The organism is Pseudoalteromonas sp. JC28, assembly GCF_013319255.1.
Taxonomy (GTDB): domain Bacteria; phylum Pseudomonadota; class Gammaproteobacteria; order Enterobacterales; family Alteromonadaceae; genus Pseudoalteromonas.
Map to the genome: position 1 here is coordinate 115,343 of NZ_QOKX01000007.1, position 115,343 is coordinate 230,685.

Here is a 115,343-nt window from a genome sequence, read left to right on the forward strand (position 1 = left end):
TCAAGTTGCGATTTTAGTGTCGCGACTTGCTCTTTTAAATGCGATTGGCTGGTAATAGCAACACCAAGCGGTGTATTAAGCTCATGAGCAAAGCCACTCACCATATTTCCTAAGCTCGCCATTTTGGCTTCTTCGATTAAGCGTTGCTGCGCTGCGCTCAGGCGCGCAAGCAAGGTTTCAATAAATGCTAATAGGTCATCGAGTTGATGAGCAATTTGTGCAATCTCATCGTTACCGTCAATATTCACCCTTAAGCTAAAGTCTTCAAGCTTAGCAACTTTTACGAGTACTTTATTAATAGCCAGTATATGCCGTGTGACTTTGCTATTTTGATAATTCAGTAAGATAAGCACAGCAATATTCATCAGTACAATTAAAATGAGGCCATATAAAATGATACTTTCTTTACGTTCTTGCGTAACGGCTTGGGTACGGATTGATACCAGTTCAAACTGGCTTCTTAATTTTTGCTTCTCGGTGAATAGCTCCGCACGTACGCCTTCACCATCGTGCAAACCTAGCTTTCGCAAAATAGCAACATAGCTTGCAAAACCCGCTTCATAACGTTTAAGCAAGTTGCTTATCTCTTCACTAAGCGCACTGTCTTTGATTAGTTGCTCAGCATGCATGACAAGTTGTTCATGCTGCTGTAAATAACTTAAGTCAGCTCTTAATAAAAAGTCTTTTTCTCGACGCCTTAATTCCAATATGGCAATTTCCAACTGAGGCATAGCCTTACCAGAAATTCGCTCCTGCAAAGCATGGGCGCTACGTCTGAACTCACCATAAATACCTGCATTTTCGTCATAGCCGAGTTGCTCATGCAAACGGATAAGTTCGTCTAGTTTACTAAAGTAGGCTTTTGACAGTTCATCGAGTTGTAATAGCAAAGGCAGCAAGGCCTCTTCATTGGCCATAGAATTAAGCAAGCTACTAAAGCTATCCTGATAGCTGTACTTTAATTGCGGGATGGCAGAAACATCATCTTTTTGTGCTCGAATAAGAATATGCTCTTCTTGATCCATGGTTCGTTGTAGAGCGGTTTGCAGCTGAGTAAGTTGTGCGGTAAGGCGGGCACTACGACTCACTTCGTAATACAAAAACCAGCTGACAAAAATGATCACAATCGCAGAAGTCAACGCGGCAATTTTGAAAAATAGAACTGACTGCTTTAGCTGCACGGCACATTCTCACTTAATTGATACTCTGTAAGCTTAGTATAGTTCTATTGGGTTTCCTGATTTGTTTCCAAAACCTCACTTTCTTTTTGTTGTCGTTGCGACAGGTTTTTATCGTAATACATGTTGTGATCAGCGCGAGCCATGAGTTCCGAAACACTATCTTGATTTGCTGAAGGAAAAGCATAACCAACGCTCACCGTCGTTTGAATAGTGTGTCTATCAACTTGTAGCGGTTGCTTTTCAACCTGCTCCTTAATATTTTTTATAATTGAGTTAACCAAAGCGTCCTCTGACACTCTGTGCAAAATAATAACAAACTCGTCCCCCCCCAATCGCGCGATAAAATCATACACACGCACTGAGTTCATCAAAATTGACGAGACATGGAGTAACAGCTTATCTCCCACTTCATGACCAAACTTATCGTTTACTTGTTTAAAATTATTTAGATCGAGGTTAAGCAGCACAAATGACGGTTGCTCTGAACGACCAAGTAACGTATTGAGTTGTCTAATCGCATAGCGACGGTTGGGCAACTTAGTTAAATCATCTTGCAACGAGGCGGTATGTGCTAAGTGATACGATCGATAGAGCACTAATAACGAGAGAAACAATATTGAGGCAACAGCAGTAACCAAAATCTGAGCTTGTTGCCTTGCTTTTGCATAAGTGCTCTCGTCTATTTGATAATCAGCCACAAGCTGCCACTCACCAGATGGTAAGTTGATTGGGATGACTAAATCTGGAGTTTCAAACAAGGTAGCAGAGCCATAAAAGGCATCCCCCTGTTCACCGCGTCCATCTCGACCTCGAATCGCTAAAGTGGCACTGTCCAATTCGTTAATGCCACTGTATTCAAGCAGCTTCTGATAATCTAGAACCACACTAATCGCGCCCCAGTAGTTTTCATTCCTCGGATAATCCGAAAACACAGGAAACCTCGCTATCAACGCTTCACCGCCTTGCACTAGCTGTAATGGACCGGCGATAAATACCTTTTGAGAGGTTCTTGCAATTTCAACAGTGCGAAATTGTTCAGGGTTAGTGCGAAAATCGAAACCGATAGCCGCTCGGTTCCCTTCAACTGGATAGACATGACTAATGATATTATTTGGTGCGAGACCGACATGGCGAATCAGCGTCGACTTTTCAACGGCTTTAGCAACCACATGAGACCAATGCTCAATTGCAAAGTCAGGATCAATTGTAACAAAGGTCGCTAAACTCTCAGCCAGATAGGTGTCCATAAATATGGCGTTTTCAATTTTAGCGCGGACAAGTGAAATGTTAGACCTTACCGTTTCGGTTCTTTCGCTTACTTCCTGAACCACAATAGAGTGAGAAATAAGCTTTACCGCGTAGAAAGTCAAACTCCAGAACACGATGGTAAACAACGATAACAGCACTATGGTTTGCTTTTCTACAGTTACCTTCATCGCCTCTCTTGCCTAATAAAATTTAGCAGCTTAAATCTACAATAAACCAATTTAATTACAAAAGCATAGGCAATTTACCGAAAACCGCCAGTTTTGTGGGGAAGTAACTGTCTGTTTAGAAGAATGGGTTGAATCGTGGAGACAGCTTGATTTGTAGCGGCGAATAGCACCGGTGATGTGGCGCTTAAATTTATTTGTCGAGATAAGACCAATTCGTTCGTCGAGATAAATCTCGACGTACAATTCGAGGCATAAAAAAAACCAACCAATTGGTTAGGGTTATAAAAAGTGGTACCAGTGGGCGGGCTCTTAACCTGTATTAGCGCCACCCGCATGGCGTCCAAGTCCAGTTTCGCAAGAACGGTCTGTAGAGATAAACCAATCCATTGAGATAAACCAATCCATTGAGATAAAGCCAATTTAGTCGAGATAAATCTCGACCTACAATTCGAGGCATAAAAAAACCCTTGCTAAAAAGCAAGGGTTATAAAAAGTGGTACCAGTGGGCGGACTTGAACCGCCACGCCCGAAGGCAACGGATTTTGAATCCGTCATGTCTACCAATTCCATCACACTGGCATAATTTTTCTTTCATCTTCTAAAACAAGAGAAAATAAAGAAAAACCACTTTGAGCTCAGGCTTTTTTTATTTGCCTTCGTCTCTATGCTTTGCATTATACAAAGGCGATTAAGAACGGCAAGTAATTTTTTTGCAATAAGGCGTTAACTGCTTGTTATTTGCACACAAGTAGTTAAATATTGCTCTAAATTCAACTTTATTCATGTCAAAGCTATAAAGACAGGGCATTACTAATCCATTAGTTAACGTAATTCAGTAAACGTTTTATCGGTTTATGTGTAAAATACCCCGCAACCTTGTAATTATGAGAGTTGTTATGTCACATTTTGCTCCAGCGAATTTCAGCCGTCGCTTGGCTTCACTTATATACGACAGCTTAGTGGTCGTCGCGTTCGCAATGCTGACTACCGTGTTATTTTTACTAACTATCAATGCCTTAATTTCATTTAACGTGCTCACGCTTGGTAATCATGAAGACGTATCGGCGCTGATCCAAGCGGATCCCATTTTATATACACTTAGAGCCACTTTATTAGTGTTGGTTTCAGTGCTGTTTTTTGCCTATTTTTGGACTAAGAGCGGTCAAACTATCGGCATGCGCGCATGGCGCCTAAAAGTGCAAACCCCCGACGGAGCGCTGTTAACTTGGCCAAAAGCAATCGCTCGTAGCCTATGCGCACTACTTGGGCTGGGTAATCTAATAGTGTTGTTAGACTTTAAAAAGAAAAGATCGCTCCAGGATATGCTGTGTGGCACTGAAGTGGTAGTACTCAGCAAAGAGGAAAATAAAAAGGTTTATAACAGCTTAGATTAATCTAAGCTTCAAATAGCAGCCTATTCCATTAGCCATGTCCATAAAAAATATAGGCCTCAACATGAGGCCTATTTCTTTATTTAATTCAAAACGTTAATTTTGTTTCTTCAGCAGATGGATAGCCAATCCAATAAATAACAAGCTTGGCATTAACGCGCCAACCACCGGTGGAACTTGATATACCATCACAATAGGGCCAAAAATTTCATTACTCAGGTGGAAGGCTAAGCCTGTTACCACGCCCATAATAATCCGCGCGCCCATACTCACCGTCCTCAGTGGCCCGAAGATAAATGACAAAGCCACTAGTAGCATAACCCCAATCGTCAGCGGCTGCATCACCTTACGCCACAGCGCGAGTTCATAGCTACTTGAATCTTGCTCATTTTGCTTTAGATAAGCGAGAAATGACCATAACCCCGTAAAAGACAAAGCATCAGGCTCTACCGACACGACACCCAATCTGTCTTCGCTTAATTCAGACTCATAGAGCATTGATTTTGAATAATGCGTTGTAATTTGCTGTTGATCGATATGTACTTCTTCCACGTCTTGCAATTGCCAGCCGTTAGACATACTTTGCGCCGACTGAGCACGTACTATTTTTGCCAGTGTTAGTGAATCATCGAAATAATAAATCGCGATATCTTTAAGCTTACCGTTTTTTTCAACATTACCAATGTTAATAAAATTGCCGCCATCTTTCGCCCAAACACCACGCTGAGCGCTGTAGACTTCACCGCCATAAATTGCTTCGTTTTTTAACCGTTTTGCGGTTTGCTCCGCTTTTGGTGCGCCCCACTCCCCAAGCGCCATCATCAGTAGTGCAAGCACCACTGCCGTTTTCATCACCGACATAATAATTTGAAAACGCGACCACCCAGCCGCTTGCATCACAATTAGTTCACTGCTTGAGGCAAGTGCACCAAGCCCAATCAGTCCACCTATCAGCGCAGCCATCGGGAAAAATACCACGATATCGCTTGGCATGCTGTAAATGGTATAGAGCATGGCACCGAGTAAATCATAGCTGCCACGACCAACCGAGCGCAGTTGCTCAATAAACTTAATAAGCGTATTGATCCCAACAAAAACTAATAGCGCGAAACCTGTGGTTTGTAAGATGCTACGCCCTAAATACCAATCTAGCGTCTTCATCATACCGTCGTCTCCCGTTTCATAAATACCGAGCGAACCCACACACCAAAAGGCCTTCCTTTCGCAATTAAATAAACGCCAATAAAGAGCACACTTAAGTGGATCCACCAGAGACCGACTGAGGCTGGTACTTTTTCTTCAGCTAACAAAAACTTGCCTGCATTGAGTAAAATGAAATAACCCAAATACAGGGTAATTGCTGGCACGAGCTTAGCGAACTTGCCTTGTCTCGGGTTTACCACACTCAGAGGCACAGCCAATAGAGTGAGTAACAAAATGGAAATAGGCACCGACAATCGCAACTGAAATTGCGCTTTTGCTTCTGGCGTATCCATTTCAAGTAACTGTAAGCTTGGAATAGCCTCTAATTTACGGCGCTGGTGTTCAATTTCTTGTTCTTTAATTTGCACTTGATAAGTACCAAATTCAGTGCGATTAAGTGCTTGGCTGAAGCCATCAGTCTCGTAACGCTTACCTTCATGAAGGAGTAGTTGCTGCTCACCACTATCAAGCTCAATCACTTCACCTTTTTGCGCATACACTAGACGAGCGGCTTGATTTGAGTCCTTCTCGGGCAATTGCGCGACAAACACTTTGTCTAATTCACGGCCTTGTTCGCTAATGCCGTGAACAAATACCACCGCTTTTTCATTGCCCGTTTGCTGAAACCTACCGGCTCTGAGAGTAGAAAGCCCCGACTCCGCATCGGCTTGCTCTCTTAATTGGTACTCTTTTTCGCTCGCCCAAGGTGCAATATACATACTCACACAAGCGGCCAGTAATGCAAAAAACACACTAGAGACTAAAGTCACCCTAACCACATACCACTCACTGACCCCGCAAGCGCGCAGTACCGTCATTTCACTGTCGGCGTAGATGCGACTATAGGCTAAAATGATCCCTAGAAAGAGACTAAGCGGTAAAATATATCCGGCCAACTGTGGCAGTTTCAACGCAAGCATAGCAAGTACTAACTTACCCGGTATACTCCCTTCAGACGCTGAGCTCAGAATGAGTACAAACTTTTGTGACAAAAATATTGTCATTAAGGTGAGAAAAACCGCAACCTGAGATTTTAGTACTTCACCCGTTAAATAGCGGAAAATAAGCAATGTTCGTCCCTATAAAACGTCTTGTTTCACTGGAATAGTGGGAAAAATTGAGTAAACTGATTATTTTAGTCACTTTATTATATGTCAATGCGCCGGAATATCCTACCTAAGGTTAAAGCATATTCATGACTTTAATGTAGGAAAGTGTGCAGGCATAAAAAGTTCAAAATGACATGACAAAGACTCAGGAGTCGCAATGGAATTCAGCGTTAAAAGTGGTAGTCCAGAGAAACAGCGTAGCGCATGTATTGTTGTAGGTGTATACGAGCCACGCCGTCTCTCACCAATTGGTGAACAGCTGGATAAAATAAGCGAAGGCTATATCTCAAATTTACTCAGACGTGGTGATCTTGAAGGCAAACCAGGACAAGTTCTACTTCTTCATCATGTACCAAATGTACTCAGCGAACGCGTTTTGTTGGTGGGTTGTGGTAAGGAAAGAGAGCTCGACGATAAACAATACAAACAAATCATCTCTAAGACCATCAATACGTTAAATGAAACTGGCTCAATGGAAGCGGTATGTTTTCTGACTGAGCAACATGTTAAAGGTCGTGATACTTACTGGAAAGTTCGCCAAGCGGTCGAAACCACGCAAGATTGCCTGTATACCTTTAACCAACTAAAAAGCAAAAAGAGTGAGGCTAGACGCCCGCTACGTAAAATCGTCTTTAACGTACCAACGCGTCGTGAATTAACAATCGGTGAAAGCGCGATTGAGCACGGTCTTGCTATCGCAGCAGGTAGTAAGCTGTGTAAAGACGTTGCTAATATGCCGCCAAACATCTGCAACCCTCGTTATTTGGGCGAGCAAGCACAACAGTTGGTTGAAGACTTTGATAACGTTACCGTTAACCTTGTTGGCGAACAAGAAATGGAAGAGCTGGGTATGCACTCATACCTAGCGGTTGGCCGTGGCAGTCGCAACGAATCAGTGATGTCAGTTATCCACTATAATGGTGGTGACGAAGGCCAAGCACCAATCGTGTTTGTGGGTAAAGGCTTAACATTTGACTCAGGTGGTATTTCTATCAAACCTGGCGAAGCGATGGATGAAATGAAATACGACATGGGCGGAGCCGCGGGCGTGCTTGGCTTAATGCGAGCTGTCGTACAAATGCAACTGCCACTTAACGTGATTGGCGTTTTAGCTGGCTGCGAAAATATGCCTGGAGGCGATGCTTACCGTCCGGGCGATATTTTAACCACTATGTCGGGCCAAACCGTTGAAGTACTCAATACAGATGCCGAAGGCCGCTTAGTACTGTGCGATGCACTAACTTACGTTGAAGCATTCGAGCCTGAAACCGTTGTTGATGTTGCGACTTTAACGGGGGCATGTATTGTTGCGCTTGGTAGCCATGCAACAGGTTTATTATCGAACCATAACCCGCTTGCCCATGATTTGCTAAAAGCGTCAGAGCAAAGCGGCGACAGAGCGTGGCAACTACCGCTTTGGGATGATTATCAAGAACAACTTGAGAGCCCATTTGCAGACTTTACGAACTTAGGTGGTCGCGCAGCTGGCACAATTACAGCCGCGTGTTTCTTGTCTAAATTTACTAAAAAGTACAACTGGGCGCATTTAGACATCGCAGGTACAGCATGGCGCAGCGGCAAGAACAAAGGCGCTACAGGTCGTCCTGTGCCTATGCTGATGCAATACTTACTTAACCGCGCCAATATCACGGACGCGCAGCAAGACTAATAGTCTAGTCGCGATACTTAACAAGCATAAGTCGCGACATAAAGTCGCTGCTACAAAAGGCTAATCCAAACCGTAGCAGCGGGTTTATCCCGCGACACGTAGCAGCGGGGTTACCCCGCGACATGTAGCATCGGATTTATCCCGTGCCATGTAGCAGCGGGTTTATCCCGCGACATGTAGCAGCGGGTTTACCCCGCGACATGTAGCAGCGGGTTTATCCCGCGCCTGCTCGCGGCTACCAAGCGATTAAACCTCTCAAGCACTTCTCACCACTTGCCATATTTTATTCTTCTTCGCCTGGTTCTTGATTGATGGTATTGCCTTTATATGGCAGAATACAGGCTTATTTATGTGCATTTAAGTGGCGCTATAATTAGTTTTAAACTAAGCCGCGCATACTGATTTTCTTCGTCTACGCTATCACGGTAAACAAGATTACAGATATTGAGCAGCTGTGGAGCCTGTGGCAAACCTCAGTACTCCTCGCAATTGGTATTATTATCATGACTATCAAAGCGCGCTTTTACGTGTTAAAACAAAACGATGAGCCGGGGATTAGCGTTCCGGCTCATTTTGATCTGGCAGCACAAACTGCGGCGAGCTTATATCAAGCTGGACACCGTATCTTTGTTAACGTCGATAATACTGACGACGCTCATTTATTCGATGAGCACCTTTGGTGTTTTGACGCAGACAGGTTTGTGCCCCACAACTTACAAGGCGAAGGCCCCAAAGGCGGCGCACCAGTGGAAATTGGCACTATGCCTCCTGCTGCTCGTCGCCCCGTGCTGATTAATCTGGCTCGGGTCGTCCCTGACTTTATTCGTCGCTTTGAACAGGTGATAGATTTTGTGCCTGTTGAAGCCAGCGCTAAGCAAGCCGCACGAGAACGCTTTAAGCAACTTCGTGCACTTGGCGCAACAATTTCCACTGAAGACATTGAGAAATAGCATTTTTAGGGTTCTGTGTAATGGATAAAACCTACAATCCACAAGATATTGAACAGTCTTTGTATCAAGACTGGGAGTCAAATGGCTACTTTAAGCCATCAGGCAATGGTGACGCATATTCGATTATGATCCCACCGCCGAATGTCACAGGTAGTCTACACATGGGCCACGCGTTCCAAGACACTATCATGGACACTTTGATCCGCTATCAGCGCATGAAAGGCAAAAACACACTATGGCAAGTGGGTACCGACCACGCAGGTATCGCCACTCAGATGGTAGTTGAGCGTAAGCTTGCAGCTGAAGAAGGTAAATCACGCCATGATTTAGGCCGTGACGAATTCATCAATAAAATCTGGGAATGGAAAGAGCAATCAGGTGGCACAATCACCAAACAGTTACGTCGTTTAGGCGCGTCTGTAGATTGGGATAGAGAACGTTTTACGATGGATGACGGCTTGTCTGAAGCAGTAAAAGAAGTATTCGTTCGCCTATATCAAGATGACTTAATTTACCGTGGTAAGCGTCTAGTTAACTGGGATCCTAAATTACACACTGCAATTTCTGATTTAGAAGTTGAGAATAAAGACAAGCAGGGCCATATGTGGAATTTGCGCTATCCACTTGCGGATGGCGTAACCACTAAAGATGGTAAAGACTACATTATCGTAGCAACCACTCGTCCAGAAACCATGCTTGGTGACACTGGCGTTGCAGTAAACCCGGGTGATGAACGTTACCAAGACTTAATTGGTAAAGAAATTCTACTTCCTATCGTCAACCGTCGCATTCCTATCGTTGCCGATGAACATGCAGATATGGAAAAAGGCACGGGCTGCGTAAAAATCACGCCGGCACACGACTTCAACGATAACGAAGTTGGTAAGCGCCATGAGCTGCCAATGATCAACGTGTTCAACAAAGACGCGGCAGTTCTGAATACGGGTGAGTGCTTTACTTTTGATGGTAAGCCACTTGAAGCGATGGATGCACCAATTCCAGAGCGTTTCCACGGCCTTGACCGTTTCGATGCGCGTAAGCAAATCGTTGATGAGTTTGAGCAGCTTGGCCTACTTGAGAAAATCGACGATCACAGCCTAACCGTTCCTTACGGCGACCGCTCTGGCGTAGTAATCGAGCCACTACTTACCGATCAGTGGTATGTTCGCGTTGCTCCTCTTGCTGAGCCTGCGGTAAAAGCGGTAGAAGATGGAGATATTCAATTTGTACCTAAGCAATACGAGAACATGTACTTCTCTTGGATGCGTGATGTTCAAGACTGGTGTATCTCCCGTCAACTTTGGTGGGGCCACAGGATCCCGGCATGGTATGACAGCGAAGGTAATGTATATGTTGGTCGTGACGAAGCAGAAGTTCGTCAAAACCATAACCTTGATGCAAATGTGGCGCTGACCCAAGATGAAGACGTGCTAGACACTTGGTTCTCTTCTGCACTGTGGACTTTCTCAACATTAGGTTGGCCTGAAAACACAGAAGATCTAAAGGTATTCCACCCTTCAGATACCCTAGTTACTGGTTTCGATATTATCTTCTTCTGGGTAGCTCGCATGATCATGATGACCATGCATTTCATCAAAGATGAAGATGGTAAACCTCAAGTTCCATTTAAGACCGTTTATGTGACTGGCCTTATTCGCGACGAAAATGGCGATAAGATGTCTAAGTCAAAAGGTAACGTGTTAGATCCACTAGACATGATTGACGGTATCGATCTTGAGAGCCTAGTGACAAAACGTACTGGCAACATGATGCAGCCACAGCTTGCGGCAAAAATCGAGAAGAATACGCGCAAAACATTTGTCGATGGTATTGAAGCACACGGTACTGATGCATTGCGTTTCACTCTTGCAGCAATGGCATCAACGGGACGTGATATCAACTGGGATATGAACCGTCTTGAAGGGTACCGTAACTTCTGTAACAAGCTTTGGAATGCTAGCCGTTATGTATTGATGAACACAGAAGAACAAGACTGTGGCTTCAACGATAACGAAAAAGTGTATTCTCTAGCGGATCGTTGGATTTTAGGCCAATTCCAAAATACAGTTAAGGTGTTCTCTGAGCACTTAGATAACTATCGTTTTGACCTTGCGGCAAATACCATTTATGAGTTCACATGGAACCAATTCTGTGACTGGTATCTAGAGCTAACTAAGCCAATTCTATTTAAAGGCAATGAAGCGCAGCAACGTGGTACACGTCATACGCTTATCACCGTATTGGAAGGCTTACTTCGTTTGATGCACCCACTAATGCCTTATATCACAGAGACAATTTGGCAACGTGTAGCACCAATCGCAGGTGTCGAAGCGAAGACAATTATGCTTGAAGCGTTCCCAGTATTCGACGAAAGCAAAGTTGATGCGCAAGCGATGGCAGACCTTGAGTGGGTGAAGCAGTTTATTATTGCTATCCGTAACATTCGTGGTGAAATGGACATCAGTCCAAGCAAGCCGCTAAACGTGTTACTTACTGGTGCAAGCGAAGATGACAAACGTCGTCTAGAAGAAAACCAAGCTTTCTTAAGTGCTCTGGCAAAACTGGAAACGGTAGATTTGCTTGCAAGCAAAGACGAAGCACCAGCTTGTGCGACTGCGTTTATCGGCGACCTTGAAATCATGATCCCAATGGCAGGTCTGATTGATGTAGAAGCTGAACTTGCACGTATTGCCAAACAGCTTGAAAAAGCAGAAAAAGGTCTTGAGCAGGTTGAAAAGAAACTCGCAAACGAAAAGTTTGTAAGTAATGCGCCTGAAGCGGTACTTGCTAAAGAGAAAGCAAAATTAGCTGAGTTTAGCGATGCAAAAACGAAGCTACTTGAACAAAAAGCAAAGATAGAAAGCTTGTAATCGCTTTCTATCTTGGTTGGTTTTATAACCACTGCAAAAATTAAAAAAGCCGCATATTGCGGCTTTTTCATTAACTGATTAAAGTATTACTGTTGCTCGAATAGGCTGTCGGTACTTAACCCTTCGTGTTGTAAAATATCCTTCAAGCGTCTCAATGCCTCAACTTGAATTTGCCTTACACGCTCTCTCGTTAGCCCGATTTCGCGGCCAACATCTTCAAGCGTAGACGGCTCATAACCGAGCAGACCAAAGCGTCTCGCTAGCACTTCTCGCTGTTTTGGATTTAACTCTCCAAGCCAATCAACAATGTGCTTATTAATATCGTTGCTCTGCACTTCGGTTTCTGGACCACCGCCCTTTTCATCCGCGATTATATCGAGCAGTGCTTTGTCATTTTCACCACCAATAGGCGTATCAACCGAAGTGATCTTTTCGTTCAGACGCAGCATCTTGCTGACTTCTTCGACAGGCTTGTCGAGACATTCAGCAATTTCTTCTGCGGTAGGTTCATGATCCAACTTTTGCGTCAATTCACGTGCTGTACGTAGGTAAACGTTGAGCTCTTTGACAACATGAATTGGCAAACGAATGGTACGAGTTTGGTTCATGATAGCGCGTTCGATGGTTTGACGGATCCACCAAGTTGCATAAGTAGAAAATCTAAATCCACGTTCCGGATCAAACTTTTCTACAGCTCGGATCAGACCTAAGTTACCTTCTTCAATGAGGTCAAGTAATGCCAAACCACGGTTGTTATAACGACGAGCGATTTTAACCACTAATCTCAAGTTACTCTCTATCATCCGTTTACGTGAGGCTTCACACCCCTTTAACGCTTTACGCGCAAAGTAAACTTCTTCTTCTGCACTGAGCAGTGGGGAAAATCCAATTTCACCTAAATAGAGTTGAGTGGCATCTAAGTTTTTAACCACTTCTTCTTTGGCAAAAACTTCTTCGTCGTCTTCGAGGTCTTCAAGTAATTCGTCTTTCGGTTCGTCAATATTATCATCTTCGAGCTTGTCTAACTCAGGAGTAGATTTTGTAGGTAATTTTGCAGTGTGAGCCATAAGTATTCTCCCCAAGCGAATAAAAGTAAGGGTACTCGAACCAATCGATGTACTCGCATTACTTTATGGCAAGTATTTTGCCGGGTTTACAGCTTGACCTTTAAAACGGATCTCAAACCTAAGCGCCGTCTTAGAAGCATCTGTACTACCCATTTCGGCAATTTTTTCCCCAACTTTAACTTTTTGCTGTTCTCTGACGAGTAACTTAGCGTTGTGGGCATACGCACTTAGATAATCATCTGTATGTTTCAGAATGATTAAATTGCCATACCCACGCAACGCACTCCCTGCATATACAACTACACCGCCAGCAGCAGCCTTAACTGAAGTGCCCAGTTTATTTGAGATCTCCAATCCCTTATAACCATTCTCTTTAACAGAGAAGTGACGAGTCACCTTGCCTTCAGCAGGCCATTTCCATAGTACCTTATTATTATACAAAGCCTTGGTACTACTAGATTTTTGTGTGGCTTGTCTTTGAACATACTCTCGTTGATTTGGCTTATCAAGCTCTTTTTTGGAGGTTTTGTTACTTTTTTGTTTTAAAGACTGAGACTTGTGGTTTACTTTCGTGTATTTTATGTTCTTTTTATTTTTATTTCTGGGATATTCTAGACGAATGATCTGATTGGGATAGATCGTGTACGGAGGCTTAATTTTATTGATTTTCGCAAGTGTTCTTACATCTTTGTTCGCGCTAAATGCAATTGCAAATAAAGTATCGCCTTTTTTTACTTTGTAACTGCTTCCGTTAATATTAATTTTATGTGACGAAGTGGTCTTACCAGAGTATAAAGTTGTTACAGGTGCAGGCGTATGATTCGACGAACAGGCAACAAGCAGGCCGCTTAAATAAATCGATATGATGACCTGAGACTTGCGCATTACTTATATTTTCCAGTGCTACTATCAACGACTATCATATCAATCTAACTTAATTTTGCTTGGTTTTCACATTCTACTGGAAAAATAGTTATATTTTATGGAGTTGTTTTTAAAACCAGCAAATTAACCGACTTCGCCAGCGATTAAAGGCACGAAGCGCACGGGAGCTAGAGCATGGCGAATAAACCGCTCACCTTGTTTAACAAATAACGTGAGTATTTGCTCTTCAATCCCAATTGGAATGACCATGGCACCGCCATCTTCTAGTTGCGTCAACAAATCATCTGGAACTGATTGTGCAGCGGCTGTAACAATGATCCCCGCAAAGGGCGCTTTTGAAGCCCAGCCCTTCCAACCGTCACCATGTTTCATGGTAACATTGTATAAGTCCAGCAAATGCAGCCTTCTACGCGCTTGCCACTGCAGCGACTTGATCCGCTCGATGCTAAAAACCTGTTCAAACACTTGTGCCAGTATGGCGGTCTGATAACCAGAGCCCGTCCCCACTTCCAAAATGCGCCCTTTAACACCCACTTGTTTTAACACTTCAGTCATTTTTGCGACGATAAAAGGTTGTGATATCGTTTGCCCTTGACCGATAGGAAGTGCAGTATTTTCATATGACTTATGTTTAAGCACTTCATCGACAAACAAGTGTCTAGGCGTGTTAGCGATGGCATTGAGTACCATTTTATCTTCTACGCCTTGCTGTGTTAGCAGTTCCACCAGCGCGTTGGCACTGCCCTGATAATTATTCAGCACATACGCCTCTTAAGATAACCAGCTCGCCACAGCATCTAAGCTCTCGTAAGCCGTCATATCCACCTTGAGCGGTGTGATAGCGGCATAACCATTGTTTACAGCATGAAAATCCGTGCCTTCACCAGCGTCACTTTCATGACCTAACGTGCCATACCAGTACACACTTCGGCCCCATGGGTCGATTTGTTCGGTCATGGTATCCGCTTTATGACGTGAGCCTAGTCGAGTGACTTTAATCCCTTTTAAGTCACTTAATGGAATATCAGGGACGTTGATATTAATGATTTGGTCTTTTGGTAGCGGGTGGTTTGCAAGCTTTTTAATGATCTCTACCGTGACATGCGCTGCAGTTTCGTAGTGGGCTTCATTTTTAGAGCAAAGAGAAACAGCAATCGCAGGTAAGCCCACATGTCGACCTTCAGTGGCCGCCGCAACAGTGCCTGAGTACAGTGTATCATCGCCAAGATTAGCGCCATTGTTGATCCCTGCAACGACTAAATCCGGCAATTCATCCATCAGTTTGTTCACTCCAAGGTGAACACAGTCGGTGGGCGTGCCATTCACGGAGATAAAACCATTATCTAGCGTAGTCGCTCTGAGCGGGTTTAATAAGGTTAACGAGTTACTCGCACCGCTACAGTTTCTATCTGGACCAATGACAGTTACGTCCGCGATTTGTGATAACGCTTGATACAAGATAGCAATACCCTTGGCGTGAACACCATCGTCATTACTCAATAGGATCTTCATATTTCACCTCTTTTTCTTGTTAGACAATGAGTATCTCACTGCTGTATCGACTCTTCATGTTTATTAAACTTTTTACTGGCATCTTTATGATTAACAAGCTCTCTGAGCAGCGCCGTGGCAAAAGTCCCTTTTGGTAAACTGAATTCTAGGGTGAGCGTACTGTTGTCAGTCATACTCACTTTAAGTGCTTCGGGTATTAATCTAAGCGCTCTACGCTCATTTTTCATCCCAAATTCAGCCAACCCTTCGTGCCATTTAGCGAAAGGAGCCAACCATTCACGCTCTTGCGGCAACAAGCCCTTTTCACCTTTGCCAACCAATGGCGCCGAAAGCAAAATGTCGCCATTCAGTAACCGTTCGATGAGCTCGCAATCAATTTCTGAATCAAAAAAGGCGTTACTACCGCTCAGTAAAAAGATTTCACGATGCCAAGTCGTTGCCAAACCATGCTCTGCCACGCGGCGACTGACGACTTCGTTAAACAGATGAGAGCGGGCGGCTGAAAGCACCAGCCCTCTGAGCTTTTTATCGCGGATCTTTTCGCCGTCAAATAACCTATCTGCCATGGCTAAGTTGTGGCCATCATGACCAAAACGTTGTTCTCCAAAATAATTAGGAACCCCTTGGCGTACGGCATTAATACGCGACAGAATATCAAGTGGAGCAGTCACGTTTCTGAGGGTAATGGCAAAGCGATTGCCTTTATGACAGCCTGTTTTTAACTTTCGATTGTGCCGTATTTGTTGCACCACAAAAATAGAGTCACTATTTAATGCACTAAAATCTACCGACTTTTTAATTGGCACCGGCACACTAAACCACTGCGTACATACGCCGTGTCTGTCTTTAATTCCTGCATAACTGACATCTCGCGGTGAAATTTGAGCAAATTCTGCAAGCTTTTTAGCGACAAATGCAGTGTTTTCTCCCTTTTTTATGATCTGCAAGCAAACGTGCTCACCTTCGCCAGTAAAAGGAATATCTAAAATTTCTTCGACTCTAAAGTCTTCTGGTTGTGACTTATAATCGCCATCAGATAACGGTTTGCCGTAAAGGTAATTTAGTGTCTTCATGCTTTTACCAATAGCGCCACAGCATGGCTTGAGATCCCTTCCTTACGTCCCTCAAAACCCAGCTTTTCAGTAGTGGTTGCTTTAACATTAACTTGGTCCAGCTGCGCTTCACAGTCGTTTGCGATTTTACCGCGCATCGCATCAATATGTGGTCGCATTTTTGGTGCTTGCGCGACAATCGTGATGTCGATATTGCCTATTTGATAGCCAAGCGCTTTCACTTGTTCCATCACGCGGCGTAATAAAATACGACTGTCGATATTTTCAAATTCACTCGCGGTATCAGGAAAGTGCTTACCAATATCTCCCAGCGCAAGCGCTCCCAACAAGGCATCACACAATGCATGAATTGCCACATCACCATCGGAGTGAGCAATAAACCCCTGTTCGTAAGGAATTTTTTCCCCACAAATCGTCAATGGGCCAGCTCCACCAAATTTATGAACATCAAATCCGTGGCCAATTCTAATCATGCTGTTTACCTTGTTGTTGAATTATAAACTCCGCCAGAGGTAAATCCTCCGGCGTTGTGATCTTAATGTTATCTGTACGCGCGGCAATGAGTTGAACTGGCTGATTTTGTAATTCCATCGCTGATGCTTCATCTGTGATATTTGCACCTTGAGAAAGTCCAAGCTCCAGCGCAGCCAATAACTCTTCATACCTAAACATTTGAGGCGTAAAAGCCTGCCATAACGACGCTCTAGGTACGGTTTCCTGTACCAACTCCGTACCGCGTTTGATGGTATCTTTAACCTTGGCAGCCAGTATGCCACCTTGCTGTTGGTTTATACATCGTGAAATCAGCTGATGAATATCGTCCAGCGCAACTAAAGGTCGAGCCGCATCATGAACTAACACCCAGTCAGGGCGACTTGGTGCCAATGCTTTTAGCGCCAATAAAACGGAGTCGGCACGTTCTTGTCCACCTTCGCAGTGGCTAAAACGGCTATCAGGCAGTAACGCCGATGAAAAATATCCATCTTCTTTGGAAACGGCGACCATAAATTGATCGACGCACTCAAGTCCGGCTAGTTTTTCCAGTGTGTGTACTAAAATTGGTTTACCTAATAGTGGAATATATTGTTTAGGCATCTGCGCCTGCATACGACTGCCAACCCCAGCTGCGGGGATGACGACTGCAAGTTTATCGTTTCTTTTCATGAGGTACTTTCGGTAATACACGGATAAAAGTTTCGCCAGGTTTAATCATGCCGAGCTCATGACGAGCGCGCTCCTCAACCCCTTCGAGGCCGAGTTTTAAATCGTCGATATCCGCTTTTAATAATTTATTTCGTTTACTGAGGTTGGCATTGGTTTCTTGGTGCGATTTAACCACGGATTTTATCCGAGTGTAGTCCTCCACGCCGTTGTGGCCGAACCAAAGTCTGTACTGAATAAATAGCGCTAAAACCAACAGCGCTAACTGAAAAAATCGCATTGCTTAATCCAAACTTCTGTTTTTTGAGTCGATTAGGATCACTGACTCGTTTTTGTTTTTTGTACTTGTGGCCAATTAATTGAACTGGCAAGTAACATTTCTCTTAGCGTCAGCCTTCTCGGTACTACCGCTTTGCCAAAATACCAAGTATGGCCACAACAGGCAGCTGTCATTAACGCTTTCGTCGGTTTTAGCAATTGTACACGCGCTTCATCACTTGCTTGTAAGCTATTGCCACTGACACTGAACCAGCCAAATTGGTTGCAGTGCAATTTGTCAACCTCATTCACTTGGTCGACACTGTCGAGCCTTACGGTTGTCCCCGTCGAGTCTGCATATAGCACAGGAACCACCAGCCCCACTTTCACCTTAGTGGTAAAAAATGCTGCGTTGGCAGCGTCATCACATTTAGGCTGTGATTTTTGCTTTGCTAACCAACATCCATTGAAACTATCTAGCTCAAGCGGGACATCACCATGAATAATATGTGTGGCCGCGCGCTCAACATAATACGGCAGGCTGTTTAACAAACGCTGAAGGCGAGTATGATCAGAGAGTTCAGCAAGCTTCGGCAACTCTCTGGCATAAAATACGTTTACAAGCTCGGCAAATACAAGGCGAGATGCTTCGTCATACCAGATTGTATTTTGCTGTTGCTCCAAAACGCCTCCCGTCAATGCAATCTACTTTAGTAGACTGGTGTACATCCTTTATACACTAGCCATGTTTCAAATCAAAGCAAACTGCTCAGTTGTACTTGCTTACGGCTTGGTTCCTAATTTTGCTTGCCCCTCAGCCATAAATTGTACTACCGAACTGCGTTTTTTTCCTATTAAGAAACTACCGTCAGTCAAAAACATAAAGTTCTGCCAACATCGCTTAAACACGTCAAAACGGGTCTCGATCACATCATCTCGAGAGAGACAAAAATACACGGTGGTATTAGCTTGCCAATCAAGAAATTGCTCGATAGTTTCAGGAAACGCTTCTCCCGCTTCCCACGGCTGCTCCCAATTGAGGGTTTCTTGCCATGAGTCCGCTTTACCAACCCAATCTGTTTTATCAAAGAAATCAGGGTGATCTTTTTCGTTGCTTACCATAGTGCTCCAAAGCACCGCAGCGCGCGCCGCTGACATTGGTTTTATCAATGCCAGGTCGGATTCTTCGATTGGAAGATCTTTATGTTTGAAAACCCAAGCTTTCTTATAATCGTCCAGCGCAATATAATTCATCTTTAAACACCTTCAGTCTTAATGGCACGGATTATAACATTTCAGCCCGTCACGTACGGCTTTTATTTTTTGGAGCTTGAATTAGTGGATATCACACCTGGAATTTACCGCCACTACAAAGGAAAATTATATCGAGTGCACGCCTTGGCAACGCACAGTGAAACGCAAGAGAAGCAAGTGGTTTATCAAACCCTATATGGAGATATGAGCTTTTGGGTTCGACCACTTGAAATGTTTTTAGAAGACGTTATGGTCGAAGGCGAAGCGGTGCCTCGCTTCACCTTAATCGAAACCGAAGCAGGGTTGGCAGCGAAAAGCTGATTGTGGCAAGATGAGCCTATCTCATCTGACCACAAGAAGTTGAACTATGTTTAAAGGTACTGATCAATATATTGCTACCTCTGCTCTACAACAGGCCGTGAATGCGGCCATCGTTTTAGAAAAACCACTCCTCATTAAAGGTGAACCTGGTACTGGCAAGACCTTACTCGCCGAAGAATTGGCAAAAAGTTTAGATACCGAACTAATTCAATGGCATATAAAGTCAACAACCAAAGCCCAGCAAGGCCTGTACGAATACGATGCGGTCTCGCGTTTACGCGACAGTCAACTTGGCGATCCTCGCGTTAATGACGTTGGCAATTACATCATCAAAGGTAAGCTGTGGCAGGCATTTACCGCCACAAAGCGCCCCGTTCTGCTGATTGATGAAATCGACAAAGCCGATATTGAATTCCCCAATGATCTGCTGTTAGAACTCGATAAAATGGAGTTTCATGTCTACGAAACTAACAAGCAAATAAAGGCAAAGGTGCGCCCCATCGTTATTATCACTTCAAACAATGAAAAAGAGCTACCAGATGCCTTTTTACGCCGCTGCTTTTTCCACTACATCGACTTTCCGAGCAAAGAAGAGATGCAGCAGATTGTAGACGTGCATTTTCCACATATTAAAGCAAATTTAGTACAACGAGCACTCGAAAGCTTTTTCCAATTACGCGACACACCAAACCTAAAGAAAAAGCCAAGCACGAGTGAATTACTCGACTGGCTAAAACTACTATTAGCGGAAGATATTTCCCCTGACGCGTTGCATGACAAATCTAACCAAGGTGGCCTAATGCCGTTATTTGGTGCGCTACTTAAAAACGAGCAAGATGTTTCTTTGGTTGAGAAACTCGCCTTTATGAGCCGCCGCTGATCATGCTCATCGATTTTGTACTCACGCTTAGACGTTACGGTATCAAAGCGAGCCTGCGCGAATTACTAGACTGTTTAGAGGCGCTGGATAAAGAAGTTTGCTTTGCCGATCTGGACGGCTTTTACTTTTTGGCAAAAACCATCTTCGTGAAAGATGAAACCTTGTTTGATAAATTCGACCGTGCGTTTGCTGATTACTTTGAGGGAATAGAGTCAATTGATCTCTTCTCACAACTTCAACAGCAGCAATTGCCTGAGGATTGGTTGCGTAAAGAGTTTGAGAAATCGCTGTCTGAAGAAGAAAAAGCCAAACTTAACGCCATGGGTGGACTCGATAAGCTCCTTGAAACGTTGAAAGCACGCTTGGCTGAGCAACAAAAACGTCACGCAGGCGGCAATAAATGGGTTGGTACAGGAGGCACTTCGCCTTTTGGCGCTTACGGCTATAATCCTGAAGGGATCCGCATTGGCCAAGATGGAAATCGCCATCGCAGAGCAGTAAAAGTCTGGGATAAACGGCAGTATCGCAATCTTGACAGTAGTACCGACATCAGCAGCCGCAATATTAAGCTTGCACTCAAGCAATTGCGTAAATTTGCGCGCAGTGGAGCAAGCGATCAGCTCGATCTTAATGAAACCATTCGCGCTACAGCAAGACAAGGTGGCATGCTGGATGTGAAAATGGCTCCTGAGCGACATAACTCAGTGAAGGTATTGATGCTGTTTGATATTGGCGGCTCTATGGATGACCATATCCAGCTTTGTGAACAACTCTTCAGTGCCGCACACAGTGAATTTAAGCACCTCGAGTTTTTTTACTTTCATAATTGTGTGTACGAACATGTTTGGCACGATAATGACCGTCGTGACAGCGAATTGCTTGATACTTATCAGCTAATTAATCGATACGGCTCAGACTATCGACTAATATTTGTTGGTGACGCGACAATGGGCCCCTATGAAATCACCTATCCCGGAGGTAGCGTAGAACATTGGAATCAAGAAGCAGGTGCTACTTGGCTGAATCGTTTAACCAATCACTTTAGTAAGGTGGCTTGGCTTAACCCTCAGCCGCAAAGCTATTGGTCTTATTACCATTCGATAGAGCTAATAAATCAATTAATGCAAGACAGAATGTATCCGCTAACAATAGAGGGACTAAGTCAGGCGTTTAAAGAGTTAAGCTAAAGCATCATTGCTTGCAAGGTAAGCACCTTGCAAGCAATGATGCGAAATTAGTCACTCGCTTCGATAGGTTCTAGTTGTAGTTTTGAAGCAATCAATACGGCTTGAGTACGATTATAGACACCCAACTTTCTGAAGATAGCGGTGATATGTGCTTTCACCGTTGCCTCTGAAATATTTAGCTCGTAGGCAATTTGCTTATTCAGCAAGCCTTCGTGTAAATATTGTAGCACTTTATATTGCTGCGGCGTGAGCGAGGCCACTTGTTGGGCAAGCTCTTTGTCCTCCCCTTCAAGTTCAGCCACTTTGTCTTTCATGCCTTCAGGCAACCACGTGTCACCTTCGAGCACTTGCTCTATGGCTTCGGTAATTTGTTCTACTGACGCCGCTTTTGGGATAAAACCCATCGCGCCGTATCCCATCACTTTAGAAATGATAGAAAGGTCTTCGCTTCCCGAAACCACAACAACTGGAAGACTTGGGTGATCCTCACGGATCCGAATTAGTCCATATAAATCACCATTGCCCGGCATATGTAAATCGAGCAGGAGTAGGTCTAGTTCTTCTTGTTGTTGTAAGACCGAGAGCGTAGTGTCAAAGTTTTCAGATTCGAATACCTCTAGTCCTTCAAACTGCGCTTTTAGAGCCCCCTTAAGCGCCTCTCGAAATAGAGGATGATCATCCGCGATTAAAAACTGATACATGCTATGCTCCTAAAAAATCGGCTGTTATCGTAAAGATAACAGCCGTTATAGTATGTTTATATTAGGTCGCAATTCAAGTTATTCAGTTAACGATTCAATCTATTCTCGATTAATTCATCAACCACACTTGGATCGGCAAGTGTAGAAGTATCCCCTAACTGTTGATACTCGTTGGCTGCAATCTTACGCAAAATACGGCGCATGATTTTACCAGAACGGGTTTTAGGTAAACCTGGAGACCATTGGATCATGTCAGGGGTTGCAATTGGGCTTAGCTCTTTACGCACCCAATTTCTCACCTCTTTAGTTAACTCGTCAGATACCGTTACCCCTTCATTTGGCGTGATATAGACATAGATCCCTTGACCTTTAATGTCGTGTGGATAGCCTACCACAGCCGCCTCAGCAACCGCTTCGTGAGCGACTAACGCACTTTCGATTTCAGCAGTACCGAGGCGGTGACCTGAAACGTTAAGTACATCATCCACGCGACCGGTGATCCAGTAGTAACCGTCTTCATCACGGCGACAACCATCGCCCGTAAAATAAACGCCCGGATAAGCCGAGAAGTACGTTTGTTCAAAACGCTCATGGTCGCCATAAACCGTACGGGCTTGTGAAGGCCAACTATCCAAAATCACCAGATTACCTTCGGTCGCGCCTGTCAGCGTATTACCTTCCGCGTCAAACAGTGCAGGAGCAATACCAAAGAATGGACGGGTCGCAGAGCCCGGCTTAAGTGCAGTAGCGCCAGGTAGTGGCGTGATCATGATGCCGCCCGTTTCGGTTTGCCACCAAGTATCTACGATAGGACAGTCACTATTACCAATTTGCTCGTAATACCAAGACCAAGCCTCCGGATTAATTGGCTCACCGACCGAACCCAAAATACGTAAACTATCACGCTTGGAACTTGCTGTCGGCTCGTCACCTTTTGCCATCAAAGCACGGATCGCGGTAGGCGCAGTATAAAGGATAGTAACGCCATGTTTATCAACGATTTCACCCATGCGACCAGACGTCGGATAGGTCGGCACGCCTTCGAATACAACTTGAGTACAACCATTCACCAGTGGACCATAAGCAATATAACTATGACCTGTGATCCAGCCCACATCCGCGCTACACCAGTAAATATCATCTTCTTGAAGGTCGAATACATACTCATGGGTCATTGATGCATACACTAGGTATCCACCCGTAGTATGCACTACCCCTTTCGGCTGACCGGTAGAGCCCGAGGTATAAAGAATAAAAAGCGGATCTTCCGCATTCATCATTTCAGGTTCACATTTGGCTGGCTTATCAGTCACTAATTCATGCCACCATACATCATGAGCATTCCATTCAACGTCGCCACCTGTTAATTGGTGTACAACCACATGCTCGATAGTGGTGACGCCAGCTTGCGCTACCGCTTCATCAACATTTGCCTTAAGCGGCACACAATTACCACCGCGACGACCTTCATCTGAGGTGATGACCACTTTGGCGCCAGAATCTTTAATACGATCTGCAATAGCAGAAGGTGAAAAGCCCCCAAACACAACGGAGTGGATAGCACCAATTCTTGCACAGGCCTGCATGGCATAAATTGCTTGTGGAGTCATCGGCATGTAGATTGCCACGCGGTCACCCTTTGTAACGCCCAGACTCTTAAGACCATTGGCAAGCTTTGCGACTTCATCATGCAGTTGTTGGTAGGTAATATTTTCTGTTTGTTCGGGGTTATCACCTTCCCAAATCAACGCAACTTTATCGGCGCGCTTTTCGAGGTGTCTATCGATACAGTTATAAGAGGCATTTAGTACGCCGTCTTCATACCATTTAATATTGATATGGCCTTTATCAAATGAGGTATTTTTAACTTTACTATAAGGTTTGAACCAATCTAAACGTTGACCGTGCTCTTTCCAAAACTCTGCGGGGTCATCAATCGACTTTTGATATAGTTCTTGATATTGCTCGTCGTTGATTAATGCTGCGTTCTTGATTTTTTCAGGAACTGGATAAATGCTCTGTGACATAGTCATCTCCATTATATTTAGAGGTCTAGGTCTGCTAGACACGCTTTTCCTAAGGATCACCCAGCCTTGGGTGTTTAAGTATTAGACCTTAGTTGTAGAACAGCTGCAAACGTAAAAGTTTCATACAACTTACCGACTGTACCTAATTCAATCTTTATGATCGCCTTATCCTCCGCTCATTTACTGTATGCCACCTTAGTCTAATAGACCAATAGGTAATTGAGTAAAAACCAACCTTAAACAACAGTTAGTGATGATTAATATGAATATCGGCTGCTGCCAACTGCAAAGCACAGCTATTGAGGAACTGGATTATGACAACGAATAACATTAATAAAAAACTGCTCGCAGTTGCTATCAGTAGCCTCTGCGCTCTCCCTGCCACTGCGGCTGAGATTGGCGATACTAAAGTTAACTATGGTGGTTATATCAAGCTAGATGCCATTTGGAGTGACTTTTCTGACGGCGCGCTGGGTGCGCAAAATATCGGCCGAGACTTTTACGTTCCTGGTACGACTCCTGTTGGGGTTAACTCAGATAGCGATGCTGTGTTTGATATGCACGCTCGCCAATCTCGCTTTAGCTTCGGGACCGATACTAAGCTTGATGATGGCAGCAGTATCAAGACTAAAATCGAGCTAGACTTTATTTCTACATCTGGAGGCAATGAGCGTGTGAGTAACTCCTACTCACCTCGTATTCGCCAAGCCTTTGTGAGCTACAAAGGCTTCTTGTTCGGTCAAGCTTGGTCAAACTTCCAAAATGTTAGCGCGCTACCAGAGACTTTAGACTTCGTTGGCCCAGCTGAAGGCACCGTTTTCGTACGCCAAGCCATGGCTAAATACACCACGGGAAACTGGTCTTTCTCTATTGAAAACCCAGAAAGCACGGTTACCACTGCAGATAGTGGCCGTGTCGTCACTGATGACGCTAGCATGCCTGATTTCACTGCACGTTACACACACAATGCAGGTTGGGGTCATATTGCGGTAGCGGCACTTGCGCGCCAAATAACCTATAAAGTCGGTGGAGCTGATGAGTCTGAAAGCTCATTTGGGGTCAGTGCATCTGGTCGTGTTAATTTTGGCAACAATAACTTGAAGTTTATGCTGACCCAAGGTCAAGGGCTTGGTCGTTATGTAGGACTGAACGTTGCTAATGGTGCGGTATACGACGGTAACTCGTTACATGCAATTGACTCGACGTCGGGCTTTATTGCTTACCAACATAGCTGGAATGATCAGTTCCGCTCAACATTCTTATACTCATTCTTTAATGCTGATAACGAAAGCGATTTGCTGGCGGTAACTGGCGATCCGACAAAATCAAGTATGAGTTACAGCGCAAACCTACTTTATTCACCCGTGAAAAAACTTACCTTTGGTGCTGAATATAAGATGGGTACTCGGGAAACAGAAAGTGGCCTCGAAGGTGATTTAGATAGACTGCAACTTTCAGTGAAGTACGTGTTTTAAGGTTTTGTAATTTTAATAGGCTAGTACCAATTCACTTCCTAACTGCGGCCTATTGGCCGCTTTTTTATTGTTGGTCGCGACATAAAGTCGCTGCTACGGTGTGTTTCTTCGCGATATAAAGTCGCTGCTACAATGTGTTTCTTCGCGATATAAAGTCGTAGCTACAATGTGTTTCTTCGCGACATAAAGTCGCTGCTACGGTGTGTTTCTTGCGGTATGAAAGATCGCGGCTACTCATGGGGTTTCATCGTCTAACGTTGTGACCATATCGCGCCAATAAAAAACCCCGCTGGCTGGCGGGGTTTTACAATCATCTCAAAAGCATCATCTTATTGAGCTTTTGCATCCTTCATATAATCAAAGAACTTGCTATCCGGTGATAACACCATAACGTCATTCTTATCTTTAAAGGTATTTTTATATGCTTCAAGCGAACGAACAAACCCGAAAAACTCAGGGTCTTTATTATATGCTTTAGCGTAAATGTTTGCCGCCGTTGCATCACCTTGACCGCGAACCGCGCGAGCATTACGCTCAGCATCTGCAAGCATTACTGTCACTCGACGATCAACATTAGCACGGATGGTCTCCGCCTTCTCTTGACCCTCAGAACGGTGCTCTTTCGCCACAGCTTGACGCTCCGCACGCATACGCTGGTAGATCGAGTTACTTACTTCGTTAGGTAGGTTAATTTGCTTAACACGGACATCAAGTACTTCAATCCCAAGCTCAGTTGCACTTTCAGACGCTTGAACTAACGCTTCTTCCATTAGCTCGCTACGTTCACCAGATACTATTTCTTTAATAGTACGCGAACCGAAGTTTGTTCTTAGACCGTTGTTCACCTTTTGCTTAAGTAGCGTTTCAGCATACTGTTTATCACCACGCGCACGTAGGTAATAAGCACTAAAATCATTCACGCGCCACTTAACGTAAGAATCCACGATCAAGTCTTTCTTCTCGCTCGTTACAAAGCGATCAGGTTGACCATCAAGTGTTTGGATCCGTGCATCTAATTTACGTACTTGGCTAAAGAAAGGCACTTTCAGGTGAAGGCCAGGTTCATACACCAGAGCATCGCCATTCGCGTCTTTTTGTACCTTGCTAAATAGCAGTACAATTGCTCTTTGACCTTCGTTTACTACAAAGATACCAGAGAACGACATGATCACGGCAGTGACTAATAGAAGTAGACTAAAATTCTTCATATTGATTATCTCCCGTTACCAAATCTGTCGCGATTAAATCTATCACCGCCTGAATTGACAGAGCTATTTTGCTGTTGAGTACCTTCAATCGTTCTACGAAGCTGCTCAATATCGCTCTGATTTGGCAAACGTACTGGTGACGAAGCGTTGTTATGGGATTGCATAATCTTATCAAGTGGTAGATACAGCATGTTATTACCACCTTCAACATCAACCAATACCTTTGAGCTACGGCCCAAAACTTGCTCCATTGTATCAATATATAAGCGTTTACGCGTTACTTCTTTCGCAGCTTGGTATTCTGGTAGTAACTTTTCAAAGCGCTCCACTTCACCTCGAGATTCAAGGATTATACGCTCGCGATAAGCTTCTGCTTCTTGCGTCATACGAGTCACTTGACCACGCGCACGCGGTTCAATTTCTTTCGCATAAGCTTCTGCTTCACGAATGAAACGCTCTTCATCTTCTTGTGCAGCAATCGCATCATCAAATGCGTCTTTTACTTCTGAAGGAGGACGCGAGTCCTTAAAGTTAACGTCTGTAACAATCAAACCAAGATTGTATGGTTCGATAATACTGTTTAGCTCTTCCCAAGTGCGCTGACGAACCACTTCACGACCCGTAGTTAACACTTGGTCCATGCGAGAATGGCCCACAACGTAACGTAGAGCACTGTCTAGCGCTTGTTGTAAGCTGTGATCAGCATCGGTCACACTGAAACGATAAAGCGTTGGATCTACAACACGATATTGCACTTCAAACTCAACACTCACGACGTTTTCGTCTTCCGTAAGCATAAAGCCTGAAGCCGACAATGAACGCACCGCTTCAATATCTACAGGAATAACACGCTCGATGAACGTGGCTTTCCAGCGCAGACCCGGCTCAGCAATACGGTCAAATTTACCAAATTGCAACACGATACCGCGCTCAGCTTCTTTTACCGTGTAAATACCACTTAGTGCCCATACGATGGCTGCGATAATAAGTATAAAGACAAAACCAGCACCGCCTAATCCGCCATTACCACCTTTCCCCGGCTTACCGCCGAAAATACCGCCGAATTTATTACCAAATTTACGGAATACTTCATCTAGATCAGGTGGGCCTTGATCCCGCCCCCCGCGGTTTTTCCACGGATCGTTATCATTGCCATTATTACCCGGTTCGTTCCAGGCCATAGCTATACTCCATTGTTATTTAAATGAATTAGGTTAAATCTAACAAAATTCGAGCGACTCTCATATAAAAATACGCTCGAAATTGACGATTTTTAACTACCAACAACCAAATCATTGAGATTTCGCCCGAATTCCTTATTGAGCTTTTCCCATTCGATTTTTGGCATTCTTACAGAAACAAGCCAGTTGCCTTGCTCGTCGTAGCCTTTTTCATCCACGGCATTAAGCTCAAATAGTGCACCTCGTAAGCGCCCAAGCGCAGGAGGTACGGCAAGCTCAGCTGTGAAAACGGTTTTTGCCAACAACTCTTTAACGGCGTCGAATAACAACGAAATCCCTTCTCCAGAGTGGGCACTTAACCACACTCTGATCGGTTTTCCTTCATCGTCCCTATCTATTCTAGGCGCAACTTCGTCCATTAGATCAATTTTGTTGTAGACTAAAAGTTGAGGAATGTCATTGGCTTCAATTTCCTCTAGAACCAATTGTACCTGTTCTATATTTTCTTTTCTTCTCGGATCTGCAACATCGATGACATGAAGCTGTAAATCCGCCTCACGAGTCTCTGTTAAAGTCGCCTTAAATGCTGCTACCAAGTCATGAGGTAAATGACGAATAAAACCTACTGTATCTGCTAAGATAACGGGGCCAACATCATCGATTTCGATCTTTCTTAGCGTAGGATCAAGCGTTGCGAACAATTGGTCCGCAGCATATACATCCGCATCCGTAATTTTGTTAAACAGCGTCGATTTACCCGCATTGGTGTAGCCTACCAGAGAAACAGTTGGGATCTCGTTACGACTACGCGCTCGACGCCCTTGCTCACGCACAACGGCTACCTTGTCTAATCGTTTACGAATACTCTTAATTCGCTCTCTTAGTAACCGTCTATCGGTTTCTAATTGGGTTTCACCAGGACCACGTAAGCCGATCCCCCCTTTTTGCCTTTCTAAGTGCGTCCATCCTCGAATTAAGCGCGTAGAGATATGCCTTAGCTGAGCAAGCTCAACCTGCAATTTTCCTTCGTGGGTACGGGCTCTTTGCGCGAAAATATCTAAGATCAGCGTTGTCCTATCTAACACTCGGCACTTACAAACGCGTTCTAAATTGCGCTCTTGTGAGGGGCTGAGTTGGTGGTTAAATATGATGACATCTGCGTTGTGGATGTTGACAATCTCGGCAATTTCTTCAGCTTTACCCGTTCCGACAAACAACTTTGCATGTGGTGCTTGACGGCTGCCTTGCACAACCGCCACACTACTAACACCAGCAGAAGAAACTAGCATTTCCAATTCACGTAGATCTTCGCGATCTCCTTCGTGAGGAAATTCTATATGAACCAAGACTGCCTGTTCGCCGGCTTCATAACGGTCAAACAAGCATTAAGCTCCTACTAATAAGAATTAATAATTACCTTCTTCACCTTGGTCGCCCGCTTCACTTCCGGTTGCATTTTGGAAGTTAACCGCACGAGCTGGAACCACAGTGGAGATGGCGTGTTTGTAAACCATTTGGTTTACTGTGTTTTCAAGCAAAATCACAAATTGGTCAAATGACTGGATCTTGCCCTGTAATTTAATGCCATTCACTAAAAAAATTGAGACAGGAATGCGCTCACGACGCAAGACATTCAAAAATGGGTCTTGTAAAGATTGGCCTTTTGCCATTTTCTTATCCTTCGTTTTAGGTGTTATTATGTCAGGTCGTTGATTTAATCAGAACACGCTGATTTAACAACTACTATTAGCTTAGCGAAGTTAGAACACGTTGCAAGTTTTCTTGACTATCGGTGTCAAGCCAAGTCACATCTTGCCACCCCCTCAGCCAAGTTAATTGCCGCTTCGCCAGTTGTCTGGTCGCTGCGACGCCTTTGAAAACCATTTCGTTATAATCGCACTCGCCAGCTAAATACTCCCACATTTGCCGATATCCGACACAGCGAATAGAAGGCAAATCAGGGTGTAAATCTTTACGTTGATATAAGGCCAAAACTTCATTTTTAAAGCCTTCATCCAACATTATTTCAAATCTTTTCTCTATACGTTCATGTAAGACTTTTCGGTCACTTGGTGCAATCGCAAATTGATGAAATTGATACGGCAATGCATCCTGTTTGCTTTGCTGCAATTGAGTCATCGTTTTACCACTAATGCGATAAACTTCCAAAGCACGGTTGATACGTTGCGAATCGTTTTCGCTGATTTTAGCCGCAGCTTCTGAGTCAATCTCTTTTAACTGTTGATGCAGCGCAGGCCAACCCTTTTGTTCGGCTTCGCGCTCCAATACCGCTCTGATTTCAGCATCAGCCTCTGGTAATGGCGACAGGCCTTCAATCAAGCCTTTAAAGTACATCATCGTGCCACCCACTAAAATTGGCACCTTGCCACGCTGATGAAAATCGTCAATTAGTTTAATAGCATCAGCACGAAACTCAGCAACCGAATAGCTTTGTGCTGGATCAATAATATCAATTAGGTGATGTGGTGCCTGTGCTTGCTCTTGTGCGCTCGGCTTTGCCGTACCGATATCCATCCCTTTGTACACTAACGCCGAGTCTACACTGATGATTTCGGTATTTAACGCTTGGCATAACTCTATGGCCAATGCGGTTTTGCCCGCTGCTGTCGGTCCCATTAGGGTAATGACAGGTAACTTGTTCACATCTAACCTACTAATAAACTGCACTAATCTCGTATTATAGCTGATAGTACATGGTAATTAATACCTACTTAGGCACGAATTACTGCGAACTTAAAAAACTGACCAACTTCTGGGCATCAATTGTAACCGCACTTTTATGAATACGAGCCAAACATGAGGCTTTTGAAAGTAATTTTTCTTTAACTAAATCAAAATGCTGGCTATCGAAATAGCTACTGGGTGTTGAGACTTCTAGCCACTGTAACCAATCTTGGAGTTCAGCATCTGAGCTTGGTTCCATCATCTGCTTAGAAATTTCACCAACATCTATGCTATAGAGCGACACTGGCAACTTTTTAACTAAAATATGACCATCAAAAATTTCAATCGCAAACCCTAAAATTGCCAACCAAGTTTCACGCTGCTGCAATGCTTCCAGTGCGGCTTTATCTAACTTGATGCGCACGGGTAACAACAACGCTTTGCCTTGCAATGTGCCATCTTGCTCAATTTGCATTTGCCAATATGGCAACAGCCCCTGCCTACAATCACCAAACAACAAATGATTGTCTTGCTCAAGTATGACTTTACCTTGTGGTAACAGCATCCAGCTAGATTTACTAGCGGATATCGGGACGCTACTTACTTCACTTGACGGTAATGCAGCTTCTTCAATTTGATCGAAGTGCTGCATCTGTTGATGTGATAGCCCTTGATAGAGCTGGTTTACATTCACCTGTTTTTTGCCACCACCTGTTGCACCGCCATAATTACTTCGGCCACTACTTGAAGCTGCTCTTGATGCCTCAGAGCGCTCGCCGAAGGCACTTGGAGCCGAATAGGTCTGTGCTTGCGTTTCGGGCTGTAAGGTTGAACGGTAACTTTGATGATAGGTTTCATCTACCTGTTCTTGAGGCGCAAATAATGGCGATGCGATATCAGGTGCTTGAGTCTCGGTCTCGCTTGCACAAGGTAAATCAATTTGCTCCGTCGCGACCTGCTTTATTGCTTGTACAATAAAGTCGTGAACCAAGCGCGCTTGATGAAAGCGAACTTCGTGTTTCGCGGGATGGACATTAACGTCAACTTGTCTCGGGTCTAATTCAAGATATATGACAAAACCGGGAAGCTCTTCATGCCCGATTGATTCATCAAATGCTTGGCGAATCGCATGCAAGATGAGCTTATCTCGCATCATACGACCGTTTACGTAGGTATATTGTGTGCCGTTGTTGACCCCCGCAGGTAACACCCAACCGAATAACCTTAGTCCCTCATGCCCTGAGTCGATAAAGCTTGCTTGCTGTAAGAATGCTTTACCACCAACTTGCGCAACTCGCTCAACACCTTTTTCAATAGTGCGTGGGCGATATTGGCGAACCACCTTTTGGTTATGAGTGAGCGTGATGGCAACATCAAAACGACTCAATGCAATGCGCTTAACCAGTTCATCAATATGACTAAACTCGGTTTTTTCGGTGCGTAAAAATTTCCTGCGCGCTGGCGTGTTGAAAAACAGATCTTTGACTTCAATCGTGGTACCGTCTGGGTGCGCGGTAGGTTGAACCTGCACAGCCATATCTCGCCCTTCGGCGAAAGCTTGCCAAGCTGTCTCTTGTGCTTGGGGCTTAGAGCTCAGAGTCAGTCGCGATACTGAACTGATGGATGCCAGCGCCTCACCTCGAAAGCCAAGCGAAGCAATACACTCCAGATCATCTAAACTTTTCAGTTTACTTGTCGCGTGGCGAGACAATGCCAACATCAGCTCGTCTTTAACAATACCGATACCGTTATCACGGATCCGAATAAGCTTGTGTCCTCCACGCTCAATGTCTATTTGAATGCGCGTCGCACCTGCATCAATACTGTTTTCCACCAGCTCTTTCACGACGGATGCTGGCCGCTCCACCACCTCACCGGCAGCGATTTGGTTGGCTAACCGAGCTGGAAGTATTTCTATCGTCATCATTTACGCTTTTGGAATAGTTAAGACTTGCCCAATAAACAAGGTATTGTTTTTCAGGTTATTTGCTTTTTTCAATTCACTGACCGTAATGCCATAACGGCTAGCCAGCACACTCAATGATTCGCCACTTTTTACTTTATGCGTCACCGGCTTGATGGATTGCATACGCGCAAAGAGCGAATTATCCGGTGGATTTTTCTCATAATAGCCTTTTATCGAACTAAAAATAGCCCGAGCTAAACGCTCTTGATAATGCGGAGACATTAATAGCTTTTCTTCTTTGGGGTTTGAAATAAACCCGGTTTCCACCAGAATCGAAGGTATATCTGGTGATTTTAGTACCCCAAAGTTTGCAGCTTGCGGTCTGCTTTTGTGCATTTTTGCCACTTTTTTCAGCTCTTTGACGACTTCTTCTGCGACCTGAAACCCGGTTTTCATCGAATGTTCCATCGACATATCAAGTAACGCTTTGGCTAAATATTTTTCGTTGGCCGTATCTTTAATTAAATCGGCAGCCCCTCCCAATAATTGTGAGTGTTTTTCTTTGTCTTCTAGCCACTTACCTATTTCAGAATTCGCTCTGCGTAGTGATAACACCCAGACCGACGCTCCGCGTGGTTGAGGGCTGGTGAAGGCATCTGCGTGAATAGATACAAAGAAATCCGCTTTTCTTTCGCGCGCTCTTGCAGTTCTCGTATTCAACTTGAGGTAATAATCGCCAGTACGAATAAGCTTTGCGCTCATCCCCGGCTGGCTATCTACTAAGCGTGCTAAACGCTTCGCAATTTGAATGGTTACGAGCTTTTCATAAGTACCTGAAGGTCCAATAGAACCCGGATCTTCACCGCCATGACCGGCATCGATGGCGATGACAATATCTCTGTCTTGCGCGAGTGTTTTTCGTGGTGTGGCAGTTTTTGTATCGTCATAAGCACTCATCTGCTTACCATACAAATCAACGACTAAGCGGTTTTTATACGGACCGGTTGGTGCTAACGCAAAGATTTTTGGCGTAGCGCTGCGACTTAGCTCCACAACAATCCGTGCAGAATTGCTGTTTTTCGGTTTGCTGTGGCGCACCTTGTTTACAACTCGATGTTCGTCAGGAATACTCGGAAAGTCTTTTTGTTGCTTGGTGTTTTCAAGATCGATCACCAAGCGCAGTGGATTTTTCAGCACAAAATAGCTGTAATCCGGCTTATCGCTCATATCAAAAACAATACGAGTGCTTTCTGGGGAGGGCCAAACACGCACACTTTCGATGGCGTTTTGGGCGATGCTCTGCATGCTCGTTAAGAGCATGCAGATAAAAATGAAAATATAACTAATAGTCGGCTGATTACGCATAATCTTGTAATTGTTTTAATAGTGCCTCGCCGCGGCTAGACTTGGCCTCAAGTGTAATTTGACGGCCATCACCAGCATACTGCATTGTGACGTCTATATCTGGGTTTGGAATAAAGCCTTCACCTTTTTCAGGCCACTCAACAACACAGATAGCATTACTTGCAAAGTAATCCCGGATCCCCATGTATTCGAGCTCTTCAGGCGAACCTAATCGATATAAATCAAAATGATATATTGAGACATCATCCAGTTCATAAGGTTCAACTAAGGTATAAGTTGGACTTTTTACCTTACCTGAATGACCAAGGCTTTGCACGATCCCGCGAGTGAGCGTGGTTTTACCTGCGCCTAAATCACCGTGTAAAAATAGTACCGCACCTTGACGAATAACATTGGCAATTTTATTACCCATGGCAACTGTTGCTGGCTCATCAGCCAAATCGAATTTCATATGACCTGTCGTCACCCTAAAATACCTCGAATATGTTCGAATAAATCCCCGGCCAACATACCTTTTTCGCCGTCATGGGCGGCCTGCTCGGCAGCTAAACCATGAATATACACGGCTAGGTTTGTTGCAGCAAATGCTTCCATCCCTTGGGCAATTAAACCGCCTATGATACCAGATAAAACATCGCCCATCCCAGCACTCGCCATTCCTGCACAGCCTGAACGATTAATATTTATCCGCTCACCTTCAGATATCAAACTGCCCGGCCCTTTTAGTACCGTAACGGCGCCATATTCATGGCTAATTTTTTTAGCCACCGCGAAACGGTCATGTTCATTTAGCGGTGTCTCTAAGTGGTTCAATAACCGCCTTGCTTCACCTAGGTGAGGCGTTAATACCCAGTTTGATTTTTGCCTCGGTGCATGCGCTAAACAATTGAGCCCATCAGCATCCACAACCATCGGTAATTCAGTTGCCATCGCATGGTTAAAAAGTGTTTTGGCCCAAGCGTCTTGACCAAGCCCGGGACCAAGCACTATCACACTGGCTTTTTTTATCAGTGGCAATAACTCATTCGCACTCTCAACACCGTGCACCATTAATTCAAAACGCCCCTGTAAGACGCTTGCAATATTATCAGGATGAGTAGCGACCGATACAAGGCCAGCTCCTGCACGCAGAGTGGCTTCTGCCGCCAATCGAATTGCTCCAGCCATACCACGATTACCACCAATAAGTAACACATGACCATGTGCATTTTTATAGCTATCTGGTGCTCGCTGCGGCCTTGCTGCCATGAACGTTTGATGATTTAAGTAATTAGATGTTGGCGTTACTAGGGTTTTGAATGCTTCACCAACATCCAAGTCGGATAACAATAGCGCCCCCACAAAACGCTTTGCCGAGCCGCTAAGTAAGCCCTGTTTTAACGCGATAAAGGTGACGGTTTCGGTAGCCAAAAATGCACTAGGTGCAACTTCTCCTGTTGTGGCATTTACACCGCTCGGTACATCAAGTGCCAATCTAGTAACCGGCAGTTTATTCATTTTGTCAAAACAAAGGCAAACATGGTCAGGCAGCTCACCTCTAAAACCGGTGCCGAACACACCATCAACCACCACCGTAAACTGACTTAACTTTACCTCGTTCAACGAAAAAACCAATGCGCCTTGATATTGAGAAAATGCCTGCTGCGCATCGCCCGTTAAGCTTTCGGGTGCAAATAACGCGAGTACGGTGACGGAAAATCCGGCCTGCTGACATAATTGAGCGACGACAAAACCGTCTCCCGCGTTATTGCCTTTACCTGTGATAATTAAGATATGGCTGGATTTGGGCTGGCTGTTTTCAATAAAGCGAAATGCAGCGGCCCCAGCTCGTTGCATTAAGGTACTTAGATCTGTGCCTGATAACTTTGCGGCTTTTGCTTCATATTGCTGCACTTGTTGGGCTGAATAAGCAAATTGTGGTAAATTGTCCGTGTATTCATTAGCCATTATTTCTTCCCGTGACGACCGATAATATCAATTATAGTGAACTTGCAGCACAAATTAAGCAATGGGGCCAAGAACTTGGCTTTGCAGAAGTCGGTATAACCGACATTGATTTACGCGAGCATGAAGCGCAACTTCAGCGCTGGTTAGACGCAGGCTATCATGGTGAAATGGCGTATATGGCGGCGCATGGAATGAAGCGTGCCCGCCCCGCAGAACTGGTTCCTGGCACTCAACGTATTATTTCGGTGAAAATGAATTACCTGCCACCCGATGCCAGCTTTGCCAGAGCACTTGGTAATAAAACCACCGCCTATATCTCTCGTTATGCATTAGGTCGAGACTATCATAAGGTAATGCGCAACAAGCTAAAGCAGCTCGGACAAAAGATTGAGCAAGAAGTCGGTACGTTAGGGTTTCGCCCTTTTGTCGACTCAGCCCCAGTACTAGAGAGACAAATTGCAGAAAAAGCAGGCCTTGGCTGGCGTGGAAAGAACAGTTTAGTGATTAATAAGCAGGCGGGCTCTTGGTTTTTCTTGGGTGAGCTGTTTGTTGATATTCCTCTTCCTATTGATAAACCAAACCAAGAAGAAGGTTGCGGCCGTTGTACCGCCTGCCTAACTTTATGCCCTACCGGCGCTATCGTTGAACCTTATGTCGTTGATGCGAGACGCTGTATTTCTTATCTCACTATAGAGCTTCAAGGCGCTATTCCAGAGGAATTTAGAGAAAAAATGGGCAATCGGATATACGGTTGTGATGATTGCCAGTTAGTTTGTCCATGGAATCGCTATGGTCAAATAACGGAAGAAGCCGACTTTTTGCCGCGAACTCAACTGAAAGATCAGCAATTGTTGAGCTTATTTGCTTGGGATGAAGCAACATTTTTGAAAAACACCGAAGGCAGCCCCATTCGCCGGATTGGACATGAACGTTGGCTACGAAACTTAGCCGTTGGCCTTGGCAATGCACAATACGATGAAGCAATCGTTATAGCACTGGAAGATAAGCGTCAAAGTGCCACTCCCCTTGTTATTGAGCATATCGACTGGGCGCTGGAGCAACAAAGACAAAAGTCAGACCAACATGAACGCAAAAAAGCAAGGCTGATCCGCATTATTGAAAAGGGCTTGCCACGAGACGCTTAGCAGGTTTGTCGCGCTAAAGCGCGACCTACGGCAGTATTGGAAGTAGGGTTGCTATTCTGAGCGTCGTGAGAGTAGTTTTAAGTCTTCTTCAATATCATGGAAAGCGGTTTTCACTTCTCGCACACTTTCTTCCCGTGCGACTGAGCTTTGAATCGCTTTATCGACGTTTTGATAGATAAACATCTCCTGATCTTCGTCTAGGCCCATTGTCGGAATGCGCTCTTCAAATAACTCTTGTAATGAGCGGAACACTTTTTCGTTTTCTTGACGATTTTTATCAAGCAGCGACACCATGCTGTTAAACTTACCTTGCACCATTTTTATCGCTTCTTCCAGGTCCTCGTGTTGCTGTACCAGCTTGCGTTTAGTGGAAATGGCAATTAACTGTTGCTCCGTTACACTGGCAATAAAACAGATATGATCCCGCAATCTACCGTGTTTATCTGGATCGTCTCCCGGCATATTGAGGATCAAAATACTCAAAAATGGATAGTTAACCAATATGCGGTTAGTAAATTCATGTAATCGCCCTTTGGTGTGTAAGATCTCAAATAATTCAATGACGATAGGTGAGCAAATTCCCGTAGTTGCAAAGTGATGCTTTTGTCCCTCAAGCCGAACCTCGACATTACAATTAAGTCCCAGTCCCTTTAAACATTGACATAAAGCTTCCGCCAGTCGCGGGATTGTTTCTATTTCACCTATTTGCTCGATGTAGGTAACGATTTGCCCCATTTCACTGCTATTAGCCATGGCGCTAAATGCTGTGGAGGTTGCATCTTCAATTTGCTGAGCCAGAATATCTTTTTCTAGTAGCATTTGGTTCAAGTGCGTGAGCTTGGCTTTTAACTCACCTTGGCCAAACGGCTTAACAATATAATCTTCCGCCCCCACTGAGTAGCCTTCCATGCGCTCTTCAACAGAGCCCCTTGCCGACACAAACATAACGATAATATGCTGTGTGTTTGGATTGGCTTTAATCGCCTTACATACCTCATAACCGCTCATTTTTGGCATGCTCACATCAAGTAAAATTACTTGAGGATCAAAGTCTTCGACTACTGCTAGACATTCATGACCGCTTCCAACGGTTTTTAACTCAAAGTCTAAGTCTTCTAAAATCTCTTCAATGATTTCTAGATTAAATGGTTCGTCGTCAACTGCTAAGATTCTGCGTAAAGCCATAAATGAATATCCTTCGTCGGTTCACAATGAGAAAGGCACTACGGGAAAATAAGGTAATTCAAGGCCAGTGCCTCAATAGCTCCCAATCAGATTGTATTAGTACAAGCTCTATTATTATTTATAGACGCTTACTCAACGCCTTTCCAATTACAACCATTACACCGCATTACTCTCAAGATGCTCTGTTAAAGGCAGACTCACATTGATACATGCACCGCCCTCGGGATTATTTTCGGCGTAAATCTGCCCTTTATGCAGTAAAATAAACTCCTTACAAATAGCAAGACCTAAACCCGTGCCGCCGGCACCACTGTCTGTTTTACTGCTTTGCACAAACTTGGCAAAAATCTGTTCCAATTCGTCATCCGGAATACCAACCCCTTGATCGGCAATCTTGATATGAATATCTTGATCTTTACAGCTTAACAGTACACTCACCTCACTACCTTCAGGGCTAAACTTGAGCGCATTGCCCAATAAGTTTCTGATCACTTGATTCATTTGCTCCGGATCGCAAAAGGTCATCACGCCTTGAGCGGGCTTTTCAAAGCGGATTTTTATCTTTTTCTCAAGCGCAGTGCCTGATACATCTTCAATACCGCTTTGGATCACATTAACTAGATTGTGAAAGCTTGGATTAAATGGAAAGCGACCTGCGTCTAACTTTGATAAATCAAGCAGATTGTTAAGCAGTACCAATAGACGCTCACCACTGGTTTCGATACGAGATAAATACTTTTTGAGCTTATCCTCTGGCACTTCAGGAGCCGTTAGCTTATCTAAACCGAAACGAGCAAAACTTAATATAGAGTGCATTGGTGTGCGAAGCTCATGAGACATATTGGCTAGAAATTCAGATTTAGATAGGTTGGCCGCTTCTGCCGCTTCTTTGGCTTTTTGTAACTGTGCCGTTCGAGCTTGCACTTCAAACTCTAGTAACTCTTTGGTTTCTTCTAGCACTTCTTGTTGCTCTTTAAGCTTTGAGACATTTTTAAAAATGACCGCAAATGCCATATCACCGTGATGATCGATTTCGTTAAACGTTCCCATCAAAGGAATGCTGCGCTCACCCGCTTTTGGCAGACTCAGCTCACAGTTAAAATGCTTTAACATACCAACATGCTTCATCAAATCACGTAATTGCGACACGGATATTTCATCAAATAGCTCAAAAATAGAGAGTGGCTGTAATTCTTCTTCCGTCAGCTCAAACAATTCGCAACACGCGTCATTTGCTTCAATAATATGGCCCTGGCGGTTGAACAGCATAATCGGATCCGGGGTATGTTTATAAATCACGCGCAGCAGACTGTCGCGTTCAATCAAGGCATCGACTGTATCCTGTAGGCGCTCAACTAACTCTTGGTTATGGCGTCTTAAGAGCTCTGTTTGCCATAATTTATGTAGACTTTGTAATAAATCGCTCTCATCAAACGGTTTAATCAGAATGTCTTCAACCCCTTGACGCACGGCTTCTAACATATCCACTTGATTAACCCGAGAAGTCATCAATAAGCAGCGGCAATTGTGGTGCACTTGACGAACTTTATTAAACACATCTAAGCCAGTGTCTTTTTCTAGGTTAAAGTCACAAATAAGGAGGTCAACAGGATGTCGCTCGGCAACTTGCATCGCTTCATCAAGCGTCGTCGCGGTCGTCACCGCAAGCTGTGCTCCGCGTAGGCCGTTAGCTAAGGTCTCTAGGCGAGGCGTATGATGGTCAACCAGCAACACTTTGGGCAGCACTAAGGTATTAGTAGAACCAATTTCCAGTAGGCGTTCAAGTAAGCCAGTAATATCTTTATTGGCAAAGAAGGGGTAGATAACAATGCCATTTGGCAAGGCGCGGTTGATTTCACTGAAAGATTTTAAGTGCTCGGCATTATCGGGTTTAGGTGCCAGCAATACTAACTTATCATGATTCCTCAGTTGATATAACGCTTGGAGCTTACTGGCGGGCACCCCATGAGCAATAACAACAACATCGAATTTATCAAAATCGAGATTTGCTTCCAGACTCCGGTAATGCACATGCTCTACCTCGCCACCGAGTAACTCAAATAATACCTTTACTCGCATCGCTTGCACACTGCTGCTGTCAATAATCAGCACTCGATTCGTCATAACCAGATCCTTTACCGATAATTCTGAGATCCAGTTTAGTAGAAGAATCACAAGACGCTAAAAAATAGCACTATTTTGATATGTTTGACGCCGCGGTCTAATTCACGCAGCGAAAAAAATTCAAACAGCAAAGAGCAACGGCGTATAAAGCTATGCGAGAGATTTGCCCAAAATCGTCAAGCTATAGTGATTACCATCCATGACCGCGACGTTGGGTAATTCTCCCCACTTTTTATAACCGTGTTTTTCAAACAAGCGGATACTGGGGAGATTATGAGAAAAAATAAAGCCAAGTAACGTTGTAATAAACAGGGTCGGCGCTTGCTGCTCTGCAAAATCCATGAGTTTACTACCTAACCCTTGGCCTTGTGCGGCTTTTGCAAGATAGATACTCACTTCAGCCGTACCATCGTAGGCAGGACGTCCATAAAAACTGCTAAAGCTTATCCACGCTATCACCTTTTCCGCCAGCTCTACCACATAAATTGGGCGATTTTGCGTATGTGCGGCGAACCAACTTTGCTTTTGTGCTACGCTTACGGGCTCCGTATCCGCTGTGACTTGGCGGCTCGGTATCGTTTCGTTGTAAATGGCAACTATGGCGCAAAGGTCATGCGGTTTAGCGAGTCTAATATTCATGAAAGCTGATCAAGGTAACGAATATTTTCGTATCATAAGAGATAACATAAATAAAAGGAAAGCACTGATGATAAAAAGTCTTTCGATTCTGAGCTTAGCGCTCGGTTTCCTAATCTCGAGTAACGCGTATGCAAAGACATCCAGCTGTGATGATTTTACCAATGTTGAGCTGCGAAAACTGCGTTCTGATGACTCACTTAATCTATGTGAATTTAAAGACAAACCGCTTCTCATCGTAAATACAGCCAGTAACTGTGGATTTACAGGTCAGTTTGAAGGGCTTGAGCAACTACATCAAAAATATCAAGATAAAGGCCTTGTTGTACTTGGTTTTCCCTCAGATGACTTTTTCCAAGAAGAAGACGACGAAAAGGAAACTGCAAAAGTATGCTTTATCAATTACGGTGTAACCTTCAATATGTTTGCTACATCGGAAGTTCGAGGCTCGGATGCTAACCCCATTTTCCAACATTTAAACGAAGTAACAAGTTCTCCAAATTGGAATTTTTACAAATACTTAGTGTCAGCCGATCGGAAGACAATCAAGCGATTTAACAGTCGCACTAAACCTATGTCTGACGAGCTCACTAGCGAAATTGAAAAACTCTTGCCTAGATAAGCTGATTTTTTAACGTACCTAGATTAGAATAAAGTATGAATAATAAATAATCATCGGAGAAATTATGGCAATCGCTAGTGCAAGACACATCCTAGTAGATAGTGAAGCGCAATGCATGGAGCTCAAAGAACGCATTGCAGCAGGGGAAGATTTCGCAGAAATCGCAAAGCAGTACTCCAATTGCCCGTCGGGCCAAGATGGTGGTGCGCTAGGTGAGTTCGGACCAGGCATGATGGTGCCTGAATTCGATAAAGTGGTTTTTTCAGCCCCAATCAATCAAGTACAAGGGCCAGTGCAAACGCAGTTTGGTTTTCACTTGCTTGAGGTAACCAGTCGTAGCGATTAATTCGCTTGCGAAAAGTTAATCACTTCGCCATCATTCCTTAATACCAACTCGCTACATTTACTGAATGAGCGAAAAGATACTTAGTTGAAGGAATGATGGCATGAAACTTATCGGTTCGAACACCAGTCCATACGCCCGTCGAATTAGAATGTGGGCCGCGGCTAAACAGCTCCCAATGAGCTACCAGCATATAGATATATTTTCCGAAGCAGGTCATGACGAACTTATTCGCCATAATCCTGCCCGTAAGATCCCATTTTTAATTGACGATGCACAACTTATTTGTGATTCCAATCTGATTGTTCGCTATCTCCGTGAAAAACATCAACTTCCATTTCCCAGTTGGGATCAAGAAAATTGGCTGATCCTTATCAATGCCTGTAATGATTCTTTGGTAGAACTGTTACTTAGCAAGCGCTCAGGTTTTGATATTGAACAAGATAAACTATTTTTTCATCTACAGCGGGAACGAATTGGTCATACCCTGCACTATCTCAATGAAGAGTGTGTGACAGAAGAGTTTTTACACTGTGATTATCTCCAAATCAGTTTATACTGCCTTATTGATTGGGTTCTATTTAGAGAGCTCGTCGACCTGAGCGATTACACCAACCTAATGGCATTTCATGGCCGTTGGCAAAGCCAAGCAATCGCCCAGCAAACTGATCCACGAAATTGAGAACACCTATGATGAATGAAGAAGAAATTGGCTCAGAAGTCAGTGAGTTTATTGAGCAAGTAAAAAATACTGAAAGCGTTTGGGCACTTAGCTCTGATGACGGTGGCATGGTTGTGGTTGACTCTAACCAGTTTGACGAGACAGATGTGTTATTGCTGTGGGATAGTGAAGAAAAAGCGCAAGCGCAATGTCGCGACGAGTGGAGTGAGTTTTCACCGATGAGTATTGATGTTGAAAGTTTTCTTGACGAATGGGTACTCGACCTAAAAGAAGATGATGCACTCGTTGGTCTAAACTGGAATGATGACAACGTTTGTGTTGAAATCGAGCCCGTTGGTCTTGCTAGACTACTTGTCGATATCGAATAAAAGCACACCGCATCAAAGTGGCGCTTATCCTTCGTGAGTGCCGCTATTCACCCGGCCTTGACACCAAAGCAATTAAAGTCCCTTCAATGGCTCTTACATAAGCTTGTGTTACTCTGCCCTTTTGGTTTGGTGAGCTTAATGGCTCAGCCCCAGCGGCTACCGCCTTATCATAGCATTCAGGGACATTTTCACAGCTGATGGTAATTTCAAACCCAAGTGCAGGCTGTTTAGGATGGCAACGAATATAGTCTTGCCTAAACTGTGATTGGGCTAATGGGTGACTGGCAAAGGCGAGTTTCACTTCTCCTGTGTCTAACTCACCATAATCCCCTTCATCGGTCATATCAAAAGTGCTCAAGCCAAATGCTTGATAGTAAAAATCCAGCACTTCCTCAACACTTTCTACATAAATCACCGTTTTAGCAAACACCTAAGCCTCACTATCAATAAAACCTAATGTAACTATATATAACTTAAGCACAAATGTTGGGCAAGGTAAAACAAAGCGAGAGAGTTCAGGGTTAAAGTTAAATATAGTCGAATGTGGAAAAGGAGTTGATTGGATAGATATGGAACTTATGTTCAGCTCGACACACCCACCAGATAGTGTCGAGCTATAATTCCCGCAAAAAGCCTTACGACTTATTGCGGTTTTCTTTTGCGAATGCGCGAAGCTTACGCTTTTGTGAGAGCGTCATTTTGTTTGAACGACCAGCGTAAGGGTTATCACCTTCGCGGAATTCAATCTTAATCGGCGTACCCATTACGTTAAGCGCTTTACGATAGTAGTTCATCAAATAGCGCTTATAGCTATCTGGCAGTTCATGCACCATATTGCCGTGGATAACAATACGCGGCGGGTTATAACCACCTGCGTGTGCGTACTTAAGCTTCACACGGCGCCCACGAACCAGTGGTGGCTGGTGATCCGCCTGAGCCATATCCATAATACGACGTAACATTGCCGTACTTACTCGCTTAGTCGCTGATTCATAAGCTTCGTCAATCGACTCAAACAAGTGACCAACACCTGTACCATGTAATGCGCTAATAAAGTGCAAACGAGCAAAATCAACAAAGCCCAAGCGTCTGTCTAGCTCAGTTTTGATACGCTCTTTGACATAGTCATCAAGACCATCCCATTTGTTTACCGCAATAACCAACGAGCGACCCGCATTTAGTGCAAAACCAAGTAGACTCAAGTCTTGATCTGAGATCCCCTCGCGCGCGTCTACAACGAGCAATACCACGTTGGCATCTTCAATCGCTTGCAGGGTTTTGATAACCGAGAATTTCTCTACGACATCGCTGACTTTCTTACGCTTACGTACACCGGCGGTGTCGATTAACACATATTCTTTATCATTGCGCGTCATTGGAATGTAAATTGAATCGCGTGTTGTACCCGGCATATCGTAAACGATAACGCGGTCTTCACCTAAAATACGGTTAGTTAGTGTTGACTTACCTACATTTGGACGACCGATAATCGCGAGTTTAACAGGCTTGTCTTCAAAACCCGTTTTGCCGTCTTCGGCTTCTTCACCTTCAAGGTAAAGCTCGGCGATATCTTCATCATCATGCTCAAGCTCTTCATCTTGAGCCGTAAGTTCAGCGATAATCGGTTGTAGCGTCAACTCTAATAATTGAGTAACACCACGACCATGCGCAGCGGCGATCTGTTGAACATCACCGAGCGCCAGCTGGTAAAACTCAGCACAGTTGGAGTCAGCATCAATGCCATCCGTTTTATTGGCGACAACAAAGCAATTCTTCTGTTGTTTACGAAGGTGCTGCGCGATAGCTTGATCAGCAACCGTCATACCTGCGCGCGCATCCACCAAAAATAGCACAATATCCGCTTCTTCAATTGCAAGCAGCGACTGCTCAGCCATTTCAGTTTCAATGCCTTCTTCAGAGCCATCGATACCACCCGTGTCCACCACAATAAACTCGTAGCCTTCATAGTTTGCTTGGCCGTATTTACGGTCGCGAGTCAGACCCGGAAAGTCAGCAACTAACGCGTCACGAGTACGTGTCAAACGATTAAACAGTGTGGATTTACCCACATTAGGTCGCCCAACCAGAGCGATCACAGGAAGCATAGACTACCTCTTTTATAAACAACAAAAGGCTTCGCAAAAGCGAAGCCCCATAAAAAATCTAAAAATTCAGAAAGTTACTGCGGAATTTGAACTGCGCTAAGTTCACCATCACGCGTGTAAACAAATACTTTGCCATCGACCACAATCGGTTCGACGAAAAAACCTGAACTATCAAACTCGGTACGCGATACCAACTCACCAGAGCTCTTATCTAGCCAATGTAAGTTACCTTCCTGATCGCCAACCACTACATAGTTGCCAGCAACCGTTGGAGCGGTTAAATACCAACCGCGTAGAGCTGGTTGTGTCCAACGTTCAATACCTGAGTTTTTGTCTAGTGCGTACAGTACGCCATCGCTATCAACCAAATAAATTACGTCAAGATCGAGTGTAAGGTCTCGGTAACTACTGTACTCACGATCCCACACTACATTGCCGCTGCGCACATCAATGGCGACTAGTTTACCATTATAGGCGATAGAATACACATATGCGCCGCTTACAACAGGTTTAGTATCAACATCCACCAAACGTTCAAACTCAGAAGCCCCTTTTGCAATTGCAACATCCGAGCTCCATGCGGTAAAACCGTTTTCAGCGATAAGTGCTGTTAACTTACCACTTTCTTCGCCAACCAATACGCCACCATTCGCGCTGGTTGGTGAGCTTAAACCACGTAATGTCAGCGCAGGGACTTCTTGCTCATAGTGCCAACGCTCTTCACCTGTATCTGGGTGTAGCGCAACCAGCTTGCCTGAACCTAAGTTAACGTAAAGAAGACCATCGCCTGCAGCTGGCGCTGACAGCGCTTCACCTGGTACCGACTTACGCCAAACTATTTCGCCGGTTTCACGGTCAAGCGCAAAAACCTGCCCGTGTTCAGAGCCAACATAGAGTTTACCATAAGCTTGTGTGATCCCACCTGACAGCTTCGCACTGTCGCTGTCTTCCCATGGCCAAAAGTTGGTATTCTCACGAACATCAACTTGCCACTTTTCTTTACCTGTTTGTGCATCAAATGCTGTCACTATACCTTCACGGGCAGCTGCAAAAACAGTGCTTTGGTAGCTTGTTGGAGATAAACGCGAAAAGTAGTGCTCAACCCCGTCACCAATCCCTTCTTGCCAAACCACAGAGGCGTCGAATTGATTGTTGATCTCAGGGAGCTTTAACTCTTCTTCATCATCACTAGAAGAACAACCAGCGGTGAGTGCTGCAACACATAAAGCCAATGAGGCCATCGTTAACTTCTTCATGGCAACTCCTTAAACCGTTGTCTTTTGTGCAAGATCATCCAGTTTAATTTGCAGCATAGGGTTGCTATTGCCTTCCGCTGCTTCTAGTGCCGATTGATAAGCACTTCGAGCTTTATCTTTATCGCCTTGAGCAAGGTAAATATCACCTTGGATCTCAGCAAGCTGAGCCTTAAACGCTTCAGGCATAGGCTTAGCGAGTGTTGCCAGTGCTTGTTCGTATTGAGACTGAGACGCTTGTACACGTGCAAGTCTTAATAAAGCCGTTGCTTTTAGCTCAGCGTTAGCAACATTATCAGCCGCCCAAGTTAGCTTCTCTGCAGCTAGCTTAAGATCGTCTTTGTCGATTGCCTCTTTAGCAGCAACGAAAGCCGCTAACACGGCGTAGTTAGAATCAGCATTTGCAGCAACAAAAGCGTCGCTTTTAGCTAGTACATCATCACTTTCAACAACCTGAGTGTATGCTTCTGATGCCGCTTCTGCGCTATCGATCTGGCTTTGGTTATACGCTTTCCAGCCATACAGACCACCTAAACCAAGCACAGCACCAACCACAATCGTTGTACCATTTTCACGGAAAAATCGTTTTATTGCTTCTGCTTGTTGTTCTTCTGTTGAATAAATTTCCATTCTAACCTCTTAGCCTACCAGCTCTGCTAACAGCGTTTTTACTTCTGCAAGTGGTAAGGTGATTTGTTCTTTCTCTTCACGCAGATACTTCACTGTCACTTTGCCTTCAGCGAGTTCATCTTCGCCTAGCACTAGCGCAATAACAGCATCGCTTTTATCTGCACGCTTAAATTGTTTCTTGAAGTTGCCACCGCCACAATGAACCATCACGCGAAGGCCAGCAATATCATCTCGTAATTGCTGTGCAACCACAGGAGCTTGAATCGCCGCTTTGTCACCCATCGCAACGACGTATACGTCAGCATTCCGACGAATATCACCCACACATTCCAGCGTTTGTAGCATCAACACTAAACGTTCGATACCCATAGCAAAACCAACGGCTGGCGTTGCTTTGCCGCCAAGCTGCTCAACCAAGCCATCATAGCGACCGCCAGCACATACAGTGCCTTGAGAACCTAAGCTTGTTGTCACCCACTCAAATACAGTGCGGTTGTAGTAATCTAAGCCACGTACCAGTTTTTCATTAACTTGGTATTCGACGCCAGCTGCGTCTAAACGTTCACACAAATTAGCAAAATGTTCGCGTGATTCTTCATCTAAGTGTTCAGAAAGCTTAGGTGCATCAATCAGTACAGCTTGCACCTCTGGGTTTTTGCTATCTAACACGCGCAGTGGATTGCTATACATACGGCGCAGACTGTCTTCATCAAGCGCTTCTTTGTGTTGCTCCAGATATGCAATCAGAGCATCACGATATTCAGCACGCGCTTCATTTGACCCCAAAGAATTGAGCTCAAGCTTAACATGGTCTTGAATACCAAATTGCTGCCATAGACGCGCCGTCAATAAGATCACTTCGGCATCAATATCTGGTGTTGCCATACCAAAGGTTTCAACACCAAATTGATGGAATTGACGGTAACGGCCTTTTTGCGGTCTTTCATGGCGGAACATAGGTCCCATGTACCAAAGGCGCTGTTCTTGGTTGTATAGCAAACCATTTTGATTACCCGCACGGACGCACACTGCTGTGCCTTCCGGACGTAGCGTTAAGCTATCGCCATTACGGTCATCAAAGGTATACATCTCTTTTTCGACGATATCGGTCACTTCACCGATAGAGCGCTTAAATAGATCGGTCGACTCAACGATTGGAAAACGGATCTCTTGATAGCCAAATGCCGCTACTGTGTCTCTTAACACCGATTCTACTTTCTGCCAGACCTGCGTGTCACCTGGCAGACAATCATTCATTCCACGGATTGCCTGAAGTTGTTTAGTCACTGAAAACCCTAACTTAAATTTGTCACCAATCGATTTACTACTGCTTGAGCCTTTAACTAAATACGCTCAAACAGTCTCATCGCATTGGTTTTATTTCTTTAATGCCATTTATCGTCGTGCAGTTTAGCACGCCGTGAGAAAGCGCGAAAATTCGCTTATCTTAACGATTACGCCGGTATCAGTCGATGATTTTTACATCGATTTTTTCTTCGCTTTCTTTTTTATCTACATATTCTCGGATCTGAGATTCTAATTGAGCAACGATATCATCATTATCAATCCGTGTTTTTTGGCGCTCGCCATTGATATAAAGACCTGAACGGCGATTTGCGCCAGCAAGACCTAAGTCACTGACGAGTGCTTCACCAGGACCATTGACCACGCAGCCAATCACAGACACCGAAATTGGCGTGACGATATCTTCTAATCGCTCTTCCAGCTGATTCATCGTATTCACTACATCAAACTCTTGGCGTGAACAACTGGGGCAAGCAATAAAATTAATGCCGCGTGAGCGAATTCGCAGTGACTTTAGAATATCAAAACCCACTTTGATTTCTTGCACCGGATCAGCCGCAAGTGAAACACGTAATGTATCACCAATCCCTTCAGCAAGTAACATCCCTAGACCAACTGCCGATTTAACCGAACCGGCTCTAAAACCACCCGCTTCGGTGATCCCAAGATGCAGAGGTTGGTCGATTTCTTTTGCCAATAAACGATAAGCGCCAACGGCTAAGAACACGTCGGAAGCTTTTACCGAGACTTTAAACTGATCAAAGTTATGACGCTGAAGAATTTCGACATGTCGCATCGCAGACTCAAGCAAAGCTTCAGGTGTTGGTTCACCATACTTTTCTTGCAAATCGCGCTCTAGTGAGCCGCCATTCACACCAATACGAATTGGGATATTGTGCTCACCCGCCGCGTCAATCACTGCACGAATACGGTCTTCACTGCCAATATTCCCAGGGTTAATCCGCAAACAATCGGCACCGTACTTAGCCACTTGTAATGCAATACGATAATCGAAGTGAATATCCGTGACGAGTGGAATATCTACTTGCTCTTTAATGCTTTTGAATGCTTCAGCTGCATCCATTGTCGGCACAGAAACACGGACAATATCCGCTCCGGCGTCTTGGATAGCTTTAATTTGTGCCACCGTCGCATCAACATCTAGAGTATTGGTGTTCGTCATAGACTGTACTGCTATCGGTGCGCCATCACCAATAGGCACATTACCGACATAGATCCTTGTTGATTTTCTACGCTTTATAGGTGGTTCTGAAAACATGCTGACTACTCTGTTAACGGTAAATTGAATTTAGCTAGACGGTTTTTAGTAAACGCAGGCAAAGACACTGGTTTACCGTCAAGCGTGACCTCTACGGCCTGATGCTTGCCGAGTATAACAGAAAAAGGGGCCTTACCTTCAACTGTCATAGTATATCCCGCTTTTTTAACACCGAACGCGACACGTTCTTGTGTCGCATCAAACATTTCAACCCAGCTTTCTTCGTTGAAATGCATGACTACCGTGCTCAATGCCGAGTTTAGTTTTACCGTTTGCGGTTTCGCTTCAACAGGTACTGAAACCTCCGTTTCACTCATCTGCGGCTCGCTTTGCGGGGTTGTGTCATTGTTTTGCTCAGTAGGCAATTCTAGCTCATCCATCGCTGGTGTTGTGACATTTTCAACTGGCGTTTCAAGCTGAGTAACCGACGTTTCAGGCACCACTTCTTGCTCTGAGCTATTGGTCTGCCAAAACCAAAATGCCGACGACCCCAGTACGATAGCCAGCACAATGTAGCTCACCATCATTAGGCGATTATCGTGGGCTTCTTTATGAGTACGGCGAGAAAAGCTTTGCATCCGCTTTTTCTGTGGCGGCAGCTCCGGAGATTGATATCGAGCCAGTACTTCCGTCGGATTCAACCCCAGTAGCGCAGCGTAATTTTTAATATAGCCACGCACAAAGGTTTCAGGCCCTAGGTCTTGATAGTCATCCTGCTCGAGCTTGGTAAGTTGGGCATGGGTCATCTTTAAGCGCGATTCAATTTCAGCAAAGCTGATCCCGGCATTTTGTCTCGCCGTTGCTAAAGTTTGCCCGAGTGAAGGCTGCTCTTGTTCAGGTGCTTCCTGCTCTTTCATTGTTTGGTTCATAAAACGTAATTTGTTGGGTCTACAATTAATAATCCGTGGCCTGCTTGCAGCGCCACATCAGGAGTGAGTTTATTCCATCGCATAATTTCATCGATCAACACACCATATCGATCGGCAATACTGAGCAAAGTATCTCCCGCCGCAATTTCATGCACGACATTGGGATTGTTAAGATACACCTTTTGACCTGCGTACAATCTTGCAGATTCCCGCACTTGATTATATTCCATCAATTCAACCATTTTAATGTCGTATTTGACTGAAATACTAAACAGGTTTTCACCTGCAATAACAGTATGAAAAGGTACCTGAGGAGGCGCAACGTCACGATTTAATAACGGTACACTTGAACTGCTTGATGATGTAGTCGCTAACACTTGAGGCTCACGTGAGCGAGGACTAAATGTGACTTCCGATGGGTCCGGTTGATAAAACTCAACCCGAGCTTCAGAGTCCGAGCTAACGTTCACTAAAGATGTGCTTTTTGCCACTTCAGGTTTTGCCGAAGGCGCAGAATTATTGGCCTCAATGGGTGAATCAACGGTGAATGATTGGGTTGAATTCGGTTGCGTTTTCTTACGTTTAATTTTAATTTTTGGATTCGCAACTATATGATTAGGCGACGCCTCGGCAAGCTGATTTAACTGCGCTTCTCGATAGCGATTGCGCAACCGTTCAAATTCACTTGCAGCGATATTATTCGTTAAGATAAGGCCTGCTTGTGCAGATTTAGGGTAGCTTTGCACCAAGGTCGTGGCGATGTCTTGCGCTTTTTGTAAGTGGCCCATTTGCATATGCACTAGGTGCCCAAGCATTAAGCTTCTTGGTGAAATAAATCCACGCTTGGCAACGTTATCAAGCACATCTTCTGCTCTTAAGAAATCACTGCGAGCATAGTACAGGCCCGCGAGTGCAAGTTGCGACGACATTTGCTGAGCGTTATGCTTAATCGCATTTAACAGATATTCCTCGGCAAGGGAATACTCGTTTTGCTTCAACGCACACAGGGCTAAGTTTTCATAGCTTGCAGATACCCGCAAATAACTTGGCACCTCTATCGCTTTGAAAAAGTATTTGCTCGCTTTGTCATACTGTCCAACGCGACAAAGAAAAGTGCCATAGTTGTTTAGTGTGTCGGGATTATCTGGCTCAATATCCAAAGCCGCCTGATAGGCATTATCAGCACGTTGTTGCTCGCCCACCTGTTCGTAATAATACGCTAATGTATAATGAGCTTCGGCCAGCTTTGGCGCTAACTGTAATGCACGCTCTAAGTTAAATTTGGCTGAGGTGGTGTTACCAGAATTGAGATATTGAAGTGCAAGCGCAATGCGAGTTCTTGCGGCATTGGTGTTATTGACTTGTTGTTCGGCCACAGGACGCCCATCGGAGCGATAACTACTCTCCGTCACACAACCTGACAGAACTAAACTCGCGCCTGCGAGAATGGATGCAGCCAATCCTGTTTTGCGATAATTTCGCGATTGCATCACTCACCTTTGAATGCCACTGGGTTCTATGTGTGCCCTATATTACCCAAAAGGCTAAGAGATTCATCTCTTTTTTACCAGATAGTCAGAACTTATCTGAGGTTAAGATGAAATGAGCTGAGTAAACCCAGCTCATTTTTAATATTATTGTGCGCTTACATTGACAGTAATAGCATTGTCGTCACGCTGCTTTTTCTTGGCTAAACGTTTGGTTCTATCTACGACATCACCTACTAGCTGTCCACATGCAGCGTCAATGTCATCGCCACGAGTACGACGAACGATACAGGTAAGTCCTGCAGCTTGTAACACCTTAGAAAATCTATCGATACGGCTGTTGCTAGAGCGACCGTATTCATTCCCTGGGAACGGGTTAAATGGGATCAAGTTAATTTTTGACGGTGTGCCTTTGAGAACTTGAACCAACTCATGGGCATGATCTGTACTGTCATTCACGTCTTGTAGCATCACGTACTCAATGGTGACATCTTTATTTGCTTTAGAGCCATCAATATAGCGACGACATGCTGCTAGGAACTCTTCAATCGGATACTTTTTGTTGATTGGTACAAGTACATCACGTAGTGGATTGTTTGGCGCATGTAGCGAAATCGCCAGTGCCACATCAATCTTTTCTTTCAAGATATCAAGCGCAGGTACCACACCCGATGTACTTAGCGTAACGCGACGCTTGGATAAACCAAATGCCCAATCGTCCATCATCAGTTCCATCGCCGGTACAACGTTATTTAGGTTTAACAGAGGCTCACCCATACCCATCATAACGATGTTAGTAATTGGACGTTTAGTGCTATCGCCTTTATGCAGACCAATGTCGGTTGCCACGCGCCAAACCTGACCAATGATCTCAGACACTTTTAAGTTACGGTTAAAGCCCTGCTGCGCTGTTGAGCAAAAAGTACACTCTAGCGCACAGCCAACTTGAGAAGACACACACAGTGTCGCTCGGTCTTTTTCAGGGATCCACACGGTTTCAACTTCTTGGCCGCCCTCGAGTAATAGAGCATATTTAATGGTACCGTCAGAAGCCTCTTGCTTTACTGAAATTTCAGGCGCCTTAATCTCACACTCAGCTTGCAAACGCGCACGCAACTTTTTGTTCAGATTGCTCATGTCATCAAAGTTGTCGATGCCAAAATGATAAATCCATTTCATCACCTGATCCGCGCGAAACGGCTTTTCGCCATATGATGCAAACAACTCGCGCATCCCCTCGCGATTTAAATCAAGTAAGTTAATTTTTTTCTCAATAGTGGTCATGAACAACCTCGGTTAAAGACGGTAAGAACAGCTAAATTGCCAACAACGCATTGTACAAAAAAGCAGCAAGCATCACAAATAATGTAACGTGTTTTGTGAAGTAGTGTGATTACTTTACAAAGCACGCTTATCCCTCAGCTTAGCTACGGGACAAAAAAAGGGCTCGAAAGCCCTTCTTTGGCACCAAGTCCCGAATTAACGAGTACGTGGGCAGATCTCTTCTTCAGCGAAGAAGTAAGCGATTTCGCGAGCAGCAGACTCTGGCGCGTCAGAACCGTGTACTGCGTTCTCGTCGATGCTGTCTGCGTAATCAGCACGTAGCGTACCAGCTAGCGCTTCAGCAGGGTTAGTAGCACCCATGATTTCGCGGTTTTTACGAACTGCATCTTCACCTTCAAGCACCTGAACCATTACTGGACCAGAAGTCATGAAAGAAACTAGTGCACCAAAGAAAGGACGCTCTTTGTGCTCTGCGTAGAAACCTTCAGCTTTCTCTTGAGAAAGGTGAACCATTTTTGATGCAACGATTTTAAGACCAGCAGACTCAAAACGGTTGTAGATAGCACCGATGTGGTTTTTAGCTACAGCATCAGGCTTGATGATTGAAAAAGTGCGCTCTAAAGCCATCTTTTTTGCTCCAAAATATTATTGTGAATATTAACGGGCGCGAATTATACGTGTTTTGGTAGAAAAAACCTACTATCTCACGCCGCTTTCTTTGTGAAGAAACGAAAATTTGGCGAATTATTTGTCGATTAAATGCGCAGAGTTGCTAGTAGAAGCCTTAATAGTAAGGTCTCTTGCCCTTCCTTGCACAATGTCAAAAAACCTGATCTACATCAAAATTACTTACTTAGCTTTCTTCTATACTGCGCCGCTTTTTAGAATCAGCACGCGAAATCACTCAACAGCTGACCCGTAATCAGAGGTAAACCATGTTTGTACCAGAACTTCTCTCTCCTGCCGGCAGTTTAAAGAATATGCGTTACGCTTTTGCGTACGGTGCCGACGCAGTGTACGCCGGACAACCAAGATACAGTCTACGTGTACGCAATAACGAATTTGACCTAAACAACCTCGAAATCGGTATTAACGAAGCCCACCAGCAAAACAAAAAGCTCTATGTCGTATCAAATATTGCGCCGCACAACGGCAAAGTGAAAACTTACTTACGTGATATTGAGCCCGTTATCGCGATGAAGCCAGACGCGCTTATCATGTCCGATCCCGGGCTAATTATGCTGGTGCGCGATAAGTGGCCAGACATGCCAATTCACTTATCCGTACAAGCGAATGCTGTTAACTATGCGGCCGTGCAATTTTGGGCCAAACAAGGGGTTGAGCGCGTTATTCTTTCTCGCGAGTTGTCGCTACAAGAAATAGAAGAAATTCGTACATTGTGCCCAGACACTGAACTTGAAGTGTTCGTTCACGGTGCCTTATGCATGGCTTATTCTGGTCGCTGTTTATTGTCGGGTTATATCAACAAGCGCGATCCAAACCAAGGTACTTGTACCAATGCCTGCCGCTGGAGCTACGATGTCAAACCTGGTCAAGAAAACGAAACCGGCGATGTTGTTCATAAAGTCGATCCAAAAGCGATTATTCCAACCTTAGGGGAAGGTCAACCAAGCGACGAAGTGTTTATGCTCGAAGAGCAAGGTCGCCCAGGTGAATACATGCCAGCATTTGAGGATGAGCATGGTACTTACATCATGAATTCCAAAGATTTACGTGCAGTCCAGTATGTTGATCAACTGACTCGCATGGGCGTGCACAGCCTTAAGATCGAAGGCCGAACCAAGTCATTCTATTACGTTGCCCGCACCGCACAAGTCTATCGTAAAGCCATTGATGATGCTGTTGCAGGTAAACCATTTGACCCAAGCTTAATGAAAACCCTAGAAAACCTAGCCCACCGAGGATATACCGAGGGTTTCTTGAAACGTCATGTACATCAAGACTATCAAAATTACGACTACGGTCATTCGGTGTCTGACCAACAGCAGTTTGTTGGTGAAGTGCTAGGTCGCACTAATAATGGTCTCGTTGAAATTGAGGTTAAAAACAAGTTCTGTACTGGTCACAGCTTGGAATTGATGACGCCTAAAGGCAATATTCACTTTAATCTTGAGCACATGGAAAATAAAAAAGGCGAAGCGATAGATGACGCCAAGGGTTCTGGTCATATCGTCAAAATTCCACTGCCAGAAGACATAGACTTAAGTCACGCCATTTTAATGCGCAATTTGGGCCAAAGTGAGGACACTCGTAATCCTTTTAAAAAGGCATAACGATGGCACTACTTATTAATGATAAATGTATCAACTGTGATATGTGCGACCCTGAGTGTCCTAATCAGGCCATTTACATGGGCGATAAAATTTATCAAATTGACCCTGACAAATGCACTGAATGCGTCGGCCATTACGACACACCAACCTGTGTAAGTGTCTGCCCCATTGATTGCATCAAACCAGATCCAAACCACAAAGAAAGCCTTGATCAGTTAGCCGAAAAGTACCTTCGACTCAGTGAATAACAAGGTGAAGCCACGCGCTTCACCTTGTTAATCTCTCAACTCCCCCTCTTCCCTACCTCACGATAAAGATTTCTTACACCTCTTGTCGAAATTTCAAATAGATATACTACAGTTAAAGCAGAGCATTAGGACTTTTAAAGCGTATTTTACTATCGCAGCTTGAGTGCGCTTTTAGCGTCTTAACGGCGGATGTTTTTATATGAATCGACTTTACGTTGAGGTAAGGAAATAACATGGATTTGAACTCGTTTGAGTCATTTTTTAATAGCGCGTACATGCCGCATGGTCATTGCTATTTGTGGCAACCTCACCTGCTATGGACCAATGTCATCTCCGATATCTTGATAGCCGCCGCCTACTTTTCTATTCCTATGGCGATTATGATTTATGCAAAACAACGCCCTGACGTTGGCAGAAATTGGGTCTTTGTGTTGTTCTGTAGCTTCATCACCTTATGTGGACTCACGCACTTAATTGGCGTTTATACCGTTTGGCATGGCGCTTATGGTATTCATGGCATTTCAAAAGCAGTCACAGCGTTTATCTCAATGGTAACGGCGGTTTATCTTTTTAGACTTATCCCAAGCGCCGTCGCAATCCCAACTCCCAATCAATTCCATGGCGTGACCGCAAGGCTCAAACGTATTACCGATGAAAAGCAAGCGCTTCATTCGCAACTCGACCAACACAGAGTTACCGAGTTTATGCTCGATGCCTTACCCACTAGTACCTTGCTACTTGACCAGCTACTCACCGTGAGTAAGTGCAATCCTTATTTTTATCGCGAGCTTGGGTACGACACGCCAGATGCATTAATTGGGCTGAGACTACACGATATCGTCAGTTTGGATGATCCGTTCGACAGCTTAGAATCCATTAGCCAATCTCTACTCAACCAAAACGATTACAGTAAAGAAGCACTGTGCCATGTGAAAGACAAGTTTGGCAATCAAATACCAATGGAGATGCGCTTAGTACAAGAGCCCCATGACGGTGCCAATCTCATTTTAGCGGTGTTTAATAACCTATCGTCACTTAAACGCACAGAGCAAGCACTCGCGGAATCCACCGAACAAATGAAGCGTGCAATCGGGGCAACCGAAGATGGCATTTGGGAGTGGAACGTTGTCGACAACAGCGTCAGCTATTCATCTCGTTTAAAAACCATGATAGGTAAGCGCGACGACGAAAAAGTCACCTATGACGACTGGTTTGCACATATCCACCCAGACCACCAAGACAAAGTGCAAGATGCCATAGACCATCACTTTGCCACCAAAGACCAATATTTTGTCGAGTACTTAGGGCGAGACAACAAAGGAGAATACGCGTGGTTTTCCGCCGTAGGCAACAGCCAATTTGACGACCACGGTAAAGCATTGGTGATGTCTGGAGCACTTAGAAATATCCATCAGAAAAAATCCCTTGAGCTGCAAGTTGCGGAAAAAAACAAAATTCTCAATGCCATCTACGAAGGCGCAAGTCAGGCTATTTGGCTATTAAAGGTAGAAGAAAAGCAAACATTTCGAGTGCTCGAGTACAATAAGTTTGCTTGCCAACGCACTGGCGTCAAACTTGATGAAATATTGGGTAAAACCCTCAGCGAACTAAGAGGGGCAGTGTTAGAAACGGAGCTAGTAGATAGAATCGAAAAAAACTACCAACTTTGTGTTGAGGTCGCAAAACCCGTAGATTACACCGAAATGATACCGTTTAAAAACAAAGAGTATTGGTATCAGACGACTCTTTATCCACTTAAAGACAGTAAAAACCAAGTTGAGCGGATCGTTGGTATCGCCGTCGATATTACTGCGCGAAAATTCGCAGAAAAAGAGCTAGAAGACAACCAACGCTTTTTACAGCGAATGATTGACTCAGCGGTGTGTGGCCTTTATCTCTACGACTTAAAACTCCACAAAAACACGCGCATAAACAAGCGTTATACCCAACTCCTTGGTTATACAATTCAAGAGTTAGAAAGTTCAAATTTAGAACTATGTTTTCATGAAAGTGAACGCGCACTCGTTTACGAGCATATTGATGAAGTGAGAGCCAGCCAAGACGGTGAACTTATCCCGATAAAATATCGCTTTAGACACAAAGAAGGGCATTGGGTTTGGTGTTATTCTGTCGATACCGTGATCACTCGAGATCACAATGGCGAGCCAGAGTTGATGCTGGGTACTTTTGTCGATATGACCGAGCACACCGAATTACTATTACAGCTGCAAGAATCTAACGCCCACCTTGAGCACTTTGCCTACATTGCGTCTCATGACTTGCAAGAGCCACTCAGAAAGATCACCGCTTTTTCGGACAGTTTGGCGCAAAGAATTACGCCAGAGTTGAAAGACTACGACGATGCAAAGTTTGAAATAGAGCGCTTGGTAGATGCCAGTCAACGAATGCGGATAATGATCCAAGACCTACTCAAGTTATCACGCTTGCATTCCCACGAGTTGAAGCTACAAACAACTAATCTAACTTTATTGCTAGAAGATATCTGTGAAGTGATGAGCTTTAGTATCGAGGAAAGCGGCGCAGAAATTAAACTCGAGAATGGTGATTTACCCATCGAACTTGATCCCTCGCTTTTTCTTCAAGTGCTGCAAAACTTAATCAGTAACAGCATTAAATTTAAGTCACCAGAGCTTACGCCCGTGGTCCAAATTTACGCCAGCCAAACCGGCCATGAAACGGTGATCCATTACAAAGACAATGGACTTGGGATCCCAAAATCTCGACGCCAGCAAATCTTTGAACCGTTCAGGCGTTTTGGCACCACACAAGAGTATGGCAGTGGTATTGGCCTTGCGCTGTGCCGACAAATCGTAAAACTACATGGCGGCACAATAAAATGCCTGCAAAGTGATGATGGCGCTTTGTTTGAAATCATACTGCCAAAAGAAGTTAAGGAGTAATAATGGAACTGTTATTAGTTGAAGATGATCCAGATGATGTTTACTTTTTTAAAAGAGCATACAGCAGTATTACCAATGCGCCAGAGCTTAAAATTTTTTCTGACGGTCATGAGCTGCTACATTACCTCGATTCTATCGCAACTTACGACCAAGTTATCTTGCTGGATTTAAACATGCCAAAAATGAGTGGCTTTGAAGTCATGGAAGCTTTAAAAAATGAACAAGTTGCCGATAAATTAATAACGGTATGCTATACCACCTCCACTCACCACAGTGACATTCGTAAAGCATATCAATTGGGTGCTAAGTCATATATTACCAAGCCTGGACGCTTAAGTGATTTAGAGTCGTTGATCAAATTAATCAAGCAGTATTGGTTTGACAATAACTGTGTCGTGCAAGGGTAACTATGAATACATGGCTGATTTATCTTCTTGAAGACAACGATGAAGATGCTTACTTAGTAAAGCGCACACTTGCAAGTACTGACGGTAGACAAAAGTTTAACGTTAAACATTTTAAAAATTTAGAACAACTTGAAACCGCCTTAAATACAGTCAAGCCTGAAGCCATCCTAATCGATTTGAATATCGATGAGAGTCAAGGTCTTACCACGCTGATTAAAGTAAAGCAGTTACCCGTCAGCGCCCCTATAATCGTGTTAACTGGGGTATCTGAAACGCTGTTTGGCGAAAAAGCAATTCAACTTGGTGCGCAAGATTATATCCCAAAACATGAAGTGAGCGGCCCACTACTGGCACGTACAATTACCTTCTCAAAAGAACGCTACGAAATGCAGCGGAATCTAGAGAACCTGGTGGTTATGGATAGACTCACTATGTTACATAACCGCGGCGCATTTGATAGCGAACTAGAAAGAGCGATTAGTGAATCAGAGCGATATGGTCATGGATTTGGTGTGTTGTTTATTGATCTCGACAACTTTAAACCAGTCAATGATCAACTTGGTCATCAAGCAGGCGACCAATTGCTCAAAATACTGTCGGCAAAACTTAAAATGTATAAACGTGCTTCGGACTTTGTAGCACGCTACGGTGGTGATGAATTCGTGGTTATCGCCCCTCACCTGACCGAAAAAAACCAGTTACGAAAACTGGCTCAGCATAAGTATGACTTGCTAAGTGATAATTACTGTCTCCAAGATGAAAGCGCCAACATCCGCGAAGTAAAGCTAGACTTGAGTATCGGTGCTGTGATTTATCCCACTGACGCAACATCGGCTGAAGAGTTAGTTGCTAAGGCCGACAAAGCTATGTATCACGCAAAAACTAATAAACTACCTTACGCGTTATACTCGGATGCAGGGCTCACGACAAAACAGGAATAGAGAGAGCTATTCAACTCTATTGTGCAAGTATTGCCTATCTGACTTTCGCCTAACATGGTTGCGCCTTTCGACGAGAGGCAAAACATTACTTCGCTGTTTTCGGCGCTCTCCTCCTTGTCTTTCCTCTAGCAACTCTTCAAGCTGAGACAGAGTAATTTGCCTTCTCATAGCAACCTCCGCATCACATTAATTTATTTTCTATAGTCGCTTTTACCCTAAAACCCAAGCTATCGGATCAGGAACATATGATCCATATCAAAGAAACCATACTGTAAACTTTTATTTTACAAAATAATCACATTTAGGTATAACTTGATTGAACAAAAAACAAACAGAAAGGATACAACATGAAACGCCACTATCTATCAGCGTGTTTAGTCGCGCTCCTCTCACATCAGGCAACAGCTGCTGGTCAGCATGACTCAGTAGCTATACCTGAATTTACTGCGGAACACATCAGTGCCTTACCTATTTCTAGTGTAATGGCAGTAAACCCTGAACTGTTTCTTTTCAGCAATGCTTTACAACAAGTAGATTGGCAGCAAGTGCTTGACAGCACGGCACCACATTTAAGTGACAAGCTCGAAGTGCTCTTACACTATGCTGGATATGCCAGTATTAACCCTAAATTGTTGCTGGCACTAATGGAACTTGAATCTGGTGTGATAAGCAACCCAGATAAACAATCCCTCTCTGCACCGTTTGGTAAACTCTCTCATGAACAGGGGTTTGATGCGCAAGTAAAAGATGTAGCGCTTAATCTGAGTGCGAGGTACTACGCATTTCAAAAACTTCGCGATGAAGGCAAAGCCAAAAAGTTACCTGCGGTAAACGAAGCAACCGTTGCACTTGCAGATCTAACCCATACATCTGCAAACAAGCTATTAGACACCTATCAAACATTATTTAACGGCGAGTCATTAGCACTAAAAGCGGACAGCAACATCGCTTTTAGTGAGCGGGCTTCAACACAGGCAGTATCGGCTGCTAGCTTTAGCATGAGCTTTCCATGGCCGTCGGGTTACGCTTGGTATAGCGGTGGTGCACACTCAAATACAGGCTCTGGTTACCCTTACTCTTCGCTTGATTTTAATAACGGTTCAGGTGGCTGGGGAAGTAATACACCTTGGGTTCAAGCAGCGCACGGCGGCACAGTGACTCGCTACTCAGCTTGTAATATTCGCGTGACTCACTCAAGCGGTTATTCAACTCAGTATTACCATATGGAAAGTTTGCAATATAACACTGGTGATGTCATTTCTGCAGGCGCTTGGCTTGGCCGTTACGCGGACGATAAAGCAACAGCATTGTGCCAAGGCGGTCAATCAACCGGTCCTCACGTTCACTTTTCGCTACTGTACAACGGTGGGCATATTTCGCTGCATAATTGGTACATCAGTGGCTATCGTATAGATGTGGGTAACTCCAACTATGACGATAACTGTAATCGCTTCTTTTTTGAGAAGAATGGGTATCGTACTTGTGCATGGCGTGCGTTATATAAGTAACGTGAACTTGCACAACCATGGTATTAGGCTCAACTTTTTAGTTTGAGCCTAATAAAAAACTTAAAATTTTTGTAAAACAAATGTATATTAAATTTAATCAGGAATAAAAAAGGATTTAATACTTCTATGTTTGCAAAGGAATATTCCAATAACTCGCTAGCATGGCAAGATCGAGCGTTTTTTATTCTGACTCATGCTCGAGCTAATACCTGTTCCACAAATTATACCGTGCTTATCAAAGTGCTTGAGACACTGGGACATACGGTAAAAGTCGACACTCGACTACCAGAATCTGCACAACGCGAACAAATCGCGTTATTTTTGGTAGATACAGAACACCGAGATTGTAATGAACTTATCAGTGCTGAAGTAAAGCTATTGGCGGCTAAGCACAAGGTACTGCTATTTAATGCCAATGAAGACAACGTTAATGAAAAAACAGCGCTACTTGGCAATGTGAAAGGCATACTCTATCGCAACGCTCCGCCAGAGACGTTATTTCAAGGGTTAAGCAGTGTGCTCAAAGGCGAGCTTTGGTTTTGTCGTAGTGCTATTTCAGAGGCGTTTAGCGAACTGATTGCCGCCATGCCACAAGCATTGCCTAACAGCGACATCATCTTAAGTAATGAAGAATTAAATATGCTTACCGGCAGAGAAAAATCTGTGATCAAGCTTATTGCTGCTGGTGCTAAAAACGAAGATATCGCTGATAGACTAAATATCAGTAGTCACACAGTTAAAACGCATATCTACAGCGCATTTAAAAAAACCAATTCACGCAACCGAGTTGAACTTGCTAATTGGGCGCTGCGCCATATACCAATAGTGAGTTTGAATTAAGAGCTGTGTAAAGACACACAATAAAACCGAGATAAAAAAGAAGTAAGTTGATGGCTAGCATAGTACTAGCCATCAGCAGAAAATCGTAGGCTTACGCTACACCATAGCTATCACGGTATGCTTTAACTGCATCTAAGTGCGCATCCATACCACCTTGTTGCTCAAGGTAAGTAATCAAATCAGCCAATTTCACGATAGACACCACTTGAGTATTAAAGTCGCGCTCAACTTCCTGAATAGCAGAAAGCTCCGCTTTACCTTTTTCTTGGCGATCTAATGCGATTAATACGCCAGCAAGATCAGCACCATTAGCAGCAATAATTTCCATCGACTCACGAATAGCAGTACCCGCCGTGATCACATCATCAACAAGCATAATACGACCTTCAAGCGCCGAACCAACTAAGTTACCGCCTTCACCGTGCTCTTTCTTTTCTTTACGATTAAAGCAATAAGGCACATCTTTGTTGTGATGATCGGCAAGTGCAACGGCTGTCGTTGTCGCAATAGGAATCCCCTTGTACGCTGGGCCAAACAACACATCAAACTCAATGCCAGCATCTTCCAATGCCGAAGCATAGAAACGACCTAAACGCGCCAGATCACGACCTGTGTTAAACAAGCCTGCATTGAAAAAATAAGGGCTAGTACGACCAGACTTTAACGTAAACTCACCAAACTTAAGCACCTGCTTTTCTAAGGCAAATTCAATAAACTCTTTTTGATACAGTTTCATGTTTTTCCTACTGAGTGTTGATTACGCTAACGCTTGCTTTTGTAGATCAATGATTTCACGAATTGAGTGTTTCGCAAGACCAAGTAACTCATCTAGCTCGTCGAACGAGAACGGTTCGCCTTCAGCTGTACCTTGTACTTCAATCAGTTTGCCAGTTTCAGTCATGATCACGTTCATGTCTGTCTCTGCTTCTGAATCTTCAAGATACTCAAGATCGGTAATTGGCTGACCTTTATAAACCCCAACCGAGATTGCCGCGATCATAAACTTTAACGGGTTTACATTGATCATGCCTTTGGCACGCATGTGTGTTAATGCATCGACCAATGCCACACAAGCACCGCTAATTGACGCCGTGCGTGTACCACCGTCCGCTTGAATAACATCACAGTCGATAGTAATGGTATTCTCACCTAACGCTTTTAAATCAACTGCGGCACGGAGAGCGCGCGCGATTAAGCGTTGAATTTCCATGGTACGGCCGCCTTGTTTGCCACGTGCCGCTTCACGGTTGTTACGCGTATGTGTAGAGCGCGGAAGCATACCGTATTCTGCGGTGATCCAGCCCTTGCCTTGACCTTTCATAAAGCGTGGCACACCCGCTTCTACAGAAGCCGTACATAACACTTTAGTGTTACCAAACTCTACCATTACTGAGCCTTCAGCGTGCATTGTATAGTTACGAGTAAATGTAACCGGCCTGATCTGATTTGCAGTTCTTTCGCTTGGACGCATCCACGTTCCCCCATCATCAAAATTTGCCGTACATTATAAAGGGATCATAGAGACTATGCCACGCGATCCGACTAAAAATAAAATTCACTTTAGGGCTGTGCGGAAATTCGGCTATAATGCCTCGGTTAAACCAAGCTAATTTAGGGACTTTATATGATCCATAGTATGACCGCCTACGCCCGCAAAGAAGTGAAAGGTGACTGGGGCACTGGGGTTTGGGAAATTCGTTCAGTGAATCAACGCTACCTCGAAACCTTTATCCGCGCACCAGAACAATTTAGAGGCTTAGAGCCAGTAATACGTGAACGCCTGCGTAAACACTTACAACGCGGCAAAGTTGAAGTATTCCTAAAGTTCACCGCAAATCCTGCGCACGTTGGCCAACTAACCGTCAACGAATCGCTTGCAAAGCAACTTGTTGAAAGCGCCAAGTGGCTACAATCACAAAGCGGCGGTGATATCAATCCTGTAGATATTCTACGCTGGCCTGGCGTAATGGAAGCTGAAGAAGTCGATTTAGACACCGTAAACAGCGAACTGTTAGGTGGCTTTGATGAGCTAATAGAAGACTTTAAAGCTGCACGAGCAAGTGAAGGCGAAAACCTAGAAACCATGCTCACCACTCGTCTTGAAGGTATTCTAGAGCAAGTTGCCATCGTTGAAGGCTACATGCCTGAAGTCACTAAGTGGCAACGTGAAAAACTTTCACAAAAATTAGAAGAACTAAAAACCGACATCGACGAAGGCCGCCTAGAGCAAGAGCTGATTTACCTTGCGCAAAAGCAAGATGTTGCAGAAGAGCTCGACCGCCTCAAGTCACACGTCAAAGAAACCCACAAAATCCTCAAAAAAGGAGGCGCTTGTGGCCGTCGTTTAGACTTTATGATGCAAGAATTCAACCGCGAATCTAACACCCTAGCCTCAAAGTCAATCAACAGCGAGATCACCAATGCCGCCGTTGAACTTAAAGTTCTAATTGAGCAAATGCGCGAGCAGATCCAGAACATCGAATAGTTTTTTCACCCGTCCAAGAATGTCTTAAAAGCCCTGTTATCTACTTGTAAATACAGGGCTTTTTTATTTATCCCGTCCAAATCGGTTTGCAGATGTCCGTTACCAACTACCTGTTTAGTGGTGGGCAGAATGGTGGGCAGTCCCCTCAATTTTGCTCAATAAGCATTTTGCGGTGAGCAAATTGGTGGGCAGTAAGTTACCCAATTTTCGCATTTAACTCGCCACCACAACAGGTTAGCTGCTGATTCAATAAGCAAATCGGTGGTGGGCAGCCATTATTGCCCCCTCCATTATTTCAGCAACTATGGAGTAAACATGGGAAAACTCACAGCAAAACAGGTTATTGCATACAGCAAAGCCGACCCCAAAAAATATTCAGATGGTGAAGGGCTATACTTTTGCGTCCGCAAACAAGGCTCGCCTTACTGGATGATCCGCTACACCACAGCCAAAGGAAGACGAGAAGCAACCTTGGGGCAATTTCCTTTAATGTCGTTAGCAGACGCCAGAATTGCCGCCGCATACTTTCGAAAGGAAGTACGTGACGGCATAGATCCTCTTCTAGAAAAACAGAAAATCGAGTTACCTGACATTGAAACCGTGGATCAACTGTTCCATGACTGGTATCGAACCGATCTTAGTCGACGACTAAAGCATCCCAAGATTCCGTATCGGGTTTACACCAAAGACATAAGCCCAGTCATTGGCATTAAGTGTATTGCTGAGGTGACTGCACGTGACGTGCGGGAGGTGCTAGAGCGCATTCGAGAAAGTAACCGCCCTACCATTGCCAACGATACCTTGATGTACATGAAGCAGCTGTTTCGGCATGCGATAAAGCTCGACTTAACGCTGAACAACCCAGCCGCAGCATTTACCGTAGACGATGCCGGTGGCGTGGAGTCCAGTAAAGACAGGATGCTTAGCAAAGAGGAAATTCACTACGTCTTTAGCGTGTTTCATACCCATATCAATAGCTTTGGCCGCGATAGCTACCTCGCTTGCTGCCTGTTTTTGGTATTGGGTGTACGCAAAAGCGAACTGTGCGAAGCTATGTGGCGTGAAATGGATTTAACCACAGGCGTGTGGGATCTGCCCAAAGAACGCAGCAAAACCGGCGTGCCAATCAGCATTCCCCTACCACGCCAAGCCATTGCTTGGTTTAACGAGTTGCAAATCCGCGCTTGTGGCTCGCCTTATGTTTTCCCAGCCAGACGAGCAAGCCATCGTCCACATATGGGGCCAGATACGCTAAACCGCGCCATTTCTAAGCTCTTTGGTCGCGAGCCTGGGCGCAAAAAACAGCCTTCCAATAAAATGGGCAAACTTGAACACTTCACCGTACACGATTTGCGCCGCACCTTTCGCAGCCTTGCCGCCTCTTTGGGTATTGCAGGCAACGTAGCCGAACGCTGTCTTAACCATAAGCTAAAAGGCGTTGAGGGTATCTACGACCGCCACGATTACTTTGAAGAGCGCCGAATTGCCCATCAAACCGTGGCTGATGTGGTTGAACCACTGGTGAACTTTGAGCCCGCTTCACAACACCACACAGGAGGGCGCTAACATGCAATTTATGATGCGACTTGCCCCCATTACCTTTCCAATAGCCATGCTGGCAGGCCTTGGTTGGTGTATTGGCATTGCCTTACTCGAACAACCTCATGGTATAGGCTACGCACTTACTCGGCATTGCCTGATGGTATTCGTGGTACTCGCTCCTTGGCTGATGCTAAAGCTCATGTTCTACGTGATTGTCAGTTTAGGACGCAAACTGGGGGTCATCCCGCCTGCACGCCCAACGCATAGCCTAGGTTATGAAGAATCACTCTATTGGTTCAGAGTATTAGCCTTCTTCGATGGCAAACGCAGCCGCATGCCGAAAAGGCCCATCAGGCGAAACTAACAATCCCCCATTTGCTCACTTACCGTGGGCAGTTGGGACAATGGGGCAACACTTGATACCACAAGCTTTAGAAGGTGAATAAGAGGGGATTTGAACCGCCCCAAGGAATGGGGCAATTGGGGCTATGCAAAGTTTATAATTGGGTTAAACGCTGTTTTGCAAGCGCCCAAGGTAAGCGACGACCAGCTTTTGCCATTTTATCGTAGGCTGCTTGAGCTTCTTCAACTGACAATACACCATGAGTAACGAGCTGCTCGACAACCCATAGCGTACCTTGAACCAATATCGCTTCTTTTTCAGCCGCCTTCCTAAGTGCCATATCCCCAGTTAGCAATGGACACTGTTCTTGTTTCGCCAGCGCAAGCGCAAAACAATCGTTCATGCTAAGGCCAGCATACTTTTGCCTCAGTTCAAATGAGTACATCATAGACTCAGGGCTTAACTCACCCAACAACAAGCCTAACTTGAGTAAATAGCCATGTTGATCGCTTAGCTCCTCGTGGAATAACACATCTGGCACTTTGAACTGGTAAGGCAAATTGAAAAAGACTTCTAATAATTGGCCTTCTTCGAGATCAATGAGAATATTGGCATCACTGATCAACAAATACATTTAAACAGCCTCAGCCAACATTTGACGCTGCTTATGCAATGCCATCACTGACATCTGTAACAGCTCAGCGGCTTTCGATTCACTAACAATTCCCTCTGCCAATGCACGATAAACCAACTGCTCAAACAATAATGTCTGCTCTTGTGGATAAGGATTCCCAGGCTCTTGCTTGCGCCAACCGTTTTTTGAGAACTGTATAAATATTTGGCGTTTTTTCTCTTCGGTGATCACACCAAGGTCGGCACTGCGATATAAACAAGCCGCCATGCTTAGGCCATATTCGTGTTTCAGGAAATACAACTCTTTGGGGTCTACGTTCGAACGTCGCTCTCCTAGATGCTGAAAAAGGCCTACTTCAGGCAGCAAAAACGCAGAAGCAAAGCGGTTGCAGGCCATCTCTTCGTCAATGGATTCATCTAGTATGCCATGTAAAACAAGATGTCCAAGTTCATGCGCCAATGTGAACCGCTGGCGGCAACCAGGCCAATGAGAAGACACAACAACAATTGGCTGCCCTGATATTTTGGCTTGTAACCCATCAAATTTATCGGCTTGGGGTACGTTACTGACAATCACGAGAATACCTTTAGACTCAAGCAAGTCGATTAAGTCTGGTAATGGATTCATACCCAACTGCCAATCAGTACGGACTTTGGCGGCAACCTGTTCTACTGCGTCTAAAGTGCTTACAACAGGAACGTCAGGATGGTAGTTAAAACTCGCTACCGGGAAGTTTGGCCATACATTTTTAAGTGCTAACCAGCGCTCAGCCTGGTCAACCACATCGGACTCAATCTTCTTTAGCAACTTAGCTGAAGCTGAGGCTTTTTTACGATACTCCACCTCACCCAAAGTCACCTGTGCTGGGCGAAAGAAGTATTCAGTACGAACCGACAAAGCCGTCGCCAATTTAAGTAAAACTCCCGACGAAGGCATACTCTGGTCGTGCTCGTATTTTTTAACCATGTTGGCACTAATACCAACTTGCTTACCTAAGGCCTGCATCGACAGGCCAGCGGCTGCACGGGCTCGTTTTATGCGCTCTCCAATCATACAGACCTCTGGTTTATAAAAACTAAAATTAATTTAGAAATATAAACCAAGTTGGTGTTTTTGTCGATTGGTTTTGCAGGGCAATCATTCGCGTGTTCGCAAACACACTTCCTCATACCTTTACCCCCTTACGCCAAAACCACTATCCGTTTGGCTTTTGGATCGAGAAGCCAAACAGGGAAATTAGCCCATTTACTGTTTGGCGTCTCGATTGAAATCCAACGCTGCTAAGCCTTGCCGGTACTGGCACATAGCAAGATTTGGCACTTTTTTCACCCTAAATCAATCTCGACTCCAACGTACAAACCGTTTGGCTTTTTCCAACCCAGAATGCAAACGATCGTTTGGCGTCTCGATTTTTTTGCACTAGCCAAATGCCGCCAAAAAGCACCGTATTGGACTATTTGTATCAAACAGTTAGCCGTGCACAGGTCATCAGAAAAAACTGATTTGACGGGTTAGTTTGATGGCCATTTCTTTCATCTATTTCACCACCGCGTCTGCACCCGACAACTGAAAATAGACGGCATGACGAACCAACAAGGTGATAAGTGACGTGTTATGGGCAAGTGGTAATGATTGGGATAGAAAATGGATACAGCAGGTGGTCGCTTTACTGGTTGAGCATGGCGCGTTTACCCTCTACCCAGCACTAAGCCAGTGCGAGAATGCAACCGAACGTTTAACCCGCTGGCTGACCTATCAGTTACCGCGCGTTAAACAAGCGCACCCAGGCTGCCCGATTCACCAATGGCTAAATAGCATTGGCGCACAAGTGATCGTAGAAAAATGGCACAGCCCCGAGCAATGGCCAAACCTCTATTGGCTGCCTTTACCTGAGGTTGATGGCCACGCGCAAGGCGGGTTGGTTTTGTTACCAGCACATTTGTTACCTACATATAGGAATGGCACGAGCCAAACCAACACATTGCACGTAAACACACCGGCCAACTCCCGAATTTTTTGGTGCATTACGCCTTTATCTAAAACAGGGAAACGCGCTACTTTGCACCCCAAACAGCAAAACCGCGCCTTTTGCCTGCCCAGTTCGCCGGAGCAAATGGATAAATCGTGCACGGGTTTGTTACTGAGTGGCTTAAGAAAAGAAAGCCAAAAACGAAACGCCAACGTGATCAGCCACCAGATCAACCTAGCACTGCTGCACCACCTTTGTGGGCCAGAGAATGATGTGTGGATTACGAATAAATGCTTTGTTAACGAGAACGAAACTCAACAACAAGGCTAAATAGCTTGATATTTGTTTTGAAGAAAACCACAATTTCACTCAAGCTATTGAAAGCTGGTTGAGCCTTTACCTAGCGTTTTGGCTCGTGGCTGCGCCTCAGTCGCCGTTAAGACTGGGGCTTACCTCTTACAAACTACCCGAAATCACAAGCCCCAGAAGCGAGTAACCCCTCACAGGGCGCTGTTCTAACGGGTAGCGGGAGGGGTGTTGTTGGTGCGATTTTAATATCAAAAGCGCCAAATAGCTCGATATTATTTGATGTCGCTTTTTAGTTACTGTTTGCTAAATTGCACAGTTGGTAAAACAACCCTTGGCAAACGCAGTCGTTCACATTGAGTACTTAAGAACTCGCGCCAATAAGGCCAAACATGGTAGCTAGCATTTTTCAGTGCAAATTCATCAATCGCTCCCTGCTCTAGTTCTGCTGTGACTTGGTATTCTGCAATAAAGTCTGCTTCAACAAAGGCTTTAATATCAGGATCGCTATTTCCCTTAGGATTCACCCAACGAGTCCCCAAACGGATATAAATGCGTACCAGATGGCCATCGCCATCAATATCGATCAATTCACTTCGAAGAACAACATGCATTTGTTGAACTAACAACGCTTCAAGTTCCGTGGATTTTGGGTCAAAGTCTTCAACACACTTAGCTTGGCACGATTTAACGTATACATCCTGTATCACTAAAGCATCAATAGCCTGTTGTAACGATTTTGATACTTTTTTAACCATAACACGCCTCTAGTTCGAGTTCGTGCGATGCAACAATTCTCGTCTTTCGAGCAGTCGATGAGAAATCCACTACAGCTACATTTTTCCAGCTGGTCTGGATATTACGCTCAACACCCGCATCCAACATTAACTTATCTAAAGCAGCTGGCACTTCCGCCGCTAAACGGAGCAGTTTATCCATTGCGTCTGATTGCATCACATCGTCTGATTCGTACTTGGAAAAAGCAACAGGGCCACCACCAAACACTTTTGCAGCATCAGCCTGTTTTAAGCCCCAGCGTTTACGCAAGACCTGGAGTTCATTACCCGTTAACAAGCCTTGCACCTGCTTTTTAAAAGCAATCATTGCACGCTTGTTAAAGCGAGCTTCAGCAGTACCAGCCTGTTCACTTCCGCAGCAATCACACACTGCATACTGGCTGTCAATTTGGCCTTGCTGACCTAAATGCTCAACTGTAACCCTCTCTGTATGGAGTGTTAATTGACCCATCTCACAAATTGGACAAGTTTGACTATTCATCACAAATCCTCAGCGCGACAAATGACAAGAAACCAGTAATAACAATTTACCTGTCTTGCCTATCGCAAATTTCACATAGTATTCGTAGCGCATTTCTTTGTACGCATACTCCGCCCATTCATCCCGAAACAGGCGGTAACCATCGCATGCAGCCCAAGGTCCAGTTGGTTTTTGTACACACCATTGCGAATTCACATACTGACCTTGAGTAATAGCTTGCCTTATAAGCTTTTGCACATCAGCTATCTCATACGACAGCTGCTGAACATGACTTTTACACTGCCTAGTCCATAAAATAGTTGCACTCTCACCTACTTCCAATAGGTTTAATACATCTTCTACCGGATATAACGGCCCGTCAGAGATATAATGTCTGTCATCCCCAATTTCGCTAGGAGGTAGGCCTTTATAGGCGCTTACATTTATCGCATTATTTACCATAATGGTAATTTAATCCAGTTAAAGTTGAACATTTAGCCTCACACCATTGCCGCTTCGTACACTTTTTCAACCTCGGTAAACTTAGTGACGCTCTCTAGGCGAGTTAAGGTTGTGAGTTTCATCGAGTTTTTCATTGGGCGATGTGGCACGTTGGTCACTGGCGTTTGCAGTGATAGCGGTTTGCCAAGCTCAAATAAATAATACAAATCAGCAGAACCTGACTTCTTACCCGCTTGATCTTCGGTAATGGCGTAGCGTGGTAACACGGTGACTCGTTTAACCGGCCAAAGTTTGTCAATTTGCTTGGTTGAACTTTGAGTATCTGAGGTAGACGCCAACGCTAAATAGCGAATTTCCTCGGCAATATGCTGCTTAAATTTCTGCAAAAACGTGCTTTGCGGCAGGTGATACCACAGCGCTGTGCCTTGCTCAAATTGTTCAAAGTAGCCATTATCACGGCCACGCTGCCCACCTAATGCCACTGTCATCGTCAAATCAGGGTACAGTACTTGGCGCATGCCGTAATACGGTATGCGTGCGGCTTCTTGTACGTAGAGCCTTTCCGCCATGCCAGCCACAGGATACATGGCTTCATTATTTTGCTCTGTTTGTGCATTCGGCGCTGTGCCAATTTGCGCTTGCAAGAACTCTAGCAACCACTGGTGACCAGAATAACGACTCTTAGTCTGGGTTGATTCAGTTTGACTAAGTTCGTTTTGGCTAGGCCCATTTTGACTAGGTAAGAGGGCAAATGCGCCAATACCCACTTCTTCTATCGCGGCTGCGTAGGGGTTGGGTGTTGTGGCTTGATCAAAAAAACCTGGGTATAAAGCAAACGCACCAAAAACTGGGCGGCTTTTTTTAGCAGGTTGTCCTTCGATTTTACTGGATGGTGACTCAGGCAAGCGCGGCTCTGAAAAACGGGGCTCTGATAGCCGAATCAAGGCATCCCGATAACGGTGCATTTGGTTAATGGCATCGTCTGGTACGTAATCCTTACTTTCGATATCTTCATTGCTGTCATCAAAGCGGTTTTTCTCAGTTTTAATACGGTACTTGGCATCAAACAACCAAATAAACTGCTTTTCTTCTGATGAGTCTGCTTTCGTTAAATCAGCGCTTTTAGGCAGTGTCACTTCCAAAACAATATCTGGCTCTTGGTTCACTAAATACGAGCGGATTGATTGACCCTTTTTGGTAAATTTCGGCTCGTGTGCCAGCCGAGCGGTCACACCATCGCTGCGTTTAAAACGAAAGGCTCCAGCAAAACCATCTTTTAGTTGGTACTCAAAAAAGTCATTTTGGGCGAGCTTAGTCGCGCTGTTTTCAACCAATTCAAAGCCGAGGTTCTGCTCTAAAATCTGTTTCAAACACAAAAAGCACCACACTTCGTAAATCTCAGCCACCGATTTCATTGAAATGCTCGACTGATTGCCAAACACATCTAAATAAAATTTCAGCTCCTGCCAAATGCGATACACCGTGCTGTAACCGGTTTTTTGCTGAAGCACTAACGACTCACGGTTTAACCCTGTGTATGCGCCAACCTCTTTTAAAAAACTTTGACCTAATACTTTTTGCAGCGGTTGTTGCCAACTATGCAGCTCATTTAAAAATGAATCCGACAACCGTTGCCGCTCTGGTGCTTGGTTACTTTGTCTAAGCTTTTGTTCAAACTCCGCTAATTGCCGCTTGCTTTTACTCACCGCCATTTTAATAAAGCGGTTTTCTGGGGTATCGACACTCAGTTGCTTTTTTTCGACTGCATAGCGCTTATCGTACTGGCCATTGGCAAAGTCTTGCTTAACTTTCTCGGCTAACTTATGTGGCAGGCGGCCTTTTAATTTGGCCGCTTTAATATTGGCTACCGTCGGTTGCAAACGGCTATGAGGGGCTGCACAAATCACCTTTAAGCCTTGCTCAAAACGCTCCCGTAACGCGGCAAAATTAGCTAACCACATAAGTGGAAAATGCCCACGATGCTGGCTTGTCGCTGCATCTTGCTCGGTTTTTTCGACCAAACTAAAGCGCCAAAGAGGGTAAACTTTGTCTATAGCTTGGTACATGGCGGGCAAGTCTTGGTGAAGTGCCATTTTGGTTGGCAGCACTTCAAAGGCTATGTGCTGAGTCTGTGTTTTGCCATTGTGCTCAAAGGTAAGTGGCAAACGTAACCAGCCCACATCATTACCGGTATTAATGGTGCCGGTTAAACGTGCGGGCACCACGCCCCTTGCGGTTTTTACTTCGGGAGCAAAACGAAATGCCTCATTCACGTTTTGGCTTCGGTGAGTTAGCCGCGCATGAGTTACTTCACTAAAAAATACCCACTCAAACTGGTACTGAGTATTCTCAAAAAACAGCGGGGAATTTAATGTCAGCTCAGCGTGTTTCGCTAAGCCGTTGGCAACTAGGTCGTTTTCGGCTAAGTCACTTTCATCTAACGCACTTTTGTCTAAGCCATCTGCAACTAGCCCTTGCGGTTCAATCGCATTGCTCAGCTGCGCCGCAGGCGCAAAGCGCAATTCGTAGCTAGGTTGTACATCATTAGCGCTCGCCCTATGCGCCACTGTATTCTGGTACACGCTCAACCGCTGGCTAATATCATTCGCCCAGACCGAAAACTCAAAGTCAGGGGTTTGTAATCGTATTAACTCTGGCATTCCCTACCACTCCTTACGCCTTCGCTGTACGGTTTTCTATGGGTTGCATTCATTGCAAAAAGCATCAAACAACACCAACCCATTAAGGCCAGAAACTGGTGAAGGTGGCACTGACTAATCGCTCGCTCATCCACTTCAACTTAGCTTTTGAACGGCAAGGTATACGCAGTACTTTTTCCTCATCAGTAGCACCATCGGCCACGATTTTCTCACGATACAAGTCAGGGCGTTGATTGGTTTCGTCTGTGTCAGACGCCAGCCAAATGGGAGCTAACTGGTCTGCCAACACAGTGCTCAGTTTAACCAACAAATCCTTACCATCGGATGTGGTGAGTTTGTCGGTATCGCCTTCGATACGCGGCAGAACCTTACACATCATAAAGTCGTCCCATACAGCTTTTAGAGTCAGGTCATCTTGTGGTTGGCTGCTAGCAACCGCGAGAAGAAGTTCATTGAGCGCACGAAATGCCAATTCAAACGGTGTATTTTTTAGCACGGCATTAACGGCCGATAAAAACGCAACGGTTTTTGTGCCATCAACATCAAACGTATCAGCTAAATCCGCTGTGCAGGCGTTTGACCAAATAGGATAGCTAAGGCGTTTATTGCAGCTAGTTGGGGTGAAAAAGTCGTTATAGTCATTAGGGAAAAACGCGCCAAAATCAAAGCTCAGCGCTCGGTCAATCACTTTGCGTGAAAAGCCGTGAGTGGTTTCATCCATATTCACCGTGCCTGCAACAATCAAGTTGAATGGCATGCTGATGCCGTGTTCTAAAAAGTAAGCCCAAATGTCTTTTTCTAGCGGTGTTGTTAAATCTAAGCCAAGATCTTTGGCTAAAAGAGTAGATGGTTTTACGTTGATCTTTTCTGAGTTGTGGGCTTCTCCAGAGTTGCTATCTAAATCTTTGAAAACATCTGCTCCGAGTAGTGGATCACATTGGTAGATATAATCGCGTCCAGAGTTTACTAATGCATCAGGGTCATTCCAACAGCGCGTTTCTAAAATAGACAGGTAGTCTGCAAAGTATTGCTCTACTGGCGCTAAATTCATTTCATCTAAACAAAGCCAGTAGGGCGGAATGTCGTGTAAATCACGACCTGTCCAATCAATAGCTTTACCATTCGCATCAAAGTCAATTGATTTAATAATGGCCTTCCAAGCGCGAACGATGAAGCGCAGCACGTCGGTGGCAATATATTGAGGTTGTTGGCCAAGGCGTGAAACATAACCCAGCAAGTCACTCGGTTCGTGCCAATCTGGGCGGACTGAGACCAAACAATAAGTTTCATCCAAGCTACCAGACGTCTTAGCTTGCTCACGCACAAAGCGGGTTTTACCTGTGCCTGAGATGCCTGCGAGAAGAAGGAAGGGTTTGGATAAGCTAGTATATGAATTGGAATGCTCTTCAGCCAAGAACTCAGCTAGTTTTTTGCAAGCTGCACTATACATAGAATTACCACTTTTATCGGCTTGCAACCATTCAGCTACTTGCTCAAGCTCCCTTAACGCGTCCAACACTTGTCCAGATTTTAATTGATAAAAACTGTTTACATTTACGCCAATTTTATTTATGAACTTATCACAATAATTGATACCTGCCCCAGAATAAGATGATGCAGTTCTTTCAGACAGCCCTTTATTTATCATCCACGATCTGAACTGATTTTTTATATTCAATTTCGATAGATTTTTTTTATTCGATGAGTTCATTCCTACAAAATCACCCCACTTTTCAAGAGCCAATCGTAGGCGATCCTCTTCAAAAAAAGTATTTACTTCCGGTGATTCATATGTTGATTCAGTTAGAAATCCAATCAATTTCGAAATTAGCTTTGTTAGTGCCTTTGTTTGACTCCTTCCTGTGGAAGATATGATTTTTAACTCTTCATCTGATGCTGTTTTATATATTTCTCGATATGATTTCTCTTCATATTGATAAATGTAATCTTTTCTAGTTGGCACCTTATCCCATGCAGAATGAACCACACCATAATTATCTAACAAAAAAGAAATAAAAAGTTTGATACTCTCAGGCGATATACTGAATGCCTCACCCTTAGAGTTTGTATATGTTAGTAATAATGTTTTCTCTGCTTTTACTTTCTGATCATCACGAATCAAGTCACAGTATGTTTGGAAGCTCATAGGATATCCCTTCTAATTTTTTTTGCTATTTCCTGAATAATTGGAACAACGACTGAATTACCAAATTGCCTGTAAGCCGGTGTACGAGCAATGGGAGTAATGAACTCCTCAGGAAATCCTTGCAGTCTGGCACACTCTTTCGGTGTAAGAAGCCGAGGATTTTTGTCTTCCTGGGGGATAAGACATTCTTTTCCATCCTTGCCATAACGAGCAACAATTGTATTTGATGGTTTATCTAAATTTGCTGTATGAGCTGTAAAACCAGTTCCTCTTTCTAAATTTCTTCTTGTTCTATTTATGTGGCCAAGCCATAATTTATCTGAAATGGTATATTTCTCATCTACGGAGTCTTCAAGTATTGACCTAAGAGGTTTTGGATCACCACCAAACTCTGGAAAACAAAAATCCTTAGGTATATCAGATCGAATAGCGACCATATAACAACGAACTCTTCGCTGAGGAACTACTGAGCTAGAATCAATCACTTTGTAAAAAAAACTATAACCACTTTTTTCTATGGTATCTTTTATAGTCTGAAAAGTACGACCTTTATCATGTCTTTCTAAATTCCTAACATTTTCAAGAAAAACAACTTTAGGCCTTCGCTCGTCAACTATACGCATTACATCAAAGAAAAGTGTGCCTTGAGTTTCACAAAGAAATCCATGCTTCTTACCAACCGAATTTCTTGCTGACACTCCAGCATTTGAGAATGGTTGACAAGGGAAACCAGCCAACAATACATCATGTTCAGGTATTTCATTTTCAGGTATTTTAGTTATATCACCGAAAGGAAATTCTCCGTGATTATCTTTATATGTTTTTTGAGCTGCCTTATCGTATTCAGAAGAAAAAACACATATGCCGCCATTTTGTTGAAAACCGAGTCGAACTCCACCGATCCCTGCGAATAAGTCGATAAAACGAAACTTAGCGTCAAAATCAGGCTTTAGCTTTAAAGCTCCGAATACCTCATTAAAGAACGCGTCTCTTGTTGTGTATAAACCATTTTGCTGTAGCAGGCTGATTACACGCTCTTTGAGCTGTTCTGGCTTGCTGACTTCTGGATTACAGTAAAACTGGCTATCGGTCGCAATGGCGTGTAACCATTGATCAATTACCGCTTCAACGTCACTGTCTTGTGGCACATGCTCAAGTGCTATGGGCTTAATCATTTCTTCTGCTTGTAGAAGGACGTTGGTTTTATTGTTCATTATTAACTACTACTAAAAATTCTTGATGGGTGACGGTAGGGCGAAGCATGTTTTTTGTACTTTGCATTTCAACTAAGTTGTACTTGCCCAATGTTTTTAATGTTCTCGACACATTACTGACCGCCCGGCCTGTCAGCATGGCCAGCTCAGTGACCGATTTCGGCTGTTGTTCGGCGATTACTTTTAACAACTGCTGATTTTCTTTCGACAGCACATTGGCCACCGATTTCAGCGAATCGAACCAGATATCAACGGGGAAATCGGGGTCGGGCATTTGCCCTTTAATGCCAATCACGCAGCGCGATTGTTTGAGGTTTTTCATATTTCTCTACTAACAAAAATTGAAGATGAAACCTAAGAATGGAAATAAGCGATCAAGTCTTTAACGTCATCGGATCTAAAAATATCGTTTTTGGATGTGTCGCGATAAATTTCGGGATTTTCATCATCCCCTTCGTTGATGGCGCAGCTTATGGCATATCTTGGTAAGTCATCACTCTCTCGATACTCAACTTTTTGGTGCTCAACCCAAAGCAGATAGTACTCACCATCGTGACGAAAGTAAAACGACGCGCAAGCATCGTTTGGCGATGTATTGTTAACCAGCGTTACTGGTATATCGTGAGAATTAAACCCAAATTTAAGCTCTTCCATTACACGGACCTTGATAACTGTTCATTTATACATGCCCGATATCTTATCATCTACTGATTAGATCACAAGATTATTTTCCATCATTCAGTGCAATGGCGATCACCAATCACAGCAAGTACACAACCAGTACACTAGCGGTATTGTCTGTGTTGGACTTCAATCATCGCTAGCTATTTATGTTGATTGGCGATGTACTGCAAGGCGACAAGCCTACAAAGGATTCATCGGCTTTTTAGTCATCCAAGATGCTGCCTTTAACGCAGTACATGCGTGGGCGGGTGTTGTCGGGCAGGCTGACTTTGCGCTGTGGCCGATTACCATCGGGGATTAGGTAGCCTGCGGCCATTAGTGCTTTGGCGGCGCGATCTGGGCTGAGGCCTTCGGTAGCTTCACGCCAGCCGGTTGGGTAAAACAGGTAGAGGGTTTGTGGGCCAGAAGTATCAAGCCAACCCGCACGCTGGCGCACTTGGCTGCTGTAACCGGTTTGTTTGGGCGTAAAGCGGCTTTCGCCATGCTGCTCAATAAAACTGCGCACCTGGCGAATGGCTTGTTGGTCTTCATTGGCGGCCACACCACCGCGTGCAAGTATCCATTGGTTTAGCTGGCTTAAACAGGCGGCTTCGACACTTTGGGTTGGCCAATCAAGTACTTTGGCTTGAATGGCTAACAACCCAGCGCTAGCCTGCAAGGCAAACTTTTCGGCGACCCGACGCACTTGGCCGTCTGACTCGGGATGTAAGCCGGTTAAAAAACGTTGGCGTACGTTTTGGAAAACGGGTCGCACCTGTGCGCTGTGCTGCGTTAAATACCGTAACCAGTCCAAGGCCAAGCAGCCGTAGTGTTGGCGACTTTGCTGTTTTAGATGATCGGCTAAATCGGCGGCGTTCATACCATGACTCTGGTTAAACACGCCCATTTGCGCACCGGCATCGGCACTGAGATCAATCACGCGCACTTGCTGGCCGGCTTTTACGCGTTTGCCGATACTGGCAAGATGGCTTTCGAGCGTCACTTAGCCAGTAGATAAAAACACCAAACGCCAACGGGCGGGTAAGCGCATTTCACCGTATTTGCCTGCACGGGTTTTACCTTGGCCATTGGCAAGCATATAAGCGACATCGCCGGCCTCTTTTGGGTCAACTTCGCCCATTTCATCGAGCGCCAGCAAGGCATCGTTATGCGCTAATGCTGTACCTTCTAAACCGTTGGCCATGGCACGCCAACTGTGGCGCAGTTGATTAGGTTCGCCCCACACCGATAATGCCGGATACAGCGCCGCAGTTTTACCAGTACTGCTGGCACCGTAGAGGTGTAAACCAAAACCATCCACCCCGCACAAATGCAATAGGGGTGCAGCCAGCGCAGCGCAGACACCAACAATTAATAGCGGGTTATCCAGACAATAACGGCCAACGTGCTGCCGCCAGCTATCGCTACTGCCTTGTTGAATAAAGCCTTCTATCGGGTGCATGGTTTGCAGCACCATGCGCGGGTTATCGCTGTGTTCGCTTGGGTAAAAGGTGAGGCGCGGATGCACATAAGCGTGGTGATGCCAGCCAATGCAGTTCACGCTAATGGCCTTTTGCGTGGCCAGCTCGCCCATTTGTTGAATAAACAACGAGAGCAACTGCCGCGCTTTGACACTGTTGCTTAGCCGCATGCCTCGGCTGAGTAGGATTCGGCGGTACTCGCTGCCGTCTCCGGCCAATAGTTCTGCTGGCATAGCCCAGTAGCGATGGCGATTGTCATCGTCTAACCAGTGCAATAAATAGCCGTAGTTGTCCCCTTGTGGATCGCGAGTACGAGCAGCTACTTGCAACCAGGAGCAGATTTTAACTGGGCTATCTTGCCCAGCCGGTTGCATCACCAGCCAGTTTTGCGCGTTATAGGCAAAACCAGCTGGTAATTTTGGCTCGTTGCTAGGCATATCACTGGCAGATAATTGGTTTAATGCTGATGGTTTATCCATGGCCATAAGCAGCACCGATACGGCGGGTTTCAATCCACTGGTCGATATCGCTTTCTAACCAGCCCACGGCACGCGCACCAATACGAATGGAACGTGGAAATTCACCGCTGGCCATCAGGGCATAAATGGTACTGTGGCCAAAGCCTGTTTTGGCCTTTACCTCGGGCAAGCGCAAAATCCGCTGCTGACGCGCTGGGTGTGTTGATGTGGTGGATGATTGTGTAGTTGGGTTCATCGTTTGCTTCCTCACTAATCTGTTAAGTTCAGTTAGGAGTTTGCCAGTACTAAACGGACGCAGTAGGCAGATAAATGCCCAGATCGTGCAGCTTTCTGAGGGTACAAGTCGCTACTTGCCCCAGTTTGTAGATAGTGCCCAAAACAATAAATGCTCTGTGGGCAGGGTTAGTGTGTGCCTAAGTGGCGTGAATTAAGGCTTTGCCCATACTGCCCCAAAAGCCCAAGGGATGAGTGCCAAAAGCTTTCTCAAAAAGGGAAAGTCTTGCTCAATTAGAACGCCACAACACTTTTACGCGCATAAAAATGTAAATTATCACACTTTTCTGCGCGTAAAAGTGTAGACTGAGTTATACTACAGGCAGTTAACAATCTTAATTGGCGGGAAATAACAGTGCAGCGTAACTTACTTAGCGCCTTAATGGCATGGAAAAACCAATCTGTACGCAAGCCATTATTAATCGATGGCGCAAGACAAACAGGTAAAACCTATCTGCTGCAAGAGTTGTTTGGTAACACCTTTGCCAACATCCTTCGTATCGACTTTCTTGAAAATCCCGCCTACAAAGAAGCGTTCGATGGCTCACTCTCACCTGACGAGCTAATAATGAACATTGAGCTTTTGACCAATCAGGTGTTCAACCCAGAAACCGATCTGCTGATATTAGATGAAATTGGCGAATGTGAGCGTGCCGTTACCTCACTTAAGTACTTTGCCGAGAAAGCCCCCTCCTATTTTGTCGCTGCCAGCGGTTCAAATATTGGTTTGCTCAACACCTTCCCTGTGGGCAAGGTAGAACAATACAATTTACGACCACTGACCTTCCAAGAATTTATTTATGCATCAAACGAGCAAGCGCTGATCAAAGCGTTTGACAGTCAAGCAAGCACACCTGCGGTGCACACTAAATTGATGGATAAACTAACAGATTACTTTTTTACCGGTGGTATGCCGGAAGCCGTTTCTGCTTGGTATCAGTTTAAAGATTCAAGCATTTTAGAGCGGGTTGAAAAAGTCACAAAAATTCATGCCGATTTAGTTGCAGGTTATCGCCGCGATTTTGGTAAGTACGCAGGCAAGGTCGATGCTAAACTAATTGAATCTGTGTTTAATAGCATTCCAGCGCAGCTATCACTTGTCAGCGATGAGTCCGTTAAACGCTTTAAATTTAAACATGTGCATGAGCGTAAATCTCGTTATAGCGATTTTGAAACCGCGATCCATTGGCTTCATTGCTGCCGTTTAGCTTTGCCAAACTACCCTGTTGAAGGATTGCCAAAATCGCCACTAGCGGCCTATAAAAAAGAAAATATGGTTAAATTGTTTCTATTTGATGTGGGGCTGCTTAATCATATGCTAGGCAGCAGTTATAAAGAGATTAAGCAACAAAGCTATGAATACAAAGGTTACGTGGCTGAAAACTTCGTGCAGCAAGAGCTCACAGCCATCGGCGTTGACCCAAGTTACTCATGGAATGACGCCCGCGCCGAAATCGAATTTATTTTGGCAACCGATGAAGGCGATATCATCCCTGTTGAAGTCAAAAGTGGTAACCGTACAAGGGCAAAATCGTTGGCATCTTATGTTGAAAAATGTGCACCAAGTAAAACTTTTAAGTTAACTGGTACACAAGGCTCATCAGCGTTAGAACAAACCAAAATCGTAATGCCTTTGTATTTCACGCAGTATTTACCTCAGAGATGGTAAAAGCGCGTTGCTTAGCCCCCGAGGTCTACATAAAGTTACTTCAAAGGTAACAATCTGTAGACCTTGATACCTGATATTCGGACACTCAGTCTTACCTCTATTGGATACCATAGTATCCATATTGAGCTTATTTCTATTGAAATGGACACCATAATGTCCACTTCAGGCTAGGTGAGTTTTCTGCTGACTCATCACTATCGCATAGAACCAGTAAAAAAATAGCCAAATTATGTTGACGGAAATCCCGCTCGATAAAGCCCTTCAAAACCTCTATTTTTAAGTCCTAACAGCAGCATAAAAACGGCACTGTTTTTCCGTAGTCATAGCCAAGGAGCACCACTAAGATTTAGTAAAAGCCATAGACAAGTGGTGGGCAGTTTGGTGGGAAAACAGGCATTTTTGAGCGGTTTCTTTTCAGTAAGTTTTTGAGTTTTTAAATGTTTAGATTGCCACCCGAGGGTGGCATTTTCATTTTACTCTTCTTTATTTTCGAGTGCTTCTTCTCGGCGCAGATAGGCGCCGGCTTCATCACTACTTGCACGCAGTTGGTGGTTTTGATCCACCGCTCTCGTTTGCTGATTGAGTTGGTACACTTGTGAGGCATTGCCTAAATCGCGCTCGCTGGTAATTGCGGCGATGGATTCTCGGTCTTTTAAGAAGCTAATCACATCTTTACGGATGTCGCTTAGCTGTGCATCGTCTTTATGCATTTCTAAAATATGTCTTGGGTGCTCTAGGTTTTTCATGCCCGTTGCAGCGAAGGTCGTTGATACTATTCTCGACACCACTACCCAAGGGGTAATACTGCTGCGTACTAGCGTATTTTCAGAGCGTGTAGAATCGTGAATGCCAGTACCTGTTGATATTTTAGACTCAGTAAATGTCCCTTCACATTTAAAATAAACCAGCAGAGATTCAAACTGCATCTCGGCATAGAATACGTGTGCAGCATTGGTTAGCATTGATGCAAACGATTTAATCAATAGGCCACTTAGCAGTAAATGTACGGCTACCATCACAACGGCGCTAAATGACGCGATGTTTTCTTCGCTGAAGGCACTAGAAAAATTACTGATATTGGCGCTCGTTACATAGTGGTAAATATCTACTACGGCATAAGCAAAAAAGACGCTTAATCCAAGAGTTACTAGCAGCAGTAAGTTACCACCGAGCAAGGATAAAAACCTAAAGCGTTCAAATGATTTACCTAAATCTAAAGGCATTACTTTAGGTTGTACTTCTTGGATCATTTCGCCTTTAAAGCCACCTTTACCATCAACTTGTTCTTGCAAGCTGGGATCTAGCTCACGATAAACTCGGTTTGGTACTTCTTTATATCGGCGATTAGCCATCACCAAGTTGTCTAAGTTAATAAATATCTCATTTGGATGTACTGATTCTTGCCAGTTTTCTCTTAACTCAGACACTTCAACCACTGGGTTTACTTTGTCTAAACGCGCTTTAAGCATAACAGCAATAATGGCGCTACAGCCAAGTGCAAGCACGATAACGCCTGTGAGATAAGCCCAAGTATGAAGACTAGGTAACGGCGCAAAAAAGAGCTCAATATTGGCTTTACTTAACTTTCCTTCATCCATGATGTAAGACAAAGTTAGACCTATCAAGATTGGTAGCACAAAAGAGAGCGAAATCACTTTAGTGAGGGTCGCACTCCCCAAAGATTCAATAGCATGTTCCGCTTTGCGTGAAATCGGTTTAGCCGCGCTATACCAGCATGACAAAATATATATCATCAGTAAGGTGCTATAGATTGGAAAAGTCAGCTCCCCAGCATCACCGGCAAAGCCCGACAGCGATACAAACGCCACCACGCCATAAAGCACAAGTGCGGTTAATGTACTCACCCATGCACCAAATAAGCGTTGGCTCATATTTCTGATAGGATAAGGGAGAAAGAGTAATTTAGGTGCAATGCTGTGAAGTAAACGCGATAAGAATCCCTTAGGCTCTACAAAAGTGCTATTCTTTCGGCCAATCAACATTTCTTCTAGCGTTTTCGCCGCATAAGCGACATCAGCCTTTTCTTGCTTGGCAGTTGAAGTTTCTGATTTACTGAAGTTATAAGCTAAAGAGGTGGGATGGTTACGACCCACAAAAAAGCGCAGCGTTGCATATATTCCTTTTGCAAGAGAAGTGATCCCAAAGCCTAAAATCAACATGCCAAATAGCATGATGATCCAACCCATACCCGCATCGCTCTTAACGGAGCTGGCGGCAATCACCAGTAATGCAATTCCAGCAATAGTTTGTATTGCACCACGAATAGCTGTGATTTTACCTTCCGTTTTAAATGGGTTTTTAAGCCCTAAATCAATAGAGCCATAATCAAAAGCCACTAGCAGCCTCCTTGTATAAACAGTCCAATGTCGGTGGCTAGGAGGTCGTCTAGTTTACGTAGCGTCCAGCCACACCTTTTAATTTCTGCAATACTCTGCACAATAACTTGTTAAGTTGCAACGAGTTTCGTTTGAATTCAAAGAAGTTCCCACTTCCTGTTATCAAATCGTCTAACTTCATTACAGTTAGGCGAAATAGACAGAAGATAAAGCCACTCGTTTTCTACCAATTGTTTTACAACTGGGTGTGCTGCCATGATTTGCTCTAGTGCTTCGGTTGGTGCTTGTACAATTACGCTCAAACGTTGTGGGGTATGCATCCATTTTTCACCGTTATGAACGGATTGCATTGGCAGGCCAATTCGCAAATCTCCGCCATTGCCTTCAAACACTCCTATTCTCCCCCCCACTACATTATGCAACACCTTGTTACCACTGCCGTATTTGTGGATATCGGTTACCGAAGCGTTATATTGCATATTGATCCAGTTAGTGACGAGCATAGGGGCGGTTAAAATAGCTGTTAACTGACTAAAGTCTTGGTCTTGCTCCGCGCTGTATTCATGCAAAAAGACTCGGCCTTGCAAGTCAACACCCTGCGTAACTTGTCTCGGCGCGACCACAAATGCTGCATTGTTGGCAAGGCCCCATTCCGGCCTGACTTGAGACCAATCTTTAGTACGGGCTATAAATCGCTGCTCTAATTGCTGCTCAGATAATTCTTTACCAGTTATCACGAGTGTATGAGCGCGCTCTACTCGAGCCAGATGCGCTGCCTGCTTTAACCAGCGGGTTATCTCTGTATCTATTTCGCCATAGGGGGTAATTGTTTCAGTGGTGGTATTATGTAGCGCTGCAACAAAACGGGTTTGCGACGGAATAGCGATGCCTAGCGCGATTAATTCTGCGCGTACCGCTTGGTCATTAAGAAGTTGCGCGAGTACTTTAACATTCACTTCTCCCGATTGGCCGCCACATGCACCACATTGCAGTCCAGCTTCATGTAAATTATTGGTGGTATGTGCTCCGTGGCCAACCAATAGGACTGTATCAGCAAATTCAGTCAGTCCCATCCCTTTTACTATGCCAGCTGCGAGTTTAGCTTGCTCCAAAACAGTAACTTCGTGTTCGCCCTGTTTTAATTGCCACTTTCTTGAATCAATATGACTATCGACGGGATGATGAGTTTTTTGCAGTGAAAACACTTTGCTAAATAGCTGATAAAAGTAACTCATCCCCATCGACTCCACCATCGAAAATGAAGCAGCCGCAGAGTGAGACCAGCTATGCCAACGGCCAGCTTGCTGCCGTTTTGTGGCAAGGTGCTGGGTTGCGGGCGTTTGTATTGCGGTGATTGGTGCTTTTAATAATCCGGGTAACTGTGGCCGACTAAAACGGCAGTTAGTAGCATGATAATCAATAGGTAGGCCAAAAAAACCAGCATAGCCTATGGTTTGAATGCCTGCGTTTTGAGTTTCTAACGCACGGCGGATCACCTCTGAGCGCACATCAATACAAAAAGCCGCTTGTAAGGTTGGTGTAGCTTGCTCACGAGCCTCCTCAGATTTTACCTGCTGAGTCTTTAGCTGCCCCACTAAAGTGACTTGATAACTGAGCTCGAGTGCCCGCTGAAATACCAGGCGCGGCAACAATGCCTTTTTATGTTCAATCACAATCTCAGCAAGTTGCTGCTTTTGCTTGTTCCAATGGTATTGAATACGAGTAAAGGTCGTTGGATGGCGCTCACTCACATAACGCCAAATCACCAGCTCCCACGCCATTCGAATTGCCAGTAGCGCACGCATATCGGAAGCCGGATGCTGGGCAAGATCTGCTTGCCAGCGTTCATAAGCCGCCCAAGATGCCCAACCATTAATATCTAACAGTAGCATGTGTGCATAATCACTCAGCTCATTAAAACCAATCTCTAAGGTGTCGACAGCGAGTGCAATTAAAGACTCAGGAGACGTTGGCAAAGCCTTAAAGTAATCCACTAAGCCCGACTCCCCCATGACGATGCTTATCCCCAAGTCTCGCGATACGGTTTCATACCAGTGGCGATACAAACAGAGTTTATCCTCACCTTGGGTTTGTTTGAGAATAGGCTGCACCTGCTGATAATGCGCGGCGCAAAATTGGCTAATTTGGTGGCTGATCTCCTCTTGCCATGGCATCTTATGCTCTGAGCGATAACGGTCAAGTAAATCCGCTAATGTATGCCAATGTGGCAACTCGCCGCAGTGACTTTTTTTGAGCCAATTAAGTAGCGCATTGGTGCTGCGATCCACCGCATAATGTGCCGCAGATTGCTGCAATGCTTGCTCTGAAATCGCCTCTTGCTGCCATTTTTCAAGATAAAATGCCACGGGCATCAGCATTCTAACCTGTGCCAACGCACTCATTTTATTGACCACCGCATCAAAGGGCAGATCGCGCATTCCCCAAAATGGATTCACTGCGATCAATTGATCGAGTGGCCAAGTTGGCGCAATGCGTGTTTCTGCGCTCAGGAGTTGTTGCTGTTGCGGCTTGGATAGCTGAGTCTGTTTGTTATTTTGTATGTCTATCATTACTTCTGCTCCTCGTACCCTGCAGCATAGCGATGAATGGCTAGGTGTTTCTGCTTTTTAATACTTGGCAAATGGACGGGCCAAAGTAATATGGTTAATCGCGTCATCCACTCGTCTAAGTACAGGCCGGCATACAACACCCGAGAGAGTTTTTGCACCGTTACCAAATGTGCGCGGTAATAGAGCAGATAATTTACTACGATGAGTAACACTACTAAGCTGAGCAACCAAATATCAGCACCATCGAGTGCTTGCGCTCTAAGATCATTTGGTAGCGCGACCACCAAGTACAATAGCCATTTTTGCGCACTATAGGCTGCCAACAACACAACGGCTGCGGTGATGATTCTAAAATAGCTGCTAGGGGCTTGCGCCTCAAAACGCAGTGCTAGCCACACCGTTAATGCGCCAACCATTAATCCCCAAATACTGATAGGACCTTGATATTCAATGACGACTGCAGCAGCTGTCGTGAGGCCAGTTGCCACGACAAGTGCAATAAGCCATTGCCATAAGGGCGGTTCAAGCTGGTCGCTCAAGCGACGAGTCAAATCTTCATGGATCCACTGGCTTGAGTTTAAAAATGCGTGGGCTTTGTAGGCTGAATGCGCCAATAAGTGTAACAGCGCTAATTCATATAGCCCCAAAGCACACTCCACTAGCATCAACCCCATTTGTGCACAGGTTGACCAAGCCAAGCGCACTTTTAAACTGATCCGCGTTGTCATGATAAGCGCGGCCAATAATGTCGTTATTCCTGCCACGATCAAGATCAGCCATTTCGCAGCTTCTACGCGTAAAATCAAAGGGCCAAACACCATCACCAAAAAACCACCCAGATTAATGATCCCTGCATGCAGCAGCGCACTTACCGGTGTGGGTGATTCAACCACTTGCATCAACCAGCCATGCACTGGCAGTTGCGCGCATTTTATCAGCGCCACAATTGCGAGTAAGCCAGCTGCTGATTGCTCTAGCACAGTCAGTGTCGTTGAGTGAGTTAAGTAATAGTCGGTGATGTCATTAAGCCGGAGCATGCCAGTGCTGAGGTAGATACAAATAAAAGCCCCCAGCAATGCACTTTCTGCCAAGCGCGCCAAAATAAACTTTTTGTGTGCGGCCAATGCCGCTCTCGGGCGGTTAGGATAAAACAGCAGTAGACGGTGTAGGCTCAAACTAATGCCAACCCAAGCCAACCAAAATAGGATTAAGTGATTACTGAGCACCACAATAGTCACGCTCAGTAATGTCGTGAGTAGATAGCGAAAATAGCGGCCTCGGTGTTTTTCACCATGTAAATAGTGAATAGAGTAACGCAGTAAAATAAAGCTCATAAAGCCAATCAATGACACCACGCTAAGCCGTAAAAAGTTTATTTCAAACAGGCTACTGGCAGTATCACCTTGTGTTGCCCAACTCCCCCAGCCAAAAGCGATACAAATTGCCACACCAATAGCAAAACCGTTCGCGATACGAAATAACCCAGCGTTACTACGAGACGCTTTGCTCATGAAAGACGCAGCAATCAAAAAGTGTAATAGCAACAACACCACTAAGATATTAATCATCACTTTCTATGCTTCTCACCTAAGTCTTGAATCAGGTCATTATTCCAACCTTTTTAATTTAATAAAAATAGATATAATTTAACTATTCGTTCTGTTTTACTTATATATAGATGAGCCGACTTAATTATCACCACCTTTACTACTTTTGGCAGGTTGCCAAGCTCGGAAACCTGACTCAAGCCGCTAAAGAATTACATGTTTCGCAATCTGCGCTCTCTGCGCAAATCAAACAGTTGGAACACAATGTCGGGGTATCACTATTTGAGCGCGTAGGCCGCAGCCTAATGCTCACCGATCAGGGTAAAAAGGTGCTGAGCTATGCCGATGATATTTTTACCACGGGGCAAGAACTCGAAGCCTTGCTAAGCAAAGGCGTACAGTCAACCACCCATGTAACTATTGGGGTGTTGACCACTCTGTCACGTAACTTTGTAGAAGCTTTTATTAGCCCTTTGATGCGGCGCAGCGATGTGCAATTTAAATTAAAGTCAGGCAGTATTTCAGAGCTACTCAACGGCTTAACCAATTATGAGCTGGATTTAGTGCTTACCAACCGAACAATAAACCTAGATACTTCAGATCCCTATTGGCAGTGCCAACTAGTTGCCAAGCAACCGCTGGCGATCATTGGTCCGCCTGCCCTCAAGCCAAGCACGCCATTTCCGCAAGGCTTTGAAAAAACACGCTGGATCTTGCCACCTGCCAACTCAGATTTACGCACCGCATTTAATGCGCTGTGCGCTCAGTATCAGTATTTCCCCAATATTTTGGCAGAGGTCGACGATATGGCGATGATGCGACTACTGGCACGAGATAGTGGCGCGGTGGCCGTTTTACCTGCCGTAGTAGTAAAAGACGAAATAGCCCAAGGGGTGCTACAGCAATATCAGGAACTACCTAATATTTATGAGTATTTTTATGCGATTTCAACACAGAAAAAGGTTGTTCCTGAAGCAATTAAAATCCTGCTGCAAGAAGCGCGTGATAAGCCCACACATTTTTAAGCACGCTGATTTTTATTCACCTGAAAGTATTAGAAAATCACGATTTATTTCTATTTTTTAACTTAACCCATATTAACGTAAGAAAATTGGCCTAAGCACTTGACCAATTGATGTTTATTTAGCAAGCTGAAACTATAGGATAAAAATTCAACGAGGCAGTTATCGTGTTCAAGCTTGCGCACAATGGCAATATCTTAATGGATGTGAAGTCTGCTTCACCGCCAAGTGCTGCGTTTGTGATTGAAGCCCTTGAAAAATCACAATTTGCCGACTGTGAAATTGATCACGACTCGATTAATGCCTTTTTCCAGAGCGACTTTCCAGAGAGCCAAATCGTCGTTGCTAAACAACATGATGCCGAATTTGAAGTCACCTTAAGTGACGATAAAATGCAGGCCTTTGGGCAACTTAAAACGGCTCGTGGTGGTAAAGCCGTATCATTAGAAGAGGCAAAAAAAGCCATTGTTAAAGCAGGCGTCAGCCGTGGTTATAAGCAAGCTTACCTAGAAAATATCCTGCGCAAACAGTTTGAACTTCCACCTGGCGAAGAAGCATCTGGATTAATCGCCCAAGGCCGACCACCACAAGACGGCCAGTCAGCAAAATTACTGCCGCATGTACAAACTTTAAAAGAGAGACTCAAACAACCTAGAATGCGTGAAGATGGCACCGTTGACATGCGTGATTTTGGCAAGCTCGCAAGCGTCGCGCCGGGTGATTTACTGGTCACTCAAAAGCCCGCAACACCAGGTAAAGAAGGCTTTACGGTTAGTGGTGAAAGTATTGAAGCAAAGCCCGGCGAATCATTCCAGCTTATGGCGGGTGAAGGCACCGAGATCAACCCCAACAACCCACTAGAGCTTATCGCAACCATTGCAGGTTGCCCCTCTGATATCGCCAACGGTATGCGCGTGGATGATGTATTTACGATTGCCGATGTCACAGTAAAAAGTGGTCATGTCGACTTTAATGGCAGCGTTATAGTTACCCATAATGTGGAGCCGGGTATGCACGTGACTGCACAAGGCGATATCACAGTGCTCGGCACGGTGGAATCTGGAGAACTTATTGCAGGTGGTCATATTGAGGTACGAGGTGGCGTGATCGGCCATGTCGACCATCAAAATAATGAGCAAGGCTTAACCTGCAAGCTTATCGCCAAAGGCAATATTGAGATTGCCCATGGACAATATACTTACCTTGAAGGCGATAACATTATTATCAATAAGCAGAGTAACCACTGCGATATTAAAGCGCAAAAGCTGATACAAGTTGGCACTGGCGATCATCCAAGTGGCAAGTTAATAGGTGGTTCAATCATAGATGCGCAAATGGTGGTAGCGGGAGAGATTGGCAGTGAGTCTGGCGCTAAGATGATGATTTATCTTGCACGCAAAGGCCTTAAAATCACCCAAGAAACCGACACCCTGTTCAAAGAAGTCGCCGCCACCAATGATTCTTTAGATCAACTACAGCAAGCGATTGAAAAAGCAGAGTTAGTAAAAGACGCAGCTAAAAAGCAACAACTCAAAACTAAAATTGGCGCAACACAGATGCACTACTGCCAGCAAGCCGAGCACCTTGAGCAAAAGCTCAGCCAGCTTGATCACGACTTACACGATTTGCTCGACAACACGAAACTTGCAGCAAACAAAGCGCTTCATTCAGGGGTTGAAATTCATATCTTTGATCGCGTGTATAAAACAACCCGCAGTTACCCCCCTTGCTCAGCAACGCTACAAGAAAACCAAGTTAAAATAGACTTTAAAACCGCAGGCTCCTAGCCTGCACTTTGCTCTAGCGCTGACACTTAGCGCAATACACTGTGCTGCGTTGCCCTAGACGTATTTCTTTTAATGGCGTTTCGCAGCTTACGCAAGGCTCACCTTTGCGACCATACACCAGTAACTCTTGAGCAAAGTAACCCGGCTTACCATCACTTTGAGCAAAGTCTTTAAGTGTCGTTCCCCCTTGTTTGATAGCTGCACTTAAGGTTTCCTTGATGATCGGTGTCAGTAATTGGTAGCGTTTAAGTGAAATTTTACCTGCTTCTTTTTTGGGATGGATCCCTGCTTTAAACAAAGATTCATTGGCATAAATATTACCCACACCAACCACCACATGATTATCCATAACAAATTGTTTAATCGGCTGCTTTTTGCCTCTGCTTTTTTCAAATAAGTACTCTGCTGTAAAAAGCTCGGTCAACGGCTCAGGACCCAGCTTTTCAAAAACGCTATGATCTTCGCCTGCACCTTGCCATAAGAAGGCACCAAAGCGACGCGGGTCGTTCAATCTGAGCGACTTACCTGAGGCCAGAATGATCTCCACATGATCATGCTTTTTTAGTGGCTCTTTGCTATCAACAACACGTAAGTTTCCTGACATCCCCAAGTGCAAAATCGCAGTGCCATGCTTGGATTCGATAAGCAAATATTTTGCCCGTCGCTTAACCGCAAGCACCCTCTCACCTTCGAGCAATTGTACTTCCTCTGGTACAGGCCATCTCAGCTTACCATTGTGCACTTTTACGCTTTGGATAATATGTTGCTCTAAATATGGTTGAATGCCTAAACGGCTCACTTCGACTTCTGGTAACTCAGGCATAATTCACTCTATTACTGTGTGGTATTACAATTCTATCGGTAGAAATAATGCTTTGGCTTGCACACTATCAAGCTCAAACCAACGCTGTTGTTGTTTATCAAATAATACAAAGCCATTATCGCTAGGATACAGCTGATAGCTAAGGGGAAGCTCTTGAGTTGCTAGCCAAAACTGCGCAGCGCTCAACGCGGGCTCCAACTGCTTTGGCGCCTCAACAACCAATAGCTGTAAACTTTGCCACTTGGCGACAAGCGCACCTAAGGCATCTTCGCTAAAGGCCTGGTTTGAGCCTTGCGGTAACTCGATACGCCAGCTTGTACCAATGCGTTCAATTTTATAGCCAGGAAATGCCACGGTTAAGACAAAGCTTTGCTCTGGTAGCACAGCTTGAATCTTTGCTTTATCGTCGCTGGGATTCAATTTATAGTGGAGACCGTTGAGAAAAAAGATCATCAGTAACATGGAAAAGATCACCACGTTATTCCACGCCTTACGGCTCATTTGAATCATACCTATCTCCTAAGCGTTTGAACGGTTAGTGTATAATACTAATTTGTATTTATACATGCTCAATTAGCCCTTGCTCACCGAGGCTATTTCGCCTAGTTCAACAATCTGTCGTTACCATCCCCTATCTACGCCAAATTGCGCATTTACACTATTTAAATGACAAGTTATTTTGCTAGAATGTGGGCAAAATTTTAAGGAGTTCCGTCAATGGCAATGTATGTAGTGGGTCATAAGATCCCTGATTCAGATTCAATCTGCGGTGCAATCGCACTTGCTTATTTAAAAAACCAAATTGGTGAAGAAGCAATCCCAACGCGTTTGGGTGAAGTCTCACCGGAGACTCAGTTTATTCTTGACCGTTTTGGTTTTGAAGCACCAGAGCTTAAGATGAGCTATGCTGGCGAAGATGTGTATATCGTTGACCACACTGAAAAAACGCAAGCACCAGACGACATCGATAAAGCAACTGTAGTTGGCGTAGTTGATCACCACAAACTAGGCGACCTTACAACTTCAACACCACTTGAGTGTTGGATCCGCCCTGTTGGCTGTAGTAACACGATTATTAAAATGATGTACGACTTCTACGATGTAGAAATCCCAGCAAATATTGCTGGCATCATGATGTGTGCAATCCTAAGCGACACAGTCATCTTCAAATCACCAACTTGTACTACTGCGGATATCAAATGTGTTGAAGCACTTGCAAAAATCGCGGGTGTTGATGATGCTAAAGAGCTTGGCATGGAAATGTTCAAGGTGAAATCAGCAGTTGAAGGCACACCAATTCGTGACCTGGTCATGCGTGATTTCAAAGACTTTAATATGAATGGCAACCTTGTTGGTATTGGCCAGCTTGAAGTGGTTGATCTTGCTGTATTTGACAAGATCAAAGATGAGCTACATGCCGATATCGCAAAATTAAAAGAAGAAGGTAATCGCCACAGTGTGATGCTGCTACTTACTGATATCATGAAAGAAGGCTCACAAATGCTGATCGCTTCTGATGATGAAGCGATCATCGCAAAAGCATACGACGTTGAGCCTGAAGCTAGCAAAGTATGGTTAGACGGCGTACTGAGCCGTAAAAAGCAAGTTGTACCACCACTGCAAGACGCATTTGCTGGTTAATACTGCTCGCCGAGGCGAAAGTCTCGGCTGTTTTTATGCTGCACCTCACTCCAGGTATATTCGCCTCCTTTGTCAAAGACTTGAATGCTGCGTGCCATTCACATCACCTTATTCAAATTAATCTGCCCTTGAGCGACTGTATCGCGCAAGTCGGTGACAAAACGCTATTTGGCCCAAGCGTAATTGCTAGTGGCGTAGAACATAGCTTAAAAATGACCTCAGGCTGGGTGATATTAGTCGAACCAAAAAGCGTGTATGGCAAGCAACTCCAGAGCAACGGCTGTGCAGCAATCAAGATAAATACTGCACCAAATAGCAATGCCAAGCTTGTCGAGTTAATACGCACAGTAGGACTTACCGAGCTACCAACGACGGATTTAGATCCACGAATTGACCGTGTATTGGCGCAATTAGATACTTGTTTTAATGCACAAACTTGCCTTAAACCCAGTCACTTCAGCGCAAATACGATTGCCGAATCACTTTATCTCTCACCAAGTCGCTTTTTACACCTGTTTACCGAGCAAGTGGGGATAGCATGGCGACCTTATGTGCTGTGGCGCAGGCTGATCTGCTCAGTTGTCGCCATACAACAAGGCAACAACCTTACACAAGCAGCCATGTTCGCGGGGTTTGCAGATAGCGCTCATTTGAGCCGAACATTTAAACGGCAGTTTGGCATTACACCGACTGAGGCATTAAAAACACAAACTTAGCCAGTTTATTCAAGCTTAGTTACCTAAGTTGCATCACACTGCTACCAAAATAGGAGCATAACCATGAAGCAATTTTTAGTAACTACCCCTTTAGTTGATTATCAACATTCAGAGATCCAAAGCTTAATAGAAGCAAAAGGTTGGCGGCAGCTTGATGAAATCACAGCAGCGGAGCAAATCTATAACTTCATCAAAGACGACATAGAGTTTGGTTATAGTGAGACAGATACACTAACTGCAAGCCAAGTGCTTAAGCAAGGCTATGGACAATGTAATACCAAAGGAACATTACTGGTCGCATTGCTAAGGGCTTGTGATATTCCCACCCGAGTTCATGGGTTTGAGATAGCCAACAGTCTTAAACAAGGGTTAATTCCTACCCTACTGGCGTGGTTTGCTCCAAAAAGTATTATCCATAGTTGGGTTGAAGTTTATCTAGAGGAGCGCTGGATAGAGCTTGAAGGTTACATAATTGATGACGGCTACCTTAAGCAGGTTCAGCAGCACTTCCCGATGGCAAAAAACTTTACTGGGTTTGGTATTTCTACTCCCTGTTTACAGCAACCCGATAATCGCTTTTCATTAAATGGTGCATATATTCAAAAGCAAAGTATCACACGCGATTTAGGGCTTTATACAAGTCCAGATGCGCTGTATCAGCAACACAAAAATCTAACTGGCATCAAGCAATGGCTCTATGCACACTGCTTTAGACATTGGATAAACCAAAGGGTAAAGCGCGTCAGAGCCGGACGCTTCAACTAACTTGAACGTGCAATAGCAAATTGGCTGCGATTGTGGTTAGTGTATTCAACGCCACCTCTATTGCGCGGGGATCACGCAGTTGCGGCCTGCAGCTTTGGCTTGATATACCGCGTGATCAACGGCTTTTAATGAATGACCAAAAGGCAAATTGGTATTGACTGCTGCGACCCCAAAGCTTGATGTAATGGTGATCTCCCCTGATGGCGTAGAGATAACCGATTGCTCTATTTCTTGTCGCAGGCGCTCGGCGATCACCATCGCTGAATTTACCGGCGTGTTAGGTAACAGCACAATAAACTCTTCCCCCCCTAAACGACACATACAATCTTCTAACCTCAAGGTATTTACGCAGATCTCAGCAAAGCTTTTTAACACTAAATCACCGGTTTCATGGCCGTGATTATCGTTGATTTTTTTAAAGTGATCTATGTCTAGCATCATCATACTAAATGGATGATCAAAGCGTGCATGACGACTGATCTCACGTTTTGCGTTATCCATTAAAAAACGTCGATTACTCAATCCAGTGAGTGGATCTTTAAACGCCATGTCAGTAAGTTGCAGCTGTAACTGCCATAACTCTTTAACCAGTAATCGGCGACTGCAGCAGTCTGCAATCATCTCCGCAAAAGCAATTTCATCTTTGTGCCACGTACGTACGCCATTATTCCCTTCACAGCACACCACTCCGTGAGGAATACCATTTTTAAAGATCACCGTATCTAACATGGTCACTATGTGGTTTGGGGTTAAATAACATTCTTTAAATTCGGACGTTCTGGGATCGGCGGCAGCGTCATTCGCATCTATCGATTGACCACTGTTGATTGCTGAAAAATAAGCGGGGAAGTTTTCATATGTTAAGGCTGGCAATTGCACCGGTAACTCGTCACCCTGCCAATCTGTATTAGCAACATTGATAAGCTCAGAAGGTTTGTCAAGATCATCAAACAACCAAACGGAAACCCGAGTGACGTCTAAGATAAGCTTACCTTCATCTAGTAAATCAATCAGGAAGCTTTGAAATGTTCCCGATACATCAAGCTCTTGCGAGCTGAGCCGCCTAAGCCTCTGAGTGACATTGCTAAAGTTCTTCAACATAATACGAAGATTTTATTCTTTTCTGCTAGCATAACGCGCCATAATTTTTAAGCATAGTCTTAAATACTAGAATTAACCTATGTTTTGGAATATTTTCACACGATTATGTAAGAAATAAGAATATAAGTAGAGTAATCCGTAAAGGAGGTAATGCTAAAAGGTAATAAGCCTGAGATTATTAAAGTGGCGCGAGGCCACTTTATTCATTGGATTATTTAATATATTTTGCGAGGTATTTTTTAAATACCGGATCTGACATTGCCAATTGGCGTTGCTCGTCCATGATTTCTTTAAGCAAAGACTCTGATGTCAGAGGATTGGCTAAAACCACTCGAAATACCACCGTGGGTTGGCGGTCGTATCGCTCTGGCGTTAAGCGTGTTCGAGAAACAAAAGAGCGGCCCGCTTCACGCTGACGCTTTTGCATGCTTGCAGTAAAACGGTTGAGTGCGGCATAAATCTCTATCTTTTCTTGTTCATCCGCTTGTGCGATTGCCGCTTTTATTTGCTCAGGTACATAGCGATAAGTAAGCAAACATAGCTCAGGTTCAGAGATCAGCTCAAAATCAGGGGTTTGTTTAATTAGTTCAGCAAAATACCGCGCCTTTTCGATCCCTTTATCAATGAGCATCTCATAGCCCTGACGACCAATGACTCGCAGACATGCGTGCACTAACATCGCCATACCAGGACGACTCCCCTCTAAAGTATGACTTCCCAGATCTTTAGAGCCTTTCCGTAAGATGTATTCGGCGTGATGTTCAATTGCATCAGATGCCGCCGGGTCTTTAAATAACACCATACCCGCTCCCATAGGCACGTACATTTGCTTGTGCGCATCTATGGTTATTGAATCTGCTCGCTCCACCCCTTTCAGAAGGTAGCGATTGTTATTCGATAGTAGTGTTGCCCCACCCCAAGCGGCGTCGACATGAAAGTGACAATTGAGTTCTTCAGCTAAATCAGCCATCTCTTCTAGAGGGTCAATATTACCCGTTTCGGTCGTCCCAGCAACACCAACCAAAGCCAGTACTTTTATCCCTTGCGCTTCAAGCTCATTAGCTTTAGCTCGCATGGCGTCAACATCAACCTTATTGTTGCCAGCCGTTTTGATTGAAATGAAGTTATCGCGGCCAATACCTAGCACATCTGCGGCCTTACCCAACGAATAATGGCCTCTTTCAGAAACCAATACCGCTAAGCCTCGGTAACCATAATGTAGCATTGCAGCCACAATACCCGATGCACCAATACCTTTAAATTCACCATCCGCTTTTAATAAGCGGTTTCTTGCAATCCAAAGCGCGGTTATATTCGCAATTGTGCCACCCGAACAAAAAGCACCTAGTGACGTTTTTGCGCTGTGCATCCACTTATCGTAGAAAGCATCATCGCTGCCGTAAACCAAGTGATGCATCATTCCCAATACTTGACGTTCAAGCGGAGTAAAGGCTTTTGACGTTTCAATTTTGACTAGGTTCTGATTGAGTCCCACCATCAACTTCGACAGTGGCAACACAAAATGCGGTAAAGCTGAGGTCATATGCCCAATAAAGCTTGGGGCTGCGGTATGCACTGAGTGGGCAACTAATTGCTCCATGATATCTTGCGCATAGTCGGAGACAAACATCGGCACTTCGGGGATCACCGCCGACTGAAAGTCTTTTTCAACTTCGTGCAGTGGCTTTTCAACTGCCGCAATATTCTCATTTAAAAAGCCAGCCAAATTGCTCGAGATTTCTTGCTCGATTCTGCTTAAAGTTGAATCAGGCGCCTCAGGCACGGTAAATATACGCATTAAGCTTTCTTCAGACGCAACGGCGCAACGCTTTGGACCCATCAATACTACCTAAACATCAAACGGTGCAGTAGCTTACCTACCCATTTTAGAGATTGAGTAGATACAAATTGCACAAGAGATTGTGATACATGAAATGGCTAACTTTACTGTAAAGAAAGGGAATTGTCTTCTATTGTCTAGTTAAAATTCATGAAACATTGACAATTTTATGAAAACCCAACGAAAGTTCAGTGAAAAATACCTTAGTTTCTATTTTACATTCTCGTCAAAAATAAGGTATAAAATGGGGACATAAACCCAACAAAACGGTATATTACCGACTTGCTCGCAACAATGCATTTTATTGATCATTGGTGAGGAAATTTTTTGCTTTATTTCTTCTCAAGTCATCAATTTATGTTGTATTGTTTATATTATGTAACAAAGCAGCTGCCACGCTTACGCTAGTTAGGCATTTTGATCGTCGTTAAATCGCGATATTGTGGATAAAGGATTATCATGAATACTCGGAGTATAGCTCAACCCCTCAAAGCTAAATCTAAGCAGCCTACGACAAAAGCAACGCCGCTTTTAGGGCTCACAGGTTATACTTCCCGACTCCCCGTTGCTTGGCTCGTTTTAGCCTCTTTTATCTTTTTAGCTGCCCTATCGATTTATGTTATCGCCAACTATTATGATACGCGTCGCGATATCATGGCGAGGATCGACGCCCAGCTAATCAATGCAGCCACCAGCGCCAACGTCATTGTAGGCAAAAAGTATCACGAGTCACCAGAGCAAATAACCCCAGCCGAGTTTAAACAAAAAAGCCATGCCCTCACCGAGCTTGCCCGTGCTTTAAATGTTGAATACGTCTATACCATGGTGCTTAAACCACCTTACGTGCACTTTACCGCGTCCAGTTACACCCGAGAAGATCTTAAACTCAACCGACTAACACGTTATCAAGATGTTTATTCCGAGGCTTCGATTACCCTAAAAAGCGCCTTTCACTCTACCGAACCTGTGTTTGAAATAGCCAAAGACAAATGGGGCCACTTTAAAAGTGTGTTTATTCCTTTTGTGCTACCCGATGGCACTACTTATATAGCAGGTGCAGACTTAACCATTCACGATTTAGAAAGTCGGTTACAAGAAAGTGTAATGGATGCAGCCATTGACGCTAGCTTCTTCTTTGTGATGTTTTTGGTTGTCGTGAGCTTGTACTTTATGTACTACAAGAAGACCTTAACAACAGATAGCCGCACCGGATTTGGCAACCGTATAGCCCTTGAGCAAGCACTTAAATATTCTAAATCGCAACACCTATGCTTAAGCGTAGTATGGGTGAAGGAGCTTGAGGATATCATTAGCTTCTATGGCACGGAAGTCGGCGATAACGTTATGGCAAAAGTCATGAGCTACTTTAGCGAGTTTACCCATCCGTTTGAGGTTTACCGCCTTACCACCTCTAAAATTGCGCTAGTTACCAGCATCGAAAATGGTGAGCATTATTTGGCGAACTTAACCGAGTCATTCCCTTGTGCAAAACCCATATACGACGCGCCGCATTTATACGTTAATTTGTGTGCGGGTGTTGCTAAAGGCAATTGCGCGTTGTTACTTGAAAATGCCTTTCTCGCGCTACGTCAGGCCCAACAGCAAAATACCCAAGTGTGTTATTTTGATTCTCAGCTGCAAATAAACCCCCAGCAACAATCAAAAAATCTCCACCTCACCCGTTTACTGCAAAGCGCGTGTGAATCAGACCGCATCATTCCTTTTTTTACGCCGCGTAAAGCTTGTCACGACCATGCTGACATTCAGTACCACTGCACGGCACGCGTCCTTAACGAGCGCGGCGCTATCATCGATGCCGAACATTTTTATCCAGTGATGAAGCAACCAAAACTCCGCGCACAAATTAGCATGAAGCTACTTGAGTTATGCATCACCCGTTTTCGTAAATCGAACCATGCTTGGAGCATGCAATTGAGCCACAGTGAAATCGCGGATGCAGAATATTTTGAATATATCAGCCAGATCCTACGCCGTTACCCGCAGCCACAACTCATCACATTTGAGTTTAATGAAACGGATGTGCTAAAAAACTTCAGCGATATGAGCTTAATGATGCAGTCGTTAAAAGCAAAAGGTGCAAATGTTGCAGTAACGGGTGTGAATAGTGGTTTTCTTACCATCAATCGGATCTTAAAACTCCCACTTGATGCCATTTGTTTAGAAGCCAGTATTTGTGAAAACTTGGATGAAGATGAGATGCTGCTGAGCTCCATTGAATATCTTGCAAGCCATTGCAATGCCAAGCGGATCGACTTGATTGTACCCTGTGTTGCCACCAGCAAACAGGCAAAACAATTGGAAGCTGCAGGCGTTGCAAGATTAGAAGGTAGCTGGATAGGCAAAGCAAGCGGCCATCTTTAAGCCGCTTTTATCGATCTTAAGTCGGACTTGTCATGGGTTAGCTCAAAGCGTTACGACGAGGCGGGTACTAGATTGACCACTTGCCCAATACTTACGCTCAAAGGGTGTAATAGCTTCATCACTTTCATAGGCTTCCACTTCAACATCAACGCCACTAAGCGCCAAAGCTCTGGCAAACTCTTTTACATAGATATCCCAATTACTGCGCAGCTCCAACTTGCCACCTAACTTGACGATAAAAGGAAACACCGCGCTACCATGCCAGCGTCTTTGAATATGTTTAGCTTTCGGCCACGGATTAGGATACAGCAAATAATGGTGACTCGGCTGCCAATTGGCTTCCAGCGCTAATCGCCAAAAGTCATTGAGATCGGCTTGCACCAAAATATATTGGCCTTGTTCCGTTTGTTTATATTCAACATCATGTTTATCTAGTCGATGCGCAGACTTGTCGATGCCAATTACCAACGCATCAGGGTGTCGCTTCGCCAAATTTGCCGTACTTTCACCAACACCACAACATGAGTCCAAAATAATCGGTCCATTATAGGCCTGTACTCGCGCATTAACCTCATCGAAAGCGCTTTGTGTATGTGCCGCAATGGGTTTTTTAAACTCAGCGGTTAGATGCTTAGTAACGATTTCATCGAGCTTTTCGTGTAGCCCTTGTTGATTAGTGGTGATACTACGAGAGTTTGCTTCTGTCATAACCAGTCATTATTAAGGGGGAATGGTAAGGATTTTACCTGAAATAACGCAAGAGCGCTGCAATTGATAGCAGCGCTCATTCTTTATCCTGCGGTTAGTGTCTTAGCCCAACACCGCGTTTAATTAAGTGCAGTGACAACCAAAATAGACCACATATAAATACACCTAATACCGTAAAGGCAACGCCAATATCAACGTCCGAAACACCTAAAAAGCCAAAACGGAAGGCATTTACCATATAGATGATTGGATTTACCTGTGACACACCTTGCCAAAACTCCGGCAGCAATGTGATTGAGTAAAATACGCCGCCTAGGTAAGTCAGGGGTGTAAGCACAAAAGTCGGAATAATGCTAATATCGTCAAAGCTGTTGGCAAACACAGCATTGATCAAACCACCTAATGCAAACACAGCTGACGTTAAAATAACCGTAATAACGATAACCGCTAGATTGTGAATTTGAATATCCACAAAAAACAGACTGACGATAGTAACAATAAGCCCAACGAGCATGCCTCGCGCCATACCACCGCCCATATAGCCAAGTACAATAATATAGTTAGGCACAGGTGCAACGAGTAGTTCTTCAATGCTCTTTTGAAACTTGGTGGAATAAAAACTCGAGGCAACATTAGAATAGGAGTTGGTGATCACCGACATCATGATTAAGCCAGGTACAATAAACTCCATGTAACTAAAGCCACCCATATCACCAATGCGCGAGCCGATTAAACTGCCAAATATCACAAAATAAAGTGTCATGGTGATCGCTGGCGGTACTAAGGTTTGCACCCAAATACGTAAAAACCGAATACACTCTTTTATCCAAATACTTTTTAACGCGACGCCATATTTCAACACGATTATGCCCCTCTCCCCTGCTCCAGTAAGCCAACAAACAACTCTTCTAAACGGTTAGCTTTGTTACGCATACTTAATACTTGATTACCTTGCTCTGTGAGCTGTGTGAACACCCCATTGAGCCCTTGCGACTTAGCTACTTCTACCTCAATAGTATGGTCATCTACGGTGGTAAATTGGTAACCATCGAGTGCCACAGGCAGCATGGGCGGCTTAAGATCAAGTACAAACGTTTCTTTATCCAACTTTGAGAGTAATGTCTTGATGGTCGTGTGCTCAACAATCGTGCCTTTATCAATAATCGCAATATTACGGCACAACAGCTCTGCTTCTTCTAAGTAATGCGTTGTGAGTATAATCGTTACGCCTTGCTTATTAATTTCACGCAAAAAATCCCACATAGAACGGCGTAGTTCTATATCCACACCAGCCGTAGGTTCATCTAAAATAAGGAGCTTAGGCTCATGCATCAATGCTCTTGCAATCATCAAGCGACGTTTCATACCGCCGGATAACGTGCGAGCTTGCTTATCTTTTTTATCAAATAATCCCAGCTGCTTGAGATACTTCTCGGCTCGCTGATGGGCAACGTCTCTTGGCACACCATAATAGCCCGCCTGAGTCACAAGAATTTGGTTTAGCGTCTCGAATTGGCTAAAGTTGAACTCCTGTGGTACTAAACCTAAGTTCGACTTAGCGTCTTCCAAATGAGTATCAATACTATGACCAAAAACCTCTACGCTGCCTTGGCTTTTATTCACCAGTGAGGCAATAACCCCTATTGTGGTAGATTTACCAGCCCCGTTTGGACCAAGTAGCGCAAAGAAGTCCCCTTCTTGAACTTCGAGATCAATGCCTTTAACGGCTTCGACGCCGTTACTATAAACTTTTTTTAACCCTTTGATGTTCAGTGCTATTGTCATATTTTATTATTCTCCATAACCCCAGCGCTTAGCTAAGGTATGCTCGATGTGTAGATGATCTAAAATGCGGGCCACCATAAAGTCGACCAAATCGTCGATACTTTGTGGCTGATGATAAAAACCAGGTGCTGCAGGCATGATAGTCACCCCCAAGCGGCTAAGCTTGAGCATGTTTTCAAGATGAATTGGACTAAAGGGCGTCTCACGCGGCACTAATATTAATTGGCCACGTTCTTTGATCACCACATCTGCTGCACGCTCAAGCAAATTGTCAGATGCCCCAAGTGCAATGGCTGACACGCTTCCTGCGCTACACGGACACACCACCATCTGCTTTGGTGCGGCCGAGCCAGATGCCACAGGGCTAAACCAGTTATCTTTACCAAATACCTGAATTTGCTTATCTTTAGCACAGAAAAGCGTCTGTAGTTGCTCTGTTGCTTTTTGTTCATTTCCTGAGAGTTTTAAATTCGACTCAGTATCCAGCACCACTCTGGCAGCGCTCGAGATTAGCACGTAAACTTGATAGTTTAACGACACCAATACCTCGAGTAATCTCAGTCCGTAAGGGGCGCCCGACGCACCACTAAAGGCCAGCGTAATTGGCCCATTAAATGTTTGTTCTGACATAATGATTACTTTTTCAATGCAGTTAAAAGTTTGTCGTGGATGCCACCAAAACCACCATTACTCATAATCAACACATGTTGGTTTGGTGCTTGATTTGTCACAACCTGTGCGACAATCTCATCCACACTTGCAAAACACTGACGACCCGCGGCTTCGGCTTGTGCTTTAAGAGACCAAGATAAGCCATCTGGTTCGAATAGATACACTTCATCTGCAACATCAAGAGATTGCAATAAGGTTTCTTGATGAGTGCCAAGCTTCATCGTATTTGAGCGTGGCTCTAAAATAGCAATGATAGGTGCATCTCCAACTTTGGCTCTAAGCCCTGCGAGGGTCGTTGCTATTGCCGTGGGATGATGCGCGAAGTCATCATAGACAGTAACGCCATTGACCTCCCCTTTAATTTCCATACGGCGCTTAGGAGAAATAAATTGCCTCAGCGCTTCGATACTCACCTCGATTGGAATGCCCACATGTCTTGCCGCCGCAATCGCCATCATGGCATTTTTGACATTATGTACACCAATCGCTTGCCAATTTACTTCGCCTTTTTCTTCGCCTTCAAATAACACTGTAAAGCGAGAGCCGTCAGCCTTGAGCAAGTTATACGACCATTCTTTACCAAGGGATTCCTGCTCGCTCCAAAAACCACGTTCAATGACGTTTTGTAGCGCAGTATCATCCGCTGGATATACGGCTTTACCTTGGCTGGGTAGCGTGCGAATTAAATGATGAAACTGGGTTTGAATGGCATTTAAATCTGGAAAAATATCAGCGTGATCATATTCAAGATTGTTGAGTATTAACGTGCGAGGTAAGTAATGGACAAACTTGCTGCGTTTATCGAAAAACGCCGTATCGTATTCGTCGGCTTCGATAACAAAGAATGGCGTATCTGATGTGCGCGCCGACACACCAAAGTTTTGCACAATGCCACCGATCAAAAAGCCCGGGCGTAATCCTGCGTATTCGAGTAACCAAGCTAACATACTTGCAGTGGTCGTTTTGCCATGCGTACCGGCCACAGCCAACACCCATGACTGGCGTAATACATGTTCTTTTAACCATTCAGGGCCTGAAGTATAACGCATACCCTTTTCTAAAACATATTCAACGCACGGATTACCACGGCTCATGGCATTGCCGATGATCACCACATCAGGCTCAACATCGATGAGTTGCTTAGGGTCGTACCCTTGAGTTAGTTCAATTCCGAGTGATTCAAGTTGTGTACTCATCGGCGGGTAAACATTGAGATCTGAACCTGTGACTTTGTGCCCCAATGATTGAGCGATGGCTGCGATCCCGCCCATAAAGGTACCGCAAATCCCTAAAATATGTACGTGCATGATGTTAGCGTTCTTTATTATTTCATTGCCATTTAGATTAACATACTCAGCTTATTGGTGGCTGACTTTATTGTTGAATCTCATGCACCAGTATTATTCTTTATTTTAAAGTGGGTAGTGTGAGAACGTGCTCAAGGTTGTATCGTTCTTAAAATTTTTGTCGCGCTAAAGCACGACCTACGGTTAGTGGTGCGTGCCACGCAAAAGGGAGCGTTGTGGTAAAGGTTTGTCGCGCTAAAGCGCGACCTGCGATGCGGTAGCTGCCGACCACACGCCTTTTTCGATACCCTGTTGTACCATCAAAGTCAGCGCTTTTTCTATCGCTTGAGTTACACAAATGTGCATCGGTTCGTTATCGCTAAAACCCGCTTCGGCTTCAGCCAATCGTTTATAACTCACATATCGGAAAAACCCTGCCCGAACCTCCATGGATAGCACCTTTTTACTACTCGCGACAGAAAGCAGCACTTGCCCGGTACGAACATCAACTGCGCGCATATAAATAGAGATAACATCCTCACGATAAAGCTCAGATGCACCTATGCCAAAATATTCCATCCCCAAACCGCCTGTGCGGATATTAGAGTCATAGCTGATGATCCCGCCTTCTAAAATAATCTTTGCGGTCATTAATGGTGGCAAAGCGCTTGTATCATTATCATCACTTGCTGCACGAATAATTTTGCGCTCAGTCAGCAGGTTTTGCAGCCCTTCACGTTCTACCGGAATAAACCAATCCGTTTCGTGTAGTGCCTGCATTAAAATCGAGTTAGCGCCTTGAGTCACCGCTGTTGAAAATGAACTCACATTATCTTGTGGTTTATATTGCCCTGTTTGGTCGCGAAATGAATAAACCGAGACAGGAATTCGCCCCTTAGGTGTGGGTAAATTTTTTAGTTCTGCAAAGGTTTCGGTATCGGTCAGCTCAATAGCCACACTTTGCGCCGGTGGCAACACACGTGACATGCTAGAACAACCACTAAGTAGTAACAACAATACCAATAAAGTTACGCGGAGCATTTAGTATCCTCCACCAGCCGAAGCGGCAAACCTGGGTACTTCAAGAATGGTTTCTTCACCCGATGCTGTATTTGTTATTCTAACCGTAATGGTGTCGGGTGTACTGGTGATCACTTGGATTTGATAGTCGCCACTCATAAACGTCGCGTCTTGATCAAAAATACTATCTTTGATGTCATCACCAAACGCTACATCCGTAATTTCTCTTACCAAGCGGTTGAGATACGTACGCTCGAGTGATTCTTGAAACTTTTCATCATAGGTCTTTTCTATAATTGGCGCTCTGTGTTTATTTTGAGATTGCGCTTTACTCAATAACATATTGGCGTTTAACGGGTTACCACCAAATGCGGGGTTAATTGGTTTATATACCAGCTCCGTTGCTGCCACATGAGCACCGCTAAGTAGCATTAAACCAGCACACACGATTGTTGTTTTTATTGTTGCCATGTTACCACCCACTTGCTGCTAAATCTTCTGAGCCATTCTGTTGATATTGTTCTCTCGCCATCGCATCCATAATAGTAAAGATGGCAGTCTCAACTCGCTCATCAACAGAGCCACCTCTCCTTCCCATCGCTGTTGCGTAGACTGCGCGATTATTCATTAAAACTTCTAACCGAGTGCCTGCTCTTGGTAAAACCGTTTCTTTAACCGTGATATTAATTCCCGAGGTGTTAGGAACATCTCTCCAAAGCTGTGAAAATTGAAAGTAAAACTGATGACCAAATCGGCTAATACTCTGATCCATCACTAAACCATCAATTTCTACATCTTCTTGTGCACTCAGTGAAAATGTAGAAACGAGCATGGCGCTCAAGAATGTTATTATTCTTATCATTATTTGTTTACTCACGGCATAGAATATCTTTACTGACGAGATTCACATTGATATTTTGGTTAGCTGAATAGTACAAAATACGGGGGCTGGTGTTGCCCCCTGTCTAAATTGCTTAGCTATTACTTAGTTATTGCTGAGTGATAGTCGCAACGTTGTTGTCACCAACCTGAGTTACGGTAATGTTTTGACCACTACCTGTAATTCCACCTTGAACTAAGTTGCCATCACCAATTTGGCTTACTGTAAATGCATTATCATCACCGTTGATAATGAATGCTTCTGAGCCCATACCCATCACAAAGTTGTTGCTACCATTTTGTGTGATGTCTAACATATTACGGCTGCCTTCAAGCATTAAATCTATCGCGTTAAATTCGCCTGATTGCGCAATATCTACTTGGTTTGAACTGCTATCGAACACACTGCTCATCGTCACAACAACACCATTGCCAGTGCCACTTTGTGAGATATCAACGGCGTTGTCATTGCTTGCAAGGCTAACGTCTGGGTAAGATGATTGCACTACCACCTCGTTTTCATCACCCGTTTGGGTAACATCAACATCGTTATCACTACCATTGAAATTAGCAACATGTGCGATGTTCGCATTACCTACTTGAGTCGCTGAAAACTCATTGTTTTCACCAGCAACGCCAAGGTACATCTCGTTGCCATTGCCAATTTGCATCGCGGTAAATTCGTTATTATCACCAACAACGTCAGCTTGAACTTTGTTCTCATCACCACGCTGTTCAGCCATCACTTCATTATCACTACCAACTAATAAATCTGACGCAAAGGTGTTAGTTGAGCCTTCCTGATCGATACTAAGCTCGTTATTGTCTCCAGTAATTTCAAATACGTTAACCGTATTGCTATCACCTTCCGACTGCTCAATCTCAATTTGGTTGTCATCCCCAATCACTGTCTCTACGGCGATAACATTGAAATTGCCGCTTTGGCTCGATTCAATTTCGTTTTCATTACCCTGTAGACTAACCACTTTATATTGGTTATACACACCATCTTGGTCCAAAGTAATTTGGTTCATATCACCTTGTACAGACTCAAGTGTGGCTTCGTTCCACATACCTGATTGTGTCGCTGATACCTCGTTTTGGCTACCTTGCATATTTAGGTTGTAGAACCATTGACCGCCAGAACCTTGAGATACCGTAATAGTATTTTGATCGCCATTAATGATATTGATGGCTTCGTTGTTAATCCCAAGGATCCCGCTACCTGACTGCTGAATGTCAATCGCGTTATCGTCGCCAGTAACTTCCGTTAATGCGCCGTTAGATTCACCATCTTGGCTATATACTTGGTTATTGTTGTTACCAGTTGTTGTTATAATAGCGACGTTACCAGTACCATTTTGATCGGCTTCTGTAATGTTGTTGTCGCCAACCGTAGTCACATCTGTCAGATTAGATGTTCCCAGTTGCACAGAAGCTAACTCGTTGCCACCTTGACTACCTGAAGTTTGTGAAAGCTTAAGCTCATTACTTGTTCCACTTACACGCTCTACTTGTGAAAGTGCAGAAGTTGAAAGTGGTTTATTATCTGATTTTGCCTCAGCATGTGCTGTAATAGAATGTGTTAGCGCAAGTGCGATAGCGCAACTCACGATTGATTTTGAAAACTTCACACTGTTCTCCTTAGAGATTTATTATATTATTTTTCAATTAAGTGCTTAGTGCAGGCTTTGAGCTGTTGCCGAACTCAGCCAACTGCAACCTTTCACTTAACTAACGTCCTGTTATGACTCATTACTCTTGAGTCGCTCCCACCTGTGCCAGTTACCAGAGTGTTACATTTTTAATGAAAAACGTAATCTATATCAAAGTCAGCAAATCAATATGATGAAATAATATATTTTATTACGTCTAGTCATCTTTAACTCTAAGATGGGAACAACCGAAGATAAATAAGAAGATTTCATGAAAAAAATATCCTTTATTTTTCATTACGATACAAAGCTAAACTTACACAAAATTACGAACAAAAAATGGAGATACAAAAAAAGTATGATTAAAGTTCAAACGCACCCATTTACATACATCCCATAAAAAAGAACCAAATAATTCATTCCGAAACCTCCTACCCAGTAAAAAATCCTGATTTTATTAATTAACGCTTTTTTTACATTGCACTGCTGAATATCTGCGTCTAGGTTTTAAGACGTTGCCAAAAAGACCACAGCCACTACCAGAAAAATTACCAACTCAAAAAATCGTGTATCGATGGATACGCTTGAAATTAAAAAGGTTATTAATATGAGATCTAAACTTTCTGCATTGTCTTTGGCTTTGCTACCAGCACTTGCTTTCACGGCTCAAGCGGCAGTTCAAATTGAAACAACAACCGCGACTGCAGACGACAGCATCCTAGTTGTATTTAAAGAAAATACCTCTGCGGCACTTCGTGCAAATGCAAGAAACCTAGTAAAAGCAAAAATGGCAGATTTAAATGCTGACGGTGTTGATGATAAATACCGTCATGTTTTGAAAGGTCGTTTAGCAAACTTTAAGCTAGATAGCATTACAGCAAAACAAGCGATTGAAAAACTGGCTAATCATCCAGCGGTTGCATATGTTGAGCCTGACTATCAAGTAAAAGCACTTGGCATTCCCGATGACAGTCGTTTTGACGAATTGTGGGGTATGCACAACACAGGTCAAACTGGTGGTACAGCAGATGCCGACATTGACGCTCCTGAAGCGTGGGATATTACGGTTGGCTCACGTGATGTTATCGTCGGTGTGATCGATACCGGTGTTGATTATACTCACCCAGATCTAGCCGCAAATGCATGGTACAACCCGGGTGAAATAGCTGGGGATGGTATTGATAACGACGGTAACGGTTATATTGATGACGTTCACGGTATCAACGCGATTACTGGTAGTGGCGATCCGATGGATGACCAAGGCCACGGTACGCACGTTTCGGGTACTATCGGTGCTTCAGGCAACGATGCAACGGGCGTTGCTGGTGTAAACCATGAGGTGTCTATCGTAGGCTGTAAATTCCTCGATGCATCAGGCTCAGGCTCAACCTCAGATGCGATTGAGTGTATTGACTATATGGTTGCGCTTAAAAACGCGGGTCATAACGTTCGTGTTACTAATAATAGTTGGGGTGGCGGCGGCTTCAGCCAAGCACTTTCTGATGCAATCACAGCCAGTGAAAATGCGGATATCTTATTTGTTGCCGCAGCTGGTAACAGTGCGGTAGATAACGACGTAAACCCTCACTATCCTTCAAGCTATGAACACGACAGCGTATTCTCTATCGCAAGTACAACACATACCGATGCGATGTCTTCATTTTCTCAATGGGGTTTAACGTCTGTTGACATGGGCGCACCAGGTAGCGCAATTTTATCTACCGTTCCAGGTGGTGGCTATTCAAGTTACTCAGGTACTTCAATGGCGACACCTCACGTTGCAGGTGCTGCTGCTCTGGTACTTTCTATCAACCCTACTCTAAGTGCTATCGAGCTTAAAAACCTACTGATGCAAAGTGGTGATGTTAATGCTGACCTTACAGATAAAACAGTATCTGGTAAGCGCTTAAATGTGAATCAAGCAGTAATCGATGCAGACCCAGAGCCTGGCTTTAGAGTGTCAGCTCGTCCTGCTAATCAGGAAATCACGGCGGGCGATACTGCAACATACGAATTTACTTTTGCTTCGGTCGCAGACTGGCAGGGTACTATAGACTTGTCTGTTACCTCACCAATTGCTGGTGCGACATTGTCTGCGACTACCGCAATGCCTGGCGATACTGTAACACTTTCAGTACCAACTACGGCTTCGACTCAATGGGGCGAATATAGCTTTACACTCAATGCAACATCAGGTGAACTTGCAGATCAAGAGCAGGTAGGACTATATGTATTACCTCAAGGGTTAAGCGATTTCAGCTATGAAAATACTACCGCGGTAGACATCCCTGATAACGATGCTTCTGGTATTACTTCTGTGATCACTGTAGCTGATACGGTTACTGTGTTTGATAGTAATACCCTAGTGGATATTACACACACCTACATTGGCGACTTAATTGTTACACTTACCTCTCCTGCTGGAACAGTAGCAACACTGCATAACCGTCAAGGTGGTGCCGCAGACGACATTAACCAAACCTTTAACTCAGCTGCATTTAATGGTGAAGTTGCAACAGGTGATTGGACATTGTCTGTCTCGGATAATGCAGGTATCGATACTGGAACATTGAACAGTTGGACTCTGAACCTAACAGGCCTTGGTGAAACATCTCCTCAACCTCCAGTTGCGGGCTTCAGTTTTGCAGCTTCAGGCTTAGCCGTGACATTCACTGATGAGAGCCGCGACCCGAACGATGACATCGTTAGTTGGGCATGGGACTTTGGTGATGGCAGCATCAGTACTGACGCAAGCCCGATCCATGAGTTTGCAGCATCTGGTGAGTACAGCGTTTCTCTGACTGTTACTGATAGTGAAGGCAACAGCCACACAACAACCCAATCTGTTATTGTTAGTACTGATGAAATTGAGCTATCGCTAGTTCGCGCAAATAAGTCTCGCTTAGGCTTTATCCGCGTAGAACTTTCATGGCAAGGCAGCAGTGCAGATGAAGTAACGATTTACCGTGATGGACAAGCGATTGAATCAGTCTCAAATACTGGTAAATTCAGAGACTTCTCTCGTGATTTAGAAGCTACCAGCTACACGTATAAAGTGTGTCAATCTAGTGAAATCTGTTCAAATGAAATCACAGTGAACTTTTAATCACTCTATCCCCAAAAAATAATCTAAGCCCCGGAAGGGGCTTTTTTGTTCTTATTATCCAATTTAATGTACTGGTTAAAAATAGCCGAATAAAATAGATATGATATTTTTACAGATCGCGATAGAAAACAGTTGTAATATAAGCTAACATCGCTTTGATGAGATAACTATGCAACGCTTTCACATTCAACCCACATTCCTGCCGTAAAGTCGACTTGATAAAAAATTAAGCCGAATTTTGTACTTCACTAGATAGCGTCCCTAATGTGCAAGATGAAATTAGTTTGGCTTCTTATGTACAGTAACTCTCAATTGAGATATGGAAAAGCGTTGAAAGATCAAAGTGGTAACCTCCAAAATCAGTGCTCATTCAGCTCTCGTCGTTCATGATGTTTTCATTCGCCTAATAGCTTGTACAAATAGCTCCAAAATAGCGAAAAAGCGAAGTAACGGCATAAAATGAAGTATTAGAGTATACTCCTGAATACTATTGGAGAAATTGCAACTTAATCTGGTTTGCAACTTTTATATGAAGCGCTACAATGCAGGGTGAAAATTGGAAACTAGTCAAAATATGGACTTTTTATGAAAGCAGTTATTCCTGTCGCAGGTCTTGGTACTCGCATGCTCCCAATGACCAAAGCCATTCCAAAAGAAATGTTGCCTTTGGTAGATAAGCCACTCATTCAATATATAGTCAAAGAATGTGTTGCAGCAGGTATCAAAGAAATTGTGTTAGTGACTCACTCATCAAAAAATGCAATTGAAAACCATTTTGATACCAGCTTTGAATTGGAAGCAACCCTTGAAAAGCGCGTAAAGCGCAAGTTATTAGATGAAGTGCGCTCAATTTGTCCTGACGACGTCACTATTATGCATGTTCGTCAGGGTGAAGCTAAGGGCCTTGGACATGCTGTGTTATGTGCGCAGCCCATTGTTGGTGACAATGACTTTGTTGTTGTATTACCTGACGTAGTTTTAGACGAATATTCTGCGGATCAAAGTAAAGAAAACCTTGCTGCAATGCTTTCTCGTTTTAACCAAACCAAAACTAGCCAAATTATGCTAGAACCGGTTCCACAGCAGGACGTATGTAAGTACGGTATCGCTGATGTTAATGGCATTCAACTTAGCGCTGGCGAGAGTAGCGCGATAAAGCATATGATCGAAAAGCCAAGCATTGAAGAGGCTCCTTCTAACCTAGCAGTGGTTGGTCGCTATGTACTTTCTAAAAATATTTGGCCCCTATTAAGGAAAACACCTGTCGGTGCCGGTGGCGAGATCCAGTTAACCGATGCTATCGATATGTTGATGGAAAAAGAAACCGTTGAAGCTTTTCATATGAGTGGACGCTCACATGACTGCGGAGATAAGCTGGGTTATCTTAAAGCTATCGTTGAATATGCTATTCGTGACGAGCAGTTAGGTGAAGAATTTTCACAATTCTTAAAACGCTTTCATCAATTAAGCCTAGCTTCTTAGTTTGTCGCGGGATAAACCCGCTGCTACCGGTTTGCACATTCGTCGCAGCGACTTTAGGTCGCGACTCTTTTCTGACTTTAGGTCGCGACGCTTTTAAGATTTAATATCACGACTCACACCAACCTTGGTCGCGGGATAAACCCGCTGCTACCAGTTTGCACATTCGTAGCAGCGACTTTACGTCGCGACGCTTTTATGACTTTAGGTCGCGACGCTTTTAAGATTTAATATCACGACTCACACCAACCCTGGTCGCGGGATAAACCCGCTGCTACCGGTTTGCACATGCGTAGCAGCGACTTTAGGTCGCGATTCTTTTATGGCTTTAGGTCGCGACGCTTGTAAGATTTAATATCACGACTCACACCAACCCTGGTCGCGGGATAAACCCGTTGCTACCGATTTGCACATGCGTAGCAGCGACTTTACGTCGCGACTCTTTTATGACTTTAGGTCGCGACGCTTGTAAGATTTAATATCACGACTCACATCAACCTTGGTCGCGGGATAAACCCGCTGCTACCGGTTTGCACATGCGTAGCAGCGACTTTACGTCGCGATTCTTTTATGACTTTAGGTCGCGACGCTTGTAAGATTTAATATCACGACTCACATCAACCTTGGTCGCGGGATAAACCCGCTGCTACCGGTTTGCACATGCGTAGCAGCGACTTTAGGTCGCGACTTATTTAACGATTTTATGTTGAGATTTACAACCTTTGACGCGGAGTACCCCGTTTCTACCGATATACGTCACTTTTTTCAATCACTTCAATATCATACCCATCAGGATCTTTGATAAAAAAGAACCTTGCTACCAATACATCGTGATTATAAAAGTCCTTGATTGCTTGAGGATTGTAGTTACTTTTTTGGGCTTTATCGTAAATTACTTTCAAATTATCTACAGCAAATGCAAGATGCCCATAGCCATTACCGATGGTATAATCTACAGCCTCATGATTCCAAGTCAGCTCTAATTCAAAGGACGTTTCTTCATTGCCAAGATAGATAAGAGAAAAGCCACTAAAATCTAGTCGTCGCTTCACTGTCAATGCAAATACATCATGATAAAATTTAGTTGAACGATCAGCATCTTTCACTCTGATCATTGAATGGATCATTTTTGCCATTACTTTACCTATGGAATTTATATGTGTGAGCTCTACGCATCAACCCCCCCTCACTGCTACGAAGTAGATAAGCGCTCTATCCGAATTCAAGGTGCTGTTACTAGCCTTGCTTTAGAGAACGAAATTTGGCACCTGCTAGAAAACATAGCTAAGAATGAACAGCTTACTTTAGCTGAGTTTATTTCAACTCTTTATCAAGAAGTAATTGAACGCCATGGTGAGATTAAAAACTTGGCGTCAATGTTGCGTATTACCTGCTTAACTTACCTTGCAAATAATAAAGCAAACGATCTACACTGTGGTAGTAGCTGAATACTACACTTTACTGTCGCTCTAAAAAGCGTTGCCATGTAATATTCGGATTGATAACTCGGATTGGTGAAATGACCTGCTTCAGTAAGCAAAGAGGAGGACGTTTCACTTCATGGCCATCTTGCTTGAGACCCAGCAAATATTGGAAGCTGCTTTTTGTACCGAGCTGTATAGCTGAAATTCTAACTTGCTGCTCAAAATTCAAACGCAGACTGCTGATCGCAGTTTTCATGCCTTGCTGGTCAACATTAGGTAGACCACACTTCTGCAAGTACCCTTGCCTTTCCCCTTCGCCAGAAAACCAAATTCTGACTTTCTCACTATAGCGCCCAGTCTTAGCTGGTAAATCAAATAGTATGCGATGATGAGCTTGTTGTTTGACTAGTGCTAAATACTGCTCTAACCCGCTTTGCCATAAAGCAGAATGGATGGGCACAATACGTGGTTGAATTTTACCGTGAGTATTAAAATGAAACACATGAACATGATCTTCATAATGAATATCATCAAGTGTAAGAGAACCAATTTCATCACTGTAAGCCCCCGTATAATAGCTCAGCAAAGGTAACCAAAAATGCCAATGCTTGGGTTGCTCACGCTTCAACTTTTCATCCGAGTATATATAGCCATTGAACAAAGTATGAAGTTCCATAGAGGAAAACGCTCTTCGGCCTAAATGAGATTTCATACTGTAGTCAACGTATTGAGTATACTAAAGATCTTAAGTTTAACGGTTTTTAGTCTTTTTCGGAAGTTTGATAGTTACCTTCTCCTCAAAGCAGCCTGTTTATCC

At 44.3% G+C, this 115,343-nt stretch carries 103 protein-coding genes, 1 tRNA gene and 1 pseudogene (1 of these 105 cut by a window edge); 34 read left to right on the forward strand and 71 right to left on the reverse strand.

What is annotated here, in order from left to right:
- The 3 genes from DS891_RS16010 to DS891_RS16020 all read right to left on the reverse strand — a co-directional run.
- On the reverse strand, window positions 1–1,181 hold the 5' portion of the coding sequence (locus DS891_RS16010; RefSeq protein ID WP_174170329.1) for a HAMP domain-containing sensor histidine kinase. Its footprint begins 622 nt before the window's first position; 1,181 of the gene's 1,803 nt are visible here — the first part of the coding sequence; the start codon lies at window positions 1,179–1,181; its stop codon lies off the left edge, out of view.
- 44 nt (window positions 1,182–1,225) lie between these two features.
- Window positions 1,226–2,617, reverse strand: a complete 1,392-nt coding sequence (locus DS891_RS16015; RefSeq protein WP_174170330.1) for a diguanylate cyclase — start codon at window positions 2,615–2,617, stop codon at window positions 1,226–1,228.
- Window positions 2,618–3,111: 494 nt separating this feature from the next.
- Window positions 3,112–3,196 (reverse strand) — tRNA-Leu (locus DS891_RS16020).
- Window positions 3,197–3,513: 317 nt separating this feature from the next.
- Between DS891_RS16020 and DS891_RS16025 the strand changes: the two genes are divergently transcribed.
- A complete protein-coding gene (locus DS891_RS16025) occupies window positions 3,514–4,011 on the forward strand; it encodes an RDD family protein (RefSeq protein ID WP_010605630.1) in 498 nt (165 codons plus the stop codon).
- Window positions 4,012–4,104: 93 nt separating this feature from the next.
- Here the strand turns inward: DS891_RS16025 and lptG are convergent, their stop codons facing one another.
- Window positions 4,105–5,172: an LPS export ABC transporter permease LptG gene (lptG, locus tag DS891_RS16030; RefSeq protein ID WP_102056162.1), complete on the reverse strand. Its 1,068-nt coding sequence runs from the start codon at window positions 5,170–5,172 to the stop codon at window positions 4,105–4,107.
- Complete coding sequence (gene lptF / locus DS891_RS16035; RefSeq protein WP_102056161.1) at window positions 5,169–6,281, reverse strand: LPS export ABC transporter permease LptF; 1,113 nt, start codon at window positions 6,279–6,281, stop codon at window positions 5,169–5,171. The genes lptG and lptF overlap by 4 nt, the downstream gene beginning before the upstream one ends.
- Before the next feature lie 196 nt (window positions 6,282–6,477).
- Between lptF and pepA the strand changes: the two genes are divergently transcribed.
- From pepA to DS891_RS16050, 3 genes are all read left to right on the forward strand, one after another.
- Complete coding sequence (gene pepA, locus DS891_RS16040; RefSeq protein ID WP_010605633.1) at window positions 6,478–7,989, forward strand: leucyl aminopeptidase; 1,512 nt, start codon at window positions 6,478–6,480, stop codon at window positions 7,987–7,989.
- A gap of 503 nt (window positions 7,990–8,492) precedes the next feature.
- The gene (locus tag DS891_RS16045) at window positions 8,493–8,939 is read left to right on the forward strand and encodes a DNA polymerase III subunit chi (protein WP_010377414.1); all 447 of its coding nucleotides are present in this window, start codon (window positions 8,493–8,495) and stop codon (window positions 8,937–8,939) included.
- Window positions 8,940–8,959: 20 nt separating this feature from the next.
- Window positions 8,960–11,809, forward strand: a complete 2,850-nt coding sequence (locus tag DS891_RS16050; RefSeq protein WP_174170331.1) for a valine--tRNA ligase — start codon at window positions 8,960–8,962, stop codon at window positions 11,807–11,809.
- An 86-nt stretch (window positions 11,810–11,895) separates the two neighbouring features.
- On the opposite strand, the gene rpoS is transcribed toward DS891_RS16050, so the two are convergent.
- The 10 genes from rpoS to DS891_RS16100 all read right to left on the reverse strand — a co-directional run bounded on the left by rpoS (window position 11,896) and on the right by DS891_RS16100 (window position 19,019).
- Window positions 11,896–12,876, reverse strand: a complete 981-nt coding sequence (gene rpoS, locus DS891_RS16055) for an RNA polymerase sigma factor RpoS (protein WP_010605635.1) — start codon at window positions 12,874–12,876, stop codon at window positions 11,896–11,898.
- A gap of 63 nt (window positions 12,877–12,939) precedes the next feature.
- The gene (locus tag DS891_RS16060; protein ID WP_102056159.1) at window positions 12,940–13,761 is read right to left on the reverse strand and encodes a peptidoglycan DD-metalloendopeptidase family protein; all 822 of its coding nucleotides are present in this window, start codon (window positions 13,759–13,761) and stop codon (window positions 12,940–12,942) included.
- Between the two features lie 123 nt (window positions 13,762–13,884).
- Window positions 13,885–14,523 (reverse strand): protein-L-isoaspartate(D-aspartate) O-methyltransferase, encoded by a 639-nt coding sequence (locus DS891_RS16065; protein ID WP_174170332.1) that lies wholly within the window; start codon window positions 14,521–14,523, stop codon window positions 13,885–13,887.
- Window positions 14,524–14,532: 9 nt separating this feature from the next.
- Window positions 14,533–15,273 carry a 5'/3'-nucleotidase SurE gene (surE, locus tag DS891_RS16070; RefSeq protein ID WP_010377409.1) on the reverse strand — a complete coding sequence of 247 codons (741 nt, stop codon included), beginning with the start codon at window positions 15,271–15,273 and terminating at the stop codon, window positions 14,533–14,535.
- 35 nt (window positions 15,274–15,308) lie between these two features.
- Window positions 15,309–16,346: a tRNA pseudouridine(13) synthase TruD gene (truD, locus tag DS891_RS16075; protein WP_174170333.1), complete on the reverse strand. Its 1,038-nt coding sequence runs from the start codon at window positions 16,344–16,346 to the stop codon at window positions 15,309–15,311.
- Window positions 16,343–16,819, reverse strand: coding sequence for a 2-C-methyl-D-erythritol 2,4-cyclodiphosphate synthase (gene ispF / locus DS891_RS16080; protein ID WP_174170334.1), 477 nt, complete (start codon window positions 16,817–16,819; stop codon window positions 16,343–16,345). Before ispF ends, truD begins: the two co-directional genes overlap by 4 nt.
- A complete protein-coding gene (gene ispD, locus DS891_RS16085) occupies window positions 16,812–17,510 on the reverse strand; it encodes a 2-C-methyl-D-erythritol 4-phosphate cytidylyltransferase (RefSeq protein ID WP_174170335.1) in 699 nt (232 codons plus the stop codon). Before ispD ends, ispF begins: the two co-directional genes overlap by 8 nt.
- Window positions 17,494–17,787, reverse strand: coding sequence for a cell division protein FtsB (ftsB, locus tag DS891_RS16090; protein WP_010377404.1), 294 nt, complete (start codon window positions 17,785–17,787; stop codon window positions 17,494–17,496). Before ftsB ends, ispD begins: the two co-directional genes overlap by 17 nt.
- 38 nt (window positions 17,788–17,825) lie before the next feature.
- Window positions 17,826–18,464, reverse strand: a complete 639-nt coding sequence (locus DS891_RS16095; protein WP_174170336.1) for a hypothetical protein — start codon at window positions 18,462–18,464, stop codon at window positions 17,826–17,828.
- A gap of 84 nt (window positions 18,465–18,548) precedes the next feature.
- Entirely contained in the window at window positions 18,549–19,019 is a 471-nt protein-coding gene (locus DS891_RS16100; protein ID WP_045962078.1) for a DUF2947 domain-containing protein, read from the reverse strand.
- An 84-nt stretch (window positions 19,020–19,103) separates the two neighbouring features.
- Here DS891_RS16100 and DS891_RS16105 point away from each other — a divergent pair, with 84 nt between their 5' ends.
- Genes DS891_RS16105 through DS891_RS16115 form a run of 3 tightly spaced genes read left to right on the forward strand, consistent with a single transcriptional unit; the run spans window position 19,104 to window position 21,407 of the window.
- A complete protein-coding gene (locus tag DS891_RS16105) occupies window positions 19,104–19,340 on the forward strand; it encodes a DUF1653 domain-containing protein (protein WP_010377401.1) in 237 nt (78 codons plus the stop codon).
- A gap of 46 nt (window positions 19,341–19,386) precedes the next feature.
- Window positions 19,387–20,220 (forward strand): MoxR family ATPase, encoded by an 834-nt coding sequence (locus DS891_RS16110; protein ID WP_174170337.1) that lies wholly within the window; start codon window positions 19,387–19,389, stop codon window positions 20,218–20,220.
- Window positions 20,221–20,222: 2 nt separating this feature from the next.
- A complete protein-coding gene (locus tag DS891_RS16115; RefSeq protein WP_174170338.1) occupies window positions 20,223–21,407 on the forward strand; it encodes a VWA domain-containing protein in 1,185 nt (394 codons plus the stop codon).
- 47 nt (window positions 21,408–21,454) lie between these two features.
- Here DS891_RS16115 and DS891_RS16120 read toward each other — a convergent pair whose 3' ends face one another.
- Together DS891_RS16120 and acs are read right to left on the reverse strand one after the other, a co-directional pair.
- A complete protein-coding gene (locus tag DS891_RS16120) occupies window positions 21,455–22,108 on the reverse strand; it encodes a response regulator transcription factor (protein ID WP_010605647.1) in 654 nt (217 codons plus the stop codon).
- Window positions 22,109–22,194: 86 nt separating this feature from the next.
- Window positions 22,195–24,135, reverse strand: a complete 1,941-nt coding sequence (gene acs, locus DS891_RS16125) for an acetate--CoA ligase (RefSeq protein ID WP_174170339.1) — start codon at window positions 24,133–24,135, stop codon at window positions 22,195–22,197.
- 314 nt (window positions 24,136–24,449) lie between these two features.
- On the opposite strand from acs, the gene DS891_RS16130 reads away from it, so the two are divergent.
- The gene (locus tag DS891_RS16130; protein WP_174170340.1) at window positions 24,450–25,610 is read left to right on the forward strand and encodes a DcaP family trimeric outer membrane transporter; all 1,161 of its coding nucleotides are present in this window, start codon (window positions 24,450–24,452) and stop codon (window positions 25,608–25,610) included.
- Window positions 25,611–25,939: 329 nt separating this feature from the next.
- Here the strand turns inward: DS891_RS16130 and hflC are convergent, their stop codons facing one another.
- From hflC to DS891_RS16175, 9 genes are all read right to left on the reverse strand, one after another.
- Window positions 25,940–26,818: a protease modulator HflC gene (gene hflC, locus DS891_RS16135; protein WP_010377388.1), complete on the reverse strand. Its 879-nt coding sequence runs from the start codon at window positions 26,816–26,818 to the stop codon at window positions 25,940–25,942.
- Between the two features lie 5 nt (window positions 26,819–26,823).
- Entirely contained in the window at window positions 26,824–27,999 is a 1,176-nt protein-coding gene (gene hflK, locus DS891_RS16140; RefSeq protein ID WP_010605650.1) for an FtsH protease activity modulator HflK, read from the reverse strand.
- A 92-nt stretch (window positions 28,000–28,091) separates the two neighbouring features.
- Window positions 28,092–29,381: a ribosome rescue GTPase HflX gene (gene hflX, locus DS891_RS16145; RefSeq protein ID WP_010605651.1), complete on the reverse strand. Its 1,290-nt coding sequence runs from the start codon at window positions 29,379–29,381 to the stop codon at window positions 28,092–28,094.
- 24 nt (window positions 29,382–29,405) lie between these two features.
- Window positions 29,406–29,669 (reverse strand): RNA chaperone Hfq, encoded by a 264-nt coding sequence (hfq, locus tag DS891_RS16150; protein WP_010377383.1) that lies wholly within the window; start codon window positions 29,667–29,669, stop codon window positions 29,406–29,408.
- A 76-nt stretch (window positions 29,670–29,745) separates the two neighbouring features.
- Window positions 29,746–30,636 carry a tRNA (adenosine(37)-N6)-dimethylallyltransferase MiaA gene (gene miaA / locus DS891_RS16155; protein ID WP_217448665.1) on the reverse strand — a complete coding sequence of 297 codons (891 nt, stop codon included), beginning with the start codon at window positions 30,634–30,636 and terminating at the stop codon, window positions 29,746–29,748.
- Between the two features lie 106 nt (window positions 30,637–30,742).
- A complete protein-coding gene (mutL, locus tag DS891_RS16160) occupies window positions 30,743–32,608 on the reverse strand; it encodes a DNA mismatch repair endonuclease MutL (protein ID WP_254605909.1) in 1,866 nt (621 codons plus the stop codon).
- 3 nt (window positions 32,609–32,611) lie between these two features.
- Window positions 32,612–33,955, reverse strand: a complete 1,344-nt coding sequence (locus DS891_RS16165) for an N-acetylmuramoyl-L-alanine amidase (RefSeq protein WP_174170343.1) — start codon at window positions 33,953–33,955, stop codon at window positions 32,612–32,614.
- Window positions 33,948–34,421 carry a tRNA (adenosine(37)-N6)-threonylcarbamoyltransferase complex ATPase subunit type 1 TsaE gene (gene tsaE / locus DS891_RS16170; protein WP_010605655.1) on the reverse strand — a complete coding sequence of 158 codons (474 nt, stop codon included), beginning with the start codon at window positions 34,419–34,421 and terminating at the stop codon, window positions 33,948–33,950. Before tsaE ends, DS891_RS16165 begins: the two co-directional genes overlap by 8 nt.
- A complete protein-coding gene (locus DS891_RS16175; protein WP_174170344.1) occupies window positions 34,418–35,902 on the reverse strand; it encodes an NAD(P)H-hydrate dehydratase in 1,485 nt (494 codons plus the stop codon). The genes tsaE and DS891_RS16175 overlap by 4 nt, the downstream gene beginning before the upstream one ends.
- A gap of 11 nt (window positions 35,903–35,913) precedes the next feature.
- Here DS891_RS16175 and queG point away from each other — a divergent pair, with 11 nt between their 5' ends.
- Complete coding sequence (gene queG, locus DS891_RS16180; RefSeq protein WP_174170345.1) at window positions 35,914–37,047, forward strand: tRNA epoxyqueuosine(34) reductase QueG; 1,134 nt, start codon at window positions 35,914–35,916, stop codon at window positions 37,045–37,047.
- A 51-nt stretch (window positions 37,048–37,098) separates the two neighbouring features.
- Here queG and DS891_RS16185 read toward each other — a convergent pair whose 3' ends face one another.
- From DS891_RS16185 to DS891_RS16195, 3 genes are all read right to left on the reverse strand, one after another.
- Window positions 37,099–38,232: a PleD family two-component system response regulator gene (locus DS891_RS16185; protein ID WP_010605658.1), complete on the reverse strand. Its 1,134-nt coding sequence runs from the start codon at window positions 38,230–38,232 to the stop codon at window positions 37,099–37,101.
- Between the two features lie 156 nt (window positions 38,233–38,388).
- On the reverse strand, window positions 38,389–40,356 hold the full coding sequence (locus DS891_RS16190; protein WP_174170346.1) for a hybrid sensor histidine kinase/response regulator: 1,968 nt from the start codon (window positions 40,354–40,356) through the stop codon (window positions 38,389–38,391).
- A gap of 150 nt (window positions 40,357–40,506) precedes the next feature.
- Entirely contained in the window at window positions 40,507–40,995 is a 489-nt protein-coding gene (locus DS891_RS16195; RefSeq protein ID WP_174170347.1) for a GNAT family N-acetyltransferase, read from the reverse strand.
- 67 nt (window positions 40,996–41,062) lie between these two features.
- Here DS891_RS16195 and DS891_RS16200 point away from each other — a divergent pair, with 67 nt between their 5' ends.
- From DS891_RS16200 to DS891_RS16215, 4 genes are all read left to right on the forward strand, one after another.
- Window positions 41,063–41,614, forward strand: a complete 552-nt coding sequence (locus tag DS891_RS16200; protein ID WP_026000907.1) for a glutathione peroxidase — start codon at window positions 41,063–41,065, stop codon at window positions 41,612–41,614.
- Window positions 41,615–41,678: 64 nt separating this feature from the next.
- Window positions 41,679–41,960 carry a peptidylprolyl isomerase gene (locus DS891_RS16205; RefSeq protein WP_010377362.1) on the forward strand — a complete coding sequence of 94 codons (282 nt, stop codon included), beginning with the start codon at window positions 41,679–41,681 and terminating at the stop codon, window positions 41,958–41,960.
- Between the two features lie 100 nt (window positions 41,961–42,060).
- Window positions 42,061–42,639, forward strand: a complete 579-nt coding sequence (locus DS891_RS16210) for a glutathione S-transferase family protein (RefSeq protein WP_010605662.1) — start codon at window positions 42,061–42,063, stop codon at window positions 42,637–42,639.
- A gap of 11 nt (window positions 42,640–42,650) precedes the next feature.
- Window positions 42,651–43,007 (forward strand): DUF2750 domain-containing protein, encoded by a 357-nt coding sequence (locus DS891_RS16215; RefSeq protein ID WP_010605663.1) that lies wholly within the window; start codon window positions 42,651–42,653, stop codon window positions 43,005–43,007.
- Window positions 43,008–43,050: 43 nt separating this feature from the next.
- On the opposite strand, the gene DS891_RS16220 is transcribed toward DS891_RS16215, so the two are convergent.
- The 10 genes from DS891_RS16220 to ndk all read right to left on the reverse strand — a co-directional run bounded on the left by DS891_RS16220 (window position 43,051) and on the right by ndk (window position 53,846).
- Complete coding sequence (locus DS891_RS16220) at window positions 43,051–43,437, reverse strand: VOC family protein (RefSeq protein WP_174170348.1); 387 nt, start codon at window positions 43,435–43,437, stop codon at window positions 43,051–43,053.
- Between the two features lie 205 nt (window positions 43,438–43,642).
- Window positions 43,643–45,112 (reverse strand): ribosome biogenesis GTPase Der, encoded by a 1,470-nt coding sequence (gene der / locus DS891_RS16225; protein ID WP_010605664.1) that lies wholly within the window; start codon window positions 45,110–45,112, stop codon window positions 43,643–43,645.
- A 74-nt stretch (window positions 45,113–45,186) separates the two neighbouring features.
- Window positions 45,187–46,368, reverse strand: a complete 1,182-nt coding sequence (gene bamB / locus DS891_RS16230) for an outer membrane protein assembly factor BamB (RefSeq protein WP_010605665.1) — start codon at window positions 46,366–46,368, stop codon at window positions 45,187–45,189.
- A 9-nt stretch (window positions 46,369–46,377) separates the two neighbouring features.
- Window positions 46,378–46,995 (reverse strand): tetratricopeptide repeat protein, encoded by a 618-nt coding sequence (locus DS891_RS16235; RefSeq protein WP_010605666.1) that lies wholly within the window; start codon window positions 46,993–46,995, stop codon window positions 46,378–46,380.
- Window positions 46,996–47,004: 9 nt separating this feature from the next.
- Window positions 47,005–48,282: a histidine--tRNA ligase gene (hisS, locus tag DS891_RS16240; RefSeq protein ID WP_174170349.1), complete on the reverse strand. Its 1,278-nt coding sequence runs from the start codon at window positions 48,280–48,282 to the stop codon at window positions 47,005–47,007.
- A 178-nt stretch (window positions 48,283–48,460) separates the two neighbouring features.
- Window positions 48,461–49,579 carry a flavodoxin-dependent (E)-4-hydroxy-3-methylbut-2-enyl-diphosphate synthase gene (gene ispG, locus DS891_RS16245; protein ID WP_102056143.1) on the reverse strand — a complete coding sequence of 373 codons (1,119 nt, stop codon included), beginning with the start codon at window positions 49,577–49,579 and terminating at the stop codon, window positions 48,461–48,463.
- A gap of 5 nt (window positions 49,580–49,584) precedes the next feature.
- On the reverse strand, window positions 49,585–50,436 hold the full coding sequence (locus DS891_RS16250) for a RodZ domain-containing protein (RefSeq protein ID WP_227387439.1): 852 nt from the start codon (window positions 50,434–50,436) through the stop codon (window positions 49,585–49,587).
- An 8-nt stretch (window positions 50,437–50,444) separates the two neighbouring features.
- Window positions 50,445–51,938 carry a type IV pilus biogenesis/stability protein PilW gene (gene pilW, locus DS891_RS16255; protein ID WP_010605670.1) on the reverse strand — a complete coding sequence of 498 codons (1,494 nt, stop codon included), beginning with the start codon at window positions 51,936–51,938 and terminating at the stop codon, window positions 50,445–50,447.
- A 144-nt stretch (window positions 51,939–52,082) separates the two neighbouring features.
- Window positions 52,083–53,219 carry a bifunctional tRNA (adenosine(37)-C2)-methyltransferase TrmG/ribosomal RNA large subunit methyltransferase RlmN gene (locus tag DS891_RS16260; protein ID WP_102056140.1) on the reverse strand — a complete coding sequence of 379 codons (1,137 nt, stop codon included), beginning with the start codon at window positions 53,217–53,219 and terminating at the stop codon, window positions 52,083–52,085.
- A 195-nt stretch (window positions 53,220–53,414) separates the two neighbouring features.
- The gene (gene ndk / locus DS891_RS16265) at window positions 53,415–53,846 is read right to left on the reverse strand and encodes a nucleoside-diphosphate kinase (RefSeq protein ID WP_010377338.1); all 432 of its coding nucleotides are present in this window, start codon (window positions 53,844–53,846) and stop codon (window positions 53,415–53,417) included.
- Between the two features lie 308 nt (window positions 53,847–54,154).
- Between ndk and yegQ the strand changes: the two genes are divergently transcribed.
- The 7 genes from yegQ to DS891_RS16300 all read left to right on the forward strand — a co-directional run bounded on the left by yegQ (window position 54,155) and on the right by DS891_RS16300 (window position 62,378).
- Entirely contained in the window at window positions 54,155–55,513 is a 1,359-nt protein-coding gene (gene yegQ, locus DS891_RS16270) for a tRNA 5-hydroxyuridine modification protein YegQ (RefSeq protein WP_069020889.1), read from the forward strand.
- Between the two features lie 2 nt (window positions 55,514–55,515).
- Entirely contained in the window at window positions 55,516–55,761 is a 246-nt protein-coding gene (locus DS891_RS16275) for a YfhL family 4Fe-4S dicluster ferredoxin (protein ID WP_174170351.1), read from the forward strand.
- Window positions 55,762–55,994: 233 nt separating this feature from the next.
- The gene (locus DS891_RS16280) at window positions 55,995–58,682 is read left to right on the forward strand and encodes a PAS domain-containing sensor histidine kinase (protein WP_174170352.1); all 2,688 of its coding nucleotides are present in this window, start codon (window positions 55,995–55,997) and stop codon (window positions 58,680–58,682) included.
- 2 nt (window positions 58,683–58,684) lie between these two features.
- The gene (locus tag DS891_RS16285) at window positions 58,685–59,089 is read left to right on the forward strand and encodes a response regulator (protein ID WP_010605674.1); all 405 of its coding nucleotides are present in this window, start codon (window positions 58,685–58,687) and stop codon (window positions 59,087–59,089) included.
- A gap of 2 nt (window positions 59,090–59,091) precedes the next feature.
- Entirely contained in the window at window positions 59,092–60,030 is a 939-nt protein-coding gene (locus DS891_RS16290; protein ID WP_010605675.1) for a GGDEF domain-containing response regulator, read from the forward strand.
- A gap of 347 nt (window positions 60,031–60,377) precedes the next feature.
- Complete coding sequence (locus DS891_RS16295; RefSeq protein ID WP_102056136.1) at window positions 60,378–61,538, forward strand: M23 family metallopeptidase; 1,161 nt, start codon at window positions 60,378–60,380, stop codon at window positions 61,536–61,538.
- A gap of 126 nt (window positions 61,539–61,664) precedes the next feature.
- Window positions 61,665–62,378, forward strand: coding sequence for a response regulator transcription factor (locus tag DS891_RS16300; RefSeq protein ID WP_010605677.1), 714 nt, complete (start codon window positions 61,665–61,667; stop codon window positions 62,376–62,378).
- Between the two features lie 91 nt (window positions 62,379–62,469).
- Here DS891_RS16300 and pyrE read toward each other — a convergent pair whose 3' ends face one another.
- Entirely contained in the window at window positions 62,470–63,114 is a 645-nt protein-coding gene (pyrE, locus tag DS891_RS16305) for an orotate phosphoribosyltransferase (protein WP_174170353.1), read from the reverse strand.
- 21 nt (window positions 63,115–63,135) lie between these two features.
- Window positions 63,136–63,849 (reverse strand): ribonuclease PH, encoded by a 714-nt coding sequence (gene rph / locus DS891_RS16310; RefSeq protein WP_010377321.1) that lies wholly within the window; start codon window positions 63,847–63,849, stop codon window positions 63,136–63,138.
- 153 nt (window positions 63,850–64,002) lie between these two features.
- Between rph and DS891_RS16315 the strand changes: the two genes are divergently transcribed.
- The 3 genes from DS891_RS16315 (at window position 64,003) to DS891_RS16325 (ending at window position 66,769) form a co-directional block, all read left to right on the forward strand.
- Window positions 64,003–64,863 (forward strand): YicC/YloC family endoribonuclease, encoded by an 861-nt coding sequence (locus DS891_RS16315; protein WP_010605679.1) that lies wholly within the window; start codon window positions 64,003–64,005, stop codon window positions 64,861–64,863.
- 315 nt (window positions 64,864–65,178) lie between these two features.
- Window positions 65,179–66,429 carry a site-specific integrase gene (locus DS891_RS16320; protein WP_174170354.1) on the forward strand — a complete coding sequence of 417 codons (1,251 nt, stop codon included), beginning with the start codon at window positions 65,179–65,181 and terminating at the stop codon, window positions 66,427–66,429.
- A 1-nt stretch (window position 66,430) separates the two neighbouring features.
- Complete coding sequence (locus DS891_RS16325) at window positions 66,431–66,769, forward strand: hypothetical protein (RefSeq protein WP_127973813.1); 339 nt, start codon at window positions 66,431–66,433, stop codon at window positions 66,767–66,769.
- Window positions 66,770–66,902: 133 nt separating this feature from the next.
- Here the strand turns inward: DS891_RS16325 and DS891_RS16330 are convergent, their stop codons facing one another.
- Both DS891_RS16330 and DS891_RS16335 read right to left on the reverse strand, forming a co-directional pair.
- Window positions 66,903–67,382 (reverse strand): PIN domain-containing protein, encoded by a 480-nt coding sequence (locus DS891_RS16330; protein ID WP_174170355.1) that lies wholly within the window; start codon window positions 67,380–67,382, stop codon window positions 66,903–66,905.
- The gene (locus tag DS891_RS16335; RefSeq protein WP_174170356.1) at window positions 67,383–68,435 is read right to left on the reverse strand and encodes an ImmA/IrrE family metallo-endopeptidase; all 1,053 of its coding nucleotides are present in this window, start codon (window positions 68,433–68,435) and stop codon (window positions 67,383–67,385) included.
- A 556-nt stretch (window positions 68,436–68,991) separates the two neighbouring features.
- Here DS891_RS16335 and DS891_RS16340 point away from each other — a divergent pair.
- Window positions 68,992–69,681, forward strand: a complete 690-nt coding sequence (locus DS891_RS16340; protein ID WP_174170357.1) for a hypothetical protein — start codon at window positions 68,992–68,994, stop codon at window positions 69,679–69,681.
- Window positions 69,682–69,953: 272 nt separating this feature from the next.
- Here DS891_RS16340 and DS891_RS16345 read toward each other — a convergent pair whose 3' ends face one another.
- The 10 genes and pseudogenes from DS891_RS16345 to DS891_RS16390 form a co-directional block, all read right to left on the reverse strand.
- Window positions 69,954–70,415 (reverse strand): preprotein translocase subunit SecB, encoded by a 462-nt coding sequence (locus DS891_RS16345; protein ID WP_174170358.1) that lies wholly within the window; start codon window positions 70,413–70,415, stop codon window positions 69,954–69,956.
- Window positions 70,408–70,935: a type II toxin-antitoxin system MqsA family antitoxin gene (locus tag DS891_RS16350; RefSeq protein WP_174170359.1), complete on the reverse strand. Its 528-nt coding sequence runs from the start codon at window positions 70,933–70,935 to the stop codon at window positions 70,408–70,410. Before DS891_RS16350 ends, DS891_RS16345 begins: the two co-directional genes overlap by 8 nt.
- A gap of 9 nt (window positions 70,936–70,944) precedes the next feature.
- On the reverse strand, window positions 70,945–71,376 hold the full coding sequence (locus DS891_RS24390; protein ID WP_217448658.1) for a hypothetical protein: 432 nt from the start codon (window positions 71,374–71,376) through the stop codon (window positions 70,945–70,947).
- A gap of 38 nt (window positions 71,377–71,414) precedes the next feature.
- Entirely contained in the window at window positions 71,415–74,036 is a 2,622-nt protein-coding gene (locus tag DS891_RS16360; protein ID WP_174170360.1) for a restriction endonuclease-like protein, read from the reverse strand.
- A gap of 82 nt (window positions 74,037–74,118) precedes the next feature.
- Window positions 74,119–76,182, reverse strand: coding sequence for an McrB family protein (locus tag DS891_RS24395; protein ID WP_217448659.1), 2,064 nt, complete (start codon window positions 76,180–76,182; stop codon window positions 74,119–74,121).
- Window positions 76,179–77,396, reverse strand: a complete 1,218-nt coding sequence (gene dcm / locus DS891_RS16370) for a DNA (cytosine-5-)-methyltransferase (protein WP_174170361.1) — start codon at window positions 77,394–77,396, stop codon at window positions 76,179–76,181. Before dcm ends, DS891_RS24395 begins: the two co-directional genes overlap by 4 nt.
- A complete protein-coding gene (locus DS891_RS16375) occupies window positions 77,386–77,718 on the reverse strand; it encodes an ArsR family transcriptional regulator (protein ID WP_174170362.1) in 333 nt (110 codons plus the stop codon). Before DS891_RS16375 ends, dcm begins: the two co-directional genes overlap by 11 nt.
- 32 nt (window positions 77,719–77,750) lie before the next feature.
- Window positions 77,751–78,050: a hypothetical protein gene (locus DS891_RS16380; protein WP_174170363.1), complete on the reverse strand. Its 300-nt coding sequence runs from the start codon at window positions 78,048–78,050 to the stop codon at window positions 77,751–77,753.
- 232 nt (window positions 78,051–78,282) lie between these two features.
- Window positions 78,283–80,025, reverse strand: a pseudogene (locus DS891_RS24855) (DUF927 domain-containing protein).
- A complete protein-coding gene (locus DS891_RS16390; protein ID WP_174170364.1) occupies window positions 80,012–80,254 on the reverse strand; it encodes an AlpA family transcriptional regulator in 243 nt (80 codons plus the stop codon). Before DS891_RS16390 ends, DS891_RS24855 begins: the two are co-directional and overlap by 14 nt.
- A gap of 393 nt (window positions 80,255–80,647) precedes the next feature.
- Here DS891_RS16390 and DS891_RS16395 point away from each other — a divergent pair, with 393 nt between their 5' ends.
- Complete coding sequence (locus tag DS891_RS16395) at window positions 80,648–81,961, forward strand: AAA family ATPase (RefSeq protein WP_174170365.1); 1,314 nt, start codon at window positions 80,648–80,650, stop codon at window positions 81,959–81,961.
- A 473-nt stretch (window positions 81,962–82,434) separates the two neighbouring features.
- Here DS891_RS16395 and DS891_RS16400 read toward each other — a convergent pair whose 3' ends face one another.
- The 3 genes from DS891_RS16400 to DS891_RS16410 all read right to left on the reverse strand — a co-directional run bounded on the left by DS891_RS16400 (window position 82,435) and on the right by DS891_RS16410 (window position 88,456).
- Entirely contained in the window at window positions 82,435–84,318 is a 1,884-nt protein-coding gene (locus tag DS891_RS16400) for a hypothetical protein (RefSeq protein ID WP_174170366.1), read from the reverse strand.
- 137 nt (window positions 84,319–84,455) lie between these two features.
- Window positions 84,456–86,888, reverse strand: coding sequence for a YbcC family protein (locus DS891_RS16405; protein WP_174170367.1), 2,433 nt, complete (start codon window positions 86,886–86,888; stop codon window positions 84,456–84,458).
- The gene (locus DS891_RS16410; RefSeq protein ID WP_174170520.1) at window positions 86,888–88,456 is read right to left on the reverse strand and encodes an NADH-quinone oxidoreductase subunit L; all 1,569 of its coding nucleotides are present in this window, start codon (window positions 88,454–88,456) and stop codon (window positions 86,888–86,890) included. The genes DS891_RS16405 and DS891_RS16410 overlap by 1 nt, the downstream gene beginning before the upstream one ends.
- Window positions 88,457–88,566: 110 nt before the next feature.
- On the opposite strand from DS891_RS16410, the gene DS891_RS16415 reads away from it, so the two are divergent.
- Together DS891_RS16415 and DS891_RS16420 are read left to right on the forward strand one after the other, a co-directional pair.
- Window positions 88,567–89,460, forward strand: a complete 894-nt coding sequence (locus DS891_RS16415) for a LysR family transcriptional regulator (protein WP_174170368.1) — start codon at window positions 88,567–88,569, stop codon at window positions 89,458–89,460.
- 164 nt (window positions 89,461–89,624) lie between these two features.
- Window positions 89,625–91,244 carry a DUF342 domain-containing protein gene (locus DS891_RS16420; RefSeq protein WP_174170369.1) on the forward strand — a complete coding sequence of 540 codons (1,620 nt, stop codon included), beginning with the start codon at window positions 89,625–89,627 and terminating at the stop codon, window positions 91,242–91,244.
- Between the two features lie 13 nt (window positions 91,245–91,257).
- On the opposite strand, the gene mutM is transcribed toward DS891_RS16420, so the two are convergent.
- Together mutM and DS891_RS16430 are read right to left on the reverse strand one after the other, a co-directional pair.
- A complete protein-coding gene (gene mutM, locus DS891_RS16425) occupies window positions 91,258–92,067 on the reverse strand; it encodes a bifunctional DNA-formamidopyrimidine glycosylase/DNA-(apurinic or apyrimidinic site) lyase (protein WP_174170370.1) in 810 nt (269 codons plus the stop codon).
- A gap of 24 nt (window positions 92,068–92,091) precedes the next feature.
- Window positions 92,092–92,577: a hypothetical protein gene (locus tag DS891_RS16430; RefSeq protein ID WP_174170371.1), complete on the reverse strand. Its 486-nt coding sequence runs from the start codon at window positions 92,575–92,577 to the stop codon at window positions 92,092–92,094.
- A 207-nt stretch (window positions 92,578–92,784) separates the two neighbouring features.
- Here DS891_RS16430 and DS891_RS16435 point away from each other — a divergent pair, with 207 nt between their 5' ends.
- From DS891_RS16435 to DS891_RS16445, 3 genes are all read left to right on the forward strand, one after another.
- Window positions 92,785–93,708, forward strand: a complete 924-nt coding sequence (locus tag DS891_RS16435; RefSeq protein WP_010605724.1) for a manganese-dependent inorganic pyrophosphatase — start codon at window positions 92,785–92,787, stop codon at window positions 93,706–93,708.
- Between the two features lie 35 nt (window positions 93,709–93,743).
- Window positions 93,744–94,424: a helix-turn-helix transcriptional regulator gene (locus tag DS891_RS16440; RefSeq protein ID WP_174170372.1), complete on the forward strand. Its 681-nt coding sequence runs from the start codon at window positions 93,744–93,746 to the stop codon at window positions 94,422–94,424.
- 63 nt (window positions 94,425–94,487) lie between these two features.
- Window positions 94,488–95,189, forward strand: a complete 702-nt coding sequence (locus tag DS891_RS16445; protein ID WP_174170373.1) for a transglutaminase family protein — start codon at window positions 94,488–94,490, stop codon at window positions 95,187–95,189.
- 57 nt (window positions 95,190–95,246) lie between these two features.
- Here DS891_RS16445 and DS891_RS16450 read toward each other — a convergent pair whose 3' ends face one another.
- Together DS891_RS16450 and panP are read right to left on the reverse strand one after the other, a co-directional pair.
- Window positions 95,247–96,290 carry a sensor domain-containing diguanylate cyclase gene (locus DS891_RS16450; protein ID WP_010605727.1) on the reverse strand — a complete coding sequence of 348 codons (1,044 nt, stop codon included), beginning with the start codon at window positions 96,288–96,290 and terminating at the stop codon, window positions 95,247–95,249.
- Between the two features lie 211 nt (window positions 96,291–96,501).
- Window positions 96,502–98,130: a pyridoxal-dependent aspartate 1-decarboxylase PanP gene (panP, locus tag DS891_RS16455; RefSeq protein ID WP_174170374.1), complete on the reverse strand. Its 1,629-nt coding sequence runs from the start codon at window positions 98,128–98,130 to the stop codon at window positions 96,502–96,504.
- 459 nt (window positions 98,131–98,589) lie between these two features.
- Between panP and DS891_RS16460 the strand changes: the two genes are divergently transcribed.
- Window positions 98,590–100,512 (forward strand): EAL domain-containing protein, encoded by a 1,923-nt coding sequence (locus DS891_RS16460; protein WP_174170375.1) that lies wholly within the window; start codon window positions 98,590–98,592, stop codon window positions 100,510–100,512.
- Between the two features lie 42 nt (window positions 100,513–100,554).
- Here the strand turns inward: DS891_RS16460 and DS891_RS16465 are convergent, their stop codons facing one another.
- The 9 genes from DS891_RS16465 to DS891_RS24590 all read right to left on the reverse strand — a co-directional run bounded on the left by DS891_RS16465 (window position 100,555) and on the right by DS891_RS24590 (window position 108,496).
- Complete coding sequence (locus DS891_RS16465; protein WP_174170376.1) at window positions 100,555–101,220, reverse strand: tRNA (guanosine(46)-N(7))-methyltransferase TrmB; 666 nt, start codon at window positions 101,218–101,220, stop codon at window positions 100,555–100,557.
- A 94-nt stretch (window positions 101,221–101,314) separates the two neighbouring features.
- Window positions 101,315–102,082 (reverse strand): ABC transporter permease, encoded by a 768-nt coding sequence (locus DS891_RS16470; protein ID WP_010605731.1) that lies wholly within the window; start codon window positions 102,080–102,082, stop codon window positions 101,315–101,317.
- A gap of 2 nt (window positions 102,083–102,084) precedes the next feature.
- Window positions 102,085–103,005 carry an ABC transporter ATP-binding protein gene (locus DS891_RS16475; RefSeq protein ID WP_102056119.1) on the reverse strand — a complete coding sequence of 307 codons (921 nt, stop codon included), beginning with the start codon at window positions 103,003–103,005 and terminating at the stop codon, window positions 102,085–102,087.
- A 6-nt stretch (window positions 103,006–103,011) separates the two neighbouring features.
- On the reverse strand, window positions 103,012–103,635 hold the full coding sequence (locus tag DS891_RS16480) for a flavin prenyltransferase UbiX (protein ID WP_010605733.1): 624 nt from the start codon (window positions 103,633–103,635) through the stop codon (window positions 103,012–103,014).
- A 5-nt stretch (window positions 103,636–103,640) separates the two neighbouring features.
- Window positions 103,641–104,984, reverse strand: coding sequence for a UDP-N-acetylmuramate:L-alanyl-gamma-D-glutamyl-meso-diaminopimelate ligase (mpl, locus tag DS891_RS16485; protein ID WP_174170377.1), 1,344 nt, complete (start codon window positions 104,982–104,984; stop codon window positions 103,641–103,643).
- Window positions 104,985–105,218: 234 nt separating this feature from the next.
- Window positions 105,219–106,004: a CsgG/HfaB family protein gene (locus DS891_RS16490; RefSeq protein WP_174170378.1), complete on the reverse strand. Its 786-nt coding sequence runs from the start codon at window positions 106,002–106,004 to the stop codon at window positions 105,219–105,221.
- A complete protein-coding gene (locus DS891_RS16495) occupies window positions 106,005–106,454 on the reverse strand; it encodes a curli assembly protein CsgF (RefSeq protein ID WP_010605736.1) in 450 nt (149 codons plus the stop codon).
- A gap of 1 nt (window position 106,455) precedes the next feature.
- Complete coding sequence (locus tag DS891_RS16500) at window positions 106,456–106,845, reverse strand: CsgE family curli-type amyloid fiber assembly protein (protein ID WP_029215819.1); 390 nt, start codon at window positions 106,843–106,845, stop codon at window positions 106,456–106,458.
- A 127-nt stretch (window positions 106,846–106,972) separates the two neighbouring features.
- Window positions 106,973–108,496, reverse strand: a complete 1,524-nt coding sequence (locus DS891_RS24590) for a curlin (protein ID WP_174170379.1) — start codon at window positions 108,494–108,496, stop codon at window positions 106,973–106,975.
- Window positions 108,497–109,124: 628 nt separating this feature from the next.
- On the opposite strand from DS891_RS24590, the gene DS891_RS16510 reads away from it, so the two are divergent.
- Together DS891_RS16510 and galU are read left to right on the forward strand one after the other, a co-directional pair.
- Window positions 109,125–111,623 carry a S8 family serine peptidase gene (locus DS891_RS16510; protein WP_302480154.1) on the forward strand — a complete coding sequence of 833 codons (2,499 nt, stop codon included), beginning with the start codon at window positions 109,125–109,127 and terminating at the stop codon, window positions 111,621–111,623.
- Between the two features lie 585 nt (window positions 111,624–112,208).
- Entirely contained in the window at window positions 112,209–113,105 is an 897-nt protein-coding gene (galU, locus tag DS891_RS16515; RefSeq protein WP_102056114.1) for a UTP--glucose-1-phosphate uridylyltransferase GalU, read from the forward strand.
- Window positions 113,106–113,845: 740 nt separating this feature from the next.
- Here the strand turns inward: galU and DS891_RS16520 are convergent.
- The gene (locus DS891_RS16520) at window positions 113,846–114,238 is read right to left on the reverse strand and encodes a VOC family protein (protein WP_174170381.1); all 393 of its coding nucleotides are present in this window, start codon (window positions 114,236–114,238) and stop codon (window positions 113,846–113,848) included.
- Between the two features lie 21 nt (window positions 114,239–114,259).
- On the opposite strand from DS891_RS16520, the gene DS891_RS16525 reads away from it, so the two are divergent.
- Window positions 114,260–114,550: a ribbon-helix-helix domain-containing protein gene (locus tag DS891_RS16525; RefSeq protein WP_010605743.1), complete on the forward strand. Its 291-nt coding sequence runs from the start codon at window positions 114,260–114,262 to the stop codon at window positions 114,548–114,550.
- Between the two features lie 10 nt (window positions 114,551–114,560).
- On the opposite strand, the gene DS891_RS16530 is transcribed toward DS891_RS16525, so the two are convergent.
- Window positions 114,561–115,238 (reverse strand): hypothetical protein, encoded by a 678-nt coding sequence (locus DS891_RS16530; protein ID WP_174170382.1) that lies wholly within the window; start codon window positions 115,236–115,238, stop codon window positions 114,561–114,563.
- Between the last annotated feature and the right edge of the window lie 105 nt (window positions 115,239–115,343).

Bases quoted from the DNA above. Each gene is read 5' to 3' on its own strand.
- DS891_RS16300 (WP_010605677.1), top strand. From the start codon at position 61,665: ATGTTTGCAAAGGAATATTCCAATAACTCGCTAGCATGGCAAGATCGA.
- ispF (WP_174170334.1), bottom strand. From the start codon at position 16,819: ATGATTAGAATTGGCCACGGATTTGATGTTCATAAATTTGGTGGAGCT.
- DS891_RS16285 (WP_010605674.1), top strand. From the start codon at position 58,685: ATGGAACTGTTATTAGTTGAAGATGATCCAGATGATGTTTACTTTTTT.
- DS891_RS24390 (WP_217448658.1), bottom strand. From the start codon at position 71,376: ATGGTAAATAATGCGATAAATGTAAGCGCCTATAAAGGCCTACCTCCT.
- DS891_RS16280 (WP_174170352.1), top strand. From the start codon at position 55,995: ATGGATTTGAACTCGTTTGAGTCATTTTTTAATAGCGCGTACATGCCG.
- DS891_RS16045 (WP_010377414.1), top strand. From the start codon at position 8,493: ATGACTATCAAAGCGCGCTTTTACGTGTTAAAACAAAACGATGAGCCG.
- DS891_RS16465 (WP_174170376.1), bottom strand. From the start codon at position 101,220: ATGACAGAAGCAAACTCTCGTAGTATCACCACTAATCAACAAGGGCTA.
- DS891_RS16350 (WP_174170359.1), bottom strand. From the start codon at position 70,935: ATGAATAGTCAAACTTGTCCAATTTGTGAGATGGGTCAATTAACACTC.
- DS891_RS16390 (WP_174170364.1), bottom strand. From the start codon at position 80,254: ATGAACCCAACTACACAATCATCCACCACATCAACACACCCAGCGCGT.
- panP (WP_174170374.1), bottom strand. From the start codon at position 98,130: ATGGGTCCAAAGCGTTGCGCCGTTGCGTCTGAAGAAAGCTTAATGCGT.
- DS891_RS16215 (WP_010605663.1), top strand. From the start codon at position 42,651: ATGAATGAAGAAGAAATTGGCTCAGAAGTCAGTGAGTTTATTGAGCAA.
- DS891_RS16490 (WP_174170378.1), bottom strand. From the start codon at position 106,004: ATGCTCCGCGTAACTTTATTGGTATTGTTGTTACTACTTAGTGGTTGT.
- DS891_RS16510 (WP_302480154.1), top strand. From the start codon at position 109,125: ATGAGATCTAAACTTTCTGCATTGTCTTTGGCTTTGCTACCAGCACTT.
- DS891_RS16445 (WP_174170373.1), top strand. From the start codon at position 94,488: ATGAAGCAATTTTTAGTAACTACCCCTTTAGTTGATTATCAACATTCA.
- der (WP_010605664.1), bottom strand. From the start codon at position 45,112: ATGCTTCCTGTGATCGCTCTGGTTGGGCGACCTAATGTGGGTAAATCC.
- DS891_RS16165 (WP_174170343.1), bottom strand. From the start codon at position 33,955: ATGCGTAATCAGCCGACTATTAGTTATATTTTCATTTTTATCTGCATG.
- DS891_RS16100 (WP_045962078.1), bottom strand. From the start codon at position 19,019: ATGAATTATATTGCGCTGGACGATTATAAGAAAGCTTGGGTTTTCAAA.
- DS891_RS16430 (WP_174170371.1), bottom strand. From the start codon at position 92,577: ATGATTCAAATGAGCCGTAAGGCGTGGAATAACGTGGTGATCTTTTCC.
- DS891_RS16175 (WP_174170344.1), bottom strand. From the start codon at position 35,902: ATGGCTAATGAATACACGGACAATTTACCACAATTTGCTTATTCAGCC.
- mpl (WP_174170377.1), bottom strand. From the start codon at position 104,984: ATGCACGTACATATTTTAGGGATTTGCGGTACCTTTATGGGCGGGATC.
- DS891_RS16345 (WP_174170358.1), bottom strand. From the start codon at position 70,415: ATGGTTAAAAAAGTATCAAAATCGTTACAACAGGCTATTGATGCTTTA.
- ispG (WP_102056143.1), bottom strand. From the start codon at position 49,579: ATGTTTTCAGAACCACCTATAAAGCGTAGAAAATCAACAAGGATCTAT.
- DS891_RS16235 (WP_010605666.1), bottom strand. From the start codon at position 46,995: ATGGAAATTTATTCAACAGAAGAACAACAAGCAGAAGCAATAAAACGA.
- surE (WP_010377409.1), bottom strand. From the start codon at position 15,273: ATGAAGATCCTATTGAGTAATGACGATGGTGTTCACGCCAAGGGTATT.
- pepA (WP_010605633.1), top strand. From the start codon at position 6,478: ATGGAATTCAGCGTTAAAAGTGGTAGTCCAGAGAAACAGCGTAGCGCA.
- lptG (WP_102056162.1), bottom strand. From the start codon at position 5,172: ATGATGAAGACGCTAGATTGGTATTTAGGGCGTAGCATCTTACAAACC.
- DS891_RS16320 (WP_174170354.1), top strand. From the start codon at position 65,179: ATGGGAAAACTCACAGCAAAACAGGTTATTGCATACAGCAAAGCCGAC.
- DS891_RS16115 (WP_174170338.1), top strand. From the start codon at position 20,223: ATGCTCATCGATTTTGTACTCACGCTTAGACGTTACGGTATCAAAGCG.
- DS891_RS16195 (WP_174170347.1), bottom strand. From the start codon at position 40,995: ATGAATATTAGACTCGCTAAACCGCATGACCTTTGCGCCATAGTTGCC.
- DS891_RS16520 (WP_174170381.1), bottom strand. From the start codon at position 114,238: ATGGCAAAAATGATCCATTCAATGATCAGAGTGAAAGATGCTGATCGT.
- DS891_RS16500 (WP_029215819.1), bottom strand. From the start codon at position 106,845: ATGATAAGAATAATAACATTCTTGAGCGCCATGCTCGTTTCTACATTT.
- DS891_RS16330 (WP_174170355.1), bottom strand. From the start codon at position 67,382: ATGTATTTGTTGATCAGTGATGCCAATATTCTCATTGATCTCGAAGAA.
- DS891_RS16260 (WP_102056140.1), bottom strand. From the start codon at position 53,219: ATGACCACTATTGAGAAAAAAATTAACTTACTTGATTTAAATCGCGAG.
- DS891_RS16120 (WP_010605647.1), bottom strand. From the start codon at position 22,108: ATGTATCAGTTTTTAATCGCGGATGATCATCCTCTATTTCGAGAGGCG.
- yegQ (WP_069020889.1), top strand. From the start codon at position 54,155: ATGTTTGTACCAGAACTTCTCTCTCCTGCCGGCAGTTTAAAGAATATG.
- DS891_RS16435 (WP_010605724.1), top strand. From the start codon at position 92,785: ATGGCAATGTATGTAGTGGGTCATAAGATCCCTGATTCAGATTCAATC.
- DS891_RS16325 (WP_127973813.1), top strand. From the start codon at position 66,431: ATGCAATTTATGATGCGACTTGCCCCCATTACCTTTCCAATAGCCATG.
- ftsB (WP_010377404.1), bottom strand. From the start codon at position 17,787: ATGCGATTTTTTCAGTTAGCGCTGTTGGTTTTAGCGCTATTTATTCAG.
- hflK (WP_010605650.1), bottom strand. From the start codon at position 27,999: ATGGCCTGGAACGAACCGGGTAATAATGGCAATGATAACGATCCGTGG.
- DS891_RS16335 (WP_174170356.1), bottom strand. From the start codon at position 68,435: ATGATTGGAGAGCGCATAAAACGAGCCCGTGCAGCCGCTGGCCTGTCG.
- ispD (WP_174170335.1), bottom strand. From the start codon at position 17,510: ATGAAAAGAAACGATAAACTTGCAGTCGTCATCCCCGCAGCTGGGGTT.
- DS891_RS16440 (WP_174170372.1), top strand. From the start codon at position 93,744: ATGCTGCACCTCACTCCAGGTATATTCGCCTCCTTTGTCAAAGACTTG.
- mutM (WP_174170370.1), bottom strand. From the start codon at position 92,067: ATGCCTGAGTTACCAGAAGTCGAAGTGAGCCGTTTAGGCATTCAACCA.
- pilW (WP_010605670.1), bottom strand. From the start codon at position 51,938: ATGCAATCGCGAAATTATCGCAAAACAGGATTGGCTGCATCCATTCTC.
- miaA (WP_217448665.1), bottom strand. From the start codon at position 30,636: ATGGGACCGACAGCAGCGGGCAAAACCGCATTGGCCATAGAGTTATGC.
- hfq (WP_010377383.1), bottom strand. From the start codon at position 29,669: ATGGCAAAAGGCCAATCTTTACAAGACCCATTTTTGAATGTCTTGCGT.
- DS891_RS16415 (WP_174170368.1), top strand. From the start codon at position 88,567: ATGAGCCGACTTAATTATCACCACCTTTACTACTTTTGGCAGGTTGCC.
- DS891_RS16130 (WP_174170340.1), top strand. From the start codon at position 24,450: ATGACAACGAATAACATTAATAAAAAACTGCTCGCAGTTGCTATCAGT.
- mutL (WP_254605909.1), bottom strand. From the start codon at position 32,608: ATGACGATAGAAATACTTCCAGCTCGGTTAGCCAACCAAATCGCTGCC.
- hflC (WP_010377388.1), bottom strand. From the start codon at position 26,818: ATGAAGAATTTTAGTCTACTTCTATTAGTCACTGCCGTGATCATGTCG.
- DS891_RS16380 (WP_174170363.1), bottom strand. From the start codon at position 78,050: ATGGAAGAGCTTAAATTTGGGTTTAATTCTCACGATATACCAGTAACG.
- DS891_RS16480 (WP_010605733.1), bottom strand. From the start codon at position 103,635: ATGTCAGAACAAACATTTAATGGGCCAATTACGCTGGCCTTTAGTGGT.
- DS891_RS16275 (WP_174170351.1), top strand. From the start codon at position 55,516: ATGGCACTACTTATTAATGATAAATGTATCAACTGTGATATGTGCGAC.
- pyrE (WP_174170353.1), bottom strand. From the start codon at position 63,114: ATGAAACTGTATCAAAAAGAGTTTATTGAATTTGCCTTAGAAAAGCAG.
- DS891_RS16295 (WP_102056136.1), top strand. From the start codon at position 60,378: ATGAAACGCCACTATCTATCAGCGTGTTTAGTCGCGCTCCTCTCACAT.
- DS891_RS16210 (WP_010605662.1), top strand. From the start codon at position 42,061: ATGAAACTTATCGGTTCGAACACCAGTCCATACGCCCGTCGAATTAGA.
- rpoS (WP_010605635.1), bottom strand. From the start codon at position 12,876: ATGGCTCACACTGCAAAATTACCTACAAAATCTACTCCTGAGTTAGAC.
- acs (WP_174170339.1), bottom strand. From the start codon at position 24,135: ATGTCACAGAGCATTTATCCAGTTCCTGAAAAAATCAAGAACGCAGCA.
- DS891_RS16060 (WP_102056159.1), bottom strand. From the start codon at position 13,761: ATGCGCAAGTCTCAGGTCATCATATCGATTTATTTAAGCGGCCTGCTT.
- DS891_RS16530 (WP_174170382.1), bottom strand. From the start codon at position 115,238: ATGAAATCTCATTTAGGCCGAAGAGCGTTTTCCTCTATGGAACTTCAT.
- DS891_RS16110 (WP_174170337.1), top strand. From the start codon at position 19,387: ATGTTTAAAGGTACTGATCAATATATTGCTACCTCTGCTCTACAACAG.
- DS891_RS24395 (WP_217448659.1), bottom strand. From the start codon at position 76,182: ATGAGCTTCCAAACATACTGTGACTTGATTCGTGATGATCAGAAAGTA.
- DS891_RS16495 (WP_010605736.1), bottom strand. From the start codon at position 106,454: ATGGCAACAATAAAAACAACAATCGTGTGTGCTGGTTTAATGCTACTT.
- DS891_RS16185 (WP_010605658.1), bottom strand. From the start codon at position 38,232: ATGGCTTTACGCAGAATCTTAGCAGTTGACGACGAACCATTTAATCTA.
- DS891_RS16190 (WP_174170346.1), bottom strand. From the start codon at position 40,356: ATGACGAATCGAGTGCTGATTATTGACAGCAGCAGTGTGCAAGCGATG.
- DS891_RS16250 (WP_227387439.1), bottom strand. From the start codon at position 50,436: ATGAAAGAGCAGGAAGCACCTGAACAAGAGCAGCCTTCACTCGGGCAA.
- DS891_RS16290 (WP_010605675.1), top strand. From the start codon at position 59,092: ATGAATACATGGCTGATTTATCTTCTTGAAGACAACGATGAAGATGCT.
- galU (WP_102056114.1), top strand. From the start codon at position 112,209: ATGAAAGCAGTTATTCCTGTCGCAGGTCTTGGTACTCGCATGCTCCCA.
- DS891_RS16410 (WP_174170520.1), bottom strand. From the start codon at position 88,456: ATGATTAATATCTTAGTGGTGTTGTTGCTATTACACTTTTTGATTGCT.
- DS891_RS16315 (WP_010605679.1), top strand. From the start codon at position 64,003: ATGATCCATAGTATGACCGCCTACGCCCGCAAAGAAGTGAAAGGTGAC.
- ndk (WP_010377338.1), bottom strand. From the start codon at position 53,846: ATGGCTTTAGAGCGCACTTTTTCAATCATCAAGCCTGATGCTGTAGCT.
- DS891_RS16025 (WP_010605630.1), top strand. From the start codon at position 3,514: ATGTCACATTTTGCTCCAGCGAATTTCAGCCGTCGCTTGGCTTCACTT.
- DS891_RS16200 (WP_026000907.1), top strand. From the start codon at position 41,063: ATGATAAAAAGTCTTTCGATTCTGAGCTTAGCGCTCGGTTTCCTAATC.
- DS891_RS16050 (WP_174170331.1), top strand. From the start codon at position 8,960: ATGGATAAAACCTACAATCCACAAGATATTGAACAGTCTTTGTATCAA.
- DS891_RS16205 (WP_010377362.1), top strand. From the start codon at position 41,679: ATGGCAATCGCTAGTGCAAGACACATCCTAGTAGATAGTGAAGCGCAA.
- DS891_RS16375 (WP_174170362.1), bottom strand. From the start codon at position 77,718: ATGAAAAACCTCAAACAATCGCGCTGCGTGATTGGCATTAAAGGGCAA.
- DS891_RS16450 (WP_010605727.1), bottom strand. From the start codon at position 96,290: ATGTTGAAGAACTTTAGCAATGTCACTCAGAGGCTTAGGCGGCTCAGC.
- DS891_RS16475 (WP_102056119.1), bottom strand. From the start codon at position 103,005: ATGACAATAGCACTGAACATCAAAGGGTTAAAAAAAGTTTATAGTAAC.
- DS891_RS16360 (WP_174170360.1), bottom strand. From the start codon at position 74,036: ATGCCAGAGTTAATACGATTACAAACCCCTGACTTTGAGTTTTCGGTC.
- rph (WP_010377321.1), bottom strand. From the start codon at position 63,849: ATGCGTCCAAGCGAAAGAACTGCAAATCAGATCAGGCCGGTTACATTT.
- bamB (WP_010605665.1), bottom strand. From the start codon at position 46,368: ATGAAGAAGTTAACGATGGCCTCATTGGCTTTATGTGTTGCAGCACTC.
- DS891_RS16015 (WP_174170330.1), bottom strand. From the start codon at position 2,617: ATGAAGGTAACTGTAGAAAAGCAAACCATAGTGCTGTTATCGTTGTTT.
- DS891_RS16460 (WP_174170375.1), top strand. From the start codon at position 98,590: ATGAATACTCGGAGTATAGCTCAACCCCTCAAAGCTAAATCTAAGCAG.
- dcm (WP_174170361.1), bottom strand. From the start codon at position 77,396: ATGAACAATAAAACCAACGTCCTTCTACAAGCAGAAGAAATGATTAAG.
- DS891_RS16525 (WP_010605743.1), top strand. From the start codon at position 114,260: ATGTGTGAGCTCTACGCATCAACCCCCCCTCACTGCTACGAAGTAGAT.
- DS891_RS16405 (WP_174170367.1), bottom strand. From the start codon at position 86,888: ATGATAGACATACAAAATAACAAACAGACTCAGCTATCCAAGCCGCAA.
- truD (WP_174170333.1), bottom strand. From the start codon at position 16,346: ATGAAGACACTAAATTACCTTTACGGCAAACCGTTATCTGATGGCGAT.